Source organism: Chitinophaga sp. 01L420 (genome assembly GCF_056399985.1).
The window spans coordinates 114,747-230,089 of record NZ_JBFTSK010000008.1; the positions used below are offsets into that span (position 1 = coordinate 114,747).

The 115,343-nt window shown below is 45.5% G+C and carries 88 protein-coding genes and 1 tRNA gene (2 of these 89 cut by a window edge); 39 read left to right on the forward strand and 50 right to left on the reverse strand.

Annotated elements, in window-relative coordinates; all coding sequences use genetic code 11:
- From AC1DP6_RS10550 to AC1DP6_RS10570, 5 genes are all read right to left on the reverse strand, one after another.
- A protein-coding gene (locus AC1DP6_RS10550; protein ID WP_477054760.1) for a TonB-dependent receptor crosses the window boundary here: on the reverse strand, positions 1–1,730 show its 5' portion. The gene continues 1,546 nt to the left of window position 1, outside the view; 1,730 of the gene's 3,276 nt are visible here — the first part of the coding sequence; the start codon lies at positions 1,728–1,730; its stop codon lies off the left edge, out of view.
- Positions 1,731–1,939: 209 nt separating this feature from the next.
- On the reverse strand, positions 1,940–3,106 hold the full coding sequence (locus AC1DP6_RS10555) for a FecR family protein (RefSeq protein ID WP_477054761.1): 1,167 nt from the start codon (positions 3,104–3,106) through the stop codon (positions 1,940–1,942).
- Between the two features lie 93 nt (positions 3,107–3,199).
- On the reverse strand, positions 3,200–3,790 hold the full coding sequence (locus AC1DP6_RS10560) for an RNA polymerase sigma factor (RefSeq protein ID WP_477054762.1): 591 nt from the start codon (positions 3,788–3,790) through the stop codon (positions 3,200–3,202).
- Positions 3,791–3,950: 160 nt separating this feature from the next.
- Complete coding sequence (locus tag AC1DP6_RS10565; protein WP_477054763.1) at positions 3,951–5,243, reverse strand: hypothetical protein; 1,293 nt, start codon at positions 5,241–5,243, stop codon at positions 3,951–3,953.
- The gene (locus AC1DP6_RS10570; RefSeq protein WP_477054764.1) at positions 5,203–7,689 is read right to left on the reverse strand and encodes a DUF2339 domain-containing protein; all 2,487 of its coding nucleotides are present in this window, start codon (positions 7,687–7,689) and stop codon (positions 5,203–5,205) included. Before AC1DP6_RS10570 ends, AC1DP6_RS10565 begins: the two co-directional genes overlap by 41 nt.
- A gap of 335 nt (positions 7,690–8,024) precedes the next feature.
- Between AC1DP6_RS10570 and AC1DP6_RS10575 the strand changes: the two genes are divergently transcribed.
- A complete protein-coding gene (locus AC1DP6_RS10575; RefSeq protein ID WP_477054765.1) occupies positions 8,025–8,921 on the forward strand; it encodes a glycerophosphodiester phosphodiesterase family protein in 897 nt (298 codons plus the stop codon).
- 53 nt (positions 8,922–8,974) lie between these two features.
- Here AC1DP6_RS10575 and AC1DP6_RS10580 read toward each other — a convergent pair whose 3' ends face one another.
- The 4 genes from AC1DP6_RS10580 to AC1DP6_RS10595 all read right to left on the reverse strand — a co-directional run bounded on the left by AC1DP6_RS10580 (position 8,975) and on the right by AC1DP6_RS10595 (position 12,243).
- On the reverse strand, positions 8,975–9,598 hold the full coding sequence (locus tag AC1DP6_RS10580) for a hypothetical protein (RefSeq protein ID WP_477054766.1): 624 nt from the start codon (positions 9,596–9,598) through the stop codon (positions 8,975–8,977).
- Entirely contained in the window at positions 9,588–10,091 is a 504-nt protein-coding gene (locus tag AC1DP6_RS10585; protein ID WP_477054767.1) for an RNA polymerase sigma factor, read from the reverse strand. Before AC1DP6_RS10585 ends, AC1DP6_RS10580 begins: the two co-directional genes overlap by 11 nt.
- 11 nt (positions 10,092–10,102) lie before the next feature.
- Entirely contained in the window at positions 10,103–10,975 is an 873-nt protein-coding gene (locus tag AC1DP6_RS10590) for a TraB/GumN family protein (RefSeq protein WP_477054768.1), read from the reverse strand.
- Between the two features lie 152 nt (positions 10,976–11,127).
- The gene (locus AC1DP6_RS10595; protein WP_477054769.1) at positions 11,128–12,243 is read right to left on the reverse strand and encodes a suppressor of fused domain protein; all 1,116 of its coding nucleotides are present in this window, start codon (positions 12,241–12,243) and stop codon (positions 11,128–11,130) included.
- 96 nt (positions 12,244–12,339) lie between these two features.
- On the opposite strand from AC1DP6_RS10595, the gene AC1DP6_RS10600 reads away from it, so the two are divergent.
- Entirely contained in the window at positions 12,340–13,110 is a 771-nt protein-coding gene (locus AC1DP6_RS10600) for an NIPSNAP family protein (RefSeq protein WP_477054770.1), read from the forward strand.
- Positions 13,111–13,153: 43 nt separating this feature from the next.
- Here AC1DP6_RS10600 and AC1DP6_RS10605 read toward each other — a convergent pair whose 3' ends face one another.
- Positions 13,154–14,059, reverse strand: a complete 906-nt coding sequence (locus AC1DP6_RS10605; protein WP_477054771.1) for a LysR family transcriptional regulator — start codon at positions 14,057–14,059, stop codon at positions 13,154–13,156.
- Positions 14,060–14,163: 104 nt separating this feature from the next.
- Here AC1DP6_RS10605 and AC1DP6_RS10610 point away from each other — a divergent pair, with 104 nt between their 5' ends.
- The 7 genes from AC1DP6_RS10610 (at position 14,164) to AC1DP6_RS10640 (ending at position 24,346) form a co-directional block, all read left to right on the forward strand.
- Positions 14,164–14,958, forward strand: a complete 795-nt coding sequence (locus tag AC1DP6_RS10610; protein WP_477054772.1) for an SDR family NAD(P)-dependent oxidoreductase — start codon at positions 14,164–14,166, stop codon at positions 14,956–14,958.
- A gap of 262 nt (positions 14,959–15,220) precedes the next feature.
- A complete protein-coding gene (locus AC1DP6_RS10615) occupies positions 15,221–16,144 on the forward strand; it encodes a family 2A encapsulin nanocompartment shell protein (RefSeq protein WP_477054773.1) in 924 nt (307 codons plus the stop codon).
- On the forward strand, positions 16,131–17,780 hold the full coding sequence (locus AC1DP6_RS10620) for a family 2A encapsulin nanocompartment cargo protein cysteine desulfurase (protein ID WP_477054774.1): 1,650 nt from the start codon (positions 16,131–16,133) through the stop codon (positions 17,778–17,780). The genes AC1DP6_RS10615 and AC1DP6_RS10620 overlap by 14 nt, the downstream gene beginning before the upstream one ends.
- A gap of 266 nt (positions 17,781–18,046) precedes the next feature.
- Positions 18,047–18,118 (forward strand) — tRNA-Met (locus AC1DP6_RS10625).
- A 141-nt stretch (positions 18,119–18,259) separates the two neighbouring features.
- On the forward strand, positions 18,260–18,694 hold the full coding sequence (gene yiaA, locus AC1DP6_RS10630; protein ID WP_441572692.1) for an inner membrane protein YiaA: 435 nt from the start codon (positions 18,260–18,262) through the stop codon (positions 18,692–18,694).
- Between the two features lie 1,021 nt (positions 18,695–19,715).
- Positions 19,716–22,694 carry a SusC/RagA family TonB-linked outer membrane protein gene (locus AC1DP6_RS10635; RefSeq protein ID WP_477054775.1) on the forward strand — a complete coding sequence of 993 codons (2,979 nt, stop codon included), beginning with the start codon at positions 19,716–19,718 and terminating at the stop codon, positions 22,692–22,694.
- 20 nt (positions 22,695–22,714) lie between these two features.
- Complete coding sequence (locus tag AC1DP6_RS10640) at positions 22,715–24,346, forward strand: RagB/SusD family nutrient uptake outer membrane protein (RefSeq protein WP_477054776.1); 1,632 nt, start codon at positions 22,715–22,717, stop codon at positions 24,344–24,346.
- A 103-nt stretch (positions 24,347–24,449) separates the two neighbouring features.
- Here the strand turns inward: AC1DP6_RS10640 and AC1DP6_RS10645 are convergent, their stop codons facing one another.
- The 4 genes from AC1DP6_RS10645 to AC1DP6_RS10660 form a co-directional block, all read right to left on the reverse strand.
- Positions 24,450–26,912 carry an outer membrane protein assembly factor BamB family protein gene (locus tag AC1DP6_RS10645; RefSeq protein WP_477054777.1) on the reverse strand — a complete coding sequence of 821 codons (2,463 nt, stop codon included), beginning with the start codon at positions 26,910–26,912 and terminating at the stop codon, positions 24,450–24,452.
- 82 nt (positions 26,913–26,994) lie between these two features.
- Entirely contained in the window at positions 26,995–28,773 is a 1,779-nt protein-coding gene (locus AC1DP6_RS10650; RefSeq protein WP_477054778.1) for a RagB/SusD family nutrient uptake outer membrane protein, read from the reverse strand.
- Positions 28,774–28,793: 20 nt separating this feature from the next.
- Positions 28,794–32,225 (reverse strand): SusC/RagA family TonB-linked outer membrane protein, encoded by a 3,432-nt coding sequence (locus tag AC1DP6_RS10655; RefSeq protein ID WP_477054779.1) that lies wholly within the window; start codon positions 32,223–32,225, stop codon positions 28,794–28,796.
- Positions 32,226–32,455: 230 nt separating this feature from the next.
- Positions 32,456–33,532, reverse strand: coding sequence for a FecR family protein (locus tag AC1DP6_RS10660; RefSeq protein ID WP_477054780.1), 1,077 nt, complete (start codon positions 33,530–33,532; stop codon positions 32,456–32,458).
- Between the two features lie 207 nt (positions 33,533–33,739).
- Between AC1DP6_RS10660 and AC1DP6_RS10665 the strand changes: the two genes are divergently transcribed.
- Complete coding sequence (locus AC1DP6_RS10665) at positions 33,740–34,342, forward strand: RNA polymerase sigma-70 factor (protein WP_477054781.1); 603 nt, start codon at positions 33,740–33,742, stop codon at positions 34,340–34,342.
- Between the two features lie 6 nt (positions 34,343–34,348).
- Here the strand turns inward: AC1DP6_RS10665 and AC1DP6_RS10670 are convergent, their stop codons facing one another.
- Entirely contained in the window at positions 34,349–35,626 is a 1,278-nt protein-coding gene (locus tag AC1DP6_RS10670) for a MutS-related protein (RefSeq protein WP_477054782.1), read from the reverse strand.
- A gap of 107 nt (positions 35,627–35,733) precedes the next feature.
- Positions 35,734–37,863 carry an alpha-ketoacid dehydrogenase subunit alpha/beta gene (locus AC1DP6_RS10675; RefSeq protein ID WP_477054783.1) on the reverse strand — a complete coding sequence of 710 codons (2,130 nt, stop codon included), beginning with the start codon at positions 37,861–37,863 and terminating at the stop codon, positions 35,734–35,736.
- A 79-nt stretch (positions 37,864–37,942) separates the two neighbouring features.
- Here AC1DP6_RS10675 and AC1DP6_RS10680 point away from each other — a divergent pair, with 79 nt between their 5' ends.
- Complete coding sequence (locus AC1DP6_RS10680; protein ID WP_477054784.1) at positions 37,943–38,377, forward strand: MarR family winged helix-turn-helix transcriptional regulator; 435 nt, start codon at positions 37,943–37,945, stop codon at positions 38,375–38,377.
- A gap of 565 nt (positions 38,378–38,942) precedes the next feature.
- Here AC1DP6_RS10680 and AC1DP6_RS10685 read toward each other — a convergent pair.
- From AC1DP6_RS10685 to AC1DP6_RS10700, 4 genes are all read right to left on the reverse strand, one after another.
- Complete coding sequence (locus tag AC1DP6_RS10685) at positions 38,943–39,554, reverse strand: fumarylacetoacetate hydrolase family protein (protein WP_331959262.1); 612 nt, start codon at positions 39,552–39,554, stop codon at positions 38,943–38,945.
- A gap of 58 nt (positions 39,555–39,612) precedes the next feature.
- On the reverse strand, positions 39,613–40,188 hold the full coding sequence (pth, locus tag AC1DP6_RS10690; protein ID WP_477054785.1) for an aminoacyl-tRNA hydrolase: 576 nt from the start codon (positions 40,186–40,188) through the stop codon (positions 39,613–39,615).
- Between the two features lie 195 nt (positions 40,189–40,383).
- On the reverse strand, positions 40,384–40,974 hold the full coding sequence (locus tag AC1DP6_RS10695; protein WP_477054786.1) for a 50S ribosomal protein L25: 591 nt from the start codon (positions 40,972–40,974) through the stop codon (positions 40,384–40,386).
- A 34-nt stretch (positions 40,975–41,008) separates the two neighbouring features.
- On the reverse strand, positions 41,009–41,980 hold the full coding sequence (locus AC1DP6_RS10700; protein WP_477054787.1) for a ribose-phosphate pyrophosphokinase: 972 nt from the start codon (positions 41,978–41,980) through the stop codon (positions 41,009–41,011).
- A 277-nt stretch (positions 41,981–42,257) separates the two neighbouring features.
- Between AC1DP6_RS10700 and radC the strand changes: the two genes are divergently transcribed.
- The 3 genes from radC to AC1DP6_RS10715 are packed head-to-tail and all read left to right on the forward strand — an operon-like array spanning position 42,258 to position 44,384.
- Entirely contained in the window at positions 42,258–42,965 is a 708-nt protein-coding gene (gene radC, locus AC1DP6_RS10705; RefSeq protein ID WP_477054788.1) for a RadC family protein, read from the forward strand.
- Positions 42,966–43,011: 46 nt separating this feature from the next.
- Positions 43,012–43,998, forward strand: coding sequence for a Gfo/Idh/MocA family protein (locus AC1DP6_RS10710; RefSeq protein WP_477054789.1), 987 nt, complete (start codon positions 43,012–43,014; stop codon positions 43,996–43,998).
- A gap of 56 nt (positions 43,999–44,054) precedes the next feature.
- The gene (locus AC1DP6_RS10715; protein ID WP_477054790.1) at positions 44,055–44,384 is read left to right on the forward strand and encodes a lipoprotein; all 330 of its coding nucleotides are present in this window, start codon (positions 44,055–44,057) and stop codon (positions 44,382–44,384) included.
- Between the two features lie 81 nt (positions 44,385–44,465).
- Here the strand turns inward: AC1DP6_RS10715 and AC1DP6_RS10720 are convergent, their stop codons facing one another.
- The 4 genes from AC1DP6_RS10720 to AC1DP6_RS10735 form a co-directional block, all read right to left on the reverse strand.
- The gene (locus AC1DP6_RS10720) at positions 44,466–45,143 is read right to left on the reverse strand and encodes a 2-C-methyl-D-erythritol 4-phosphate cytidylyltransferase (RefSeq protein WP_477054791.1); all 678 of its coding nucleotides are present in this window, start codon (positions 45,141–45,143) and stop codon (positions 44,466–44,468) included.
- A 78-nt stretch (positions 45,144–45,221) separates the two neighbouring features.
- The gene (queA, locus tag AC1DP6_RS10725) at positions 45,222–46,271 is read right to left on the reverse strand and encodes a tRNA preQ1(34) S-adenosylmethionine ribosyltransferase-isomerase QueA (protein ID WP_441572709.1); all 1,050 of its coding nucleotides are present in this window, start codon (positions 46,269–46,271) and stop codon (positions 45,222–45,224) included.
- 98 nt (positions 46,272–46,369) lie between these two features.
- Positions 46,370–48,118, reverse strand: coding sequence for an ABC transporter ATP-binding protein (locus AC1DP6_RS10730; RefSeq protein WP_477054792.1), 1,749 nt, complete (start codon positions 48,116–48,118; stop codon positions 46,370–46,372).
- 20 nt (positions 48,119–48,138) lie between these two features.
- Positions 48,139–48,909, reverse strand: a complete 771-nt coding sequence (locus tag AC1DP6_RS10735) for an AMP nucleosidase (protein WP_477054793.1) — start codon at positions 48,907–48,909, stop codon at positions 48,139–48,141.
- Between the two features lie 94 nt (positions 48,910–49,003).
- On the opposite strand from AC1DP6_RS10735, the gene AC1DP6_RS10740 reads away from it, so the two are divergent.
- Positions 49,004–49,447, forward strand: coding sequence for a type I restriction enzyme HsdR N-terminal domain-containing protein (locus AC1DP6_RS10740; protein ID WP_477021392.1), 444 nt, complete (start codon positions 49,004–49,006; stop codon positions 49,445–49,447).
- A gap of 83 nt (positions 49,448–49,530) precedes the next feature.
- Here the strand turns inward: AC1DP6_RS10740 and AC1DP6_RS10745 are convergent, their stop codons facing one another.
- From AC1DP6_RS10745 to AC1DP6_RS10760, 4 genes are all read right to left on the reverse strand, one after another.
- Positions 49,531–50,949 (reverse strand): Glu/Leu/Phe/Val family dehydrogenase, encoded by a 1,419-nt coding sequence (locus AC1DP6_RS10745; RefSeq protein WP_441572713.1) that lies wholly within the window; start codon positions 50,947–50,949, stop codon positions 49,531–49,533.
- Between the two features lie 35 nt (positions 50,950–50,984).
- On the reverse strand, positions 50,985–51,227 hold the full coding sequence (locus tag AC1DP6_RS10750; protein WP_441572714.1) for a CcmD family protein: 243 nt from the start codon (positions 51,225–51,227) through the stop codon (positions 50,985–50,987).
- On the reverse strand, positions 51,224–51,886 hold the full coding sequence (gene ccsA / locus AC1DP6_RS10755) for a cytochrome c biogenesis protein CcsA (protein WP_477054794.1): 663 nt from the start codon (positions 51,884–51,886) through the stop codon (positions 51,224–51,226). The genes AC1DP6_RS10750 and ccsA overlap by 4 nt, the downstream gene beginning before the upstream one ends.
- Positions 51,887–52,031: 145 nt before the next feature.
- The gene (locus tag AC1DP6_RS10760) at positions 52,032–52,700 is read right to left on the reverse strand and encodes a heme exporter protein CcmB (protein ID WP_133808500.1); all 669 of its coding nucleotides are present in this window, start codon (positions 52,698–52,700) and stop codon (positions 52,032–52,034) included.
- 165 nt (positions 52,701–52,865) lie between these two features.
- Here AC1DP6_RS10760 and accC point away from each other — a divergent pair, with 165 nt between their 5' ends.
- Complete coding sequence (accC, locus tag AC1DP6_RS10765; protein WP_477054795.1) at positions 52,866–54,356, forward strand: acetyl-CoA carboxylase biotin carboxylase subunit; 1,491 nt, start codon at positions 52,866–52,868, stop codon at positions 54,354–54,356.
- 74 nt (positions 54,357–54,430) lie between these two features.
- Complete coding sequence (locus tag AC1DP6_RS10770) at positions 54,431–54,919, forward strand: GtrA family protein (protein ID WP_477054796.1); 489 nt, start codon at positions 54,431–54,433, stop codon at positions 54,917–54,919.
- Between the two features lie 74 nt (positions 54,920–54,993).
- Here the strand turns inward: AC1DP6_RS10770 and AC1DP6_RS10775 are convergent, their stop codons facing one another.
- Positions 54,994–55,566 (reverse strand): thymidine kinase, encoded by a 573-nt coding sequence (locus tag AC1DP6_RS10775; protein ID WP_441572719.1) that lies wholly within the window; start codon positions 55,564–55,566, stop codon positions 54,994–54,996.
- Positions 55,567–55,655: 89 nt separating this feature from the next.
- Between AC1DP6_RS10775 and AC1DP6_RS10780 the strand changes: the two genes are divergently transcribed.
- The gene (locus tag AC1DP6_RS10780) at positions 55,656–56,789 is read left to right on the forward strand and encodes a hypothetical protein (RefSeq protein WP_477054797.1); all 1,134 of its coding nucleotides are present in this window, start codon (positions 55,656–55,658) and stop codon (positions 56,787–56,789) included.
- On the opposite strand, the gene AC1DP6_RS10785 is transcribed toward AC1DP6_RS10780, so the two are convergent.
- On the reverse strand, positions 56,759–58,015 hold the full coding sequence (locus AC1DP6_RS10785) for a 3-deoxy-D-manno-octulosonic acid transferase (protein ID WP_477054798.1): 1,257 nt from the start codon (positions 58,013–58,015) through the stop codon (positions 56,759–56,761). The two genes, AC1DP6_RS10780 and AC1DP6_RS10785, sit on opposite strands and share 31 nt — an antisense overlap.
- Positions 58,016–58,124: 109 nt before the next feature.
- On the opposite strand from AC1DP6_RS10785, the gene AC1DP6_RS10790 reads away from it, so the two are divergent.
- The 5 genes from AC1DP6_RS10790 (at position 58,125) to rfbD (ending at position 64,120) form a co-directional block, all read left to right on the forward strand.
- Positions 58,125–59,264: a DegT/DnrJ/EryC1/StrS family aminotransferase gene (locus AC1DP6_RS10790; RefSeq protein WP_477054799.1), complete on the forward strand. Its 1,140-nt coding sequence runs from the start codon at positions 58,125–58,127 to the stop codon at positions 59,262–59,264.
- The gene (locus AC1DP6_RS10795; RefSeq protein ID WP_477021385.1) at positions 59,261–60,574 is read left to right on the forward strand and encodes a UDP-glucose dehydrogenase family protein; all 1,314 of its coding nucleotides are present in this window, start codon (positions 59,261–59,263) and stop codon (positions 60,572–60,574) included. Before AC1DP6_RS10790 ends, AC1DP6_RS10795 begins: the two co-directional genes overlap by 4 nt.
- 17 nt (positions 60,575–60,591) lie before the next feature.
- A complete protein-coding gene (locus AC1DP6_RS10800; RefSeq protein ID WP_477021384.1) occupies positions 60,592–61,536 on the forward strand; it encodes a UDP-glucuronic acid decarboxylase family protein in 945 nt (314 codons plus the stop codon).
- Positions 61,537–61,553: 17 nt separating this feature from the next.
- Complete coding sequence (rfbB, locus tag AC1DP6_RS10805; protein WP_477054800.1) at positions 61,554–62,609, forward strand: dTDP-glucose 4,6-dehydratase; 1,056 nt, start codon at positions 61,554–61,556, stop codon at positions 62,607–62,609.
- A 74-nt stretch (positions 62,610–62,683) separates the two neighbouring features.
- Complete coding sequence (rfbD, locus tag AC1DP6_RS10810) at positions 62,684–64,120, forward strand: dTDP-4-dehydrorhamnose reductase (RefSeq protein WP_477054801.1); 1,437 nt, start codon at positions 62,684–62,686, stop codon at positions 64,118–64,120.
- 73 nt (positions 64,121–64,193) lie between these two features.
- Here rfbD and AC1DP6_RS10815 read toward each other — a convergent pair whose 3' ends face one another.
- Positions 64,194–64,889: a TapB family protein gene (locus AC1DP6_RS10815; protein WP_477054802.1), complete on the reverse strand. Its 696-nt coding sequence runs from the start codon at positions 64,887–64,889 to the stop codon at positions 64,194–64,196.
- 184 nt (positions 64,890–65,073) lie between these two features.
- Here AC1DP6_RS10815 and tyrS point away from each other — a divergent pair, with 184 nt between their 5' ends.
- Positions 65,074–66,357 (forward strand): tyrosine--tRNA ligase, encoded by a 1,284-nt coding sequence (gene tyrS, locus AC1DP6_RS10820; RefSeq protein WP_477054803.1) that lies wholly within the window; start codon positions 65,074–65,076, stop codon positions 66,355–66,357.
- An 86-nt stretch (positions 66,358–66,443) separates the two neighbouring features.
- Here the strand turns inward: tyrS and AC1DP6_RS10825 are convergent, their stop codons facing one another.
- Positions 66,444–67,742: an amidohydrolase family protein gene (locus AC1DP6_RS10825; RefSeq protein ID WP_477054804.1), complete on the reverse strand. Its 1,299-nt coding sequence runs from the start codon at positions 67,740–67,742 to the stop codon at positions 66,444–66,446.
- A 63-nt stretch (positions 67,743–67,805) separates the two neighbouring features.
- Positions 67,806–70,853 carry an amidohydrolase family protein gene (locus tag AC1DP6_RS10830; RefSeq protein WP_477054805.1) on the reverse strand — a complete coding sequence of 1,016 codons (3,048 nt, stop codon included), beginning with the start codon at positions 70,851–70,853 and terminating at the stop codon, positions 67,806–67,808.
- 196 nt (positions 70,854–71,049) lie between these two features.
- On the opposite strand from AC1DP6_RS10830, the gene AC1DP6_RS10835 reads away from it, so the two are divergent.
- The 4 genes from AC1DP6_RS10835 to AC1DP6_RS10850 all read left to right on the forward strand — a co-directional run bounded on the left by AC1DP6_RS10835 (position 71,050) and on the right by AC1DP6_RS10850 (position 74,896).
- Positions 71,050–71,493 (forward strand): hypothetical protein, encoded by a 444-nt coding sequence (locus tag AC1DP6_RS10835; RefSeq protein ID WP_477054806.1) that lies wholly within the window; start codon positions 71,050–71,052, stop codon positions 71,491–71,493.
- Positions 71,494–71,556: 63 nt separating this feature from the next.
- Positions 71,557–72,885: a glycerate kinase type-2 family protein gene (locus AC1DP6_RS10840; RefSeq protein WP_477054807.1), complete on the forward strand. Its 1,329-nt coding sequence runs from the start codon at positions 71,557–71,559 to the stop codon at positions 72,883–72,885.
- Positions 72,886–72,969: 84 nt separating this feature from the next.
- Positions 72,970–74,145: a mannonate dehydratase gene (gene uxuA / locus AC1DP6_RS10845; protein ID WP_477054808.1), complete on the forward strand. Its 1,176-nt coding sequence runs from the start codon at positions 72,970–72,972 to the stop codon at positions 74,143–74,145.
- Between the two features lie 280 nt (positions 74,146–74,425).
- A complete protein-coding gene (locus AC1DP6_RS10850; RefSeq protein WP_477054809.1) occupies positions 74,426–74,896 on the forward strand; it encodes a MarR family winged helix-turn-helix transcriptional regulator in 471 nt (156 codons plus the stop codon).
- A gap of 8 nt (positions 74,897–74,904) precedes the next feature.
- Here AC1DP6_RS10850 and AC1DP6_RS10855 read toward each other — a convergent pair whose 3' ends face one another.
- Positions 74,905–75,909 (reverse strand): FecR family protein, encoded by a 1,005-nt coding sequence (locus AC1DP6_RS10855; protein WP_477054810.1) that lies wholly within the window; start codon positions 75,907–75,909, stop codon positions 74,905–74,907.
- 112 nt (positions 75,910–76,021) lie between these two features.
- Here AC1DP6_RS10855 and AC1DP6_RS10860 point away from each other — a divergent pair, with 112 nt between their 5' ends.
- A complete protein-coding gene (locus AC1DP6_RS10860; RefSeq protein WP_477054811.1) occupies positions 76,022–77,320 on the forward strand; it encodes a hypothetical protein in 1,299 nt (432 codons plus the stop codon).
- Here the strand turns inward: AC1DP6_RS10860 and AC1DP6_RS10865 are convergent, their stop codons facing one another.
- The 6 genes from AC1DP6_RS10865 to AC1DP6_RS10890 all read right to left on the reverse strand — a co-directional run bounded on the left by AC1DP6_RS10865 (position 77,321) and on the right by AC1DP6_RS10890 (position 87,462).
- Positions 77,321–77,557, reverse strand: a complete 237-nt coding sequence (locus tag AC1DP6_RS10865; RefSeq protein ID WP_477054812.1) for a hypothetical protein — start codon at positions 77,555–77,557, stop codon at positions 77,321–77,323.
- Positions 77,558–77,658: 101 nt separating this feature from the next.
- Positions 77,659–78,825 carry an alginate lyase family protein gene (locus AC1DP6_RS10870; RefSeq protein ID WP_477054813.1) on the reverse strand — a complete coding sequence of 389 codons (1,167 nt, stop codon included), beginning with the start codon at positions 78,823–78,825 and terminating at the stop codon, positions 77,659–77,661.
- A 4-nt stretch (positions 78,826–78,829) separates the two neighbouring features.
- Entirely contained in the window at positions 78,830–80,629 is a 1,800-nt protein-coding gene (locus tag AC1DP6_RS10875) for an alpha-galactosidase (protein ID WP_477054814.1), read from the reverse strand.
- An 8-nt stretch (positions 80,630–80,637) separates the two neighbouring features.
- Positions 80,638–82,479, reverse strand: a complete 1,842-nt coding sequence (locus tag AC1DP6_RS10880; protein WP_477054815.1) for an alpha-L-fucosidase — start codon at positions 82,477–82,479, stop codon at positions 80,638–80,640.
- Positions 82,476–84,998 carry a glycoside hydrolase family 95 protein gene (locus AC1DP6_RS10885; RefSeq protein ID WP_477054816.1) on the reverse strand — a complete coding sequence of 841 codons (2,523 nt, stop codon included), beginning with the start codon at positions 84,996–84,998 and terminating at the stop codon, positions 82,476–82,478. The genes AC1DP6_RS10880 and AC1DP6_RS10885 overlap by 4 nt, the downstream gene beginning before the upstream one ends.
- A 7-nt stretch (positions 84,999–85,005) precedes the next feature.
- Positions 85,006–87,462 carry a glycoside hydrolase family 2 TIM barrel-domain containing protein gene (locus tag AC1DP6_RS10890; RefSeq protein ID WP_477054817.1) on the reverse strand — a complete coding sequence of 819 codons (2,457 nt, stop codon included), beginning with the start codon at positions 87,460–87,462 and terminating at the stop codon, positions 85,006–85,008.
- Positions 87,463–87,936: 474 nt separating this feature from the next.
- Here AC1DP6_RS10890 and AC1DP6_RS10895 point away from each other — a divergent pair, with 474 nt between their 5' ends.
- The 3 genes from AC1DP6_RS10895 to AC1DP6_RS10905 are packed head-to-tail and all read left to right on the forward strand — an operon-like array spanning position 87,937 to position 89,837.
- The gene (locus tag AC1DP6_RS10895) at positions 87,937–88,818 is read left to right on the forward strand and encodes an AraC family transcriptional regulator (RefSeq protein WP_477054818.1); all 882 of its coding nucleotides are present in this window, start codon (positions 87,937–87,939) and stop codon (positions 88,816–88,818) included.
- Between the two features lie 54 nt (positions 88,819–88,872).
- Entirely contained in the window at positions 88,873–89,151 is a 279-nt protein-coding gene (locus AC1DP6_RS10900; RefSeq protein WP_477054819.1) for a hypothetical protein, read from the forward strand.
- Positions 89,152–89,171: 20 nt separating this feature from the next.
- Positions 89,172–89,837 (forward strand): siderophore-interacting protein, encoded by a 666-nt coding sequence (locus AC1DP6_RS10905; protein ID WP_477054820.1) that lies wholly within the window; start codon positions 89,172–89,174, stop codon positions 89,835–89,837.
- Between the two features lie 13 nt (positions 89,838–89,850).
- Here the strand turns inward: AC1DP6_RS10905 and AC1DP6_RS10910 are convergent, their stop codons facing one another.
- The 5 genes from AC1DP6_RS10910 to AC1DP6_RS10930 all read right to left on the reverse strand — a co-directional run bounded on the left by AC1DP6_RS10910 (position 89,851) and on the right by AC1DP6_RS10930 (position 97,526).
- Entirely contained in the window at positions 89,851–90,453 is a 603-nt protein-coding gene (locus tag AC1DP6_RS10910; protein WP_477054821.1) for a response regulator transcription factor, read from the reverse strand.
- 45 nt (positions 90,454–90,498) lie between these two features.
- Complete coding sequence (locus tag AC1DP6_RS10915; protein WP_477054822.1) at positions 90,499–91,959, reverse strand: sulfatase family protein; 1,461 nt, start codon at positions 91,957–91,959, stop codon at positions 90,499–90,501.
- 209 nt (positions 91,960–92,168) lie between these two features.
- Positions 92,169–93,512: an alpha-L-fucosidase gene (locus AC1DP6_RS10920; RefSeq protein WP_477054823.1), complete on the reverse strand. Its 1,344-nt coding sequence runs from the start codon at positions 93,510–93,512 to the stop codon at positions 92,169–92,171.
- A 36-nt stretch (positions 93,513–93,548) separates the two neighbouring features.
- Positions 93,549–95,708 (reverse strand): alpha-galactosidase, encoded by a 2,160-nt coding sequence (locus AC1DP6_RS10925; protein ID WP_477054824.1) that lies wholly within the window; start codon positions 95,706–95,708, stop codon positions 93,549–93,551.
- 21 nt (positions 95,709–95,729) lie between these two features.
- On the reverse strand, positions 95,730–97,526 hold the full coding sequence (locus AC1DP6_RS10930; RefSeq protein WP_477054825.1) for an alpha-L-fucosidase: 1,797 nt from the start codon (positions 97,524–97,526) through the stop codon (positions 95,730–95,732).
- 1,147 nt (positions 97,527–98,673) lie between these two features.
- Between AC1DP6_RS10930 and AC1DP6_RS10935 the strand changes: the two genes are divergently transcribed.
- From AC1DP6_RS10935 to AC1DP6_RS10965, 7 genes are all read left to right on the forward strand, one after another.
- Entirely contained in the window at positions 98,674–99,246 is a 573-nt protein-coding gene (locus AC1DP6_RS10935; RefSeq protein ID WP_441572752.1) for a TetR/AcrR family transcriptional regulator, read from the forward strand.
- A 40-nt stretch (positions 99,247–99,286) separates the two neighbouring features.
- On the forward strand, positions 99,287–99,727 hold the full coding sequence (locus AC1DP6_RS10940) for a universal stress protein (RefSeq protein ID WP_477054826.1): 441 nt from the start codon (positions 99,287–99,289) through the stop codon (positions 99,725–99,727).
- Between the two features lie 246 nt (positions 99,728–99,973).
- Positions 99,974–101,650, forward strand: coding sequence for a hypothetical protein (locus AC1DP6_RS10945; protein WP_477054827.1), 1,677 nt, complete (start codon positions 99,974–99,976; stop codon positions 101,648–101,650).
- A 33-nt stretch (positions 101,651–101,683) separates the two neighbouring features.
- Entirely contained in the window at positions 101,684–102,619 is a 936-nt protein-coding gene (locus AC1DP6_RS10950; RefSeq protein ID WP_477054828.1) for a hypothetical protein, read from the forward strand.
- Between the two features lie 80 nt (positions 102,620–102,699).
- A complete protein-coding gene (locus tag AC1DP6_RS10955) occupies positions 102,700–104,280 on the forward strand; it encodes a T9SS type A sorting domain-containing protein (protein WP_477054829.1) in 1,581 nt (526 codons plus the stop codon).
- 110 nt (positions 104,281–104,390) lie between these two features.
- Positions 104,391–106,970, forward strand: coding sequence for a phosphatidylglycerol lysyltransferase domain-containing protein (locus AC1DP6_RS10960; protein ID WP_477054830.1), 2,580 nt, complete (start codon positions 104,391–104,393; stop codon positions 106,968–106,970).
- A gap of 144 nt (positions 106,971–107,114) precedes the next feature.
- On the forward strand, positions 107,115–107,807 hold the full coding sequence (locus tag AC1DP6_RS10965; protein WP_477054831.1) for an AcvB/VirJ family lysyl-phosphatidylglycerol hydrolase: 693 nt from the start codon (positions 107,115–107,117) through the stop codon (positions 107,805–107,807).
- A gap of 38 nt (positions 107,808–107,845) precedes the next feature.
- On the opposite strand, the gene AC1DP6_RS10970 is transcribed toward AC1DP6_RS10965, so the two are convergent.
- The 5 genes from AC1DP6_RS10970 to AC1DP6_RS10990 all read right to left on the reverse strand — a co-directional run.
- The gene (locus AC1DP6_RS10970) at positions 107,846–108,538 is read right to left on the reverse strand and encodes a LytR/AlgR family response regulator transcription factor (protein ID WP_477054832.1); all 693 of its coding nucleotides are present in this window, start codon (positions 108,536–108,538) and stop codon (positions 107,846–107,848) included.
- A 444-nt stretch (positions 108,539–108,982) separates the two neighbouring features.
- Positions 108,983–109,258, reverse strand: coding sequence for an HTH domain-containing protein (locus AC1DP6_RS10975; RefSeq protein ID WP_133808462.1), 276 nt, complete (start codon positions 109,256–109,258; stop codon positions 108,983–108,985).
- Between the two features lie 223 nt (positions 109,259–109,481).
- Complete coding sequence (locus AC1DP6_RS10980) at positions 109,482–110,849, reverse strand: peroxiredoxin family protein (protein ID WP_477054833.1); 1,368 nt, start codon at positions 110,847–110,849, stop codon at positions 109,482–109,484.
- A 194-nt stretch (positions 110,850–111,043) separates the two neighbouring features.
- Entirely contained in the window at positions 111,044–113,227 is a 2,184-nt protein-coding gene (locus AC1DP6_RS10985; RefSeq protein ID WP_477054834.1) for a DUF5916 domain-containing protein, read from the reverse strand.
- 177 nt (positions 113,228–113,404) lie between these two features.
- On the reverse strand, positions 113,405–115,343 hold the 3' portion of the coding sequence (locus tag AC1DP6_RS10990) for a family 20 glycosylhydrolase (RefSeq protein WP_477054835.1). The gene runs 674 nt beyond the window's last position; only the last 1,939 of its 2,613 coding nucleotides appear in the window; the start codon falls outside the window, past its right edge; the stop codon is at positions 113,405–113,407.

A 115,343-nucleotide genomic window follows, 5' to 3' on the forward strand; every position in this document is an offset into this window, starting at 1 on the left:
TAGTTCAATGTGTTGGTGTTCTGTAAACGGATCTCTTTGTTAGATCTGATACCAGCGGTAGCTGTGCCGGAATTCACCACTTTCCCGGTAAAACTCTTATCATCATATCCCAGGTAGTTGGCGCCATATTGCAGGTTCAGTGAAAGTCCGGGTACAATGACGTCATCAAATTTAAATCCGCCGATCAGGTTTGCCAGCATCCTTTCCCGCACTGCCAGCTGTTCCGTAGTGATGGCCACCGGGTTAAAGAATACTGAACTTACAGGATCCGTGACGGTGTAGGTACCATCTGCTTTTCTTACCGGCACCGTAGGCGACCAGGTAATAGCCTGTGCAAGTGGGCTGTGGGGGCCATCTGCGGGAATATCTATATTCAGTGCATCACTGTAAGAACCTGTGATATTGAGCAGCGCGGTAATCTTGTTGGTGAGTTTTGAATTAATGTTGGACCGGATGGTGTAACGTTTAAAAGAAGAATTATTAATCACGCCATCCTGGTTGAGATAGTTACCGGAAATGAAATAGCCGGTTTTATCGTTACCGCCGGAAAGACTCAACATATACTCTTGTCCAAAGGCACGTCTGAATATTTCATCCTGCCAGTTGGTACCGCCTTTTGCAGCAATCTCTTTTAGTTGTGCATCAGAGAAAGGCAATGCGGTACCAATGGCGGCAGCATGCGCATTGGCGGTTTGCGCAAATTCTGACGCATCCAGCAGGTCTAATTTCTTAATCACTTCTGAGGAAGACAATCGGGTAGAAACATTCACTTTCAAACCGCCTTTACTGCCTTTCTTGGTGGTTACGATAATCACACCGTTAGAACCACGGCTGCCGTAAATAGCAGTAGCAGAGGCATCTTTGAGCACCTGTATTGATTCAATATCGTCCGGATTGATAGCAAAAAACTCTGCACCAACAAAGCCATCCACTACATACAGGGGGCTGTTATCGCCGTTAATGGAGTTGGTACCGCGAATACGGATCCTCACACTTCCACCGGGTGAACCGGCAGCATTGGTTACCTGTACCCCTGACGCCCTTCCCTGTAATACCTGATCCAGGCGATTAACGGGCTGCCCTTCAAAATCTTTGGTAGAGATAGAAGATATAGCACTGGTAACGGACCTTTTCTTCTGTTCTCCATACCCTACTACTACCAGTTCCGTCATCTTTGATGCGGCCGGTTGCAACGTAATATCCAGGTATTGCCGGCCATTTACGCTTACTTCCTGCCGGTCAAAACCGATAGAAGAGATCACCAGTATAGCATTGCTGTTTGGCACCGCAATTTCAAATGCGCCCTGATCATTAGTCATCACACCTTTCGCCGTGCCTTTCAGTTGAATGGTAACACCCGGAAGTGGTTCTCCTTTATCATTCAGCACTTTTCCTTTTACGATGATATCTGCTACCCGTTGTTCTGTTTCAACCATTGCTTTTCTTTTAACAATGATTGTTTTGTCAGCAATAACATAGGTAAGGGATTGATTTTCGAAACATAGGTCCAGGGCAGTTTTCAGGGGAACATTTTTCACCTGCATACTCACGTTATGCGCTTGCTCCATTTGCTCGCTGGTACAAAGAAAAGCATAGCCCGTTTGTTTCCTGATTTCCCGGAAAATTTTTTCAAGAGATACATTCCGTTGGGAAATGGATACGGTTTGTGCATATCCTGTCGCATGTCCCTGCGTGAGGGCTATGGTCATTAAAAGCACTATCAGTTTCATGATCCGTAAAATTTTTGCTGACAATCGCGAAAAACGTTCTTGACTCCATATCACACGGGGAGCCCTGCTTTGGAAAAAAAGCCTTAAATACATACATTTGTATGGTTTGGGTAAATGAAAAATGATTGCTGAAACGATTATGGTTTATAGACCCTTACTTGCCGGGAGTGCTTCGAACCACTTCCGGTTTTTTAGTCTTTATGCTGGTTTTATGGTGATACGATGATTTGGTGCTCCTTGATTTCAAAATGTACTTCTCCTGTTAATTCCATCATTTTCAGTACCTGGGATATAGGTACATTCCTTGGGATAATGCCTCTGAAGTGCGCAGGCACATTACTTTTGTATACGATATCTACATTGTACCAGCGGGCAATTTGCCGCATCACGGCGTGGAGGTCGTTTCCTTCCAACTGAATATATCCGTTCTTCCAGGCAATGGCTTCTTCTGTATCTACGTCTTTCAACAGCGCCAGTGTACCGCTGTTCCGGTTCAGATGCGCTGCTTCTCCGGGAGCCAATCGTTTACTATTACCGTCCTTATTTACTTTCACGGCGCCTTCCAGCAAAGTTGTTTTAATCTGTGCTTCATCATCATACGCCATGATGTTGAAATGTGTGCCTAATACCTGTACTTCCATGTCTTCCACCTGTACGGTAAAAGGTAGGACGGCATTTTTCGCTACTTCAAAATAGGCTTCCCCGGTGAGTTGTACTTTTCTTGTATGTCCTGCAAAGGTGGCTGGATAACGTAATGTACTGGAGGCATTCAGCCACACACGGGTACTGTCCGGTAAAGTCAGCTGGTATTGCCCGCCGCGGGGAGTCGAAATTTTGTTGAAGAGTAAAGCGGTGTTGGGATTTTCTTTTTCCGAAGAACGATACAACAGCTGCCCGCCGGCAGATTTGACTACCTGCGTTCCTGCCTGTTGCGCAAGAGTGCCATTCGCCGCGCTATCCAGCGATATCTCCGTTCCGTCTGCCAATGTAAGTATTGCTTTATTTCCGCCTGGCTGGATATCTGTATTTTTCTTTTGTGCTACCACCRGCACTTTTGTAGTAGTGCGCTGTTGCAGGAGGAAATAACTGCTTATGCTGATAAGGGCCAGCACTGCCGCTGCTGCTACCCAGCTCCACCTCCGCATACGTACCACCTTCGGACGATCTGCCCGCAGGATATTATCCGCCAGCTGATCCCAATCAAGGGGAGCATCCACCGGAACCGGGGATGCATGCAGCAGTTGCTCGATCCGAGCAGCAAGCATGCCGGTACTGTCTTCCATCATAAGATCAGACAGTTCCCGCAACTCTTCGGCGGTAGCGGATTGATTTTCAACCTGGTGAATCAGGTACACCAGGCGTTCGTGGATGATCAATTGGTATCGTTTTTCAGTTTAACGTGGTAATTTCTCTCTACATAACAGACGCACAACAGAACATTTAGGACCTACTACTATTAAAAAATAATTCTATTGCCCGTAAAACAGCCACAGCAGCCAGAATGGTATTAGATGTCCGGCCCCCTCCAGGTGCTTACGGATGGCATGAAGCGACCTTACGAGCGAATTTTTAACGGTGCTGGGAGACAGTGACAGCTCTTCCGCTATTTCCGGGATCTTCAACCCCTTCTCCCGGCTCAGTAAATAAATACGTTTTGCCTGCGGAGGCAATTTATGCACGGCTTCTCCGATCAAACGCAGCGTGGCGGTAAAAGCTACTGCCTCCTCTGTGGCACTATGCATATCAGGATCTGCCCCCATCGCATCCATCGCTTTATGGTGCACTGCCTGATGCCGTAAGTAACTAAAGGATTGATGAAATAAGATGCGCAACATCCAGGACCGCGGATTTTCAATGCCAGGCAATTTATCCCGGCTCATCCACACCCGCAGAAAAGTTTCCTGGATAATATCTTCCGTTACAGCAGTTGTTTTGGTAAGATGGATCACTAAAGGCTGGAACTGCGGACCATACGTATAAAAGAGTTGCCTGAAGGCTGATTCATCGCCTTCAGAGATCAGCTGGAATAGTTCTCTGTCGCTGTATAGGTGGTCGTGCATGCGCTGGTAAGCCTGGTAGTGGAATGTTAGTGTGAATAGCAGACTAAAGTAGGAAAAATAAATTATAGTTCGTTCTATCTCCTAAAATGTAAAAGGATGGTTAAAAGTTCACAAAATGTAAACTGTTAGCCACCCTTTCTCAAAAATATCCTGCGTACAACTATTGCTTTCCCTGCATTTCCTTAAGCATTTTAAACGCAATAAACACCAGGAAAACGGCGATGGCAATAATCCCCAACCATATCCACCACTTGCTTTTAAATACGGTTGGAGTCCCTTCTGCTGTCACCGCTACCGCGATATTAACGGGCTGCTCCGGCTGGATCAGCGGAATATTGGCGGGTACACTATCTTTAAAATAAGCCAGGTCGTAGATCGGTGCGGGCACATTAACATCGCCACCTTTGATAACATAAGTTTGTCCCTGTTGCAGGCTCGCCGTAAGCCAGATCGTTTGCTGCCAGGCATTGATGGCACCGAATTGCAATGGCGGATTATCGTCATTCTGCACCACCAGGAAAAGTCGCTTATAATTACCAGGTCTCGGCAAAACCACCTGTGCTGGCTGATCTGAAGAAAGCTCGAAAGAAGCAATATCGGCTGGTTGGATAATCGTCTTTTTTCCATCAAACAATTCCCTTTCCACCATCATCACTGCCTTGCGGCGATACAATGCCGGTGCGGTAATATTGAAAGACAACTTGTTGATCAGGTAAGGCTGGCCGAAGTTCATCTGTACCCTGGTTTCATGCGGATACTTATCAGCGGCGACTATACTTACTGTGGGAGCCGGCACCGGCGTATATTCCTTAGCGTGGCTGTTTGTCCGGTAACGGCCAATCTTTTCAATAAATACCGGCGCACTGGTAGAATCGTTAATGATTAACTGATACCAGGCATAGTTAGAAGAAGGAATACCAATTGTTTTTACCAGCGTAGTACTGGAAGAATCCGATACTGCACTCGCCGGATCAAAAACAAAAGTATCCGTTACACCATACCAGTTTTTGTTATCGTTGCTACCACTGATACGCATGGTTTTAATTACACGGGCATTTTTGAATACGATTTCAAAATGATCCAGCGTGTAACCATTGGCGTTATGAAACACAATAGTGGAATTTTTTCCCGCCGAACGAATATTATCCGTTACCTCAAAAGATTCAAAGCTGGATACATCATAGCCACCTACCTGTTCTTGCAGCAAATAAGGAACTTCTTTGCTGCCCTGGTAAATACGAAAATTGGGCGTAGCATCATTATTCAGCTTTGCTGCTACCGCTGGGGTCAGGGCAATATGATAAAATCCAGATTGTGCCACAGGAGGCAGAGCCGCCTGCCACGTGAACTTTGCAGCCGGCTGTTGCCCGGCTACACGCCCGCCCACCAGCAGCAACAGGAGCAGTATATATTTACTCATTGTTTTCCGGAGCACTTTGTTGTTGTTGATCATCTGCAAATAATATTTTTTTCAAACGCTGATACATAAACGAAATGATCAGCAGAATAACACCCAATGAAATGAAGGCAGCAATTTTTCCACCTTCTCCCAAACCAGCAAAATCAAACAGGAATAATTTCAGTAAGGTAAGTCCGAATACAGAAATGGAAATAATACGCACCGCTTTTGATTTCCAGCGCAGCCCGAGATAAATCAGCACAAAAGCAAATGCTCCCCACAGGATAGCATAACCAACACGATGGGTATTGTACAATGCGGCTTCGGCGGATGCACTATTCCCCATAAATACTATCAGGTGATCCAGACTGGCACTGATAATATATAAAATCACTGCGGAACTAATCCACTGGAATACCCGCTGATAGTCCTCCCGATTAAAGGAGGCCACTGTTTTCCATGCCTGGTAAATGACGCCTACAAGCAATACCATCAGCAAATAGTGCGTGAAGAAATAAGCCGCTGACGCTTTACCCGCCAGTACTTCTGTTCTAACATTGATGATAGCCGGATTGTAATATATCGGGAACGCCAACACCAATACCAACGCAAGTCCCAGCAACGGTAACCGTGCCATATCAAATTTATCGCGGCTGAAATACAGCAATACCGCTATAAACAGGTAATTATAAGCGCCTGCCAATACCGGGGTCAATAGCAGGAAATAGTAATTACTCTGGTATAACAACTCCAGTAACAACACCACATAAATCAGGACCACCGAGAACAACATCAGGGCTGTCCGGTAAAAAGATACCGACAGATCTATGATAAAAGGTTTCTCCGGATCTTCTGCTTTACATAATCTCCGAAGTAAAAGCAAAGCAATAATGGATACGGTGCCTGTTATAAAAGCTTTATTAATAAAAGGCATAAAATGACGCAGTGGCCCTGCGTATAATTGGCTCCAGTCGAGCATCAGGCTGATGGTCATCAACGCCAATACCAGTACCGAAACATATTTCATCAGAACGATACCGGACTTCTGCCACAACCATAACAACAATACCGTTTCTGCTGCCCAGAATAAAGTAATATAGTTACCATGCAATTGTATAGGTGCAGTAAGACTCACAAAAGTCAATACCAATCCTATCAGCAAAAATATCAAGGTACGATCTGCGCGCTGATTACGGTAAAGACTATACGCAAAAATACAATTGAACACCGCCATCAAAGCCGTAAATAACCCTTGCCACGTGTCGCCGCTCAATTCGTTCAGGATCCCCATACCCGCAGCATAGTACAGGAAAGTATTGCTCAGCAGGATGCAGATATCGAGGGCATTAAAGGATTTCTTATTGCGCACATTGTTAATCACATTCATGGCAAAAAACACGAAATAATATAACGTGCCATATACCAGGGCAATACCATAAGGTACCGGCTTCGCAGAATGATCTTCCGTAAGATGATACGACACCCAGCCACCATACAATAATATAGTAGCGAGGTAACAAATGATATTTACAATATTCCACTTTTTATAGTAGGCCAATACCAACATGCCAATGTTCAGGATCAGGATGTATGTAAACAGTACTACCACATTTCCCTCACCGGTGCTCACCATAAAAGGTGCGGAGAATCCACCAATAATGGCAATCACCGCCAGCTCCTTCCGGTTGTAATTCAGCGATAACAATACAGTAAATGCGGTAATAAAAATAGTGAGTATAAAGGCCAATGCCTGACTGATCAGGTGATATTGATGAAAGGCAATTGTAATCGTGAAATACAGGACAGACACCCCGCCTCCTACCAGCACAGAACTAAATGCAGCAAAGGTTTTGCGCATTTTGTAGGATAACCCGATTAATAACCCACCGCAAACAATGCCAATAAACGTACGGCCTATTTCATTGATCCAGTCTTTATCTATGGCATATTTCAGGAAAAACCCGATGCCCAGTACCAACACGGCGATACCAATTTTATTAAACAGGTTCTCCCCAATGAATTTTTCAATATCCGGGTTCTTTTCCCAGAACCCAGGTTTATCAGGTGCTGGTTCTTTATGTTTAGGTTCCAAATGCGCCAGCACCTCCGGCGATACTGACCAGTTAGTAGCTTCTACGGCAGCAACAGGAGGTATCACCATTTCCGGCTCGGGAATATACACCGGCTCGGGAATAGCGGTATCGGGTACCCGCACCGGTTTGGGCGCTGGTTCCGGTTCCGGGAATATCACCTCCGGCTTCGGCGGCGGCATATCTTCCGGCGGCCTTACTGGCGGAGGAGCCGATGCCCGCGTTGAAACATCCAGGGCTCTTTCCACTACCGATCCTGGTTGGGGTGGCGACTTTAATTCAAGTAACTGTTTTTGCAGGTCCATTATCTGAGCCTTTAAAACAAGTATAGAGGTAGCTGTTTCTCCTTTGAAGACTAACAACACAATGAAAATAGCCACCAGCAACAGAAAAGCGATCGTTTCGAACATATTTAACCGATAGGTATTGGATGAATAAAAGTTAACACTCCCTAAATATAAATTTTTAATTGGGAAGATGTTAATATATTGATATACAACCGTCTATTCACCAAGGCTTAACACGATAAGAAAATATTGCTCCACGCCCCACTTAACATTAAAATAACCTTGTCGATTAATCATTTATAATTCACTTTGCATGATCCTGATCCATAATGGCAATACCGCGTATCTTTAATCGGATCATGCTCCAACCTGCAAGCCACCCTTTCCATTCATATCAATGAACTGACATTAATGGACAAATGTGGTTATTGAAATAATCTTAAAAAATCACTGTTGATATGAACCGTAGTTTAATTTTAACTTTATGTGGCGCACTGCTGTGCAGTGGCGCCTTTGCACAACAATCGATCGATGTACAGGCACACCGCGGCGGTATGGCACTCATGCCGGAAAATACCATTCCCGCTATGCTCAATGCGGTGAAACTGGGCGCCAGAACACTGGAACTGGATTGCATCATTACCGCAGATAATAAAGTAGCCGTATCACATGATGCTTACATGTCGGCCGAATTTATGCGCAAACCAGATGGATCAGATGTTACCAAAGCGGAAGAGAAAGGTCTGGCACTCTATAAAATGACCTACGACAGTATCCAAAAATATGATGCCGGTACCAAACCTCATCCCCGTTTTCCACAACAGGAAAAAATGATGGTTCATAAACCGTTGCTGTCGGCCCTGATTGACAGTGTGGAAGCCTATGTAAAAGCGCATCACCTGAAACCGGTGTATTACAATATGGAAACCAAAAGCGCTCCTGATGGCGATGGCACCTACAATCCGGCACCAAAGGAATTTGTAGCGCTGCTGATGCAGGTGATCAGGGAAAAGAAAATTACCGACAGGGTAATTATTCAATCTTTTGATATCCGTACTTTACAGGTATTACATCAAACTTTCCCCAAACAAAAAACTGCTTTATTAATCGGTAATAAAGACAGCTTTAGCGCTAACCTGGAAAAGCTGGGATTCACACCAAATATCTACAGCCCTTACTACCTGCTGGTTACAGCCGACCTGGTAAAAGAAGCACATGCTAAAAAAGTAGCCGTACTTCCATGGACAGTAGATGAAGATAGCGATTTCAAAAAACTGATAGCGGATGGTGTAGACGGTATCATTACCAATGCACCGGATAAACTGATTAAAGTAGCCGGTAGCTACCAACAGTAATAAAAAAGGGTTGGTCATATACAAATGACCAACCCTTTTACTTTATCAAAAAATTACACGTTCTCCTTAAACTCATCCAGTACTCTCTTTATCTGATCCAGGTATCTTCCATAATAACTTCTCACCCAAAGCTCCGTTACCGCCATGATCACTAACACCGCCAGCAAAAAGAGAACAACCAACGACACTGCTACCCCCTGCCGGGTGATGGCCATCTGAAATACTTCCTTCAATTTTCCATCCGGCTGACTCACTACATACAGGGCCGCCCCGATTAATGCCAGTGGAATTAACGTATAGGCGAATGATTTATACATTTCAATATTCAGCCTGGCTTCATAATACAGCGCATATAAATGATCCCTGGAGCGGAGTGTATTTGTACTAAGACGTTTATAGAAAAGATAAAATTTGAAAAAATAATACCCGGAAATAAGCAGGGCTACAAAATACACCGCATAAAAAGGTATTACCAATATCGGATTGAAATAGGTATACCTGGGTACAAATCCTATCACAACTAAACCGATCAACTGTACATAAAATTCATACTGCATATTTGTGCGGATCTTCTCTATCGGCAGTTGCAAGGTTTTCAACTGATCTACACTGGAGGGCACTATCACCTCGTCATCCTCCTCGTTGTTCCATGCAGATTTTATATCATCAAAATTCATAGCCTTGTTGTTTAATGAGTTCTTTTAATTTGTCTTTTGCCCTGCTGAGTTTTGTTCTTGCATTCCCTTCTGAAATCCCCAGGTTATCTCCGATTTCCTTATGTGAATAATTTTCGAGATGAAGGAAAACCAGCGCCTTTTCTAATCTTTCCAGTTTTTGTACGGCCTTGTAAAAGTGCGACAGCTGCAGTTCTTTGGTAGCGGTTGCATTCTCTTCTATCGCAATATGCTCCGGCATGATATCCGTAACGGCCATTTTCTTTTTTCCTTTTTTGAAGAATACCAATGCGGTATTCAATGCAACCCGGTACATCCAGGTAGAAAAGCGGCTTTGTTGCTGAAAGGAGTCAAAAGATTTCCACAATTGATAGATGATTTCCTGCGTTAAATCCTGCTGATCATCTTCCGCATCCATATACATTTTGGAAATCTTATGAATAATTCCTTTATGGGTTTCTATCAGGTCAAGAAATTCTTTTTCCTTGCTTTTCAAAATAGGATGCTTTATTTCATAATAGGTTTAACCGTATATCCTTTTGCTTTTAAGAGAGATAGGATACCAATAGATCCCGGCAGGTGTGCGGCTCCTACCGCGAAGAAGCTGCTTTCTTTCTTCATCATGGCGGGCATCTTTTCCGCCCAGTTATTATTTCTTTCTACCAACATCCAGCGCGTGGTATTTTCATCCATTAAATCTGGTTTGGTCATATATTTATACAGCGCGTTAATATCTTCTGCTTTATACATCGCTACCATTTGGCTAGTGCCTGCAGCCGAACTGTCAAAGGCTTTCACCTGGGCAACGATTTGTGAATCTGTAAAGGCTTTGTTCAGGAATTCCATTTGTGCTACTACTTCTTCCAATACATTCCTATGCATATTCTTTTCTTTCGCCATTTTATCAAATGCTGCTTCAAAAGACTGCGGAACGGCACAGGGGAATAGTTTAACGGACACCAGGGATAATACCATCGACAGCTTGAAATTATCCAACGCCTTCAGCGGCATTCCACATTTAAGCTGCATAATAGAATCTACTGACGCATAGTCGGCAGCTGATAACTTTTTGCTGAGTGGCACATCAGACATCATTTCCTTTTTTACTAAATTTCCCATTTCAGGATTAAAGATGTCTGCTTCCAGTACCAGCTGAGATGATTGACCAAAAGCTTTTTTCACTTTATCTGTTATCTTGAAATCACTGTCACAAATCATGTGAATAGTGCCATAGATATAGGAAGGTTTTTCCAATCCGTTACCACTCACTTCCCAGAGAAGAGAGTTTTCCAATGCGGGTTGTTGTGCCTGTGCGTTACCGGCAAATAAGCCTGTTAGTATGAATGCAATAGCTGCGATATTCCGGGAGATGATTTTCATATGCTTTTAAATTTCTTTTTAGGATTAGTAACCGGTGGAATCATTTCGTTACAGATTTTTCAAACTTTTTTTAGAAAAATCATAAAATAAAGGGTAGACAAGGAAAAGGCCTGCAATCAGCAGGCCTTAATTACTATATAAAAGTATATTTTTTATTCAAAAGGCAGTTCTGCTCTTTTAGTAACAACATGATTCAGGTTATGATGAATCATTTTCTCCAGTAAATCATATCCTGCATTCGGCCGGAAGTGAGCAAACTCACGTTCCAGTTTGGTGATCGGTGATAACCAGTACAGGTTCACTTTGTCCCCATATACTTCCGGCAGCTGAATGGCTGGTCCATTATATAAGGCGGCCGATATCACTACGCTTTCATAAGGCGCCGGCAAGTCTTCCGCACTCACAGTATGCCCCTCTCCCAGCCAGGTAACCTGTTTCCACGGCCTGTCTGCCAGGCCGGACATTAACCCTGCCATGGTCATAATCTCTTTATCGGTGAAATCTGCTTTACTCACTGCCATGGCGAGTTCCATCCGACGAAAACCAGGTGCCCGGTCGTTGTACAACAATTCTACCCAGGGCATAGGCCGTATGCTCACACCCATGGTGAACAGGTATACTACGCCTTCTTTTTCAAACTTACCCAATGCCATAGGAGGCCACTGCCCGCCATCAATGGCGTAGTACTGTTGAATAGGCCCGTATTCCGCCTCATAGGCAGTAATATATTTATCTTGTAAGACACCCCAGGCCTGGGAAGTTTCATCGGACCACTCATTCCAGAAAGCCACTGCCTGATCTACCCGCTCATACATGGCATTAGCCCCGCGCTTGCCCAGTGGCATCAGGCGATCATTTTCAGCAGCCCCTATACAATCCGCGGCATAGGCCACGGCATGTTCGTCGTTATATAAACTCCAGCCGGGAATAACGCCCAGTATTTCACCATCATACATCACTGCTGCGCCGTCGCCCTCTTCCATCCATATAATAGAAATACGCTCTTTCTCCAACGGCTCCTTTCCCTGCGGATGATTACAAAAAGCAGCTTCCAGCATAGGTGCCATGCCTTCCTTCATGGCGGCCACATCTTTCTTTTCCGGCGCTGCCTGCAAATTACGCAGCCAGCAGGGACGGGGAGAATATTTAGATTGAAGTAACTCTGAAGGATACAGGTAAAAGTAAGCCACTCTGTCATCCTGCTCTACCACTGCATATAAAGTTCCTCGGTTATTAGGCTGGTCTATCAACATTACCGGCTCAGACATAATTACATTTTTTAAGATCGTTCAAAAGTAGTGCATTCAAACTGGACTATAAATCCTGATTTATTTGCTGTATTTTGTCAATTATACAATTATTTTATGATGAGATATTCCACTTTGTTATTGGCACTCCTGCTTTTAAGCGCTACCACCCTGTTTGCAAAAGAGCGGCAATTTTACCAGATTAAAATCTATCACCTGAAAACAGCTGCACAGGAAACGCTGGTAGACAACTACCTCGAAAAAGCCTACCTGCCTGCCCTGCATCGCGCAGGTATCAAAGCAGCCGGTGTGTTTAAACCCGTTGCCACAGATACTGCCGATATCAGGATCTATGTATTCATTCCTTTCCAATCGCTGGAGCAATTTGCCGGATTGGATAAAACATTGCAGGCAGACAAAACATTACAGGCTAACGGCGCCGACTATACGGATGCAGCATGGAATAATGTTCCTTATACGCGTATAGAGTCTATTCTGTTACAGGCATTCCCCGGCATGCCCGTACTGCAGGCTCCTTCACTGCAGTCGCCCAAAAGTGAACGGGTATACGAATTACGCAGCTATGAAAGTCCCTCTGAAAAATACCATGTCAATAAAGTAAAAATGTTTAATACCGGAGATGAAATAGGCATCTTCAAAAATCTTAATTTCAATGCCGTTTTTTATGCCTCCGTTATTTCGGGTCCGCGTATGCCTAACCTGATGTACATGACCACCTTCAATAGCAAAGAAGACCGGGATGCACACTGGAAAGCCTTTAGCGCTGATGCCAAATGGAAAAGCCTGTCGGCATTGGAAGAATATGCTCACAACGTATCCAAATCGGAGATCCTCTTTTTAAGACCTGCTGATTATTCAGATCTATAATAATGTACCGGGTAGATGGCTGCAGCAGCTATCTATCCGGTGCTTACACCGCTACTTCCTTACTGAACATCCTCCTGATGGCTTCAATATTCTGCGCAGTAGCCTTGGTTTTATCGTAAGCCAGGTAAATGGTGTTGGTGGTAGGCTCATTACCACTCCATAACAATTTGAGTTTCTTTTGCTGTACCAGGTCTTTCACCAGGTAATCAGAGGCAACCGTCACCCCCTCGATATGCTGCATGGATTTCAATATAGAATTGAAGTCAGGTACCGTAAACCGGGCCCGCATAGCAGGCCGCTTCTTAAAGTTATGCAACCAGAACCGGCGGATGGCCAGCAGATCACTGCTATAGGCGAACCAGTTTTGCGCCAGCATCCAGGCTTCTATGTTTTCCAGGTCCTCATTCCTGATATATTTCTTTAAAGGCTGCGGATCAATGTCCGGGCTGCCTACCAGCACAAATTTTTCAAAGAGCACCGGCTCCGAAATAATATTCTTTTCCATCACCGCACTGGTAGATATCACAAAGTTGAGGTCTCCCTTCAGCAGTTTCTGCACGAGGTCTTTGGTCAACCCGAACTCCACTACCAGGTTGGCATCCCCTATCTGGTCCAGCTGGTTGGTTAGCCTGGCGTCAAAAAACTCTTTAGGCGCCCCTATACTGATAAGCGTCATGCACCTGGCCACACAACTGCGGCTGAAATCACCCTCTATCTTCTCCAGCTTCTCTACTGCCTCTATGATCTGGGTATAAAACAGTTGCCCGTAGCTGGTGGGCACCATCTGCCTGGGCTTGCGCTCAAACAGCGGATGACCAATATAGTTCTCCAACGCAGATAAGTGCTGACTCACATTTGGCTGTGAAATCAACAATTCTTGTGCGGCGCCTGTTAATGTACCTGACTGGTAGATGGCCTTAAAAGTCCGGTACCATTCAAAATTTACCATGGTATAAAAGTATAAATAAATTTATACTTAGCAATAAACCATATTATTAAATTTATAGTTTAAGTGGCGGTAAATTTGCGTCTTCAATACTAAATATTATAACTATGGATTTACAATTAAAGGGCAAAAGAGCGCTCGTCAGCGGTTCCACACAGGGAATCGGCTTTGCTATTGCCCTGCAACTTTTAAAAGAAGGTGCTACTGTTATTATCAATGGCCGCAGCACTGCCAGGATAAATGAAGCGATTGCAAAGTTAAAACAGGCCGTTCCAACAGCAGACGTGACCGGGGTAGCAGCAGATTTTTCGAACGCAGCTGAAGTACAGCAGCTGCTGGATCAGGTACAGGACGTGGATATCCTGGTAAACAATGCTGGTATTTTTGAGCCTAAACCTTTTGTTGAAATTACTGATGAAGAGTGGCTGCGCTTTTTTGAAGTCAATGTACTCAGTGGTGTTCGTCTTTCCCGCTACTTCTTCCCTAAAATGCTGGCTAAAAACTGGGGCCGCATTATTTTTATCGCCAGCGAATCAGCGATCATGATCCCGGAAGAAATGATCCATTATGGCACTACCAAAACGGCACAATTGTCTATCAGCCGCGGTTTGGCCGAATTAACCAAAGGCACGGATGTAACCGTCAACACGGTCCTGCCCGGCCCCACCAAGTCAGAAGGTGTGGATGAATTCATCAAAAAATTAGCAGATGCAGACAATGTAAGCCAGGACCAGGCAGAAGCAGACTTCTTCAAAAACAAGCGTCCCAGCTCCCTTATCCAGCGTTTCGCCACCGTGTCAGAAATAGCCAACCTGGTCACCTATGTAGCCAGCCCCCTTTCTGCCGCTACCAACGGCGCCGCACTCCGTGCTGACGGCGGTTTACTGAGAACTATTTTCTAATATTTATATTTTTCTTTTCCCATCATCCCGTTATTTATAACAGGAGATGGGAAACCTGTGTCATCATCTCACAAAAAAATAAGTACCCCAAACAGCCACCGCCCTCATCGCCATTAATGATTAATGATTAACGTGGATTTTTAATCAAAAAGACTTAATTTAACCCCTATTACACCCACCAGCAGGAAAGAAATGAGCCACCACACATTTTTTCCCTGTTTACAAAAACTTCATTTTTAAAAATTTCAAAAACTGACTCCCCATGGCAGATGAAATTCAACAAAAGGTCCAAACAGCACTTGGCGACGTAGCAGCAAGGCAACTGGCCATCGCTACGCGTACCGTACCACAGATGACCTCCATTACCCCGCGTTGGCTCACCAAGCTAATGAGCTGGATACCGGTAGAATCAGGTGTGTACCGTCTCAACAAAGTAAAGGATGAGAGCAACGTAGCCGTAGATTGTTCCGGCAGGGATGAACGGGAACTGCCACAAACTTTTGTGGATTACATCGACAATCCCCGTGAGTACAATCTCAGCGCAGTTAACACCGTACTGGATGTACACACCCGTGTTTCTGACCTCTACAGTAAACCTTACAACCAGATCAGTGAACAGTTGCGGCTGATCATTGAAACCATCAAAGAAAGGCAGGAAAGCGAATTAATCAACAACAAGGAGTATGGCCTGCTGCACAGTGTAGTGGCTTCTCAGCGGATTAAAACACGCACCGGCGCCCCTACTCCGGATGATCTGGATGAACTCATCACCAAAGTATGGAAGGAGCCTGGCTTCTTTTTGCTGCATCCGTTAACCATCGCTGCTTTTGGCCGCGAATGTACCCGCAGGGGTGTACCTCCGCCCACCGTTTCGCTGTTTGGCTCCCAATTTATTACCTGGCGCGGCATTCCGCTGATTCCGTCAGATAAAGTGCCTATTGAAAACGGTAAATCAAAAATCATTTTATTGCGTACCGGCGAAAGCAGACAAGGGGTGGTAGGTCTTTACCAGCCTAATCTGCCTGGAGAACAATCCCCCGGACTGTCTGTACGCTTCATGGGGATTAACCATCAGGCCATTGCTTCTTATCTGGTTTCTCTTTACTGTTCACTGGCAGTGCTGGTAGATGATGCCATTGCTGTATTGGATGATGTAGAAATAGGCAAGTACCATGAATACAAATAATTTTAATACTGATGGATTACCGGACATTGCTGCATTGGAAAAGCTGGCTAACCAGTTATTTTCCTCCCTGCAATCCGGTAATGAGGTATTGCCACCGGCATACGCCTCTGCTGCCCCCATCCAGGACCCGCTGCTGCAACAGGGCAGTGTAACAGATGTTACACAGGCCCCTACCAGTTTACCGGACCCACACTTTTCCGGTAATGGTGGCATCCCTGCCTCTGTAGCTGGCAGTGGTATTTCTCCGTCTGCACTCTCCCAACATCCGGCGGCTTATGACCCGTCTTTTGAAAAGGAACTGCAGCGCGCGCTGAAAAGTATTCCCGTATCATCGTATACTTCGCAGCTGCCCTCACCCGGCACTTCGTACTATTTTTTGCCGGAACAAAAAGCCGGTATTACCGGCGTTGCGCAGCCTCCGCTGGATGTAAATCTGATCAGGGCCGACTTTCCGATTCTGCAGGAACATGTGAACGGACGCCGCCTGATATGGCTGGACAATGCTGCTACCACGCAGAAACCGCGGCTGGTAATTGATCGTATCAGTAGTTTTTACGAACACGAAAATTCAAATATTCACCGTGCAGCACACGAACTGGCTGCGCGTGCCACAGATGCGTATGAAGGCGCCCGCGAAAAAGTAAGGGCCTTTCTCAATGCCGCTTCTGTCAATGAAATTGTTTTTGTACGCGGTGCCACCGAAGCCATCAACCTGGTGGCGAAAAGCTGGGGGGAACAGTTCCTGCAGACCGGCGATGAAATTATTCTCAGCCACCTCGAACACCACGCCAACATCGTTCCCTGGCAACAGCTGGCCAGCAAAAAAGGTTTGGTGATTAAAGTTATTCCGGTAGATGAAGACGGGCAAATTATCCTGTCGGAATACCAGAAACTGCTCAGTGCTAAAACAAAGCTGGTCTCGTTTACACAGGTATCAAATGCGCTCGGCACCGTTACACCGGCACAGCAGATAGTGGAGCTCGCACATCAGGCCGGCGCTAAAGTGCTGGTAGATGGTGCACAGGCTGTATCTCATATGCGTGCAGATGTACAACGCCTGAACTGCGACTGGTACGTATTTTCCGGACATAAAGTTTTTGGGCCTACCGGTATCGGCGTACTATATGGTAAAGAAGCACTGCTCAATGAAACACAACCCTGGCAAGGTGGTGGCAATATGATTAAGGACGTTACTTTCGAACATACCCAGTATCATGCCGCCCCCGGCCGTTTTGAAGCAGGCACCGGTAATATAGCCGATGCCGTAGGACTGGGCGCCGCCATCGATTACGTAAATCATATAGGCATTGATGTTATATATCAATATGAACATTACCTGCTGGTATATGCCACACAATTGCTGAAAGATGTGCCAGGACTACGTTTAATAGGCACTGCTCCTGATAAAACCAGTGTGCTGTCTTTTATTTTTAAAGACTATACTACCGAACAGGTAGGTGCTGCACTGAACCAGGAAGGTATCGCAGTAAGATCCGGTCACCACTGCGCACAACCCATTCTGCGCAGGTTTGGCGTGGAAAGTACCGTAAGGCCATCACTGGCATTTTATAATAGTTGCGGAGATATTGATACACTCGTAAATACATTATTACGTTTACGCAGGAATAAAATTTAAATATTTTATGTAGATGATGAAATGATAAATGAGTTAATTTTCAACAATTCTTTTATCATTYCATCATCTTTAAAAAATATTTTTCACACGCCGGCACGGCTGAATTATTTTTACACTACCCCTCCAAATACGCCACAGCAAACAGTTACAAGACATATCTTCTACAATAAAAAAAATCCAATCTCCTGAAACATGCGGCTACGCTCAGGAAAAACAATATTTAAATTTTGCAGTTTAATTTATTTACCTACATTTGCACTCCACATTGCGAGGTAGAGCAGAGGTAGCTCGTCGGGCTCATAACCCGAAGGTCAGTGGTTCGAATCCGCTCCTCGCTACAAAAAGTAAAAGTCCTGAACACATTGTTCAGGACTTTTTTTATGCAAAATAAATAGTATTATTACAGCAGGCCTTCAATATGCACATAGCAATCTTGTTAGCCATCAACCCAATCCCATCAATAAAATTTGATTCAATCAATGAAACAAAAACCTTCAATGGCATTTATTGCAGCCTCCTGGGTAGCAGTATTTGCAGGTATCCTTGGCTTTATCATCGGCTTATGGAATGCCACCACTATGCAACTGAACGAAAAAGGTTATTACTTCACCGTTTTAATGTACGGCCTCTTTGCCGCCGTATCAGTACAAAAATGCGTAAGAGACAGAATCGAAGGTATCCCCGTTACCGATATCTATTATGGACTTAGCTGGGTATCTATGCTGCTCACCATCCTGTTGTTAACAGTAGGATTATGGAACGCAACACTGGCTCCCAGTGAAAAGGGATTCTATGCTTTTGCATTTTTGCTCAGCGTTTTCGGTGCTATTACCGTACAAAAAAATACCCGCGATAGCCAGGCTGCGAAAGACAGCAACCCGGTTGCCAAAGAAACAGCTACTTCCGATTTTTAATTTTTTTCAACAGGGTGCTAGCCACCCTGTTGACTTTTTCCCGCCCCCTGCCCCACCAGTCCCCACAAGAAAAAAATACGCCTCCCTTTTTCCGGAATACATAAATACTTTTCCTGATTCGTCGCTGCCCACAAGGATGGTACGGCTAATTTTGCGTGGCTCCACTGGAGTAACCAGTAATTTAAATCGAATCATTTTCTCATTCCAATGAGACAGCAAATCTTTTATCACTCAATGAAACGCATGCTCGGGGCCTCTATCGGTGTTAAATTCTAAACTATCCTTACAACCCCTGTTTTATGCACCTGGTACATTGCAAACAAAGCCTTCAGCGGAATTCTGCTGAAGGCTTTGTTTTGTAACCTGTTATAATATTTTGATTGCCTGTTAGTCCTTAAAAACCTGTAATGGGAAATATTTCCCCATTTTAAATAATTATGCGTGAACCCCTGTATTTCCTGGCATTCCAAAAAAAATGTTAAAAATGATTTCATTTAATACAAATAAATATTACTTTTATTCCTGAAGAAGAGATAAAGTGCTACGTTTTTGAAACTTGTTATTGAAATAGAAGATTCCTTGAATCTTTTTTTTAGAAACCATTGCTAAATCGATTTTTTAATACCTGATCCAATCAGTGTTAGAAAGTCGCTGCATCGCAAACCCGCGTGTATGAAAAAACTAAAAAAACAACACCTTGTTATGCCGGGGGAATTCCGGAAATGATTTTTTAAAACACTTGTTATTCTAATTGTTAACTAAATCGATATTCTACTGAAGAACCAGTACTGTAAGGTATCGTGTAATTTTTGCTTATGCTACATTATTAGGGAAACCATTGCCAACCTGACCGGAAGCCAGGTAACGCCCTCCATTGGGAGTATTTTACCATTTTATAAATCACTTAAATCGTACTCAATCGTATCAAAACTTTAAACAAATAGCCTGTGGGCTTATTGCTAAATCGTTTTTTCAATAGGCCAGTCGGACTTTTCTTATTAACCAACTTCAATAATTGTATATGCACAAACGATCCACGTTTTGGGCGGGGACGGGTATTGCCAGTACTCTCCTGATGCTTCTTTCGCTCTTTGCCTTTTCACAGGGCAAAACTATATCCGGCAAAGTGACGGATGCCAATGATAAAACACCAATACCAGGTGTTTCTGTACAGATAAAAAATACCAGTTCCGGTACCATCACCAAAGCAGACGGTAGTTTCAGTCTGCAGGCACCGGAAAACAGTGTCCTGATATTTTCCTTTATAGGATATCAGCCACAGGAAGTACCTGCCGGTACAGGTGCACCCCTGAATGTAAAACTGGTCACTGCCTCCAAATCACTGCAGGATGTAGTGGTAGTGGGCTACGGTACACAAAAAAGAAATGAAGTAACCACCTCTGTAGCAACTGTAAAAGCGGAAAACTTTAACCAGGGCGGCTCCCGCTCTCCGATGGATCTGATCCAGGGTAAAGTAGCCGGGTTATCTGTTACCAGAACACAGGGGAACAATCCTAACAGTGGCGCCTCTATTCAGATCAGAGGGATCGGTTCTCTTTCCGGCGACAAAAATCCTTTAATCGTTATTGATGGCATTCCGGGTGGTAACCTGGACCTGTTGCAACAGGATGATATCGCCACTTTCGATGTATTAAAAGATGGTTCTGCCGCAGCTATTTATGGTACCAGAGGTAACAACGGTGTTATTCTCATCACCACTAAAAAAGGAAAAGCCGGCGATCCGCAATACACCTACTCTACTTATCTGCAAAGAGAAGCGGTCGCTAAAAGGCCCAGCATCTTAAGCGCAGCGGAATATGTAAAAATTGCCGGACAGGATCAGAACAAGGGAGCGGATATAGATATGTATGATCTGTTGCTGGACAAAAACAACCTCAGTCATTATCATAACTTCGCCGCTTCCGGTGGTACTGCCAACAGCAACTACCGCGCATCTCTTTACTATAACGATGCAAACGGTATTGCCCTGCAGAACGGCCGTAAACAATATGGTGGCCGGGTAAACGTAAATCAGACCGGATTACAGGGATTACTGACCATGCAGTTCAACCTGGCAGGTAACTTTAATAAAGCCAACCTCAATGGTGGCAACAGCGGCGGTGGCGACAACAAAGCCGGCAACGCAGGCGCCGATTTTGAACAGGCAGTACAACGCAATCCTACCGCGCCCATCTTTGGCCCGGACGGTAAATACATTGAAACAAATGGTTTCAATAACTATAACCCGCTGGCCCGCTTAAACCAGGAACTGTATGAAAGAGATCAGAAAACCTATTCCGGCGATGCACGTATAACGCTGGAACCTATACGTGATCTGAAAATTTCTGCATTCGGCGCCATCGTCCGCGATGAATACAACGATCGCCAATATAAAAGTAAACTCTCCCGCTCTTCCATCCAGGACTATAAAGGCGGCGGCTACGCATATAAAGCCAATTCCGCAGCCATGGATAAAACCTTTGAAGCAACGGTTGACTATACAAAAACAATTCACTCAGATCATACCTTCAATGTACTCGGCGGTTATAGCTACCAATATAGTACACTGGAAAAATATGCGATGGACAACAACGGCTTCCTCACCGATGCATTCGAAGACTGGAACATCGCTGCCGGTAATGCACTGATTGACAAAACCCTCCCTGCTCCAAAACAAAGCAGTAACAAAATAGACAATACCCTGATCGCCTTCTTCGGCAGGATCAACTATAACTACAAACAAAAATACATGCTGCAGGCAATCCTCCGTCATGAAGGTTCTTCCCGCTTCGGCGCCAATAACAAATGGGGTAACTTCCCGGCAGTTTCCGCAGGATGGGTGATTTCAAAAGAAGCTTTCATGCAGGACCTGACAGTTATCAATAACCTGAAACTGCGCGCAGGATATGGTATTACCGGTAACCAGGGCATTCCCAGCTACCAATCCCTGCTCACCCTGGGAACAGGTGGCGCGTACATTCAATACGGTCAATGGATCCAGACTTACGGTCCCAACAAAAACCCTAACCCGGATCTGAAATGGGAAAAGAAAAAAGAATTCAACGTAGGTTTGGACTTCTCCCTCCTCAAAAACAGACTAGGTGGTTCCATCGATGTATATAGCCGTAAAACACAGGATCTGTTGTTTAACTATACCGCGCAATTACCTTCCAATATTCTTGATAACATCTTCACCAACGTAGGCGCTATCTCCAACAATGGTGTGGAAGTAGTCATCAATGCCGTACCGGTAAAAACAAAAGATTTCACCTGGAACAGTGACCTGACTTTTAACTCCCAGCGGAATAAAATGGTCTCTTTTTCTAACCAGATCTTTAAAACCACAGAGCAATATTTTGGAGATCTTCCCTCTCCGGGTAACCTTGGTTCCGCTATCCGCGTAGTCGAAGGCGGACCCTTGGGCACTTTCTTTGGATACCGTTATGCTGGTCTTACCAAAGATGGTAAATGGCAATTCTATAAAAAAGATGGCAGCATAGGTGATATCTCCACTGTTAATCCGGATGACAAAACCGTGATCGGAAATGGTATTCCTAAATACATGGCTTCCTGGAACAATACCTTCCGTTATAAAAACTTTGACCTGAGTGTTTTCTTCCGTGGCAAATTTGGTTTCGATATCCTGAACCTGCAGGATATGTACTTCGGTAACAAAAAATGGGCACCAAACAACATGCTCAGTTATGCCATTGGTAAAAATGCCCAGCTGAATGCTGATCCACAGTTCTCCGATTACTACCTCGAAAAAGGAGATTTCGTAAAACTGGATAACATCACCCTGGGCTATAACTTCCAGCTGAAAACCAAATATATCCGCAGTCTGCGCGTATATGCCAGCGGACGTAACATTGCTACCATCACCAAATACAGCGGTCTTGATCCTGAATTACAGGATACCGCCCTGGATTCCGGTATAGATGGCAGAGGGTTTTACCCACGTACCCGCTCCTATACTATCGGATTGAACCTTGGATTTTAAAAGCAGCAAAATTGTAACGTATGAAAAAAAGTAAAGTATATATCAGCGCAGCCCTGCTGGCACTCGGTATGAGCGCCTGCACCAAGCTCGAAGAAAAACCATACAGCGAAATTATCTCAGACCAGTTTTATAATAACAAGCAGGAAGTAATGTCTGCCATCCTGCGTCCTTACACCCATGCGGGTGCATGGGCTGCACCTACCGGCCAAACCGGCTACTGGCGTTTGCAGGAACTCTCTGCCGACCAGCTGGCATGGCCACAGAAAGGCCGGCATGGTTATGACGGCGGTAACTGGATCCGCCTGCATGACCATACCTGGATTGCCAATGAAGACAATGCCTGGAATCCATGGAGACTGATGTTCTGGGGTATGGGTTTCTGCAACAATACCATCAAAGATCTGACGCCACTGGACTTTACCAAAATCGGTATGACCGAAGCTGATAAAACCACCCTGCTGGCAGAAACGAAAGTAGTACGCGCCTGGCATTACTTGAAACTGATGGACCTGTATGGAAATATTCCCGTCGAAACAGTAGTAAACAATTCAGCTTCGCCGGCTACCAAGTCCCGCAAAGAAGTATTTGCATTTGTGGAAAAAGAAATCAAGGACAACATGGACCAGCTGCAACCACTATCGGCCGCCATGGTAGGCCGTACAACCAAAGCAGCCGCTTACTCCATGCTGGTTGAACTGTACCTCAATGCCCAGGAATGGACAGGCACCCCACGCTGGGATGATTGTATCACCTACTGTAATAAAATCATAGCCGGTGAAGGTGGTTCTCTGAATGGTACCGTACCCGCATTGGAACCAGATATTTTCCGTGCTTTCGCCAACACCAACAGCACCTCTGCGGAAGACCTGTTCCAGCTCACCTATGACCTGAGAGCCGGTAACTCCCGTTTCGGATGGCAGGGTGATTTCTGGCACTACCGCCAACGTCAGATCTACAACGCTGATGTAGACGGCAACAACGGTATTGTAGTCATTCCATCTGCATACGATGCTTTCAGGGACAATGATCTCCGTAAACAAAACTGGATGCTCATCGGACCACAGAAAAAAGATCCGGCCCTGCGCACCGGCATCGGCGACAGCCTCGTTTTAGGTACAGAGGAATACGCCGACAAACCACTCATTTTTGTAAAAGAAATACGTAGAAACTCTACCGGTGAAACCGGTGCTGGTGGCATGACCCAGGGAGAAGAAAACAGCGGCGCACGTTTCGCCAAATACCTGCCGGGCAAACAAACCGATGCAAATTACTGGGGCAACGACTTCGTATTATACCGCCTTACAGAAATCTATTTCAATAAGGCAGAAGCCCTCATGCGCAAAGGAGGTGGTATCGCTACGCAGGAAGCAGTAGACCTGATCAATACCTGCAAAAAACGCGCTTTTAAGGCCGAAGACTGGTCTAAGGAAGCTTATACAACTACAAGTCTCACCATGGACGAATTACTGGCTGAAAGAGGCCGCGAATTCATATTTGAGGGCAAGCGCCGCTCGGATATGATCCGCTTTGGTAAGTTCACCACCGCTTCCTGGTGGGATCACCAGCCTTCATCAGACAAGTATAAGCTGTTCCCTATTCCATTCAAACAAACCAGCATCAATCCTAACCTGGTACAAAATCCGGGCTACTGATAAATCTCATTGGTCAGGTGTAGTAAACGATGCCTGCCCGAGTGCGGAAGACAAGAAAGACCATCTCTTTATGAGATGGTCTTTTCTTTTTATCTGGTTGTTACTACAAACTAAATGCATTCACATTTCCTGAGAAATCTGCTACATACAACAAACCGTTGCATATCGCCATTTCAGCAAATACCGGAGCGCCCGTATGAAAACGTGATAATAGCTTACCCGTTTTCAGATCCACCACATACACGTATCCGTCAGATGCGCCAATATAAACGCGGTTACCTGCACACAGCGGTGTAGACTCAATCGTTGCAGAAGAAGGCTGCGTATAAGGAGCAGTATAAAACAACGCTTCGCCAGGCACAAAACGCCACACCAGTTGCTTCGTCTTTTTGTCGTAAGCCGCCAGGCCATTAGTGGCGGTACTAATGAGTATCAACTGATCCGTTACTACCGGTGCCGTCATTGTTTTCAGCGCTTCTTCTACCGGAATACTATCAATCGTTTTACCATCCGCCGGATCAATAATATGCAGTTTATTCAACCCATGTACATATAATTTGCCGTCATAAAACGCAGCAGTGCCACTACGGAAACGGATGCCCTCATCGCTGCGTTTCCAGCGTAATTTACCGGTAGCCAGATCATGTGCAAACAAATGATTCCAGTTGGAAGAAGTAATCAGGCAATCGCCCTGCACCGCCATGGCCGCCGGTGTACCTTCTCCCCCGCTCCAGTCATGGTTGGTCCATTTTACTGCACCGGTCAACRGGTCCAGCGCCTGCATATATTTTCCGGCACCCGTATAATACACACCTGCTTTCACCACACCACCGGAATTGTAAGAAGGCAAACTTTTCATATCACCGGTATGTTGCCAGCGAAGCTTACCCGTAGCAGCTTCCAGCGCATACGTAATACCTTCTGCATCTGTGGCAACTAATAGATGATCGCTGTAACTGATGCTATGCTTAATAGAATTTTTAGTAGGAAACTGCCATACTACTTTACCGGTCCTGGCATCCATCGCTGTAATGCCACAGTGCTTATTTCCTTCATCGTCGATATTACCCACAAATACTTTTCCTTCCGCGCATACCGGAGATGACTTCCACACATTTGCTCCTGTATTGGCAGACCATACCAGGTGTAATTCATTACCGGTGGGTGCATTGGCAACTACCCCAATCCGTTGTGCATTCTGTAACACTTCCGGCCATACCTGTCCGGTAAGGGCGGGTACTTTACTTTTTTCCAGGGAGAAGGTATCCCTTCTGAACAACATATTGCCCGTGCTGGTAGTCGCTTCTACCGTAGAAGTATATACATTGTTTAACCAGGCAGCAGGAATCTCCGTGGTAGCAGCCCAGTTCCAGTCGGTGCGGGGTTGCAGCGGCAACTGTTTCAATAATTGTCCCTTCTTATTGTACAAACTGAAAAGCACCTGCCTCACATTGGCAGATGTATGATAGGTATTCACACTGATCAACATTTCATTACCTTCAAAGGCCACACCAGTGGCTGCAGGAGATACCTGTGTAATTTGATTGCTCACGTAGGTATAACGTCTTTGTACCGCGGAGATACCTTCTTTATCTACATTGATCACATCAAAATTACTGGCAGAGTTGTCTATTCCACCATCTGCCGCCGGTGCAGAACAAAGGGAGCGGATGCCGGTATTACCATGCGTCCGTGCAAAGTTAATATGCCAGTGTCCATAGATCCACGCTTTCAGGTGATGATCATTCAGGTTAATACTATCCTTACCGGCGCGGATCGCAAACAGCGTATCATAGGTAAGCAGATCATGGTTAAAGATGATCACCGGTTTAGCCGGATCGGTATGTGCCAGGTCATTTTTAATCCACTGTAATACATCATCCACGGTATAGGAAGGAGTATAATCTCCATACCACATCGGCGTTACAATAAAATGCGCAGGCCCTGCCTCGAAGGAATAAAACACGGGGCCAAACAACGACTCATACAGCGCTTCACCGTAAGGGCCTTTTACCAGGTCATGATTACCGATGCAATAATACACGGGCAATCCCATGGTCGCAGTATTCACCTGTTTAGCGTGAAACTTCAATCCTTCTTCATAACAGATATCACCGGTATGCACAATAAAATCAGCGTTTTCATTCTTTGCATAATCTTTTGCTTCAGTGATCCAGTTATTGTACACCGCAGTTTCTGTATCTGTTAACCGCACAAACTTAGCCATGCTTTGCTGCGACCGCTTCACCGGCGTCAGTGCAAAATCATAAGCTGTTTTACTGCTGTCTGTTTTAATATAAAATGATTTGGCAAAACGGTAACCTGCCGGGGTTGTAATATATACAAACCTTGCTTTCTGGTGTGTTGGTAAATAAAATTTACCGGTAGCATCCGTCACAGCTACCTGTAAACCATTGGACACCCTTACACCGGCAAGGCCGGCCTCACCTGCATCGCAGGCCTCATTCCCATTTTTGTCTATAAATACTTTGCCGGAAAATCCCTGTGCCACTGCCGCCTGCGTAAAAAGCAGCATCATGGCAGTACGTAATATATTTTTATACATGCCTGTTGTTTTTTTAAACTCAACATAGGTGTAAATAGGAAAGGGAAGGCCATAGCCTTCCCTTTCCTATTTACACATTTTATTACCAACCAAAAATCTGTTTCAATCTGCCGTTCAATACCGTTTGATCCAACGGAATAGGACGATAGTAGAACTTAGGCTCAATGAATGTGCGACCGTTACGATCAGCCGCAAACATAATATGCCCACTATTGCCATTCTCCAGGTAAAAATTCTCGTTCAGATAATAACGACCCATATTTTTCTTAATACTCCAGGGGATGTTATCAATGGAAGATGAATCCTTCAGGGACGGGAGGATAGCTATATCCGGTACATTATCACCTGTCATATCTATTGCACCCACTGCAGGAACATACATTCCTTTAGGAGCTTCTTTCAGCAGGTTACCCGCTTTCCATCTGTTCACATCATTAGCGCGTAATCCTTCACAGGCCAGTTCTACTCTTCTTTCTCTTCTCACTTCCAGGATCACTCCCTTGCTGGCGCCACTTACATTAGCATAGGCTGTTGCCAATACCGGATCAATATTGGTATTAGCAGCTGCCATATTCATATCAGGCATCTGCACACGACTACGTAATTTGTTAATGGTAGCATCGATATCCGCCTGCGTAATAGTACCCAGCTCGGCTTTTGCCTCTGCATAGTTCAACAGCACTTCTCCAAAACGATAGATCGGTAAAGCGGTATAGTTCAGGTTCCAGCCTTTACGCAATGCCGGGTCACGTGGGTAAAATTTCAACTGATCATAACCACCTAAGTTAGGTTTGGCAACGTATAAAATATTATCCATGGTAGTGGAAAATCCAGGATAAGCAACGGTTTCCGCTAAACGTGGGTCACGATTATTGAAGGTGCCAAGGAAACCAATTTTATCATATCCAGCAATAGCCGTAAACGGAGTACCATCTTTCATGAGATAGGTATTCACCAGGCTTTGACTCAGCGACCATACCCAGCCCAATACCGTATGTGAGTTATTACCAATACCCAGAGCCGCCTGGTAATCACGCCACTGAATAATTTCAGGGTTATTATCCAGTGCGGTGCTCACAAATAATGCACGATAAGACGCCGCACCATTGCCACCGGTATACACGCTGAACTTTTTGCTGTCCATTACCTGCTGAGCCGCCCATGCAGCCTTTTCCAGGAATTTATTAGCACTGCTTTGCAGATTTAATTCGTCATGATATTTACGGAAAGTACCTTCAAACAGGCAGAAACGGGACATTAATACCAATGCTGCATATTTATTTACGCGGGTACCATTACCATCTTTTTCTTTCAGATGATCCACCGCATATTGCAGGTCATCCAACACAGAATCAGCTACCATGGCACGTGGATCCCGTCCTTTATACATAGAACTGTCTACATCAGACAATGCATGACCATAATAGGGGACATCAGAGTAGGTGGCAATCTTTGCAAAATAAAATTTCGCACGGAAATAACGGGCTACACCTACATAGTGAGCAATTTCTGCTGCATCTCCCTGTGTTTTGTAAACATTGTCCAGCATAAAGTTTACACGGCGCAACTGATCCCAGTCTTCCCAACCACCAATAGTGGCAGGCGTAATACCGTTATGTACCAGTTTATCCATTTCACTGCCGGTATAGCTGGAGATGTTATCCGAATTGGCATCATCATAAGGAGAGGACAGCTGATTATCATAAAACCCATTTACATAGGTATTGAGATCAGTGGGTGTATTAAAGAATGCATCCGGAGAAATTTCCGTTTGCGGATTACGTTGCAGAAAGTCCTTACTACAGGAAGCTGCGGTAACCCCTAATATGGTGAGTGATAATAAAAGCCACTTATTTTTCATGTTGCACATTTTAGAATTCATTAAAAGTTCAGGTTCAGACCACATGAATAGGTTTTCTGATAAGGATACAAGGCTCCATCCAGTCCTTCCGGATCAATGTTGGCTTTCAGGTGAGAAATCGTAAAGATATTTTCTGCACTGAAGTAGAAACGAACACGATTCAGTTTGATCCGGTCTGTCAGATTCTTTGGCAGCGTATAACCCAGTGTTACATTCTTTAAGCGGGTATAGGCAGCATTCTGCAGGTAACGTGTTTGTGGTGCACCCAGTTCCGAAGCATCTTCCGCGATATATGATTTCAAACGGGGGAAGTAGCCATTCGGTGTTTCTGGTGTCCAGCGATCCAGGTTATGGATCTGTACATTGGTCCATGGTTGCGCATATACACCCCAGAAGTAGTGATTGCTCGGGCCAGGATACCAGTCTCTTTTACCTATACCCTGTATCAGTGCACGGATATCAAAACCTTTATATGAAGCCGTCAGATCCACGCTGTAAGGGAAACGGGGAGCGGTATTACCAATGATCCTTCTGTCGCCGGGATTAGAAATCGTGTTGTCACCATAGTTGATCTTACCATCATGATTGAGATCTCGGAACTTCAGATCACCTACGTAGAAAAGATAGTTCTGATCATCAGATCCTACTGCTGTCTGATCTGCATGATTTTTCAACTCTGTTTCATTCTGGAAAAATCCTTCTGTTTCCAGCCCCCAGATATCACCCAATTCCTGACCATTATAATAGTTCCTGTTATCTATACCTGCATCATAGTTTTTCAATGACCCACTCGGATTCGCAAAGCGTGTAATGAAGGAACGGCTGTCTGCCAGCAATAATTTCACACCATAACTAAAAGGATCCTTACCAATATTGAACTGATCTCTCCAGGACAAAGTCATTTCCCAGCCACGTGTTTTCAGGTCAGCAGAGTTTGTTTTAGGCGCTGGCGCACCATATACATTCGGCAACTCCTGGCTTTTGGCAAACATACCATTGGTATAGCGTGTATAACGGTCATAGCTAAACGATAATCTTTCTTTCAGGAAACTTACATCTATACCACCGTTGATCGTTTTTACCTGCTGCCAGGTATAAGTAGCTGTTACAGGTGTTGGATCATATACTGCCACCGGCAATTTACCATCCAGGATAGTGGATATATTACCTGGACTCATCAATGACATGTAACCATATTCTCCCCATTGCTGATCACCTAACGATCCATAAGAACCACGGAGTTTCAGGAAATCCATTCCAATCGTTTTCTTTATGCCATCAAAGAATTTTTCTTTAGACAGCACCCATGCAGCAGAAGCGGAAGGGAAAAAGCCCCAGCGGTTGTCCGCGCGGAAACGGGAAGAACCATCATTACGGGCATTCAGTTCTACAATATATTTATCGTCAAAAGTATAGTTCAAACGATAATAGATACCTCTTACTGCCCAATCCTTAATATGTTGCTCCTGTTTAACCAAACCAGTTGTCAGCTGTGAAGTAGGTAAACTCGGGCTGATTAACCCATTAGCCGTTAAGAAGAAATTATTATAGTAGTGATACTCCTGGTTGAAACCCACCAGGGCACCCACTGCATGCTTCCTGTTGAATGTTTTGTGAAAATCAGTGTATACGTTAAATACATTGTACTTCACTGAATTGCTGCTATTGGAAGCAGAAGACAGGTTGCCACCGGTATAATTTAAAGGTTGACCAGGGCCCGTACTATAGGGTACCGGAATACTGAATCCTTTACCAACATCATTTCCACGTCTCCAGGTTGCATCTGCTTTTAGAGTCCATACATCTTTTATCAATCCCAGTTCTGCATTCAATGTCGTCATAAACTCACTCCAGGTATCCGCTTTGCGGCCACCACTCTGCAATACACCTAAGAGATTGGCACCATCCGATGTCCAGGTTCCATCCGGATTATGCAATACAGACAAAGAAGGTGTACGGTTTACCGCATTGAAGAAGGAATTATTGGTACTACCGCTGTACATACTGGCGTCAGAGGTGCTGGTAGCAAAAGGCTGGTCATAGGTAGTATTGGTGTACATCGTATTTGTACCCAACTTAAAGCGGTCATTAAAGGTATAGGTAGCCTTTGCACGCAGGTTGTAACGCTCGTACTTATCAGGGTTGCTCTTTAACATACCATCCTGTGAATAATATTCACCTGATAAATAATAATTCAGTTTTTCATCCCCACGGGATACGCTGAAATTAGCGGTGTAAGCGGGTGCTGATTTACTGTACACTTCATGCAACCAATCTGTTTCTCCGTAATAACTATATGATTTAGGATCGTTCGGATTCACAATTACTCTTGGTAAGGAAGGATCCTTGAGGAGTTGTGCGGCATAATCTCTGTCCGGCTGCGGATAAAGATTATATAACGGAGTAGCGGCATCGTGCTTGTATTGCATCACCGTTAGCGGATCCGTAATAATTTTAGGTACCCTGCCCAAAGTACGCACCGCATAGTTGGTGTTGGCACTCACTGCAATGCGTCCGTCTTTTCCGGATTTGGTGGTAATCAATATTACCCCGAAAGCCGCACGGGCACCGTAGATAGCAGCAGAAGCCGCATCTTTCAGTACAGTTACACTTTGGATATCCGCCGGATTAATTCTGGATACCTCATCACTGGTAAATGGAATATTGTCTACCAGGATAAAAGGATCACCACCATTGATAGACGTCACACCACGCAGGTTGAACTTTGCGGCAGAAGAAGAACGGCCATCGCTATTCGTAATATTCAGGTTAGGGATCAATCCCTGTAAACCAGTACCCACGTTGGTAATAGGCCGGCTTTCCAGCTCTTTTCCGGAAATCGCATCTACTGCACCACTAAGGTTTACTCTTTTTTGTTTACCATAACCTACTACCACTACTTCATTCAAACCACTGGAATTGGCTTTCATCACTATATTATAGTGCTGGTCTGCCTTTGCCGTCATCTGCATACTTTCATATCCTACATAGGAAAACTCCAGTATCGCATTTTCCGGCGCGTCCAGGCTAAAACGACCACTTTCATCGGTATGTGCGCCATGGGTAGTGCCTTTTACCAACACTGTTACCCCAATCAGCGGATTACCAGCTTCATCGGTTACTTTACCTTTTATGTTAATATTCAGCACTTTATCTCCTGCCTCCACAATCACCACCAGGTTATCTTTCATCACCTTATAATCCAGTGAAGTGCCTGCCAGTGCATTATCCAGGATAGCCCGCACCGGAGCATCCTTCATGCTGATGGATATCTTCTTATCAGGAATGATGGCGTTTTTATACAGGAATGTATAATCGCTTTGTTTCCCGATTAAGGTCAGGAGCTTCGCAATGTTGATGTTTTTGTAATCAACAGTGATCTTTTCCTGTGAAAATCCATGTGCGCTCAATTGCAGAAAACCTGCACAAAGCAATACAGAAGTTAGTTTCATACTTAGTAACAATTTCCTCATACGCCGACGGGGAATATGAGAAGGCCACCAATGACTTTTTTTCATAAATTTGTTTCGTTAGGTTAAATAATTAGGCCATTACCAGATTGTGTGGATCGGTTTAGTTGTTTTAGCCAGCAATTTTGAAAGGGGAATGTTCGAGCATTTCCCTTTTTTTATTTGCTGACTGCCGTAAAAAAAGTAATATGATTTATATGTCTAAAAGATGTTTACCATATATCAATAACATTTTCCTTATTGTTCACTTCATAATGAAATCCGGATGTTAATTGCAAAGCCTGCAATATCCCATCTATGCTCTGTTTGCGGAAGGCGCCGCTAAATACTTCATGCTTGTAACGGTCGTTTTTAAACCGTACCGTCACATTGTACCAACGCTCCAGGTCGTGTGATAGTTGTTCAAACGTTATCTTATCAAAGTCAAAACGGTCATTCATCCAGGCGGTCGTCTGACTGGCAGCGGAATCCCCCTCCTGGCTTAACTTTACAGGTGTAATGGTATAATTACTATTGTTGGCATTCACTGCTTTCACGGGTAAAGCAGTCATATTCTTTTTATCAATGATTAGTTTTTGCTCTGGCTGCAACACCACCACTTTATGTGCGCCGGCTGCAGCTCCCTCGGTAAAGCTCACCTCTACCTTTCCACTCAGCAACGTGGCTTCTACAGTCGCATCTTCTGCATAGGCTTTTACGTTAAAAACGGTGCCCAGTACTCTTATATTGGCATGCTCTGTTTGAATAATAAAAGGATGCTGCGGATCATGCTTCACATCAAAATAAGCTTCTCCTACCAGTGTTACCTCACGATCTCCATTCAGGAACCTATTCACATCATAGCGTAAGTGACTGCAGGCATTCAGTACCACACTGGTACCGTCTGGCAACACCACAGCGGTTTTAGAGCCATTCCTGGTGACTACTTCGTTGCGGAAATTATGCTTCCCCGGTAGTTGCCATACACTGTATGCAGTTACTAATACCGCTACACACGCAGCCATACCCAGCACCGCTTTCCACGGAAACATCCGTTTTATCTTTCCAGACGCCGGCGTCTCCATCAACCTGCTTATATTAGATAACCCCTCCTGTAACAACTGCTGTTCTTCTGTAGCAGAGAATCCATTATTTTCTTTCAGAATAGTAATATCCTCTACTATTGTATAAGCATAATGAAGCCCGGGGAATTGCAGCAGCAATTCATCCAGTTCTGTTAGCTCTTCCGGAGAAGCCTCTCCGGCAAGCTTTCTGGCCAGCAATATATTGATCCGGTGATCCTCAGTCATCTATTTTGTACGTATTACACCTGAAGGACGAAAAGAAAGAGAAAAACCCCCAAAAAGATTTTAAAAATAATTTTGGGTTGATATTGGAACAGCCACAACCAACAGTAGGGATAAAATACAGCAACTTTCAGACAAAATAATATCGATGGAGAAAAGTTTACGGGATAATTAATTTTGTTAACTTTAGCGTAATCTACGTTATCTAATTTGCAACCATTATCAGCGGACAAAGGAATGGACGAGTGTACAATAAGTGAACTTTTCAATAACATCACAGGGAACAATGATCAGACTGCCTTCCGGGCCTTCTACAATCATTTCTTTGTGACGCTGCTCCGTTTTTCCTATACGCTCACACATTCCAAAGAAGTAGCAGAAGAAATTACCAACGATGTTTTTATGCATTGCTGGCAAAAAAGAGCCTCTCTTTCTCACATAAAAAATCCGCAGGTCTACCTCTTCGTCATCGCCAAAAACAAAGCCATCGATCATCTCCGTAAACAAGCGGCATCCAGGCAGGTATTTTTTGAGGAAGATGAAAAATTGGAAATTGCTTTTGACARCAATCCGGAACAACTCATGATTTCTGCAGAGATGATTCGTAAAATGGAATTTGCGGTGCAACAACTTCCACCAAAATGCAGAATGGTATTTACCCTGATCAAGCAAAATGGTATGAAGTACAAAGAAGTAGCATCTGTGCTCAACCTCTCTGTTAAAACAGTGGAAAACCAACTGGCTATTGCCATGAAACGCTTAACAGCAACTGTAAACTTCACCTTAGGCACCACTCCGAAAGCCGTAAAATAATTTTCTTTATTTCGATTGCAATAACGCGGGTAATCCTTCTTTCTCAAAAATAATTCTTCCTATTTTCAGATCAGACCAACCTGCACGCAACCGGTAGAGAAACTGGGGTACATGGTCCTTCAGCATACAATCAATATACCACGCATTCACTTCTTTCAACAAGGATTGTAACTGGTACAGGTGTGTTGAGATCACAAAAAAACTGCCTTTAAAATGATGTAATCCATTGATCGTTTGTTGAGAAATATCGAGGGCATCATCTACGTTGGTCCCCCTGAATAATTCATCAAATACGGCGAAACAACGTTTACCTGCATGCGCCTCCTGCACCACATTCTTCAGGTGCTGCACTTCCATCATAAAATGACTGTAACCATGTTTCAGGTCATCAGAGAGATTAATGATCACGGTAATGGAATCGAAATACGGTAAGCGGCAAAGGCTGGCTGGCACGCCCATACCGGCATGCGCCAGGTAAACACAAATGCCTATGGCCTTCAGCAGCGTTGATTTCCCCGACATGTTAGGACCTGTCAGCAACATCACCGGACCATTGGTATCGAGGTCATTTTTGACAGGTTGACTTAATGCAGGATGATAAAAGTCTTTCATCTGGAATCCACTGTCTGTAAACTCAGGAAAAACAAATTCATGTTTTACGATACCTTTTGCCATCGACAACCAGGCCTCATAGGCATAAAAAGTTTCCCAATGCCCTTTGGCAGTCTTTTCGTCAATTTTACGATTCAGCAGGTCTAATAAAAATAACTGATCTTTTATACCAAATCGATCCTTACGGATACGATGAGCAATTTCCCTGGCCCGGAACATGGACAGGTATTGCTTTAACGCGGTCATACGCTCCCCAAATACAGGAGGGAATACTTCCGGATCTATTGCTTCAAAATAGGCATGTAACTGCGCCATGAAAAGTGCCAGCTGGGCCAGCCGGCTTCTCATAGAATGTCGGTAACGACGACGCCACAACAGTTGAACGGTGGCAATTATATGATTGCTGTCGTAATAATAATACTGGTCATTTATTCGTGTAAAGGAATGTAGTACTTCTTCAAAGTCGTGTGTCGAATAGGCAATTTCCGTATATACGTAACCGTTATCAATAAACGATTTAAGGAGGACTTGTCTTTCATATACGCCGTCCTGTGTATCTGGTAGCTCAGATAATACGCCAGCCAACTTTTTACGGGCATAAGTGTTGCCGGTAAAATCAAACAGTGGTAGTAATTGCTTTTCTATTTCAAGGTCAGTAACGTTGGCTTTCATCTCTAAAAGATAGAAAGAATATTGGGTCGCCAGATCCTGGCATATCGCTTTTTAACAAAACATATGAGAGCTTGTAAATTTGCTCCCATATATTTTGCAATAACTTACTAATAGGCCAATAATTCTTTGATAACTGCTTCCACTTTTGCAGGTGTCGGTAGCATAGCTGCTTCCAGACCAGTGTTTAAAGGTACTGCCGGTAAGTCCATCGCCCCCATCGTAAATACAGGCGCATCCAGGAACCGGAAGCAGGCTTTTTGAATACGGCCGGCAAGGGCCTGTGCGAAAGAGTTATTGAGTTGTTCTTCTGTCAGAATCAGGCATTTGCCATGTTGTAGTACCATGTCAAAAACAAGGGCTTCATCCAGCGGAAACAATGTGCGCAGATCTACAATGGTAACATTGCCGGGATAGGCTTTGGCAGCAGCTTTGGCCCAGTATACCCCCATACCGTATGTAATCACACACAAGGCATTTCCTTGCGCAACATCTTTAGGATGCGCGTGTAATACCACGTTACCTTTTCCCATCGGCAGCACATAATCTGCTGCAGGTTCCACCATCATGGCATCGAGGGTACCGGGTACTTTACTCCAGTACAGTCCCTTATGTTCCAGCATCACCACCGGGTTCGGATCCAGGAAAGCAGCCTTCATCAAACCTTTCATGTCGGCCGCATTAGAAGGGTACACCACCTTGATGCCTTTAATGCTCAGCAAGGTCGATTCCACGCTACCGGAATGGTAAGGCCCGCCACCGCCATAGGCGCCAATAGGCACGCGTATCAGTGTTTGTACCGGGTATTTGCCATTAGTTAAATAACATGATTTGGATATTTCTGTCACCAGCTGGTTGAATCCGGGATAGATGTAATCCGCAAACTGCACTTCTACTATAGGCTTTACGCCTACGGCAGAAAGCCCCGCAGTAGCGCCTATAATATACGCTTCCTGTATAGCGGTGTTGTATACACGATGAGCGCCAAATTTATCACCAAGTGTAGCGGCTTCTCTGAAAACGCCTCCCAATCTGCGCCCTACATCCTGCCCAAAAAATATAGCCTCCGGATGTTGCTGCATGATTTCTTCTACTGCATGCAAGGCTGCATCCACCATGACCACCTTGGTTTTACCATCGGGGGTGCGGGTACCACTTTCTGCTGTAACAGCTGCGGGTGCAAACACATGCTCCTGCACTGTTTCCGGTGAAGGCTCGGGGGCGGCCACCGCTTTATCAAAAGCTGCCTGTATATCGGCAGCGGCAGTTTTTGCTATTTGATCCAGTACATCTGCGCTTACACCATGTTTCTCCAGCAATGCCCTCAGCTTAGGCTGTGGATCATTGGCAGCATGTTTTTCCAGGTCTTCCGCTGTACGATACCACTCCTTCCGTACGCCGGAAGTATGATGTCCCAACAACGGCACATTTGCCTGCACCAATATAGGCCGGCGTTCCTGGCGAACATAATGGATCGCTGTTTCCATAGCAGCATAGCTGGCCGTGAAATCACTGCCATCCACCCGCATACGTTCCAGTCCTTTGAAACCGGCAGCATACTCATAAGCATCCATCGTGCGTACTTCTGCGGCGGTGGCGGAAATCCCCCAGTCGTTGTCCTGTACCAGGTAAATAACCGGCAGCTGTTTCAATACAGCAAACTGAAAGGCCTCACTGACCTCTCCTTCCGTTACGCTACCATCGCCGAGGGAACATAATACAACGGGCATTTCTCTATCCGGCCCCATTTTCAGCAGGTCAGAATGTACCTGTTCCAGGTATTGTATCCCCTGTGCCATCCCGGTGGTAGGGATTACCTGCATACCGGTAGCGCTGCTCTGGTGGGGTATTTGTGGTTTATCGGCTTCCCGGCTGTTAGGGTGACTGTAATAAGATCTGCCAGCGGAAAACGGGTCGTCTGCTTTTGCCAGCAGTTGCAGCATTAACTCATATGGGGTAAAGCCCATAGCCAGCAACATACTTTCGTCGCGGTAGTAGGGACTTACAAAATCCCATGGTCGTAATTGCAGGCCCGTGGCTATTTGTATGGCTTCATGACCGCGGGAAGTGGAGTGAACATATTTGCAGATGGACCTGTTAGCCTCATAGGTAGCGGCCATACTGCCAGCCTCACACATCAGGCGCCAGGCTGTTAATAATTCAGCCATTTCGCCGCTGTTGCCGTCCGGATTGGAGGCAGGCGTTTTTAAAGTTGAAACGCTTGTGCTATCTTTAAACACAATAAGACTGTTTTGGTGATGATGGTGGTTCAAAAACAATAGTTGCCATAGCAACAGTTGCTAATGCAAATTAAATAATATGCCTGATACTTTCGTCAGTAATCCCTCTTTTTTTAAGTTGGATGCTACGCTCAAAAAATTGCGCAACTATTGGCAAAAAATGTTCGACGCCCAACAGAAGGACATTACAGTGGATCAATGGCTGCTGATAGAGAATTTATATAAACATAAAAAAACCACCCACAACGAGCTGGCCCGTAATACCTCCAAGGATATTACTACCATTTCGCGCATTATTGAATTGCTGGTCAAAAAAGGATTGGTAAAAAGAGAAGCAGACGTGATCGACCGGCGTAAGGTATATTTACAACTAACCCCGGCAGGTGTGGATAAATATAAAGACGTCAAATCGCTGGTATATGATATGCGGAAAATTGGCTGGAAAACGCTGACAGAAACAGATTATGCCGAGCTAACAAGGATTTTGGATACCATCTATGCGAATATCCCTTAACTGATTTCCAGCCGAAACCAATTTAAATTTGCTCATTTTTTCCGTTTTTATCTCATTTTATCATTTTCATACACTCCAGATGTAGAAAATCAGGAAAATGGAAAAAAGCATCCGTCTTTGGGCTCTTTTTATCTTTTTCAGCTCCGAATACGATGATTTCACAACTACTATCTAACTGATAATAAATATTTTACAATACACTATCTCACAAAAAACTTTACTATTCTCTTATTTCTTACAAAAGCATCATAGTGTATTTGACTTATACGGGGATCGTACCCCGGTTAGCCGATGATTAAGGTAAGAGAAGCGGAAATAAGGACTATGGAAGTCATAGAGGATAAACCGTTATCGAAGGTCTGGTATATGTAGACAAACAGGATAGGTTCATTCGTGGTTTTCATACAAAAGGACACAAAATTTGATCGCTTTTTCCGTTTTTTGGAGCTTTTTCAATTTTACAGGATAAAAATTAGCGGAGACCAGCAAGATATACATTGCCAGTCTCCGCTAATTTTTTATCAAAAAGGTCAAATCCAGTAATCGCTTATAGCAATAAAGACAGTTATTTCACAGAAAACTCCAGCAGGCTGTCGTTTTCAATAAAGGCTTCAAAAGCATCTCCTATTTCGGTGGGGCCTACACCAGCAGGTGTACCGGTAAAGATCAGGTCACCGATATTCAGGGTGAAAAAGCGGGAAATATAAGCTACCAGGAAGTCAAAAGAGAATAACAGATCCTGGGTATTACCTGATTGTGCCAGTTCCTTATTTTTATAAAGAACGAAATTAATATCCTTCTTATCCATTTCCGGGGTAATTGGAATGAAGTTCCCTACTACTGCAGAATTATCGAAAGCTTTGGCGATCTCCCAGGGTAATCCTTTGGCTTTTTGCTTGTCCTGCAGATCGCGGGCAGTAAAGTCAATACCAACGGAAATATGATCGTAATATTTATCTGCAAACTTTTCCTGTATATGTTTACCATTCTTGCTCACTCTCAGCACCAGTTCGCATTCGTAATGCAGGTTGCTGGTAAATTCAGGATAATAGAAGGGATGGCCATTCTGAAGGAGTGCATTCTTAGGTTTCATGAACAATACTGGTTCAGTAGGCACTTCATTCTTTAATTCTTTGGCATGGTCGGCATAGTTCCTGCCTACGCAAATAATTTTCATAATGCGTTTGTTTTTAAAGATAAAAAAAACAGATAGGTATCAGCTATACAAATTTACGTTACAACAGGAAAGTCAGTTTGTTACATTCATTCATAGTACGGGCAATACCAATGCTGGCAAAATTCTCGATAATTTCCGTGCTTTTATTAATCTTTTCCTGCACAACAGGTTCCTCTGTATTTTTCCATTTACTGAGTACAAACTCCACTTGTCTGCCTTTGGCATAATTGTTACCCACTCCAAAACGCAGGCGGGGATATTGATTAGTGCCCAATGATTCCTGAATACTTTTCAGTCCATTGTGTCCGGCATCACTGCCTCCGGGACGGAGTCTGATCACATCCAGCGGAAGGGCCAGATCATCCAGGATCACGAGCAGGTTTTCAACCGGGATCTTTTCTTTATCCAGCCAGTATTTGATGGCTCTGCCACTGAGATTCATGTAAGTGGTAGGCTTTATAACAATAAATGTTTTGCCTTTCCATTTGCATTCAGCTACATCTGCGAGGCGATCGTTATTAAAAACTGCTTTATGTTTGGCAGCAAAGGCATCTGCCACATCAAACCCGATATTATGCCGGGTATGTTTGTATTCGTCTCCGATATTGCCTAATCCTGCAATTAAGTATTTCATTTCTCAGATCAATTACAACGTTAGAATTACGAATTACAAATTACGAATTACGGATTTATGAGAAGATAAATAGCGGATATCTTCCCGTTAGCCATCTACCCACAAATCCGCAATTCGTAATTTGTAATTCGTAATTCTAAATTAAAAAGCCCCTCTAAAAGTAGAGAGGCTTTTTGAAAAAATATTTCTAAAAGATTATTTCTTTTTAGCGTCTTTTTCAGCAGTTGCTTCTTCCTGACGCAGCTGACGGGTCATTACCACAGAAGCGATAGGAATACGTGGAGAGTTGGTAACTTCAATACCTTCAATTTTCACGTCTTCTACGCGGATGTTTTCGTTCAGTTCCAGGTTATCGATGTTTACTTCGATATTCTCTACCAGGTTCTTAGGAAAAGCTTTCACTTTCAGCGCTTTCAGTTTGCTAACCAGTTTACCACCGGCTTTAACACCTACAGAAGAACCTACCAGTTTGATAGGAATAGTAACGGCTACTTGTTTGTCTTCTACCAGCTCCATGAAATCGATGTGAGCGAGAGAGTCAGTAACTACGTCAAACTGCATATCTTTCAATACGCATCTGTAAGTTTTAGCGCCCAGTTTAATTTCTGCAATCTGGAAAGCTGCAGTGTAAACCAGTGTTTTGAATGCTTTGGCAGGAGCTGAAAAATTAACAGTTTCTGCACCCCCGTAAATAACGCAAGGCACTTTTTCCTCAGAACGGATCTGGCGGGTGGCTTTTTTGCCGAATTCGCTCCTGAGTTGTCCTTCGATGGTTATTGTGTTCATTGTTTAGACAATTTATATTGATGATTAAAATACGTTATGAATCTCCCCGGCGATGGCTGTGAATAAACAGACTGGTGATCGATTTGTTTTCGTGCATATTACGGATAGCTACCGCAAAAAGCTCTGCTACTGAAATCACCTTGATCTTGGAATCCGGCCCCTGCGGTTTGATAGGAATGGTATCACATACCACTATCTCCTGCAGTACTGAGTTCTGGATGTTTTCGTACGCATTCCCGCTAAATACCGGGTGAGTACAAAATGCACGTACACTTCTGGCGCCTTTTTCCATTAACAGGTTAGCAGCTTTGGAAAGTGTTCCTGCAGTATCACAGATGTCGTCAATCAGCACAATATCCCTGTCTTTCACATCCCCGATCACTACCATTGATGCTATTTCATTGGCACGTTTACGATGTTTGTCGCAAATAACCATCTCAGCATTAAAGTAAGACGCAACCTCACGCACTCTATTAGTGCTACCTACGTCAGGGGACGCAAAGGTAAGATTTTCTAACCTTAAATTCTCTATATAGGGAATAAAAATAGCGGAACTATCCAGGTGATCTACCGGGATATCAAAGAACCCTTGAATTTGCGGAGCATGTAAATCCATGGTTATCACCCTGTTAGCTCCTGCTGAAGTAAGCAGATTTGCTACCAGTTTAGATCCGATAGCCACACGGGGCTTATCTTTTCTGTCCTGGCGGGCGTAGCCGAAATAAGGGATGACTGCTGTAATATAGCCGGCAGAAGCGCGTTTGGCCGCATCGATCATCAGAAGCAGTTCCAGGAGATTATCGGATGGCGCACTGGTGCCCTGAATCAGGAAAACATAGTCGCCACGGATACTCTCCAGGAATACAGGCTGGATCTCGCCATCGCTGAATTTCTGAATTTTTACTTTGCCAAGACCGCCATTAAGACCCTTGCCATATTTCTTGGCAATTTTCTCGGCCAATGCCGGATTGCTGTTGCCTGTGAAAATTTTTACTGAAGGTTGCATACTAGATACTAGTGGAAAAGAGGTTGCAAAACTATGATTTTTGGGAGTACCAGCCTGATTTTTTTTGAAATACAAATCATATAGTTGTTTTAAAACAACTATAAATTACATTGTATCAAATCATTCGAAAAGGTAAATCGTCCCGAAAAATTCCCATAACGATCGATACCCAATATAACAATTTTATAACGATCCGGGAGAAAATGGGACAAAAATGTGGTGGGTGGCCGCATAATTCCGGAAGAGTGATCGTATATTTGAGTAAATGGAATAAGTCATGTTTGTTAACGTTAAACCAGCTCCCCACCTGGCCATGCGTCAATGGCCCGAAAACGAAAAGCCCAGAGAAAAGTTAGTAAATATTGGCGCTGCCGCACTCAGTGACGCAGAATTATTAGCCATTTTACTACACACAGGACATAAAAATAAATCTGCCCTGGAACTGGCCACAGAAATCCTCCGTCYGGCCCACAACAACCTGTCAGAACTCGGGAAAATAAATGTGAAACAGCTACAGCAGCTCCATGGTATGGGCCATGCCAAAGCAGTAACGGTTTTAGCCGCCATGGAACTGGCCCGCAGAAGACAGGCAGGTTCCATTCACAAAAAAACCGTGATCAACAACGGCTCCGATGCCGCCTTGTTCTTCAAACCTTTACTGGCCGACCAATGCCATGAAACCTTCTACGTCATGTTCCTAAATCACGCCAATAAGGTACTCCGTTATCGCTGCATGAGCAGTGGTGGCATGACCAGCACCGTAGTAGATCCCCGCATCATTTTCCGCGAAGCCCTCGATGCCAATGCCACCAAATTACTCCTCTGCCATAATCATCCCTCCGGCAGCTTGCGCCCCAGCCAGGCAGATATCCGCATTACCCACAAGATAAAAGACGTGGGCCTCCTCTTCGATATTGACGTAATGGACCATATCATCGTTTCCGAAACAGGCTATTGCAGCCTCGTAGAAGAAGGGATGATCTGAGATGATGATATTTGTTTACTTTCGCACATATTTATTCATTTTCCATATGCTCAAAATAGGACTCTTCGGCGTAGGACATTTAGGTAAAATACACCTCTCTCAACTGGCCACCATGAAAGACGTAGAAGTTGTAGGCTTCTATGATCCAAACAATGCAAACGCAACCAGCATCTCCGAGCAATATAATATTCCGCGCTTTACCGTGGCGGAAGAACTGATACAGATCGTAGATGCCATAGACATTGTGGCACCTACCACCCTGCACTTCAAATTATGTGAACAGGCTATCCGGAACGGCAAACACATATTCGTGGAAAAACCCATGACCAACACCATGGATGAAGCCAAAACACTGGTAAAACTGGTGGATGAAGCGAATATCAAATTTCAGGTAGGACATGTGGAACGCTTCAACCCTGCCTTCCTGGCGCTCAAGGGATATGATCTTAAACCCATGTTCATTGAAGTACATCGCCTGGCAGAATTCAATCCCCGTGGCACCGATGTAAGCGTGATCCTGGATCTGATGATCCATGATATCGATATTATACTGAGTATCGTGAAATCTACCGTAAGTCGCATTTCCGCCAGTGGCGTAGCCGTAATGAGCGACACCCCGGATATTGCCAACGTACGCATCGAGTTCCATAATGGTTGTGTTGCCAATCTCACCTCCAGCCGCATCTCCCTGAAGAAAATGCGCAAAATGCGCCTCTTCCAGAAAGACGCCTACATCGGCATTGACTTCCTGGATAAAAAAGCAGAGATCATCAAACTGAAAACTCCGGAAGACGAAGGATTATTTACCCTGGACATCGAAACCAACAACGGCAAAAAAACCATCGCGATCGATAATCCGGAAATCAAACAATCCAACGCCATCCGTATGGAACTCGAAATGTTCCGTGACAGCATCCTGCAAAACAAACCAGTAGTCGTGAATGCGATTGATGGCCTCCAGGCAATGGATGTAGCGCATCAGATTTTAGCGAAAATAAATAAGGGTCTGTCCGAAACAGCCGCCGCAAAATAACTCCGATTGTAACAAAAGCCGCCGCCTGCCCGTTTTCAGAAAGCAACCAAACACTTATGAAACGAATACTATTAGTGCTGACGGCGGCTTTGATCCTTACTTCCTGTTTCAAGGACCCTCCGCCTCCTGTTACCACCTACATGTGGTACAAGGAAACACTTTGCAACGATCCCTGGGGCAAAGCGCTGACCACCAGCAGCGACACAGTAGCTGCCTGGTTTTCCAAACAAAAAATCTTCTTTAAAATGATCACCATTCAGGGACAAATATTTTCCGGCGCCGCTGATTATACCAAATGCGATACCATTACCAATCGGCTGATTACGGCAGAAGTGTACTTTGCTGATACTGCAAAAGCAGCAACAGCAGGCTTTAGAAAGGATTAAAATTTAATTTCCCGGGGGGATAACGACAATGTATATACGCTGTCCTTTCACAGCATTTACGGATGTACCGAAAAATATTGCTTACTCTCTTTCCTTCAGCAACGCCTCAGCAATAGTAAGGTCCAGCGGTTTGGTAATTTTGATATTAGACTCCTCTCCTGCCAGCAGGTACACGGGATGTCCCAGTCGCTCCACTACCGTAGCTTCATCCGTAAATAACGGATCATAAGGCAGTTCAAAAGCAGGTAGAATCAGTTCAGAGAGAAAAGTTTGCGGAGTTTGAATAATTTTGAAACGATCGCGGTCCACAGCAGCATTAGCGCCGGCTGTTATCTCCCGGATACTATCTTTCATATCAATTACAGGAATAGCACTGCCATGGCTGAGTGCAGCTTCATAACAGGCACGGATCAACGTAGTGGATACCAACGGCCGAACCCCATCATGTATAAACACCACAGATGGCTCCGTCACTTGCTGTAAACCGTTTTTCACAGAATGAAAACGTGTTTCTCCACCTTTTACAATGGTAATAGTTGGTAACTGATCAAAAGCCAGCAATAAATGATTGGCAAAAGTGAAATGGGCTTCCGGTAGTACCAGCACAATTTCCATATCCGGGAAAGCGGTGGCGAAAGCAGCTATAGTGTGGTATAATACAGGTTTTCCTGACAGGTCCAGGAACTGTTTTGGAACAGCGCTCTGCATCCGGGTACCGGAACCTCCGGCAACGATGATGGCTACTTTTTTATATTCCATATAAAAAAGAATTACGAATTACAAACTTCAAATTACGGGTGTGTAATTTGAAATTCATAATTCGTAATTCGTAATTTTTTAAACGATCAGCATGGCATCGCCATAGCTGAAGAAACGATATTTTTCTTTAATCGCCTGYTGATAAGCTTCCATGATCAGATCATATCCTGCAAATGCACAGGTCATAATCAACAAACTGGTCTTAGGCAGGTGGAAGTTAGTTACCAACGCATTTGGAATAGCAAATTCGTACGGCGGATGAATGAACGTGTTAGTCCATCCTTCAGCTGCTTTCAGGTGGTTCTGCGCAGTTACAGAAGATTCTACAGCACGTACAGAGGTAGTACCAATAGCGCAGATCTTGCGGTTTTCTTCTTTTGCTTTGTTCACCACTTTCACCGCGTGATCTTCAATGTGAAAATACTCCGCATCCATTTTGTGTTTGCTCAGATCTTCTACCTCAATCGGGCGGAAAGTACCTAAACCTGTGTGCAGCGTTACTTCTGCAAACTTAACACCTTTGATTTCCAAACGCTTGATCAACTCACGGCTGAAGTGCAAACCTGCAGTAGGTGCAGCTACAGCGCCTTCATACTTGGCATACACAGTCTGATAACGCTCCTTATCTTCATCTTCCGGCTTACGTTTAATATACTTAGGCAACGGAGTTTCTCCCAGCTGATCTAACACCTGTTTGAATTCCTCGTCATTGCCTTCAAATAAGAAACGAATAGTACGGCCTCTTGAAGTAGTGTTATCAATTACCTCTGCCACCAATGTCTCGTCATCGCCAAAATACAATTTGTTACCCACACGGATTTTACGCGCCGGGTCAACAATTACATCCCACAAACGGTTTTGCTTGTTCAGCTCACGCAGCAGAAATACTTCAATTTTTGCTCCTGTTTTCTCTTTACGGCCATATAACCTTGCAGGAAATACCTTGGTATTGTTCACGATCATTACGTCCTTGTCATTGAAATAACCGAGGATGTCCTTGAATACTTTGTGTTCAATTTTGCCGGTATTACGATGTACCACCATTAAGCGTGATTCATCTCTTGTCTTGGTAGGGTGCTGGGCGATCAGATTTAAAGGAAGATCGAATTTGAACTGTGATAGTTTCATATTACGGTATGAATGAATTTTAGAGGTGCAAAGCTACCGATTATTATCTATATCATCAAAAAATGATATGAAAATCATAATAATCAAATAATTATATATTATATTCCTTTAGGAATCGCTGCAATCAGTTGTTGTGTGTAAGCGTTTCCGGGATGGTTGTAAACGGCATCTGCCGCCCCGGTTTCTACGATCCTGCCCCGCTGCATCACCATCATCCGGTCACTGATAAACCGCACTACGGAAAGGTCATGCGAAATAAAAATGCAGGTGAAGCCCAGCTCCTCTCTCAAGCGGATCAGCAAATTCAGTACCTGTGCCTGGATACTCACATCCAGTGCAGCTACAGATTCATCACAGATAATAAACGATGGCTCCACCGCCAATGCTCGCGCTATCACAATCCGCTGCCGCTGTCCACCTGAAAACTCGTGCGGATAACGGTTATAATGATCAGCGGGAAGGTTTACCTTCTCCAGTAACTCCAGTACTTTTTCTTTTTGCCTGCGGGCATCACCATATAATCCATGTACCTGCATAGGTTCCAGGATAGCGGCACCAATAGTTTGCCGGGGATTCAACGAGGCATAAGGATCCTGGAAGATAAGCTGCATATCCTTGCGCAGCGCCCGCATATCACCGGCTGATAAACTCCGCACGTCCTGTCCCTTATAAATAATACTGCCTGCTGTTGGTTCTATCAATCTTAATAAAGATCTGCCGAGTGTAGTTTTGCCACAACCGGATTCGCCCACCAGGCCCAGGGTTTCGCCTGTTCTTACAGTAAAGCTCACATCATCTACTGCTTTTGCCCACTGTAATACTTTGCCGGTAATACTTCTTTTAACAGGAAACCAGGTTTTAAGACCGGTTACTTCCAGCAAAGGTGCGGCTGCAGCCAGCTGCTGTTCCCGTTGCCGCAAAGCAGCTTCCGGAACCACCAGTGAATGCACCAGCTCCTGTATGGCCCCGGCCTTTTCGTATATCTGTCCCTGTGAGTCTGTTTCCATAAAATCACGGATAACGGGTAGTCTTACCAAACGCTTATCCAGCGGAGGGCGACAAGCCAGCAATCCCTTGGTATACGGATGTTTCGGATGCAGAAATACGTCCCTGACATTTCCTTCTTCCACAATATTTCCTTTGTACATCACCACTACCCTGCTGGCAATTTCTGCTACCACGCCCAGGTCATGTGTAATGAAAATAACGCTCATATCCATTTGCTGCTGCAACTCCCGGAGCAATTCCAGGATCGCTTTCTGAACAGTAACGTCCAATGCCGTGGTAGGTTCATCGGCTATCAACAGCCGGGGATGGCAGGAAATGGCCATCGCAATCATCACCCGTTGTTTTTGTCCGCCGGAGAGTTCATGTGGATAACGATCCATGATGCCGGCCGGATCAGGTAATTTCACTTTTTCAAACAGGGCTATCACCTGTTCCCTCGCTACTTTACGTGTACTGCGCTGATGTAAACGGATTACCTCTGCCACCTGCTCCCCACAGGTATGCAGTGGATTGAGTGCGGTCATGGGTTCCTGAAATATCATGGCTATTTCGTTGCCCCGATAGCTGCGCATATCGGCATCGGGCAACTGTAGCAGGTTTACTGCTGTATCGGTTGTTGCCTGGTATAGGATCTTTCCACCGGAGATGGTGCCTGGCAAATCTATCAGCCGCATGAGCGAGAGGGCGGTAACGGATTTACCCGAGCCGGATTCTCCTACTACGCCCACAATTTCACCCTTGCCTATGGAAAGGGAAATCTGATTAACAGCTGTTGTTCTTGTTTGGCCGGCCTGGAAAGTAACTTCCAGGTCCTGTATCTCTACCCGCGTGGAAAGCATACCCGGAAGATACAACAATTCTAAAAACGCAGATGTCTTACTGTCTGGTGACTTTCAATCAGCTTCTGTAAAGAATCAACGCCTACTTTCAGGTGACGCTCTACAAATTTGGTGGTTACTTTCTTATCGCTTTCTTCTGTTTTCACGCCTTCCGGAACCATTGGCTGATCGGATACCAGCAACAATGCACCGGTTGGAATTTTGTTATAGAAACCCACAGAAAAAATAGTGGCTGTTTCCATATCTACCGCCATCGCCCTGATTTTTTCCAGGTACACTTTGAATTCTGCATCATGTTCCCACACGCGACGGTTGGTGGTATAACAGGTGCCAGTCCAATAATCGTGACCGGAGTCGCGGATAGTGGTGGAAATCGCTTTTTGCAGCGCAAACGCAGGCAGCGCAGGCACTTCCGGCGGAAAATAATCATTGCTGGTACCTTCTCCGCGAATAGCCGCAATAGGAAGTATCAGATCGCCTATGTTGTTTTTCTTTTTAAGTCCGCCGCATTTACCGAGAAATAATACGGCTTTGGGCGTGATGGCAGAGAGCAGGTCCATGACGGTAGCCGCTCCCGGACTTCCCATACCAAAGTTAATAATGGTAATATCGCCGGCAGTGGCGCATTGCATAGGTCTACCGTGGCCAACGATTTCTACGTTGTTCCATTCGGCAAACATGGTCACATAATTACTGAAATTGGTGAGGAGGATATGGGAGCCGAAGTGCTCCAGTTTCTCACCCGTGTAGCGGGGCAGCCAATTAGCTACAATTTCTTCTTTTGTCTTCATAGCCTTTTGACAAGCAAATATAAGGTTTTGTTCGCTAACGGCAATATTATCCTAATGTAACTATCTTCGCAACAGTATTAAAATCAATTGCAACTTGATCGCTATCAGCTTCCCACCACCGGATTTTAAAATTACCAGAGAAGGCAGTAAAGAGCTGATCTTTGACCGCTATCGTAAAAAATATGTGGTACTGACTCCAGAAGAATGGGTGAGACAAAATTTCCTGAACTACCTGGTTCAGGTGTTACAATACCCCGCTTCCCTGATAGGTATTGAAAAGGAAATATTTTTGGGGGAGATGAAGAAGCGGTATGATATCGTGATCTACAATCGTGCTATGCAACCCTGGATGCTGGTAGAATGTAAAGAAATGAATGTACCACTCACAGAACAAACCATGCAACAGGTGATCCGCTACAATATGGTGATACCAGCCACCTACCTGGTAATTACGAATGGTACCAATACTTTTTGCGGCAACTATGTAGCCAACGAAGGAAAGTGGCGGTTCTTACATGCGTTGCCGGCCTTTACCTGAGGCTGGGACGTTTAAACCCCATCTGCATAAAAAAGCCCCCGCCGGAGGCGGAGGCTTCTGCAAAAATTATCTATCGCCGTGCATCAAGGGAAAATACCCAGTTGCTCGTAAGCAGCACCTACTTTATTAATCGCTACTACGTAAGCGGCTGTACGCATATCATGGATTTGCGGGTTAGCCATCATTACATCACGTACTTCGTGAAGTGCAGCGTGCATGGTTTCTTCCAGACCGGAGTATACCAGATCCACTTCATCCGCACCGTGTGCAATGAATTTCCTTTCGTTATCGGACACTTTTTTACCAGTCAGGTCTTCGATGGTTTGCAGGATATGAATGTTCATATTCTCATCGAAACGTTTACCTAAACGGCCATAACGCACGTGGCTCAGGTTTTTCAACCACTCGAAATAAGAAACGGTTACGCCACCGGCATTCAGGAACATATCCGGAACAACGATTACGCCTTTCTTATTCAGGATTTCATCTGCTTCCGGTGTTAACGGACCATTGGCAGCTTCTCCGATGATTTTAGCCTTAACGTTAGGTGCGTTGTGCTTATGAATTACATTTTCCAGTGCAGCAGGGATCAGGATTTCGCAATCCAGTTCCAGACCGTCTGTATTTTTATTCAGATTGGAAGCACCCGGGAAGTTCACGATAGAACCAGTCGCTTTTTTGTGCATCAGTACTTCGTCAGGATTCAGCCCCTGTTCGTTATAGATAGCACCATCCCACTCGATCAGGCAAATTACTTTAGCACCTGCTTCATGGAAGTATTTGGCAGCGTGGTAACCCACATTACCCATACCCTGTACAATTACTCTCTTACCTTCGATACCGGTAGTCAGACCCAAACGGTCCATATCTTCCTTGATATTGCACAGTTCGCGCAAACCATAGAATACACCCAAACCAGTAGCTTCTGTACGACCACGTACACCACCCTGAGAAATAGGTTTACCGGTAACGCAACCATAACCGTCAATTTCACCCGGACGTAAGCTCATGTACGTATCCAGGATCCAGCTCATTTCTCTTTCGCCGGTTCCATAATCAGGAGCAGGAACATCTGTACCCGGGCCGATAAAGTTTTTCTTCACCAGCTCCGCAGTGTAACGACGGGTAATCGCTTCCAGCTGGAAAGGAGTATAGTTGCGGGGATTGATCTTCAAACCACCTTTGGCACCACCGAACGGCACATTCACAATGGCACATTTGTAGGTCATCAGAGACGCCAGCGCCATTACTTCATCCTGGTTTACTTCTTCACTGAAGCGGATACCACCCTTACAAGGGAGTTTATGATGGGAATGTTGTACGCGGTAAGCTTCAATTACCTGTACAGAATCGCCTATTCTCACCGGGAATTTAATCTGGTAAACGGCGTTGCAGGCTTTGATCTGCTCCAGGATACCCTTGTCCCATTTGGTGAACGCAGCTGCTTTGTCGAAGCTTTTTTCCACACTCTGGAAGAAGCTATAATGCTGATCTTGCGACATAAATTATTGTTTTGGTATAACGATTAGATTTTATGCTATAACGGATTATTCTTTTCTCTTTCTTCCAGTTTACCAATCTTTCTGTCCAACCTGATAAGAAATAATACAATTCCTAAGAAGATGATCACTAAAACGCCTACAATCACATATATCTTGTCATTGCTACGGAAGAATTCGTTGACTGGTCCTTTCTCTGTATTCTGCTGTTGTGCATTTGCCAGCACTGTAATGAATAGCAAGGCCAGGGTCAGGCAAAATGAAAACGCTTTGTTGATCATTTAAAAATATTTTTAAGCTGTAATTTCTTGTAACGTACCACCAGTGAAAATATCCAGACACTCAGTAAGGTCCATCCGATAAAGGCAGGATACAACACCATTTTCATGGAGCCGGAGGTGTCTTTTGAGGCAAAACCCGGTGTGGAAGCGCTTCCCGGATGCAGGGAATCTACCATGCGGGGAATAATATAAGTGAGTGGTATTAATAACGCAAAAGCAAACACGTTAAAAACTGCGGATATGCGTGCCCGTTTGTCCAGATCATGGATAGACAGGCGCAAAACCAGGTAAGCCATATAAATCAGTATGGCGATGGCCGTACACATCTGTTTGGGGTCATCCGTGAGCGTACCGCCCCAGGTATAAGTGGCCCAAAGTGTTCCCGTAGCAAATCCCAATACGCCAAAGAAGGTGCCTACTCCCGCAGCGCTGGCGGCAATCACATCTTTCTTTAAATCATATTTCGACAGATAAAGCAGGGAGTTGATGATCGATATGGTGAACATGGTATACATACATATCCACATCGGTACGTGAAAGAACAATCCGCGGGATGATTGTCCATTGGTTCCTATTATAGGTATTTTAACAGTGAACCCAGCGATAATTACATATATAAGAAGCAGTATCGCTAATGCTTTCCACCAATGTCTGGCCATTTTTTAACAGCTATATTCGGGGGCAAACCTACACGTTTTAAACCTAATCACAAAGATTTTCGGGGATTTTAAGTTTATCCAACAGCAGTAAATCCCTGTTAAATATCCTTTACAGAAGTGCGCTTTTTGTTTGATATTTCTAATATCAGTCTTTCCACAGGAACGGGAAAAGTATCATTGTCAGGGCAATTACGAGGATATCCATTCCTCCCAGCAACAGGAACATTTTTGGCAGTTCCGGCTGAAATACGGTGACAAATGCCGATAAAGAGATATTGGCCAGCAGCATCAGCACCGGCATAATGAGCGGGAAGCCCATTACGGCCATGAGGGCCGCATTGTGGTTAGCCTGGGCTGCAATAGCCGCCAGCATGGTGAATAACAGCGATAGGCTAACGCCCCCCAGCAGCACCATTCCTATAAAATAGAGCGGATTGATAATGGGATTGCCCAGGAAAGCGATACTGCAAATCAATGCTATAAGGCTCATCAGGGTCATTAATATTACGTTGTAGATCAGTTTGGCCGCAATAAACACACGCGGGTTCACCAGGGAGTAGAAATACAGGAGGCGCCCCCGGCTTTCCTGCATAAAGCTTTTGGCAACGGCATTCACCGCCACAAACAACTGTATTACCCAGAAAAGGGCATTCCATACCTTATCTTCCGGCCGCCCCATCATCAGGTTGATAACAAAAACGGTGGATACGATATAGAGCAATACCCCGTAAAAAGCATATTGCTGGCGTAATTCCAGCGTAAGATCCTTTTTTACAAGGGTGAGCGTCTGATGGACAGGATGGCTTTTTTTCATGATCAGGCGCAAAGATAACTAATAGGACAATATTGTCCCACCATTGTATGACGTGCCATTAGTCATTCGCTTTCAGTCGTTAGTCATTTTTAAGTATATTAGCCCCTCGTTAAAAAAGTAACCGGCATTAAAAAGATCCGGTTCATTGTTAAAAGCTAATCGCTGATGAACAAAATTCTGGTTGCCAATCGGGGGGAAATAGCCTTACGCATTATGCGTTCTGCACGTGAGATGGGAATAAAAACTGTAGCGGTTTATTCCGAAGCAGATCGTACCATGCCGTTCGTACAATATGCAGATGAAGCCGTTTGTATAGGCCCTGCACCTTCCAATCAATCCTATTTGCTGGGCGAAAAGATCATTGCAGTAGCCAAAGAAAAAGGCGCCGACGGCATACATCCGGGGTATGGCTTTTTAAGCGAAAATGCCCGTTTTGCCCAGCAGGTCACCGATGCAGGGATTACTTTCATAGGTCCTTCTGCGGCCTCTATTGAGGTGATGGGCAGTAAGCTGGCAGCGAAACAGGCGGCACAGAAATTCGGCGTGCCCATGGTGCCGGGAACGGAAACGCCTCTACGTAGTGTGGAAGAAGCCCGGGAAGTAGTGCAGAAAACAGGATTTCCTATTCTCATCAAAGCCTCTGCCGGTGGTGGTGGTAAAGGGATGCGGGTGGTCAACAACCCCGAAGAACTGGAAGAGCAGATCAGGATGGCTAAAAGTGAAGCCCTGAATGCTTTTGGCGATGACGCCGTATTTATAGAAAAATATGTGGGTTCTCCACGGCATATAGAAATACAGGTGCTGGGCGACCGCCATGGCAACTGTGTTTATTTATTTGAAAGAGAGTGTTCCATACAGCGCCGGCACCAGAAGCTGATAGAGGAAGCCCCCTCTTCCTGTCTTACCCCCGCCATCCGGGCGGCCATGGGACAATGTGCGGTAGATGTAGCCAAGGCCTGTAATTACTATGGCGCCGGCACCGTAGAATTCCTGGTGGATGAGCAGCTGAACTTCTATTTCCTGGAAATGAATACCCGCCTGCAGGTAGAACACCCGGTAACGGAGTTGATCACCGGACTGGACCTCGTAAAAGAACAAATCAAAATAGCCAGAGGCGAAGCACTCTCCTTTACCCAGGAGAGCCTTAAAATCAATGGCCACGCCATAGAATTACGTATTTGCGCAGAAGATCCTTCCAACAACTTCTTACCTGATACCGGCAAACTGGAAACCTATATCCGTCCGCAGGGCTATGGTGTGCGGGTAGACGATGGATATGAACAAGGCATGGATATTCCTATTTACTATGATCCGATGATTGCCAAGCTCATTGCCTGGGGCAGTGACCGTGAAGAAGCCAGGCTCCGCCTGATGCGGGCCATCGAAGAATACCAGGTAAAAGGTATCAAAACCACCTTACCCTTTGGACACTGGGCCTTACAGCAACCTGCCTTCATCACAGGAAACTTTGATACTAACTTTATCAGTAAATACTTCACCCCACAGTCGTTACAAACGGAATCAGCCGACGTAAATAAACTCGCAGCCATACTGGCTGCGTACGTATGGCAGCAAAACAATATAAATTTACAGGAAGCAGCTATCAGCAATATCCCGTCCGTTTCAGCATGGAAAAAACGGAATATGTTAAGATAAAGCTATAACAGTTGTTAACTTTCGTTAAAGTATTTCCTAAAAAGAGGAAAACGTATAACTTTGCGCCAATTTTTATGATGTTACGCAACACCATTTTACAGATTCTTAAGTTCTTTTACCAGCCCTTTTCGAAGGTGATGCCCTGGCAAACCTTCCGCTACCTGGCGTGTGGCGGAGGTAATACCGCGCTGGATATTCTCCTGTATTTTGTGTGTTACAATTTCATACTGCGCCAGCAAATCGTGCATTTTGGCCTTTTTGACATGGGGCCCCATATTGCCGCCCTGTTCATGTCAATGGCGGTTACCTTCCCTACCGGCTTCCTGTTAAGTAAATATGTGGTATTTTCAGAGTCCAACTTACGCGGACGGGTACAGTTGTTCCGTTACTTTGTGCTGGTGGGCATCTGCATTGTGCTGAATTATGTGTTAATGAAAATATTTGTAGAGCAGTTTCATTTTTATCCTACTGTAGGAAAAATATGTACAACTGCGCTGGTCGTTGTTTTCAGCTACCTGACACAAAAGAAATTTACGTTTAAAGTAAAGCAGCAACAACTTTAACAGATAAGATATAAAAGCGAAAAACCCGTCTGGTATACTACCAGACGGGTTTTTCGCTTTTATATCTTCAAGTATCAGGGAACGTTCTCGTAATAGCAATGCCTGCATCTTGGCTCGTACAAATCCTTCTCTCCCAGTAACAGGGTTTCTTTCGAAGCAGATTTACGATAAGAATAATTGGCAATATGTCCACACTTAACACAGATAGCATGCAGCTTGGTGATATAGTCTGCTTTGGCCAGCAGGAAAGGCATTTGCCCAAAAGGTTTGCCTGTAAAATCCATGTCCAGCCCTGCAATGATTACACGTATTCCACGCAATGCCAGCTGGTCGCATACATTCGGCAACTCATCATCAAAAAACTGTGCTTCATCAATGCCCACCACATCTACATCCTGCGCCAGCAGTAATATTTGCTGGGAATTTTCTATTGGGGTGGAAATGATTTTATTTTCATCATGAGACGTAATGCTACCTTCATCATAACGGGTATCTACTGCGGGTTTAAATATCTCCACTTTTAAATTGGCGATGCGTACCCGTTTCAGCCGGCGGATCAGTTCCTCGGTTTTTCCCGAAAACATAGAGCCGCAAATTACTTCAATCCAGCCCCTCCGTCCTCCTGCAAGAGAAGGTTCAATAAACATATTATACTAATTTGATTATTAATTAATTAAAATATTCTAATTTTATGAAAATAAAATATTTCTATCACTAACCCGTTAACAATTAAGGCATGGAAAAAATTAATGCATTAATTGAGAAACTACAGGAATTAAAAAATTCCGGCGCGGACCTTTCGGCACTTTCGTATTATGCGCAATTGCTACAGGCAGAAGTGCTGCATGCACGCAACAAGCAACATCAGCAGCGGGTGCAATCTTCCCAGAGTAATATCGCGGTCATTATGCCATCACAATCTGCGATGGCCGAAAATATGCCGTCAGCTACTGCGGCGCAAACTACAACATTACCATCAAATAAACAGCCGGAAGTACCGGCACCGATAGAAGTGAAACCACCGCAAGTGGCTCCGGAAGTACCCGTTAAACCAGCAAACAATATCCCGGAAACACCCGTACCGGCAGCAGTGCAGCCAGAAGCAGAAGACATCAACACCCGTGCAGCCAGGTTAAATACAAACCCTACGTTTAATAATATTACCGCCTCAGAAGATATAAATACCCGGGCAGCGAAAGCGCAGGAATCTTTTACTAATGCTTCCGCCAGCCAAACATTGCCCGGAGTGCCTGAACCAGTAGTCGTTCAACCGGTACCTCCGGTAGTATCAGCACCGGCAGCCAGCGCTACCAGGCCGGCTACACCGGAACCCGTTCTCCCGGCAGCCGCAGAAGTACCGCCTGCCGCAGATCTGGTACCTCCCAAGCCGGAACCGGTGGTGACAGCACAGCCAATACCTACGCTGGCCGCAAATCAACCGGTAACAGAAAAGCCAAGACCAGCCACTCTTTTCGACGATGTACCAACTAATGGTAATGGAAATGGCCATTCTGCTGTTAATACCGGCGAACTCAGAAAAGATCTGAACGAGCTGGCAGGCAATAACGGACTATCCTTAAACGACCGTCTGCGTCAACAGCAGGTGGAAGTAGCCCAGAAGCTGGGAGAACTGCCCATTAATGACCTCCGGGCAGCTATCGGCATCAACGACAAGTACCAGTTCATCCAGGAGCTTTTCCGGGGTGACAAGGACCTTTATGAGCGTTCGATTAAAACTATTAACGAATGTGGTAACCTGCAGGAAGCAGATTACTGGATACAACGCGAAATAAAGATTATACAGGGCTGGGAAGATGACCATCACCTGGTACAACACTTCTATTCCTTGCTTAAAAAGCGGTTTTCCTGAATATAATGTAATACTTTTTGCGTGGCCCCGGTATTGGCCGCCACGTAATCTCCTGCGATGGCGGCGGTTTTAGCATAGGCTTCTTTGTCGCGGAGCCATAATTCCACGGCTGCCTGCAGATCCCTGGAATGGTTCACCACCACTGCCCCACCCACAGCGACCAGCTCTACTGCTTCAAAATATTTTTCAAACTCCGGGCCTATCAACACGGGCTTACTGTATACCGCCGGTTCCAGTATATTATGGATGCCGCCTTTGGCCAAACCGCCACCTACATAGGCGATGGTAGCATAGCGGTATAAGGTGGTAAGCATACCAATGTTATCGATAATCATTACGTTGGCAGTAGCACCAGACTGCCATTCTGAATATTTAATGGCCTCCGGAAACAGCTGAATGATAGCGGCAATATGGCTATCATGAATTTCATGGGGAGCTATGACCAGCTTTATACCCGTTGCTTCCTTTTCTTTCCACCACTCATTCAGCATTTTTTCATCTTCCGGCCAGGTGCTTCCTGCCACCAGCAGGCTGTTGCCGACAGCAAATGAGGCGATGGCCGGGATAGCTGTTTGTTCGGATAAGAGGGCAAATACCCGGTCAAAACGGGTATCTCCGCTGATGCTGCTGTTGTGTAGACCTATGCTTTGCAACAGTTGCAGGGACATGCCATTTTGTACAAAAATATGCGTCAGTTGTTGCAGAAGCTGACGGAACATGCCTCCGTATCCTTTGAAAAACACCTGGTCTTTCCGGAAGATGCCGGATACGAGCAGGGTAGGAATATGGCGTGTATACAGCGCTGTGAGGTAATGGTACCAGAATTCATATTTGATGAAGATGGCCAATGCAGGCTGTACAATATCCAAAAACTCACGGGCATTACTTTTGGTATCGAGGGGGAGATAATACACAAAATCGGCCCCTTTATAGTCTTTCCGGACTTCGTAGCCGGAGGGTGAAAAAAAAGTTAACAAAATTTTATAGGAGGGCCAGGCAGCCCGGATGGCTTCCAAAACGGGTCTTCCCTGCTCAAATTCCCCAAGGGAAGCGGCATGAATCCATACCACGGGTTGGGCGCCTACACCAGCCTGGCGCATGCGGGATTGCCAGTGTTCGCGGCCATTGAGCCACCGCTGCGCTTTCTTTTTACCTGCCATAGCGGCCAGGTGCACCCCTGCCTTGTATAATTGGAGCCCTGCATTATAAATCCCTGTTGCTATCATTCGCCTGCGTACTTTTACTTAATTTTCAGCTGAATGCAAAGATAATCCCCAGCCAATCCCAAAATTTGTAAATTTGCACACTTTAAACAAAATAAAAATATACGATCATATGGTTCCTATTCAGATGGTGGACTTGAAACGCCAGTATACGAAGATTAAATCCCAGGTAGATGCAGCCATCGAAGAAGTTTTGGAAAGCTCCGCTTTTATTAACGGCGGTGCAGTGCAGAAATTTGCCGGAGAATTAGAAACGTACCTGGGTGTTAAACATGTGATTCCCTGCGCCAATGGAACTGATGCGCTTCAAATTGCCATGATGGCACTTGGACTGCAACCCGGCGATGAAGTAATCACCCCTTCTTTTACCTTTATTGCTACTGCAGAAGTAATTGCGCTGCTGCATCTGAAACCTGTTTTTGTGGATGTAGACCCACAAACATATTGTTTGGATATTACTGCTATAGAAAAAGCGATTACGCCCAAAACCAAAGCAATTGTGCCTGTACATTTGTATGGTCATGTAACGGATATGGAACCGCTGATGGCGCTGGCAGCCAGGCACAACTTGTATGTAATTGAAGACAATGCCCAGGCGATAGGTGCTGATTATACTTTTAAAGACGGTACCAAAAAGAAAGCCGGTGCGATTGGGCATATTGGCTGTACGTCTTTCTTTCCTTCCAAAAACCTGGGTTGCTACGGAGATGGTGGCGCTATCTTCACCAATGATGATGAACTGGCAGCCAAGCTCCGGATGGTAGCCAACCACGGCCAGTCTGCCCGCTACTACCACGATGTAGTAGGTTGCAACTCCCGCCTGGATTCTGTGCAGGCAGCCGTATTAAATATTAAACTGCCACTACTGGATGAATATATCAGGGCACGTCGTGCAGTAGCAGATGCCTATGATGCTGCTTTTGCCGATGTACCACAAATCACAACGCCTTACCGCGCCCCATACAGCTATCACGTATTTCATCAATACACCCTGCAATTAAACGGAGCCGATAGGAATGAACTGCAGCAATACCTTTCAACAAAGGGAGTACCTGCTATGATCTACTATCCTGTTCCGGGCCACCGCCAAAAGATGTTTGAACATTTCGGCGGCGCTTCATTTGACCTCCCAGTAACCGATAATCTCACCACCAAGGTGATTTCCTTGCCGATACACACTGAAATGGATGCCGATCAACTGGAACACATTATCCAGTCCGTTAAATCATTTTTAAACAATTCCCCCACATGAAGATTACAGTAGTAGGTACCGGTTACGTAGGTCTCGTAACCGGCACCTGTTTTGCCGAAACAGGAAATGATGTCACCTGCGTAGACATTGATGCCAACAAAGTAAAAAAGCTATCTGCGGGTCAGATTACCATTTACGAGCCAGGGCTGGAAAAATTATTTGAACGTAACCTCAAGGAAGAACGTTTGTTTTTTACTACCAGCCTGGAAGAAGGTATTAAAGATGCAGAAGTGATTTTCCTCGCATTACCAACTCCCCCGGGAGCAGATGGCGCAGCAGATCTTTCCTTTGTGCTGAATGTAGCAACGCATTTAGGTAAGATTATGACTGACTACAAAGTAATAGTTGACAAAAGTACAGTACCGGTTGGCACGGCAGAAAAAGTAGCAGCGGCAATCGCCGAAAACTGTACAACCCCATTTGATGTGGTTTCCAACCCCGAATTTTTACGCGAAGGCGTAGCTGTAGATGATTTCATGAAGCCCGACAGAGTAGTCATTGGTACCACTTCTGAAAGAGCACGTAAAGTGATGGGAGAATTGTATGCCCCCTTCGTAAGGCAGGGAAATCCGATATTGTTCATGGATGAAAAATCTGCAGAACTGACCAAGTATGCAGCTAACTCTTTCCTGGCCACCAAGATTTCCTTTATGAATGAAATAGCGGTGCTGTGCGAGAAACTCGGTGCTGATGTAGACATGGTTCGCAGAGGCATAGGTAGTGATGATCGTATCGGCAAACGCTTTTTGTTTCCTGGCATAGGCTATGGCGGTAGCTGCTTCCCTAAAGATGTACAGGCATTGGTAAAATCATCTGAAGATGCACAGTATGAGTTTAAAATACTGAATGCCGTAATGGATGTAAACGAGAAACAAAAACTCTTTCTGTTGCCTAAAATAAAGGCTTTCTTTAACAACGATATTAAAGGAAAACACTTTGCGTTGTGGGGACTTGCTTTCAAACCTAATACCGATGATATCAGGGAAGCCCCATCCTTATACATCATTGATGCTTTGCTGGCAGAAGGTGCTACTGTAACCGTTTTTGATCCGGAAGCGATGAATAATGTGAAACAGGTCGTAGGCGATAAAATTACTTATGCAGAACATCAGTATACCTGCCTGGAAAATGCAGACGCCTTGATTATTGCTACAGAATGGAGCGTATTCAGAACTCCGGATTTTAATAAAATTTCCGCCAGCCTGAAGAACAAAGCTATTTTTGATGGCAGAAATCTTTTCGAAGTAACGCGTATGAGAGAATTGGGATACCACTACGAAAGTGTAGGACGTATACCTGCTACTATTTAACAACTTATACCAGACATATGGAAAAGAAAAGAATTCTCATTGCTGGCGCCGCCGGATTTCTCGGCTCCCACCTTTGCGATCGTTTTATAAAAGAAGGTTTCCATGTAATAGGCATGGATAACCTCCTCACGGGTAATATCAAAAACATCGAGCATCTTTTCCCTTTGCCGGATTTCGAATATTACCATCACGATGTCACCAAATTTGTACATGTTCCGGGGAAACTGGATTACATATTGAACTTTGCATCACCAGCCAGTCCTATAGACTACCTGAAGATGCCTATTCAAACACTGAAAGTTGGTTCACTGGGTACACATAACCTGTTGGGATTAGCAAAGGAAAAAAAAGCACGTATCCTCGTTGCCTCTACTTCAGAAGTATATGGTGATCCTAATGTACATCCTCAACCGGAAGAATACTGGGGCAATGTAAACCCGGTAGGTCCAAGAGGAGTATATGATGAAGCTAAAAGATTCCTGGAGTCTATTACCATGGCTTATCATAACTTCCATGGCGTAGACACCCGTATCATACGTATCTTCAATACTTATGGTCCACGTATGCGACTCAACGATGGTCGTGCTTTACCGGCATTCATGAGTCAGGCCTTAAATGGTCAGGATCTTACTGTATTTGGCGATGGCAGTCAAACCCGTTCTTTCTGTTATGTAGATGACCTGGTAGAAGGTATTTACCGCTTATTATTGAGCGATTATCACCTGCCGGTAAATATTGGTAATCCACAGGAGATTACGCTGAATCAATTTGCAGAAGAAATTATTGCATTAACCGGATCTAAACAGAAAATCGTTTATCATCCGTTACCAAAAGATGATCCTAAACAACGTCAGCCGGATATTACCAAAGCTCGTACCCTCCTGGGATGGGAGCCTAAGGTGGGCAGACAGGAAGGTTTAAAGATTACCTACGAGTACTTTAAAGAGGCGTTATTAAAATAAACTAAATTTTATCTGGAATGAAGCGGAAACTATTGATTACTGGCGGGGCCGGGTTCATTGGTTCACATGTAGTAAGGTTATTTGTAAATAAATATCCCGACTATCAAATCGTAAACCTGGATGCACTCACTTATGCGGGGAACCTGGAAAACCTGACAGATGTAAAAGATAAATCTAATTACATTTTCGAGAAGGGCGATATCACAGATGAATCTTTCATTGATTCTCTTTTTGAAAAATATCAGTTTGATGGTGTTATTCACCTGGCAGCAGAAAGTCATGTAGACCGTTCTATTATGGACCCGCTGGCGTTTATCAAAACAAATGTACTGGGAACAGCGGTATTGCTGAATAGTGCGCGAAAATACTGGAAAGATAACATGGATGGGAAGCTTTTCTACCACGTATCTACTGATGAAGTATATGGTTCTCTCGGGGAAGAAGGTTTTTTCCTTGAAACAACAGCATATGATCCCCGTTCACCTTACTCCGCTTCCAAAGCCAGCTCAGATCATTTTGTGATGGCTTATCATCATACATATCATTTACCCGCTGTCATTTCAAATTGTTCCAACAATTATGGGTCTCACCATTTTCCGGAAAAACTCATACCGCTGGCCATACACAATATCAAAAACAACAGGCCGGTACCCGTATATGGCAAAGGAGAAAACGTGCGTGACTGGTTATTTGTAAATGACCATGCAAGGGCTATCGATACCATTTTCCATCACGGAAGGATTGGAGAAACCTATAACGTTGGCGGATTTAATGAGTGGAAAAACATTGATCTTATTCAGCTGCTGTGCAGGATTATGGATCAAAAACTGGGACGTCAGGAAGGGACTTCTGCTCAGCTGATTACTTATGTAAAGGATCGCGCCGGTCATGACCTCCGTTATGCCATAGATGCCACCAAACTCAATAAAGAGTTAGGCTGGGAGCCTTCTCTCCAGTTTGAAGAAGGTCTGGAAAAAACAGTGGACTGGTATCTTGAAAATGAAACATGGTTAAACAATGTAACCAGCGGAGATTACCAAAAATATTATAACGAACAATATCAAAAAAGATAGTTACGCTGGCTGGTGATCTGCTGTTATTACAATAACTGGTCATCAGCCACCAGTAGCCAAATAGTTATTACCATATGGGCTTTCAACAAACCGGAATACCGGACCTTTTAATTTACGAGCCAAAAGTACATGGCGACCATCGCGGCTATTTTTTTGAAAGCTACAACGCCAATACTTTCAGCGTAGAGGGTATTACCTACCAATTTGTTCAGGACAATCAGGCTCGCTCTACCTACGGTGTATTAAGAGGCCTCCACTATCAGCTGGAACCGTATGCACAAACCAAGTTGATAAGAGTGCTGGAAGGTAGCATCATTGATGCGGTAGTGGATATCCGCAAAGGATCTCCTACCTACGGTAAATCTTTTGCCATCGAATTAAGTGCTTCCAACAAACTGCAACTGCTGGTCCCCAAAGGATTTGCACATGGTTATGCTGTTATCAGCGAAACAGCAGAAGTAATGTACAAATGCGATAACTTCTACCAAAAAGGCAGTGAAGGTGGTATCATTTATAATGATCCCGCCCTTGACATTGACTGGGGAATTGATTTGAAAGATGCGATCGTTTCTGATAAAGACCTTATCCTGCCAACACTGGCAGACATACATCATAATTTTATTTTTAACAGCYGATCATTTGCTATGAAAAACATTCTTGTTACCGGCGGAAACGGTCAATTAGGACAGTCCTTACAAAAGGTAGCCGGCGCTTATCCGCAATTTAACCTGTTATTTACCGATTACCAGGACCTGGATATCACGGATGCAGATGCACTGGCTGCCTATTTCTCTGCACAGCAAATTGATGCCTGCATTAACTGTGCTGCTTATACAGCTGTAGATAAAGCAGAGGAAGATGAAGACAATGCCTTTTTACTGAACTTCCAGGCGGTGCTGAGCCTCGCAGAAATATGTGCAGAACATCAGGCGCAACTACTGCATATCTCTACCGATTATGTATTCAGCGGCAAACAAAATGTGCCTTATGCAGAAACCGATGATACAGATCCCGAGAGCATTTACGGCGCCTCCAAAGTGCGTGGAGAAGCTGCCGCAGCAGGCTATAATCCTGATACCATTATACTCCGTACCTCCTGGCTCTACTCCGAATTTGCGGTAAACTTTGTTAAACGCATGAAGCAACTAATGGAGGAAAAACAGGAATTAACCGTTGTATTTGATCAAACAGGTACACCTACTTACGCCGGTGATCTGGCCAAAGCCATCCTGGATATATTGCAATACAAAGCAGCCAATACAGATGTGGCCATTGGAGGTGTATATCACTATAGTAACGAAGGAGTGACCAGCTGGTACGACTTTGCGGTAACTATTAAAGAGATGACCAATGCGACCACCACTATCCACCCGGTTACATCTGACAAATATAAAACTGCAGCAAAACGCCCGGCCTACAGCGTATTGAACAAGGAAAAAATAAAAAGCACTTTCGGCATTACTATCCCCTACTGGAGAGATAGCCTGGCGAAATGCCTGAAAAATATATAAGGCCATACAAGGCTGATTAAAAAGGTCGGGCATGAAAAGAATTCTTTTCATGCCCGACCTTTTTATTGGCGGTTTACTTCTTAAGCCCGGTAATCAAAGTTCCTCCCATTTTTTTACCCTCACTAAAAGAAGCTGTCTTTATCGGACCAAAGCCAGGGGCAAACCATTCCACCGCGGTAAACTTCCTGGGCACTACTTTGTTCATCATTGTCATCTGAAAATCAAGGTCATAGCTGATAACATAACAGTTCCAGCTGCCGGCAGGGGTGGTAACATTTTCTCTTCCTGTTACCCTCCGGTTATGGATAGTATAGCTGAGCACCATTTCCATGCCCTTTACCTTATTCTTCATTTCGTACGAACCACCCTTTAGCTCCTGTCCTACCTCCATGTGAGAAGGGTAATCCAGGAAAGCCGCGTTAGACTTACCTTCCATTTTTGTGTCTGTGGTGTTGGGCATAGATGGAAAGTTCATTTTCATGTCTACTGCCGCCCCATTACCACTGCATTTGAAATGCCCGGTACTGGTGGCTACCTGCTTACTATTCTTGTCATAATAGGTATTGGAGAAATCAGATATGACACCATCGCCATCTTTATGCACATTATTAACTTTATAGACCGTTTTACCCGTGGCGGCGCCACTGCCGTCGTACACGGTCATTTCGATTTCGGCATTATTCAGCAGGTAATAGAACCCTTTACAATCCTGTGCTATTGCGGGTGTAACATAACAGAGGGGTAATAAAAAAAGAAGTAAGCTTTTCATAAAACAAGGTGTTTTGGGGAAGATGAAAAATAGATATCTTATGAATTAACCTCACGATGGATGAATCAGCCGGCTGGCTGCTACTATAAATTTACATAGATATTTGTTAGATCTGACCAGCCTCCCTTAAAATGGACGAATCCTGTTAATTTTATGTAGGTTTGCAAAAATTGTTATTAAAATCATGAATCTGATAGAAGAACTGCGCTGGCGGGGTATGCTACAGGATATGATGCCTGGAACGGAAGAGCAACTGCAAAAGGAAATGACCACTGCTTATATTGGTTTTGACCCTACTGCAGCGTCATTGCACATCGGTAGCCTGGTACCTATTCTGCTGCTGGTGCACCTGCAAAAGGCAGGACATAAGCCCCTCGCGCTGGTGGGCGGCGCTACCGGCATGGTAGGCGACCCCTCCTTTAAAGCGGAAGAAAGAAAAATGCTGGACCTCGATACCCTGCAACAAAATGTGAATGGTATCAAAGCACAGCTGGAACGCTTCCTGGACTTTGATCCTGCCAAACCCAACGCGGCAGAAATGGTGAATAACTTCGACTGGTTCCAACACATTTCCTTCCTCGATTTTATTCGCGATACCGGTAAACACATCACCGTAAACTATATGATGGCCAAAGATTCTGTTAAAAAACGGATCGAAGGCGACAACGGGATGTCATTCACAGAATTTACCTATCAACTGATACAGGGCTACGATTTTTATCATTTGTATACCGCCAAAAACTGTAAACTGCAGATGGGTGGCTCCGATCAGTGGGGTAACATTGTTACCGGTACTGAGCTGGTGCGCCGTAAGGCACGCGGTGAGGCATTCGCATTTACCTGCCCGCTCATTAAAAAAGCAGATGGCACCAAATTCGGCAAAACCGAATCAGGAACAGTATGGCTGGATCCTAAACGCACGTCTCCATATGCTTTCTACCAGTTCTGGTTTAAAACAACAGACGTGGATGCAGAGAGTTATATTAAGATCTTTACTTTCATGGAGCAGTCTGAAATAGATGAATTAATCGAACAACACAAACAAGATCCAGGAAAAAATTTATTGCAGAAACGTTTAGGTAAGGAAGTAACAACCTTCATTCATGGCGAACAAAACTATGAATTTGCCATTCAGGCAGCTTCCATACTATTTAGTAATAATACTGCTGAGATCCTGACAGCACTTTCAGAAGATGAATTGCTTGATGTAATGGCTGGCGTTCCTCAGCATGAAGTCGCCAAGGCTGATCTGGAAACAGGTAAAGACCTTATAAGCCTCCTCGCAGAAACTGGCATTTTCCCAAGTAAAGGAGAAGCCCGTAAAATGATACAAGGCGGCGGTGTAAGTGTAAATAAAAATAAAGTACAGGGCATTGATACTGTTGTTAATACATCAGCACTCCTGAGAGATAAATATATCCTGATCCAAAAAGGAAAAACTAATTACTATCTCCTTAAAGCTGTCTGAAGAGTTAATAAGCGACTACTTTCAAACATAAACAGAAAAGGCTGGTATCACTACCAGCCTTTCTGTTTTTATACTCATTACCCATATTATTTCAATCCATATTTCTTCTCGTACTTCTCATACAATTGCTTCTGCTTATTATCCAGGTTGATTTCTCTGCCCTGGATAAATGCTTTTGTAATCACGCTGGATTTCATATCCAGCATATCACCTGTGCTGATCGCAATGTTAGCATCCTTGCCGGCTTCCAGCGAACCTGTTATTTTATCGATGCCCAATATTCTGGCGGCATTCAGCGTCACCGCGGTCAGGGCTTCTTCTTTGCTGAGTCCGAAAGCGCTGGCAGTACCGGCTTCAAAGCCCAGGTTACGTTGTTGCCAGAAGCCCTCATTGCTCAGGCAAAACAGCACACCTGCTTTTTGCAGCTGAGCCGCAGTTTTATAAGACTGGTCTACATCATCGTCCTGCATCACCGGCAAGCTATGTGGCTGTGTTAAAATCACCGGCACATTATTTTGTTTCAGGATGTCTGCGATGAGCCAGGCATCAGTGCCACCTACGATAGTGACATCTACATTAAATTCCTTTGCAAAATCAATGGCGATCAGCATTTCTTTCATCAGGTTGCAATGAATAAAAAGCTTTTGCTCTTTGGTAAACAGCTTGCGCATGGATTCAAACTTCAGATTGGTAGCTGTGTGTTTGGCTTCCTGCTGATATGCTTTTGCTTCACGGAAAAATGTTCTTACGGTTTCAATCTGTTCCATGGCAGCTTTCAGGCGATCAACGGCTGGAGCAGCCCCCCCACGTCCGCCACCACTGGTTACGGGCAACAGGCTGGGTAGGTAAAAATGCAGGGCATTATCTGTTTTATATGCTGCATCTTCCCAGTTCCAGGCGTCCAGTTGTACTACAGAAGAAACACCACTGATGATACCTCCTTCCGGAGTTACCTGTGCCAGCAGGATACCATTGGAGCGCAGGGTATTGATCACTTTTGAATCCGCATTATACGCAATGATGGACCGTACTGATGGATTTATTTCTCCGACTTCCTTCACATCAATGGTAGCACGTACACTTTCAAATTCTATCAGTCCCAGCTGGGACTCCGGCGCAATGATGCCCGGATATACATGTTGCCCTTTCAGATCTACTACGGTAGCATCGCTACCGGCGGCAGGCACATTACTACCTACTGCCGTGATTTTTCCTTTGCTGAATGCAATCGTTCCATTGTTGATTACCTCACCGTTGCCCACGTGAATAGTAGCATTGGTAAGATATACCGGCTTATCCTGTGGAGCCGCCGGGGATATAGTTTCCTGTGCATAGGCGGTATGTAACGCGATAGCCAGGCAAAATAAAATCATGATACTTTTCATAGCTGTTAGCATTTAGCTGTTAGCATTTAATATTTTCAATAATCGCTGACTAATAGCTAAAAGCTAGTAGCCAACACCTGACTGGTGCCCACCCTGTAAGTCTTCACAGTGGTACATTTCATCCGCCACAAAAGATGCTTTCTGTGTAGGCGTACCCTTTTTCTTTTCAGTCAGCAATTGCTGGGTAAGACGGTTACGTTCTGCGGTGATGCGTTTGCGCAACAGCAGGTCATTATCGCGGTCAAACTCCACGATACCATCTACGATGGTTTTCTCGGCTTTGGCGTAGATGCTCAGCGGGTTATCGCTCCACAGTACCACATCTGCATCTTTCCCTACTTTAATGCTACCCATGCGGTTATCTACATGTAGCAATTTAGCTGGATTGATGGTCACCATCTTAAGCGCATCTTCTTCGCTCACGCCACCATATTTGATTGTTTTGGCAGCTTCCTGGTTCAGGCGGCGGGCCATTTCTGCATCATCGGAGTTGATGGCAGTTACTACCCCTACGCCTTGCATGATGGCCGCGTTGTAAGGAATAGCATCCTGTACTTCCATTTTATATGCCCACCAATCAGCGAAGGTGCCTGCACCGGCGCCATGTGCTTTCATTTTATCTGCTACTTTATAGCCTTCCAGGATATGTGTGAAGGTGTTCACACGGAAATGGAAACTGTCTGCTACATGCATCAGCATATTAATTTCGCTCTGTACATAAGAGTGACAGGTAATAAAACGCTGTTGATGCAAAATCTCTACGAGTGCGTCCAATTCCAGGTCGCGGCGTTTGCCGGTGCCTTGTTTTTCATAGTCACGGGCACGGGTAAACGCATCTGTGTATATCTGTTCTACTCCCATCCTGGTTTGTGGAAAACGTACAGTATTACGGTCGCCCCAGTTGGATTGTTTTACATTTTCACCCAATGCAAATTTGATGAAGGGGTCCCAGTTGGTGACTTTCAGGTCTTCCGCATTTTGTCCCCAGCGCAGTTTGATGAGCTGAGATTGCCCGCCGATGGCGTTGGCGCTGCCGTGCAATAAATGAGAAGCGGTAACGCCGCCACTCAGTTGCCGGTAAATGTTGATATCGTCAGGGTTCAATACATCTGCAATCCTTACTTCTGCGGTCACAGACTGTGATGATTCGTTGACGCCTCTGCTGATAGCGATGTGTGAATGTTCGTCAATAATGCCGGCAGACAAGTGTTTACCGGTACCATCAATTACACGGGCGTTGCCGGCAGACAGATTTTTACCTATCTGTGCAATTTTTCCATTACGGAGCAAAACATCGGTATTCTCAAGTTTACCTTCTTTCTCGTTGGTCCATACGGTGGCATTTTTGATGAGCAGGTCTTCCTGTTTAGGCAGTTTATCCCAGCCATAGCCATTAAAAGGATACAGTAAGGGGCCTAAAGTAATGGCGGCATTCTTCTTTACGGAATCAGCTTTCTCCGGTGCTGTTTTCACAAATACGGCCGTCCATTTTACGGTGTTGCCGCTGGTATCAGCGCCGGTACCGGTCCAGTTGCTGCCACCGATGATACCGCTCAAGCGGATGCTGCTCTTGCTGTTCTTGACCAGGGGCAAAGACATAGACACCAGTTTTCCATTTACATCTATGCGTCCTGGCAGGGTGTCCTGCTGCAAAACAGACAGCAATGGTGCACTGGCAGTGCCTCTTACTTCCACGCTATAGCTGTTGCCGGGCGTAAGCGTCACGGTATAAATACCGCGGATATCATTCCAACCATCAGCTTTAATCACATAGCGGTTCCCTTGTACCCAGTTTTGGTACAGGATAGTTTTATCGCTGAAAATGGGTCCGGAAGTAATGAGGAAGTTAGCGAGTTTACCCGCTTCCAGGCTACCTACTTTATCATATGCTTTTAAAAGCGTGGCGGGTGTTTTTGTTAATGCTTCCAGTGCTTTTTGTTCGCTAAGGCCGTATTCTATGGCTTTGCGTACATTGGCCATGAATTGCTTCACATCTTTCAGATCAGCAGCTGTTAAACAGAAAGGGATATTTGCTTTTTCGAAGGCGCCTGGTTCTGATGGAGCCATTTCCCAGTGTTTCATGTCCGACAGGGATACAAAGCGGGCGTCGCCCGGATCTTCCATGTCGATAGCGCCGGGGAAGTTCAGGGGCAAAATGAATGTAGCTTTGGTAGCGGCCATTTCAGGGATACGTTGGTATTCGTTACCGCCGGCTTTGATAATGTACTGTACGCCAAATTCATCGCCGATTTTATCTGCCCGGAGTACATCCCATTTATCTGCTGCTTCAAACAGCTGCGGCAGCTGCTGGTTGGCATTCCATGCCTGCAGACTGAGGTTCACCCCTTCTTTGGCTGGCTGGGATTTATACCATTGTGCATCCAGGTAAGTTTGGCGCAGCAATGCAATACAGCCCATGAGCGAGTTGGGATAATTTTGGGTAGAAGTACCTTTATCGAAAGAATAGACCGCGGCGGCCTTTTCGCGGATGATCACCCTGTTTTCTTTTGCAGTGGCCAGGGTAACCAGGGCCGCAGTGCCGCGGGCAACGCCGTCCGGCTGCTGGGTAAGTACCGTGCCAAAACCGGCTTCCCGCAATGGTGCAGCTTTACCCTCATCTCCCGAAAACAAATCCACGGCATTTACCTCACTTTTAATAGCCTGGTTCCAGCCATATGCTCCTTTGGTGTTAGACAGGAACTGAGGCGCTGCATTCCAGGCGGAGCCGCCCTTTCTCGAATCAGACAATCCATAACTGCTATAGATATCCACAAAGGAAGGATAAATGTACTTTCCCTTACAATCCAGTACCACCGCATCTTTCGGAATAACGGCAGCAGGACCGGCATCTATCACTTTTCCATCGCGGATCACGAGGGTGGCATTTTGCAGGGTTGTTTGTGCATCCTTTACAATAGTGGCGTGTGTAAAGGCAAAACATCCTTCCCGGGGGTCAGCAATACCGTTTACAGGAAAAGTTTCCTGTGCACTGGCGTAGGTGCCTGTTGCCAGTAAAGCCAGCAAAACCACCTGACTGCGATACCGGTTCATGGCATAGGTAATACACCGTGATAGCAGGGCCATCTCGGGTTTCTCAAAAGCTCTTTTCATGTAAATCTTTGATTTTTCGGTTCAGATCTAGTTGATTCGTTAAATGTAGTAAATCATTAAGGCGGAGTTTAATAAAAAGCGATATTTTTTATGAATGGTAAGGCTATCCTAAAATTTTGGATTCACACGAAAAAGGGATAATTTGACAGGGAATTACATCCTAAGTTTGTTTAAATTCGTTCAATATTTGCTGACTATGAAGTTTATTTCCGTTTATATACAAGTGCTGCTAGTCTGTTTTTTTGTAGCCATTTCGACCACCACTTTTGCCCAGGTAAAAGATAGTTCCGCTACAACGGGCCGCTGGGGTGTTGAGGGAAGGGCAGATAAAATAACTGATAAAATTTCCCATAAAATCGGGTTGAATAAAGAGCAGTCCAAAAAGATTTATGTAATCAATGAAGATATTGTGCGCCGGATGGATGCGGTAAAAAACAATCCTGCACTCACTAAAAAAGAGCGGATGACACAGTTCAAAGCATTGGATTCAGAGCGCAGCCAGCGTTTTAAAACCGTGTTTACAGCCGCCCAGTATAAGAAGTGGAATGACTGGGAAATGACTAAAAAGGAGCATCTCGAAGAAAAAATGGAAAAGAAGAGAGTGAAGAAAGAAGCGAAGAAGGCGACACCGCAACAATAAATAACTTACATTTAAACCTACCAGCAGTGAGTCAACTCACTGCTTTTTTTATTCCCAAAACGGATGACAACAGCGGATATAAAAGATATTTTTTTGCATGCCGTAGCGGCAGTGCATCCGCAGGAGCTGATGCGGAAAAATGTGCAGGTGCAGCTGGGCTCCCGTATAATTACTATTTCGGGAGATGATTATGAGATCCCGGAGGATGGCCGTGTATGGGTCATGGGAGCGGGCAAAGCTGCTGCTGCGATGGCACAGGAACTGGAAAAAATACTGCTCCCCCATTTCCCCCTGCAAGGAATGGTCATCACCAAATACGGACATGCGTTACCGTTACAACAGCTCGGATTATTGGAGGCAGGACATCCGGTACCCGATCAAAACAGTGTAGCCGCTTCCGTTAAACTACAGGCCATCGCCGCGCAAGTGCAGCCGTCCGACCTCGTTATTTTCCTTTTATCGGGTGGTGCTTCCGCCCTGCTGGCCGATGTACCCTCGGGCAGTCACCTGGAGGAAGTACAACAGCTGTTCGAAGCACTGCTCAAAAGTGGTGCGGATATCCGCGAAATGAATGTGGTCCGCAAACATTTATCGGGTATCAAAGGCGGGCAGCTTGCAAAAAGCATATATCCGGCTACGTTATGTACCCTTATCCTGAGCGATGTAGTGGGCGATGATCTGAGTGTGATAGGGTCAGGCCCCACAGTGCCCGACCCGTCTACCTTTGCCGACACAATGGGGGTATTTCACAAATATCATCTCCCTGAAAAAATATCCGCTGCTCTTCTGCAGCATATCGAAAATGGAGTGGCCGGCGTAATACCGGAAACGCCCAAACCGGGTGATAAGGATTTCGGGCATGTACACAACTACCTGGCCGGCACCAACCGCATCGCCCTGAAAGCCGCAGCCGGCAAGGCCCGGGAGCTGGGCTATTATCCGTTGCTGTTGTCGGATACTATTAACGGAGATGCACATACTGTAGCCACTTCACTGGTACAAACAGCGCTCGGCTATTCCGGTTCCCTTCCCGCCTGTTTGCTGGCAGGAGGTGAAACCACCGTCACCATCACCGGAAACGGCCTTGGTGGCCGCAATCAGCAGTTGGCGCTGGCAGCAGGTATTGCGCTCGCTCATCACCCCACACTCACTTTTTTAAGCGGAGGCACCGATGGCAGCGATGGGCCCACCAATGCGGCAGGGGCTATCGTGGATGCATCTACGATGCAAAATGCCAGAAATATGCAGCTGGATGCAAATAGTTTTTTGCAGAACAATGATGCATGGCATTTCTTCTCAAAAGCAGGCGGGCTAATGATTACAGGACCTACTCAAACCAATGTAATGGACCTGATGATCCTGCTCATCACCACAGATACCCCTAAAATTTAAAATCAAAGTTTGTATATGTGTGGATAGATTATATTTTTGGGGTTTGGAATTAGAAATTCTGGATTTACTAAACGTATTTGCATTATGCTGAGAATGGAACAGACATGGCGATGGTACGGGCCTAATGATCCGGTAAGCTTGTCTGATATAAAACAGGCAGGAGCTACCGGAATCGTTACTGCATTGCACCATGTACCTAATGGCGCGGTATGGACGAGAGAAGAGATATTAAAGCGGAAAGCCATCATCGAAGCGGCAGGTCTTACCTGGTCAGTCGTAGAAAGTGTGCCGGTACATGAAGATATTAAAACGCAGAGCGGGCGTTTTAGAGATTATATCAACAACTACCAGCAAACCCTGCGTAACCTGGCTGCATGCGACATACGTACGGTAACGTACAATTTCATGCCTATACTGGACTGGACCCGCACAGACCTTTCTTACACCGTAGAAGACGGCTCCAAAGCATTGCGCTTTGAAAAAGCAGCCTTCATGGCGTTCGACCTGTTCATGCTGCAAAGACCAGATGCAGAAAAGGATTACAGTGACGATGACATTGCCCGTGCGAAAGAGCATTTCGACAGCATGACCGATGAAGACCGTGTACTGTTACAAAAAAATATTATTGCCGGACTACCCGGATCTGAAGAAAGCTTTACGCTGCAACAGTTCCAGGCCGCATTAGATAAATACAAAGGCATTGATGCCACCCAGCTGAAACTACACCTGTTCTATTTCCTCCAGCAAATAGCACCTATTGCGGAAGAAGCAGGGGTAAAACTGGCCATCCATCCGGATGATCCTCCATTCCCTATCTTCGGGCTGCCACGCGTGGTAAGCACGGAGCAGGATGCCCGGGAACTGCTGATAGCAGCACCTTATACGTCTAATGGACTGTGCTTCTGTACGGGTTCCTATGGGGTACGGGCAGACAATGACCTGCCGGGCATGATAGAACGCCTGGGCGATCATATTCACTTCATCCATCTCCGCAGCACGCAGCGGGATGCATTGGGCAACTTCCACGAAGCTAACCACCTGGAAGGCGATGTAGACATGTTTGCTGTCGTGAAAAACATCCTCACCACCATGAAACGCCGCAATGTTTCCATTCCTATGCGACCGGATCATGGACACCAGATGCTGGATGACCTCCATAAAAAAACCAATCCTGGCTACAGCGCCATTGGCCGTTTACGCGGGCTGGCAGAGCTGCGCGGCCTGGAAATGGGCATCGCGGGGGCTTTAGGCTCTGATTGACTGACATCTACCAGCATCAGGTCTGCACAACGAGTAAAGGTGGGGATAAGCAATACCATCGTCGGACTGAGATGCTACACCAGAGCAGAAAGCGTATTTGAACACATACCGTAATGGCTGATTACGCGTACAAATGACACTGCTTCGCTAAAATATAAAAGACCCACCCATCACGGTTGGGTCTTTCTTTTTATAATCGAAAAAATCACTGCTTTTTTGTAGCATTGCATCAGGATACGAGATTTTATCAACTGTACACTTTTACTAAACCTACAATACGATGAGCGCAACTGTCGATGCGAGATACGAGGCATGCCTGGCCAAAAGACCTGATAGCCTCGCCCGCCTGATTAACTTGTTCAAAAAAGATATAGACCTGCGTATTACCCAAAGAATCCAGGAACGCGGATACAAGAATTTTAAATTGGGAGACATGGTATTACTGGTGCATATAGATGCACAAGGCACTATCAACAACGACCTCGCCAGAAAGGCACGTATCAGCAAACAAGCCATGAGTAAGGTGGTGAAAAACCTGGAAGCAGAAAACTATATCAGTACCCGTAAACACGATACAGATAACCGCGCCAGCATCATTTTCCTCACCGAAAAAGGAAAAGAATTTATGATCAGCGTGTATGAAGGAGTAGATGAAATACAGGCATTGTATGAAAGCATTATCGGAACGGACGCACTTATAGAACTGAAAGCCATCCTCAAAAAATTAAATGCAGGTTTAAAATTGGATTGATCTGCGGGTTATTTCATGCTTACATAATACCTGTTCGCACTATCTTTCACGATAGGCACATTCAGCATTTTACGTAATATCACCAGTGTTTCATCAGCAGATTTATTTTCCAAATCTGCGGTGAGCCTGCGTTTATATAGACTGCCAGCAGAAGGTGGCAACAGGATTTCCAGGCCGTAGTAACCATTCACTGCATCCAGCACTTCTTCCAGCGGAATATTACGAAACTTCAGGTGCCCTGTTTTCCAGGCCAGCTGCGACTGACTTTTTACCGTTTTCTTCTGTAATGGATGGTGCAGCTCCCGTTTTGCCTGCATATTGGCCGTTAGCTGCATCTTATTGCCTTTATCAGGTACGAGGGTAACTCTTCCCTTCACCACGAATACCTGGGAAAGCGTAGCCGTTTTATGCACATTAAATGCGGCATTCGCCGTATATAAAACAGTGTGCTCATCCAGCTGCATGCGGATACGCGCCGGTTGACTGATTTCAAAATAGGCGTCACCGTTCACCATCTGCAGCTGTGGCGTTACACCAAACTTAGCCGCATAGGAGATCGTTGTTTCCTTATTGGTGATGACACGGCTATTCTTTGCCAGGCGCAAGGTATCAATATGGCCAGTATGATTAACGTATTGCAACATTCTGCCATCGGGACGCCATTTATAAAAAATAAATCCGGCCAGAGCGAGTACAATAACTGTTGCCAAAACTACCCACTTCGGGTGAAAAGAGCGGGCCTTAGGTTCCCGCAACACTGGAACAACAGGAGTGACAGGTATAACAACAACAGGAACGCCTTCCCCCAGCCAGTCGGTCAACTGCCGTTCCACATACGCCGCCTGATCAGGACCAGCAGCGATCAGCGCAGCTATTTGTTCCTGCAAAAGCGGGTCCTGCGGAGACTGTATATATCTTGATATCAGGTCACTGACATCCTGCTGCGGTTGATACATATTAAATGGATACTGTCGGCTATAGCTGCTATGTCCGGCAAGATACTTAACTTCCATACAAGTTCCACCGCACAGGCATCGCATTTGCATACAGACAGAATAAATAATTAGGTCACTTCGGCAAGGTTTAATATTTTTAGTAAAGACGAACAAGGCAAAAACGATATGTATGTCACCTGAACCTTTAATTCATAACGACCAGGAATATATTGAGGGATTGCTTCACCATCAGCCAGCAGTAATAGAAAGTATTTATCAGCGGTTTGCTTCCAAGGAAAAGCGATTTATTCTCCAAAAAAGCGGTCATGTAAAAGATGCCGCCCATATCTTTGAAGAAGCCCTCATGGATATCTACTATTTTGCCCGCCGTCACCCTCTCAAAGTAACCGACTTCGAACCCTTTCTGCAACTATTGTGCAAGCGCGTCTGGGAACAGGAACTGGAAAGACGGGGACAACGTATCCCCGGACTGGAAGCAGAAGAATTGTCTACCATGAGCAGGGATGATATCCAGGATGTGGAAGATGTACTGAAAGAAGGAGAAAAAAGAAGACTGGCCTATCACTACTATCTCGCATTATCCGATGAATGCAAAGAACTGCTCCGCTGGTCGCTGACTGAGGGCTGCCTGCAGGAAGACATTGCTGCAGAAACTAAAATACCCGTTGCTGAATTACCCGAACGCAGAACCGCCTGCTTCCGCAGCCTGTTCAGAGACATCGATACAAAACTGAAAGCCAATAGTCTTTCTGAAAAAGACCTGCTGGAAACAGACCGCTTCCTGAGCGCACAAATGAGTGAGGTAGACCGGAAAGCATTCACAGAACGCTTGCAAACAGATGCGTTGCTGAATCAACAGGTGAAAAGATTTGATATCGTCCGGCAATTGCTGGCACAAAAAATATGCAGTGATACCAACAGGGATGAACTGCAACATCTGTTGTTTACCCACCGCAATGCCTGGTATACCCTGAAAGACAACTCCGCTATTCCCATTCGTAATTACGTGATACTGACAGCAATGATAGCAGCAGCCATGGCGATCCTGCTGTATGTGAGCCCGTGGAGTAAAAATATTTACCGGCAGTTTGCTTCTACAGAAATGCAGATACCGGATATCGACAGCTTACGCTTGCCGGAAGAAGCCATTATACAGTTTAACCACGGCCATTTCAATGAAGCCGTTGTATTGCTGAACAATGCACTCAACATTAATCCGGGCAACTTATACGCCCGCTATTATCGTGGTGTAGCGCTGATAGACCAAAACCAGCTGGAAAATGCACGTAAAGATCTCCTCACTGTTTATAACAACAGCGGCGATCTTCGGAATGAAGCAGCCTTTTATATGGCATTGAGTTATCTGAAAGAAGGGCGCAAGCAACAATGCCTGGAGTGGCTGTTGAAAATTCCACCCGGTGCCCCTAATTACCTCAAAGTGCAGAAACTGATAGAAGAATTAAAATAATTAACTCAGGTATTGTCCTTTACTACAATGGATAATATTTTCCACTTCTCCTTTAATCAATTCATAAACAGGCGCCTTGTCTGTTTTAATACGTACCAATTGTTGTAATACCAGGAAGTAAATTTCACCTCTGTTACAGCCGTCAATCTGGGCTTTAAGAATGTTATGTTTTACCTCTTGACAACCGGTGGCATCCAGTTTCTGGTAAATTACATACAAGTCGTMCATCCAACTCATATCTCTAAAGTTTAAACATAGTGTATAGTCCCCTAAAGTTAAGCATTTACATTAACAAAATATACCATCCGAATCTTAATTAATTGTAAATTCTAAAGTGCTCAGAACCAGATCACAGGGTTCCTTACAGGGAGGTTACGTAACACTTCTTCTTCCTGGGGATCAGGGTTCAGGGACAACCATAAACGGTAATATTCACCATTTTTCAGGGCAGCAGCGCCAAAAATGAGGAATGGCTGCGCTACCGGCCAGTTATTCCAGTACATCACGTCATGGGCATAGGGCCAGCTATTTTTATTTTTTACATAGGGAGACAGGAATGCAATACCCTTGCCGATGTTCCGGCCATTTCCCAGGGTATACTGCCACAGGTTATTTTCTTTAGTGCTCAGCAACTGGCAAACAGTGCTCATAGCATCCAGGTTAAACAGCGAGTAGCCGTAAGGTTTAGTACGTTTCAACTCCCGTGGAAAACTGCCATCATCCGCCATTTGCCCTGGCAGCAATACCGTTTTATACCGGTTTATACAAAAGTCCATCAGCTCCCGGTTGTTCACAAACCGGGCGAAAGCCGCTACCTGCATCACCCAGCAGGTACCATGATTGTTGGCAGCATTCATTTCGTCTTTGCCATAAGGATGCGTGGTAAGCCATTGCAGGTAAGTACTAAACCAGTCTTTGAAGGCTCGCAGATCAGGGGGTGGAATAGCTCCCGCCTTTTCCATAATGCTTAATGCCTGCACTACTTCCATCAGGTGAATAGTATCGATAATACCAATGCCCCTGCCGGTAGCCCGTCCCTTTATTGCCTGTGCATATAACAGGGAAGGATTCATGCGGGTAGCGCTATCTTCAAACCAGGCCTTTGCATGCAACAGCGCATGTTGCAGATAAGTATTGTCTTTCGTAGCCACATAGCCCGCTGCCAGTGCGCCCATTACACGACTCAGCTTTATCATCGCCAGCCGGTGCGCAACAAAATTGTCTGGGTTGCTTTGTCCATCTCTTTGAATGTAAGGACTATCCGGATGCGTCGGATCCGGCCACCAGTAATCTCCTTCAGAATAGAAATCATGCAAGCCGCCCGCACTGCGTTCGCAACGGAAAGCCGTAATTGTTTCCGGCGCCTGCTGTAAAGCCCATTTGGCGCGGGTTACAATCGCGGGACGGGTATCTTTTATTAGCTGCTTCACAAAAGGCGATTGTGCATTGGCAGCATACGTTACACTTAACAACAATGCCAACAGCCAGGTAGTATGTTTACGCATGACCCTATTTTTTTGGGGTTAATGATAATACGCGTCCATCATGTCCGGCTAATTCCAGGGCGAAATTGCCACTGAAGCTGCCTAACACCTTGCCTGTCCAATAGTCTGTTACCTCGTATGTTTTATCGAGTTTTACGGATATTTTTTTGGGAGATGACTGCCAGTTGAGTAAGATCACCTGTTGTCCTGCCGCTGTAGCGACCCTTCCGGTTTCGAAATCTGTATTTTCAAAAGCGGCTGCTTTAGCGGTTGGCGGCACTGCTTTCCTCAAAACGTTTAGTCGTTCAGGTGATATTTTAGTAAGGTCATCTCCACTCAGCAACATGCCACCTGTAGCGTATAATAAAGCAGCATGAAAGTTAAATTCATTATCCGGCATCGCGCCTGTTAACACAAGGCAATCCGGATCATTCCACCACAAACGGCCATTCTGCCAGGCACGATAAAGGTTTTCGCGGCCCGAGCGTTCAAACACCGTCCAGTTACGTTTGATATCCATAGAACTGCGGCTGCCATGTACCAGGCCTAAAGAAGGCCACAGCGGATGATTACAGCCCAGTAAAAATGCATCTTTACTTCCTTTGATCACTGCTTCCATGCCACGGCGGTAAGCTTCTACACGGGTAGCCTGCTTGTCATAAAAATAGCCCCCATGAATAGCGCCCCAGAAATTGGCGTCCAGCTTAAAATACGTAACACCCCAGTCGTTGCGCATGGTGCGGAACAACTGCTCCAGGTGCTGCTGTACCGCCGGGTTTGTACCGTCCAGTACATACCATGGCTTCCAGCGCCAGCCACCAAAGGTCACCAGGTCGCTGCGCAACGGTGCGCCTGTCGCATCTTTTACCAGCCAGTCTTTATGATTTTTATAGATGGTCGAATTGCTGTCGCATATAAATGGCGCCACCCAGATAGCCGGTTCAAATCCTTTGTCACGGATACTGCGCAGCACTTGCTGTACGTTACCACCAAAGGAATTGCCCACTTCCAGCCAGTCGCCCATATGCGGCTGATATCCATCATCGATTTGTATGTACTTTAATGCCGGGATATTATTTTTGATATAATCCAGGTTATCATAAATATTCTGCGCCGTTACTTTAGGACCAAAGCAATACCAGGAACACCAGCCAGTAGGCGGTTGCTTAAATTCCAACCGGGGATGAAAATGATGGATACGATCTGCAAAACGATCCAACAGCTGATTACCATCTTTGCCGGTACCCAGCATCAGCTCTTCCAGGTTAAAAGTGGCGCCGGGTAACAATTCCAGGTTCTCCAGGTCTGTCACTACTTTAATGGTATCGGCAGATAAATAAAACTTGCCTACAAAGCGTTTGCTGGAAGTATATCCTAACAGCAACTGCACATCTTCGGCAGGATATAAACGCAACAGGTTATATACAGCCAGGTAGCCATCCGGTTGTGGTATTTTGTAATGTCCTGCATCTGTGTAGTTTCCCAGGTTTTCCGGCTTAGCCAGTGTACCGGCTGTTTGCGTCAGCATCTGAAAGCCTTCTGCATAAAAGGGTGTAGCGGCCGGAAGTATTTTACCTGCAACACCTGTGATCACTTCTTTCAATCGTACGGGTGTACTACCGGTATTGACTACACGTACTTCGCATAACTCTCCTTTCCAGCTGCGGGCCACTTTAATAAATGAAGGCGCCGGGCGGCCATCAGCGGTATACGCCACCGGCATACTATTTTTCAATGCCTGAACAAATCGCTCCGGATCTCCTGCCATGGCCGTGATGGCACTGCCCAGCAAACAACACAGTAAAAGCAAGTTGCATTTTTTCATCGTGGATATTATTTTGGTTGCATTGTTAATTCAAATAATTTCATCAACTCACTCCCCTTAATTTCATTCGCCCTGATAGTTATTTCATACTCACCTGCAGGGAGATAAATTGCCTTCAACGGTTTCACTGTTACTTTCGCCGGCTGAACATCATTAGTAATAACGTTATCGCCTACACGAATACTGTAACTCCCTGCTGCCGACGGATCGGCGGTATACTTTATACCGATCTGATAAGTGGCGTCCTTCACTGTACGAACCTTCCAGCTCACATATTGCGCAGTATCTTTCCAGTTATGTACGAAATACGCGGCCTTCTTGCCATCCCCGTTCTGCCAGCCACGACCATGAAGTATGCCATCAAATGCCCGCAATACGTTAGTAATATCCTGTGTATCCAGCACACGCACTGTATCTGTTTTAATGCCGTCCATTTCCAGCACTACCACGCTGCTAATGCTGTCTGGCGCTACTGCAGGCAGGGTTACGAGGATATCCTTTGTATTTTTACGCTGTACCGGTAAAGCTTTTTTAGTTTTATCACTTAACAGATAAGCCTTAGTTACTTTGCTTTCCAGGCCCCCTACATAAAGGGCCGTCCGCCAGTCGAAAACATGCAGGTATAATTTGTCGCCATTGCGGGTGCTTTCGCCCCAGGGCTGCACCGGCAGCGGGCTACTGCTGCTGCCGTAAATACTTTCTCCGTTCTGTTGCATCCAGGTACCAATGGTATGCAGTATGATCGTGTCCCGCAGATCAATGCTGCCATCTCCTTCAGGTCCGATGTTCATGAGCAGATTCCCTCCCCTGTCTGCCGCCTTAGCCAACAAACGGATAAAGAAGGAAGCGGGTTTATGACTGCTGTCGTATTTTGAGTAACCGTAGGATTCATTGGTGGTGGGAATCGCCTCCCAGTCACCGGTAACGGGATAAAACTCCGCGGGCCTGTCGGAAGTATTGATATAATCACCAAAAGAAATATGGCTACTCCGGGCCAAACGACCATTCACCACTACATTTTTATCCACTGCACGGATAGCCTGTAATACCCGGATATTTTCACTCAGGGGTAATTTATGTGGCGTATCAAACCATAAAATATCCGGATGATATCTTTTCAGCAATTCTACAATCTGCGGGATAGCTTTTTCATTCACATACTTCACTGCTTTAGGCAGCAACTCGGGATGTGCATCGTACCAGGCGGTGCCCCCATACAGGTTTTTATCTCCTCCCGGATTTTTATAATCCCAGTCATTACCCGGCGCATCAGGATGCTCCCAGTCGAATGCATGGGAGTAATAAAAGCCGAAGCGGATGCCATACTTTTTACAGGCGGCAGACAGCGCCGCCAATGGGTCCTGTTRAATATGATAATCCCCGATGGCGGTAGGATACATGGCTACTCCATCATGATGCTTGGCGGTGATGATCAGGTATTTCATGCCTGCCGCTTTGATCATGCGCACCCAGGCATCAGCATTGAAGTAAATAGGGTCAAATGTTTTTATCAACTGATCAGCGTACTCCTGCCGGCTGATCTTTTCTTTTCTCATCAGGTGCTCTGCATAGCCATCCACCTTCTTTCCTTTCCATTCTCCACCAGCAGCAGAGTATACTCCCCAGTGAATAAAACAGCCAAACTTGGCTTCCCGCCACCAGGCAATACGTGCATCATGATTTTTCATAGATGCTTTCCACCAGCCATTCACAGCAGTACTCACAGCGATGCTGTCGCGTGTGGCGGCGCGCTGTGTCAATATACCATCATCGTCTCCTTTTACCTGCGCTACAGCCGAATAAGCTATCACGCTAACGGCTACACTCAAAATTCCCTTTCTGATGCTCATAAAATATGATAAGTTTTACCAGGTGCAGTTGAAATATCATACTCAAATACTTTTTCCAACTGCAACACTGGCAATTTCGTTGGGTCTTTTACTTCCGTTTTACCTGGCACCTGTAATTGGTAGAATGGGTTATCATTTTTACCCACTGCAGCTTTAGCCGGTTTACCATCTACCCTCACGGCAACACGCGTACGAATACGGCAATTACCACCCAAAGCAGATCTGATGACGGCGTGGGTAAGTTGTCCGTTTTTCCACTCCATATCTACTTCAAAGCCTCCCCGCGCTTTCAGTCCCTTTACGTTACCGGCAGGCCATGCGTCCGGCAGTGCAGGCAACAGGTATACTACACCGTCATGACTTTGCAGCAACATTTCTGTAATACCAGAGGTCACACCAAAATTGCCATCTATCTGGAACGGAGGATGTGCATCAAACAGGTTAGGATAAGAACCACCGCTGTTATCCGCTACACTCACGGTTTGTCCGCCAGCAAGAAATAATTGTTTGTTTAACATGGTATAGGCGTGATTGCCGTCTTCCAGCCGCGCCCACCAGTTAATTTTCCACGACTTAGACCAGCCGGTACCACCATCGCCGCGCAACAATAAACTACGTTTAGCCGCAGCCGCGAGTGTGCTATCCCTGCGTGGAGAGATGAAATTACCCGGAAACAGGCCATACAAATGAGATGCGTGACGGTGGGTATCCTGTGGATCATCCCAGTCTTTGTACCACTCCTGCAATTGACCATACTGTCCCGTATGAAAAGGATACATTTCGGACATGGTTTGTTTGATACGTGCCACCAGTGGCGCATCCTGCTGTAATAGGGTGGCTGCTTGTATGGTGTTGTTAAACAAGTCATGAATGATCGACAGGTCCATGGTAGAAGCAATGCTCACCGTACCGGTAGGTTTGCCATCAATACGGAAATTATTTTCCGGAGAAGTAGAAGGATTGGTCACCCATTGTCCGGCTTCGTTTTTCACCAGCCAGTCCAGCATAAATTCAGCAGCCCCTTTCAGATCTGGATACATTTGCTGCAGCGCCTTTTTATCACCGGTAAACTGGTAGTGTTCCCACAGGTGGCGACTGAGCCAGGCGCCGCCCATAGGCCAGATAGCCCATTTGGGGTTACCGTTGGGGTCCTTAAAATCTATGCCACCGGCGGGATTGGTCATATTCCAGATGTCTGAATTATGATGCGCGGTCCAACCTTTTGCGCCGTAGTTAACAGCAGCGGTTACACGTCCGCTCTGCGACAGCTTATTAATAAACTCAAATAAAGGAATGCCGCAATCTGATAAGTTAGCCGTTTCAGATGGCCAGTAATTCATTTCAGTATTGATGTTAATTGTATAGTTGGATCCCCATGGCGGCTGCATTTCCTTATTCCACAATCCCTGCAGATTCATAGCCGGTCCGCCTTTGCGGGAACCTGCAATCATCAGGTAGCGGCCATATTGATACAGCAGCGTGGTTAACTGCGGATCGCGGTTACCGCCATGCTCCGTGTATACTTTCAGACGTTCGTCTGTAGGCAGCGCTGCGTCACGGTCTACACCCAGGTTGATAGCTACGCGGTTAAATAATGCGGTATAGTCTTTCAGGTGTGCCTGCAGCAACTGTGCATAATTACCCACTTTCAGCAGTGGCGCAGCAGCGGCGGCATGTTCATCTTTCCCATTGGGTTGGCCATCTTTAAAGCTGGTCCCAACAGATAATAACAACAAGGCTTCGGTAGCACCGGATATATGTACACCAGCGGTATCTGTTTTTACCTGTCCACCACTAACACGGGCATCCAGGTGTACTTCATAGTGAATACCTTTTTCGCCATACACGATCTGTTTAGGCTCATAAGGTCTGGCAGCCACATATTCCGGGCATCTGCCTTTCATCACCAGGTAATGATTATTCACTATGCTATTGGTATGCGGCATGCCGTTGGCAAAACGGGTACTGAAATTCAGTTGCCCGGCTTTACCAGCGGTATAGCGTATCACCAGCAGTTGTTGCGGATAACTGGAAAATACTTCTCTCGTATAGGTGATTCCGTTAGCCACATAACTTACGCGTGCTATCCCTTTATTCAGGTCCAGTTCGCGCTTGTATTGCGTTGCTTCCTGTGGTATATCGTTATCAATCAGCAGGCTGCCCAGTGTAAGATAACGGGCACTATAGGTACCCATCATTTTTTTTGCCAGCACATTCGCCTCTGCATATTTCTCTTCAAACAACAGTTTACGCATTTCCGGCAGTGTTTCTTTTGCCTGCGGATTATTACCATCACGGGGCACGCCTGACCAGAGATAGCCTTCATTCAGTTGCAGTTCTTCCTGTTGCACGCCACCAAATACCATGGCGCCAATACGGCCGTTTCCTACCGGCAATGCCTCTACCCAGTTTTGGGCAGGCTGCTTATACCAGAGTTTCAGCAGAGAGTCTGTAGGTGGCGCGGTATAGGTGTTGCGCGCAAAAAGCATTACAGCGGATGCTAACAGATACTTTATCATTAATTCATTATTTTTTAATTTGAGTCATGCCTGTTTCCATTCCTTTACTGGTGGCCGCTACCACTACTGCCCCATCGTTAACGGCTACACGAATACTCGCTTGTCCGTTGGCCAGTTGCACTTTGCGTGATCCTGCGGCAGTGCCCAGATCATCTATCAGCCGGCCGTTACCGGCAATAGAAAATGCTATTTCGTTGGCGGCATCCAGGCATAATACACCGGCGGCATCCACTGCCCTTACCTTTACCAGGTCYCCGGAATGTTCCAGTATCAGTTTCACAGGTGCTGTCCAGGAGGCAGTTTGGTATTGCCAGTTTACTTCATCGGTGATGGTTTGTTTTCCGTTGCGGGCAATTACTTTCACCACGTTATTACCGGTGATCAGTGCCACCTTCCAGCGCAGCCCGGCAGCAGGAAAATCGGAACTGCTGCGTTTGCGGATACCTGCACTTTTCCCGTTTACAAACAATTCAGCTTCGGTACAATTGGAGTATACGCGGATCTCTTTTTCTTCTCCTTCTTTTCCCCAGCGTATCAGCCAGGCATGGCCCAGGATATGTGCCATGGGCTGTTTGGTCCAGTAAGACTGAAATACATAATATATTTCTTTAGGACTGAGATCACGGGCAACGATACCTTTCTGGTTTACATAAGGTACGGGATTTTCAGGACGCAATGGCGTAGAGAAATCTTTGAAAACCCAGTAGGCGGAGCCGGTCAGCTGCGGCATGGTTTCCTGTTCTTTCAGGTGCCAGTCGACCAGGTTCACTGCATACGACTCAGACCAGTCGCCATCTTTAGACGCGCGGGCATTACCGCCGGTGAGGGCAAAATCGCCGGTGCGTTCATCTGCACCTTTACCGGTAGCTATCTGTTTAATGAATTTTTCCGGATCTTCTGAATAGCGTCCCTGGTGGCTGTCGGCTCCCCATTCTGCATGAAAGAAATGTGGCACTTTGGCTATTTCATTCAGGCTTTCCTGTTTGTATTCTGTGTAGCGGCCACGATACCAGCCAGCCCATATAGACGGAGAGTAAACATCTACAATATCCTTACAGAAATCACAGCGGCGGATGGTGGTTTTGCGGGTGCTATCCAGTTGATGTGCGAGTGTATTGAGCTCCGACATAAACGCGCGGATCTGTTGTTTATCGAACTCGGGGAAATCGCCTGGCCAGTCGTTTTCATTGCCCAGGCCCCATAATATCACCGCAGGATGGTTGCGGTGTTGGGTAATGAGGTTCGTCAGCATTCGTCTGGCCTGTGCCTTATATACTTCTCCACCCAGTCCTCCCCTGCACCAGGGAATTTCTTCCCATACGAGGATGCCCAGGCTGTCGCACAGGTTCAATACAATGCGTGATTGCTGATAGTGGCCGAGACGGATAAAATTGGCGCCCATCTTTTTTATCAGGATCATTTCCTGACGGATCATGTCTTCCGTCATAGCAGCGGCCACGCCGGCATGATCTTCATGGCGGTGAGTACCTTGTAGCAGGAGGCGTTTACCATTCAGTAAAAATGGGCCCTGTGTTACAAATTCAAAATGCCGGAAGCCGGTTTGCCCTGACCAGGTGGTCACGCCTGCGGCACTGGTTAGAGTGGCTTCCACGGTATATAACTGTGGTTGATCAGGCGACCATAGCTGTGGCTTTTTAACAGCGATGAAGGATAGTTGTTGTATGTCCTTTGTGGGGGTAATTGTTTGTTTAATTGTTTTGATGATATGATGCTGCGGGTCCAGTACACGCAGTTCCAGCGTAGCGGTGGTGATGTTCTCCGCATCGGAAAAGGCGGTGCTGATGTGCAGTATACCTTCTTTTCCTGCGGCATCTGTTTGTGCCTGTACGTGAAATGCATCAAAGGATAACGCGGGGGCATATACGATATTTACATACCGGTATAATCCGCCGTATACATTAAAATCAGACATATCGGAAGGAATCATTTCCAGGTCGCGGGTATTATCGCAACGGATGGAAATAGGTATTTTCCCTTTGTAACGTTTTGCTGCCGGCGACTGGAGAAAGTCATTCACGGCTGTGGTGATGTCGGCCGACCATTCATCGTAGCCGCCGGTATGTGCCGCTACTTTTGTCGTATATACATATACGGTAGTTTTTTGTCCGGCGCCTTCAAAGTGCAGCAGCGTACGTCCTTTATCGTAGGGGTTGTTGATATCCAGTAAGGTTCGGTACCAACCAGGCCCTTCGTAGTAGTTTTGGTCCGGGTCTACGGCATCTCTGGCATTAAAGCAATGTGGGAGTGTAATGGTTTTCCACAGAGGCACTGATTCAGGGCTACCTTCTGCAGCGGGCCTGACCGCTTCCCAGATACCACCCAGGTCACCCTGCAGGAATTCCCAGGACTGGTTAATACGGGCAGATTGCTGGGCCGTTACATGTGTGGAATAAAGTAGTGCCGCCAGGATAGCATAGCAGGCAGCTATTCTTCTTATCAACATTTTCGTACAGTTGTTTTTATAACCGGAATAAATCTGGCGACAAATTCTTGTCTGCCTTCTTTTTATTACTATACTTTATCTGGCAGGAATTCCTGCCCTGTTTTGATCAGTGGCAGTAATTTTTCATTTATGGAATTCAATCAGTTAACAGCAAACGTTTGCAAATAAATCTTCAGGCGCTGAAATCAGTACTATTCTCATTATTTACAGGTATTATCAGATTTGTTGCGCTAATAAAATCCTAAACTATGCAATCGGTTGCAGATAAATGTATGCAATTTTACCTATTTCAGGTATCTTTTTCAGGGCAGGGAGTACAATAATTATTTTTTTCATTCGTCTGGTTAAAAGAGCGGGGCATTTGGCAGCGGGACTAAAAGCTTTTAACCATTGTCACGAAGTGATACCTGTATTTGACTTAACCCATATTTCGGAACATGATACAGTACCGGCAGATAGATTTAATTTGCAGTTATGAAGAAGGATAATCAACCCGTCATCACATCTTTCCGTTTGGAGGATTTGCTGGTTGTTCCTGGCCTGATGATAGATGTTCATTACAAAACAGCCGGGGAGGATCATCATCATCCGCATGCGGATCTGACCCAGGCGCACCGGCACGAATTTTATACGCTGGCCATCACCGGTCATCAGCGTAGTCAGCATATGGTAGATTTCCGGCAGGTAGAGATGCCGCCGGAGAGCATTTTTTTACTCTCCCCCTGGCAGATACATTTGCCACAGGATATTATACTGGTATCAGACCTGTTCCTGATTTCCTTTACATCAGAATTTCTGCCACCGGGAGCGCCGGCGTTACCGGTATGTATGGAAAAGGCAATCACGCCTGATCCGGAAGGATATAAAGAGATCTGGTATTTATGTCAGCGATTATTGCAGGAGTTCAATCATCGCAAAGCGTTGCAACAACCGGTGTTGCAGCATTACCTTGCCCTGTTACTCACGCTCTTTACGCGTTACTTACCTGAAAATGCTACCAGCAAACAGTTACAGCCGGAGCTATTAACGCGCTACCGGGAGTTGATAGAGGTACATTTACTAAGCTGGAGCAGTTGCGGTGATTATGCACGGGCATTGCATGTGACCACCGATCACCTGAATGAGGTGGTGAAGCAGGAAACGGGACAAACAGCGTCCGCACTGCTGGCGGCGAGGCGTATACTGGAAGCCAAACGTATGTTGTTGCATTCCACACATGGCATTAAAGAAATTGCGTGGTATCTGCAATTTAATGAAGTGACTTACTTCAATCGTTTCTTCAAACAGCATACCGGACAAACGCCACTTGCCTTCCGTATCTCCAGCCGGGAAAAGTATAATTATAACCCGGAATAGTATAATAACGGGTAACGGCAGGTCAGGTAGCTTTGCTTAAATTATAGACATCACATGAAACCATCAGCAATTTTACCCGATGATATCAACAACGTAGAAATAAACGGACAAACCCTCAGAAAAGGTTCTGTTGCTGCTTTTCTGGCGAATGTAAATATTATTGAAAACAACATCGATACTACCGGTCAGGCCTATACGGAAGCATTAAAAGATATGCTCGAATTAGTTCCTGCACTGGAACTCCTGGGTGTTTTTAAACATCTGGCCATCCGGTCTGAAAACATCAAAACTATTATCCTCCAAACCTGGCCTGATATGGCAGGTAAATTATAACACCCGAAAAATAAACTTTCATGCCTTCAATTAAAGACAGGGCGACCAGTTTACTGATGTCGCGCATAGGGAAAACTGCGTCCGTACGTAACGTAACACGCATTGGCAATTTGCTGTTACAGGTAGACCTGCAATTACCACAATCGCTGCCTGACCGCAGCACACAACACCTCAAATGCGAAGTAGCTCCGTATACCTATCGTGATTACACGGTAGCACAATGGGATATGGTGACGCAGTCAGCCACCCTGCTGATAGATTGCGGACACGATGGCGCTGGCAGCTATTGGGCACTTCAGCTCCAACCCGGCCAGGAAGTGTATTATGCAGGACCTGGTGGCGGTATACATCAACCTACTACTGCCCAACACCTGGTATGCATAGGCGATGCCAGCGCAACAGGACATTTTCATTCGCTCTATCAGCGTAAAACAGCCCTGCAAAATTTCCATTGCTTCCTGCAACTGGAGAGTCCGATGACCAGGCAAATACTGGAAATGCCGGTACATCCGCTTTCCAATAACGGGCACTATTTCACCGATCTGCATGAGTGGTTGTATCATTACAATTTCCCCGCAGCAGACACGACTTATTATGTGGCAGGTAATCAAAAGATGGTAGTGCAGGTGCGTAAATCGTTGCGTCAGCAAGGCGGACAAGTAAAGGCACAGGGTTTCTGGGGCTAAAGCTTTTATGGCATCAGACCAGGTGTTCTTTCATTGCCTTTACAATTGCATTGGAGCGGGAATTTACATCGAGCTTGCGATAAATATTCATGATATGGGAGCGTACTGTACCCACACTGATATGACACACTTCAGCTATTTGCTTATAGGTGTCTCCATTTACCAGGCAACGTAAAATTTCCTTCTCCCGTGGCGACAATCCATAAGGGTCCTGATAGACGTGCCTCTCTTTCCGGAAAAATGCCAGCACTTTGTTAACCGCCACTAAATTCGACTGCAAAGCCGTCTCATACACCTGAGATATAAACTCCGACAAGGACACCGGCGGTACATGGTCCAGTTCATATCCTTGCCGTGCTGCCGGCACAGGTGTCAATTCCTGCTCCTTGTCGTTCAGGGTAAGCAATAGCACATTTATATCAGGGTAAGCTGCTTTTACTATGCTGGCGGCTTCTATCGCAGTCAATCCAGGTATCTCTATATCCATAAAAACCAGGTTGCAGATATCTTTTGCTAATTGTTGTAACAATTCTGTTGATTCGTTGTGCAATCCCGAAACTTCCAAAACACGCGCTTCTCCCAAATTACCAGGACTTATAGGCCGCACTTTTTTCATAATATTCCTTTTGGGTTATGTATATTCATATGATAAACATATATATTACAATTGCACCTTTCCGGCCGTTCTTCGCTCAGTTCCTTTCCTTCCGGTCAGGTCATCTCCGAGTTCATTCCGGTACTTTTCTGCTATCCCTTGCAGTTCTTTTACCACCTCAGGAAACTGCTTTTGTACATCCAGGGTTTCCCCCGGATCACGACGCATGTCATATAATGCTAATGGAACTTCTACTTCTGGTTGCGCTCCCGGGAAACCATCATAACCCGGCAGATTTAATTTATAGGTCCTGCTCCTGTGCGGTAATACCAGCTTCCAGGGACCCTTACGAATAGCCTCCAGACTATTTACCTGATAATATACGGCCAGTTCGTCTCTGGGGTTTGCATCTGCCTCATTAAATAATAATGATTTCAAATCCACCCCGTCAATTTTTCGTGTGGGTAAAGCAGCACCACAAAAATTAGCGATGGTAGGCAACAGATCAATGGTAGCAGCCATCTTATTACAAACGGTACCCGCAGGTATTTTACCCGGCCAGCGCATAATACAGGGTACACGCAAACCTCCTTCCCAGGAAGTACCTTTGCCTTCCCGCAAACCACCCGTATTACCGGCATGATTGCCATAAGATAACCAGGGGCCATTGTCACTGGTAAAAACCACCAGCGTATTTTCCGCCAACCCATTCTCTTCCAGGGTTTTCATTACCTGCCCCACCGACCAGTCAATTTCTTCAATCACATCTCCAAACAATCCATCTTTACTTTTTCCCTTGTGCTTGTCAGAAACAGCAATCGGCACATGCGGCATACTGTGCGCCAGGTAAAGAAAAAAAGGCTGCTTTTTATTCTCCTTTATAAACCGGCAGGCCCGGTCTGTATAAATAGTGGTGAGCTGGGATTGATCTTCCAGCGTTTTAATATATCTCAATGGCTTGTTACCTTCTATCAGCGGCAATGGCGGATATTTTCTCCGGGGATTAGAGGAGGTATCGGCATAAGGCCTGCCATCGTAATGCACCGGCCACATATCATTGGAATAAGGCAATCCCAGGTATTCATCAAAACCATGTTGCAGAGGCAACCAGGGTTCTTTAGATCCCAGATGCCATTTACCCACCATGCCCGTGCGGTAACCCTGGCTTTTTAATACGGTAGCAATGGTTTGTTCTGCAGTATCAAGTGCAATAGGCGCCGCCGGCGATAAAGCACCATTGATGCCTACCCGGTTAGGATAACATCCCGTCAGCAAACCAGCCCTGGAAGCCGAACATACGGCCTGTGCTGCATAAAAATAAGTGAATCGCATTCCCTGTGCAGCCAGGCGGTTTAAGTTGGGGGTATGCCAGGGGGTACCAGCAAAGCATTCCAGGTCACCGTAACCCATATCATCCATAAAGATGATAACAATATTTGGCTTTTTAACGACTGGCAAAGGCTTGATGAAACTGAATAATACAGCCGCCAAAAATAATGTAGACAGGCAAAAATAAACTCTCTTCATCCGGGATGTTTAACAATAAAAAATGGTGACCATAAAAATATACATCTTCCGGAGAATTCCTATCAAAAATGAAATTAATCTTTGAGAGGAAAGCAGAAAGCGAAAAGCAGAAAGCAAAAAGCTATTGAAGCGAATGACCTCAGCGTATATCCTATACGTGTTAATCATTCGCTTCAATAGCTTTTTGCTTTCTGCTTTTCGCTTTCTGCTTACTGCAAAATCAGCTCTATTACCGGAATTTCAGTGTCCGGCTTGCGTACTGGTAAATCCAGTGCCAGATCACCTTTATCGGTACCATGCATTTTTATTTCCGAACCATCATTCAGCAACTGCGCATACTTTACTTTCCCTTTCAGGCCAGGCAGTTCAAAACGCTGCAACGGGTAATCCAACAGGTGTACATATAAACGCTTGGTAGTAGGATTGTAAGTTAACAGGCTGTTGTCCGGACGCTTAAATTCTGCAGGTGCCTCTGTACAGCCATAAATAGAACGACCGTTTACTTCCATCCACGCACCCATGCCTTTCAACCTATCCTGTGCACGGCTATCGAAAGTACCACGGGAGGTAGGTCCTACATTCAGCAACAGATTACCACCTTTGCTCACTGATTCTATCAGCAGTACCAGTAACTGCTTATTATCCTTCCAGGAAGTTTCATCACGGTAATAACCCCACGAACCGGAGAAGGTCTGACAGGTTTCCCAATGAATACGCTTGCCATTACGGGTAGGCCATTCAGATACTTTGTATTGCTCCGGTGTAGCAAAGTCGCCACCATCTTCGTACTCACCCAAATCAAGGCGATCGTTAACAATAATACCAGGCTGTAGTTTACGAATCATTTTAATGAGCTCCAGTGAATTCCAGTCGTTATGGTCTTTACCGTTCTCACCAGGGAAAGAAAAGTCTGTCCACAGGATATCAATTTTACCATAATTAGTCATCAGTTCTTTCACCTGGTTTTTCAGATAAGCCCTGTATTTTTCCATATCACGACCTTTGTTCAGGCGCTCGTAATCCTTTGGATCATTGGGGCGTTGCGGATGCACCCGGTCAATGGTGTAATCCGGGTGATGCCAGTCGATCAGGGAATAATAGAACCCTACTTTCAATCCTTCTGCACGGAAAGCTTCTACAAACTCCTTGATCAGGTCTCTTTTAGCGGCTGTATTTGGCGCTTTATAATCCGTGAATTTAGAATCAAACAAACAAAAGCCTTCATGGTGTTTGGTTGTGATCACCGCATACTTCATCCCGGCAGCTTTCGCCTGACGGGCCCATTCTTTTGGATTGTACAGATCAGGATTATACAGATCAAAATATTTCTGATAATCCGCGTCTGTCAGATGCTCATTACTCTTTACCCATTCGTGGCGGGAAGGCATAGAATACAGGCCCCAATGAATAAACATACCGAAACGGTCATTTACCCACCACGCCAATCTTTGCTCTTTTTGCTCGGGCGTTTCATTAAAAATTTTCTTTTCCTGGGCCTGTACCTGCAGGAGGAACAGGAGGAAAGTAACGGCACAGAGTGATAGTTTTCTCATGACTAATTAATTATGCTAATTTGGTTTGATACACTTTTATTCTGCTACCAGCCACGTATAACCCGCCGCAGGGATGGTTACTTTCACATGCGCCTGGTATTCACGGTCAAGGGTATACGCTTTTGATGCGCCTTCCTTTTCCCGGATACGCACGCTTTGCGTGGCGCCGGTATAATACATCGGTAAAGTCAGTTCCCGCACAATTGCCTGCTCTGTTGGATTGTACAACATGATCAGTGCCTTTTGCGGCAATGAGGGACTTACATGCATGATGCCATCCCAATCGCGGCCATCCGCGCGGCGAAGGTGGATAATATCGGTGTTGAGGATATCCCGGTATTTTTTATACCAGGTGACCATATTTTTAACGACTGTTTTGGTACTATCGGTATCGTATAAACGTGGACCGCGATAACAAGCCTGTACACCGGCGCCATAGTATTGCACCATCAGTTGCTCATAGGAATCCAGGTGATCTTTCAGCGGCTCCAGTGTAGCGGCGGCGCCACCACCCTGGTATTCACTGAGTGGTACAAATCCCCAGCTCATGGAAGGCGTTTTTTCCCAGGTACCATCAAAAATATTCTGCCTGTTCAGGATCAGCTGTTCTGCTCTTGGCAGGGAGAAATTCACTTCCCGGTAACCCAGCGCAATTTTATTGGTGCCATCCATAAAGTACCAGTCAGGTGCATTTACATAAATACCTCTTTCATTACACCAATGGTAAAGCTCTTTCTGCAACTGCATTTGTTTCCATTGGGAATCTTCCAGGCCGGTATGTCCGGGATGCGTGGTAGAGGTACATACATCCCCTGGATATGGACCATCATTTTCAAAAATATCGAAGCCGGTAGCACTGAAAAAACGCTTTAACTCCTGCACGTAACCCAACCCCCACTTACTTCCCAGGCAAGGTGCATTGCCAAAGAAGGCGCCACCGCGTTTGCCGGTAACAGGACTGATTACATCATCCTCTTCACTGATACGCCTGCTCGAAAACAGGGAGTAACCGCCCAGCAGTACTTTTTTGCTGTGGGCATAATCCGCCAGTGCTTTAAATTTCGCGATGTTGGCAGCGCTGGTGTCTTCCATATTTAATCCACTGCCAAAGCTCAGGATCACACCTTCATAGCCAGTAGCCGCACATTGGTCAATGACTGCTTTTACTTTTACCGGGTCTGTACTCACCAGGTGCATGAAAATGGGATTCTCCGTTGTCCATGGTGCAATGGTGCTGTACATACGGCGTTGAGCCAGACCATTGCGTTCCCGGTCGTAGCCATCCAATAGTAACTCGTAAGTACGTACAGATTCAAAATGTTCTCCTGCAGCCATGGTAATGCCAACTGGTACTATTGGATATACTTCCAGCACACAGGGCGTTTGATAGTCATAATTCACCTGTGAAGTGTAGGTGCTATCGGCCTTCCAGTGTGTGGTTTGGTCGCTGAGATTTGCTTTCATGGCGTTATTAAAAGCGTAGTTACTTTCAATATAGATGCCATGTGGTACGCGCATTTTATTTACACCACCTACTACTGCCGATTCTTCTTCCGGCGTAGCCAGAATTTCATTCACTACCTGTTGCAGTTTAACGGGCTGCCCGCTCTGGTTAGTTATTTCCAGCCATTTAGATAATAAAGGGATGCCATCAAATATTTCGTAGTGTACTTTCACCAATAATCCTTTCAGCTCGGGTGCCTGCGCCTCGTAAGAGAAGATCAGGGCTTTACCTGTAGGTTGTTTGGGATTTGTACACCAACCATGTGCAGTCCATTTTAAGTAGGGCGCAATGCTGGTCACCTGGTGTCCTTTGTACATAAAATCTGATTTACCCGCCTGCAGCTTATCCAGCCAGGCCGGCAACAGATAGGCCTGCTGCGGCTGTCCCTGCGCACCACCAATCATATAGTCGTGTCCGTTCACCGTTATCCTTGCTTCCGGTTTCACTGCACGCAGTAATTGTTCTCCGCTTACCAGGTTACGATAATCCGTGCATATCACGTTGGGGGTTATACGAAAACTGCGGCTCAGCAAACCATTGCTGAGTGTAATTTCTTTACCCTTTTCTATCACAGCAGCGGTGTAGGGCTGATGATTAATCAACCAGTCATTTACCGGTGGCTTCACCTGCGCCAGTACCATACCGGAATACAAACAGGTAACCAGTCCTGCCAGGAGGTTAGTTTTTTTCATGTTCATGCTATTCTTATAAAATCATTTAACGGGCTGCAGGATAATTTTCCTCAACCAACATAGCTCACTTTTATTACCGGATACCGGCTTTACTGCCAGGTTTTGCTTACCGGCTTTATCAATATGTACAATGCCAACGGCATGTTGAATAAACTGCATCGGTTTGTGACTGTCGTAGGTGCCTGTCGTCAGTGTCAGGAAAGGAAGTTGTTGTCCGCCCACGGTTACTATCCCCTGTTGAGAAGCACTGCCTGGTTCACAGGCATAGTCAAGTATAATTTTATAATCTCCCGCATCCTGTATGTCCAGTGGAAATACAATGGCATCGTCAGGCGTCACCATGCCGGTAATACAGTTATCATGTTTCCAGTCGCCGAAATAATGGGAGTAGGTAAATAGTTTACTTTTGGCGGCGCCGTTGAAAACAGCCCATACGGCAGGTATTTCCGCCTGCGGATATTCGTTGCTAACGGTTTGGGTACGGAGCTGTGACAGGTCGGGTTGTTGTCCGCTGTATTCCATCAGCAGCACCGTATTTCGTGTATCCGGCAGCGTTATAGGCAACTGAATAATGGTTTCTTCCGGTAATTGTTTCCAGGTGAGTACTTTATTGCTGCCCAGTATTTTCACCGATTTGATTTTTGCCGTAATGCCAGGTACCCGCAATTGCCTGTTAGCAGGCATTTGCCATACATGTAAAAATAATTTGCCTGGCTTGCTGGTGGTTACACCCCAGGGTTGCGCCGGAATGAGGCCCCAGGTAGTGCCGTAAATACTTTCGCCATATGTCTGCAGCCATTTACCGGTTGCTTTCAGGTAGGCCACAGAATAGGCTGGCCATTTACCATTGCCATCCGGTCCCACGTTGAGCATCAGGTTACCTCCTTTGGAGGCTACATTGGAAAGCAGGTGAATAATTTCTTCGGGAGATTTAAAGTTGAGGTCGTGCTGAATATACCCCCAGGAATCATTGTGGGTGTAAATAGATTCCCAGGCGCCGGCAATAGGTACCGGAGGAACTTCAGAGTCACCGAAATCGCGGTAGTCGCCCAGGTCATGTCCTACCCTGCTGCTGAATAAACAGCCGGGTTGCAATACGCGCAAACTATCTATCATCAGCCGGGTTTGTTCGGTCGTTAATCCGCCGGGCATATCAAACCATACCAGGCCCAGCGGGCCATAGTTGGTGAGTAGTTCTTTTAATTGTGGTATTGATTTGGTGCGATAGTATTCCTGGTAGTCTTTGTCTTTATTATTAAAATCCCAGTTGTTGCCACCACCATTAGGTTCGTGCCAGTCGAGGAACTGAGAGTAATAAAATCCGAATGGTATTCCCTGCGCCTTGCATGCAGCCGACAGGGCTTTCATGGGATCTTTCTTATAAGGGGAGGCATCCATGATATCGAAGTCCGTTACTTTGGAATCGAACATACTGAAGCCTTCATGATGCTTGGCGGTGATGACCAGGTATTTAATACCGGCTTCTTTTGCTGTTTCTGCCCACTCTTTTGCGTCAAAGCCAACAGGGTTGAATGACTGTGCTACTTTAGCATATGCTGCGGCTGGTGCTTTGGCGCGGTTCATGATCCATTCGCCGCTGCCGTAGTAGCTGCTGTCATTCCAGCGGCCGGCCAGTTTGGAATAAAGTCCCCAGTGTATGAATAGTCCGAATTTAGCTTGCTGGAACCATTTTAATCCCGGATGAGCCGGATTAGCAGTAGCCGACTTGTTCCACATATCAGGCATGTCCTGTGCATGCATTTTGGTGTGCATGAACAGGCATAGAAACAACAATAAACATGGAACCCGGTGGAACATAGCTCTGAATTTTAGTAACCAGCCGTAAAAAATATACATATCCACCGGTATAAGCAAATGCATGGAAAATGGTATCAGGGAAAGGGAAAATGGTACAATTAAACGAAGTGTGATGGTATTAACCAACGGTTAACGAATATTACCAGGAGTAATAGTTAATTTCGATAACAGACAAGTTACACTACCTAAGCATTAATGTAACTTTCCAGATTAAGCAATCATCTTATTTAAGCTATTAATAGGCTATAATGTGTTATAAGCATCTGGTGCAATACCAAGGTGCCATGTGAATGTTTTAAAAGCCTCTGCTGTATGTCATCAGCAGGGGTTTCTTATTTTTACCCGGTCCCGGCGATTCAGGTTGAAAACCAGGGAGATATCTTCTTTCAACATTGCCTCCGGGAGATATTTTGATGAATAAACCCTTTCTATCCACTTCCTTTAAACGGTACATTTTTTTTCGCTGCTACAGCCTGCTATAGCAGCGCCACTATGGCCGATTCCGAACCTCACCCCCGCATCAAGTCCACCTCTCCTCCAGGGATACTGTATGTACATAGCGGATCTCAGGCATATGCTCGACAGCATCGCCATAGTGAAGAGGTAATGCTGACTATAATAATGGGTGTTCTTAATGCACTATATCTTAATTGCGTATGCAGAAACAATGGAGATAAAAGCCCCTCTAAAATGTCCGTGATGCAGACTTTCGGGCAGTTGGCAGCCTCAGATCTGTGGCATTTCAACTTGCCCCGGCTCTCTCGTTATTTCAATTCTTGTTTAGGTTCGGTTAACTCTCCAAGGAACGCTTCCGCTTAATATTGTGGCATCGTTTTGCGTTTCTCCGGCAAGAAACCATTGTCTGGGCTATGCAAATATTCACGATAACTGAAAAATGCATACAACTAACAAATATCTCAGCAGTACCTGTTGGCTTCTCCAGGCCGACGGGGTTATTTTATTGCCCGTAGAAGCTTCCATGAAGAAGTTTCCATGCGGCCACCAGAGATAAAACAAGCACCCACCGGTCTGACGACCAATGGGTTTTTGATTTAATCATCATCTAGCTACAGCGCCTTTGCGGTTTCCACTGCGGAGGCTTTTTTTTTGCCTTGAAAATGAATATGTATTCGCTTATCTTTGTAGAGTGAAACTGAAAGATGATAAAAAAGTAGCACAGATCTTCCAGGCAGCACTCAAGCTGGTGACCAGGAAAGGATTGTCCGGCATGACGATGGGAGACATTTCCAAAGAGGCCGGGATAGCTACCGGCACCCTCTATGTTTACTTTAAAAGCAAGGATGAGCTGATCAATGCCCTGTTTGCCGCCTGCAGGGGAAATTCCGTACAGGTAGCTTTTAAAGGCTATCAGCCACAAATTCCGTTCAAACTTGGATTCAGACATATCTGGCTGAACATCTTACGCTACAAGCTGGCAAATTTCGAAGAAGTCGTTTTCCTGGAACAGTGTTACCATTCGCCTTTTATCACTGCCGACACGCGGGAGAAGGCGCAGCAGCTGTCTGCCCCCTTCTATGAACTGATGGAAAGAGGTAAGAAAGAACAGCTCATCAAACAGGTGGATACTGGGTTGTTACTCACCTTTATGATTGGCACCATGAATGAACTGGTGAAACAAACGCATTACAGCGGCATTACCCTGAACAGAAGCCGGGTAAACACCACTTTTGATCTTTGCTGGGATGCGCTGAAAGCATAAGTTATAATGAATAATTATTCACAATAAATACACCATGCATATGTCAGACATCATGATCGCAGTAGACCTGAGCAGCTTTTCAGAAAACCTGATCAGGACAGGCTTAGAACTGGCCAATAAAATGAAGGCATCGGTTACGCTCTTTTCCGTAGTAGAAATAGGTATCGGCTTAGGTTTACCGGAGGCCGGCCCCGTATTTACAGATGATATCCCGGCACGCATCCGCGAAGTGGAGGAAAGACTGGAAGTCTACAAACAAAATTATCCGGACAATAATAATATCCAGATCCTGGTAACCACCGGCAATACTAAAAATGAAACACTGGAACAGGCACATAATGGCAATACTACCATGCTGGTAGTAGGTACACATGGCAGAACCGGCCTCGATCATATGCTGCTTGGCAGCAATGCGGAATATATTATCCGGCATTCACGCATACCAGTATTGGTGGTTCCCTATAATCAGCAGGAACACTAATCAGCCCAACAACTATCACTCAACAATCAATAAAACCAGAACAGCAACGGCTTTGCCTGTTGCAGAATCCCGGCGGCTTCGCCGGGATTTTTTTTATCGCTACGCTGCCGCATAAACGCATGATAAAGCTTATATTTATAATGAATAATTAAAGTACATCTACGGTCCTACTACCCTCCTTCCAGCCCAAAAACTGGTATCGGATTTTTATTGACACAACTTTCCCTTCATCTCCAAATCTCTGCTATGAAGAAAAATTACACCTCCAAAGGCCTGCTGCTGGTATTCTTCTTTCTTTTGTCTGCCCCAGCCGCATTTGCACAGCTAAAAATCGGTGACAACCCGGCAACTATCAACAAAGCATCTATCCTGGAACTGGAAAGTCTCCGGCAGGGCTTATTGCTGCCCCGTATCCTGGATACCACGCTTGCGCCCCTTAGCACGGCACCAGACGGGATGATCATTTATCACACTCCTAGCCAGAGCTTACTCGTAAGACGCGCCGGCTACTGGTCAAAACTGGTGGATAGCTTAAACGCTTCCACCGGCACATGGCTACTGAAAGGCAATACAGGTACCAATCCCACAAACAACTACCTGGGTACCACCGACAACCAGGCCCTGTCGATCCGTACCAATGCCGCAGAAGCCATTAATATCAGCGCTACCCAAACCGTGGCGCTGAAACAGGTGCCTGCCAGCGCCACGCTCATCAGCGTACTGATGATAGATCCTGCCACAGGAACGATTAATCAGCGGAACCTTTCGGCAGCGGCATTTACAGACGCGATCCGCACACTCAATGGTGTAGCGAGACAGGGATTCACCATAAGGGCGGATACCCTCAATGCAAACTTTGGGGTGACGACTACCCCCGCGGATAGTACCATTTCTCTGAATATCCCGATAGTAGGTACTGCCAGTGCCAGAACGGGTTTACTCACCTATGCGGATTGGTTATCTTTCAGCACCAAACAAAAAGCCATTACCATCGGTGCATTTATACTTACTCCAGGCAGTCCTGATGGTCTGGTACTGGACAGCGCCGCCGGTGTGCTTCACCTGGTGGCTGCCACAGCTACCACCCCCGGTGGCATATCCGCAGTGGCCCAAACCTTTGGTGGCGCCAAAACATTTAACGACAGCGTGAGCATCGTGACCGGACTGGGCGTAACCGGACAARCTACCATCAACAATGGCATCAAAGTAACTGCAGGTGGCGCCAATATTACCGGCAATGTAACCCTGAACACCGCACCTCCTAATGTAAGCACCGCTACCACCACCGTACTCTTCAGAAATCCTGTTACCGGCGCCCTGGAAAAAAGGGACGTTGATTCCGCCGCTTTCTCCGTAGGTATCCGCAGAATCAATAACCAAACCGGCCCTAATATCTATATCAAAACCGGTAAAGCAGGAACCGACATTGCATTGGATAGTACCAGCGTAACTAACACTCTCACCCTGAATATTCCGGATGCGAGTGCTACTGCCCGCGGTGTGGTAAATGACTCTACCCAGACCTTTGCAGGTTTTAAAACGATCCGTGATACATTGGCCGTAGCCAAAAACGCCATTGTAGGTGCCGGCACAGCCCCTAACTCCACCCTGCAGGTAAGTGGTTCCATGTCACTGAATATCCGTACTACCAGCAATACTACAGAGGCGCTGGCAGAAACAGATAACACATTGCTGGTAAACGCCACCGGAGCCAATACCACCATCACCCTCCCACCAGTAGCAAATATTATCGGCAGAGTGTACACTATTAAAAAAATCTCCGGCACCATAGATAATGCAGTTACACTGCAACCTTCAGGTGGCGCCCAGATCGAAGGCAGTACTTCTTACGTGATTTATAACAATTATACCTACGTAACAATTCAAACAGATGGCACTAACTGGTATGTGATCAGAAAATAAACCTTCTTTATTGTTACCCGTAAATTGTTATTCATGCCGAAAGCAAGAATTAAAAGCAGCATACTGCTATGCGCGCTGCTGTTGCTGCTTGTACAGGTACATGCGCAACAGCTCAAGCTGGGAGATCCCACGTCTTCCGCGATTAAGGCCGCACTGCTGGAACTGAATACCACCAATCAGGGCCTGCTATTGCCCAGGATTACGGATACTACGTTAGCACCACTTCCCGCCTCTCCGGACGGTATGATTATCTATTACAAACCGGCCAGCAGTTTACTGATCCGGCGGAATGGTTCCTGGTCAAAACTGGCAGACAGCACGGCTGTCAGCAACAACCAATGGCTGCTGACGGGTAATGCCCTCGCAGATAGTACCACAAAGTTTATTGGCAGCACCAATGCCAACGCCGTTAATGTCCGCACCAATAATATAGCACGACTCACGGTTTCTTCCACCGGTAATGTGGGTATTGGCAATACCGCGCCTACCTCTTTATTGCAGGTAAAAACAGGTATTGCCAATACATCGGGCGTACGATTGGAAAATCTTACCAACACCGCCACCATCACGGTGGGAGCCGGTGCCTTGGGCGTAGACGGCAGCGGGAATGTGGTGAGATCTGCAACGGCACCTGTGTTTTATAATGCCGGCGGTGTGGTATCGCAGAATATTAAGATCTGGGCTGATTCCGTCAGTCAGCCTGTAACGCCGCTCGCAACCGGACAACTGGCTGTGGATATTTCCAACGCGGGATTTACCAAGATCATGTCGATCACCGCCACCGCAAAAGGTGGTACTGATGTGACTAATGCTCCGCTGGTTTCCATATTGGGTTATAGCTTAATCAAAATAAATTTCCTCCTCGTAGAGAGCAAGAACACCGGCATTCTGATCGGCGGCAACGTTGAAGGATTGGAACCAAGTATCGTAAATACCACAAAAATATTCGTCACGGTCATAGGCTACTAAAACAAAGTATTCATCAATTTCATACAATCGTTAACGTTATAAAACTTAAATACTCCATATTAATTTTCTGCTTCACCCTGATGGCGCATATGGCCGTCCGGGCACAGTCAGCCACCTGGTTACATCCCAACACCAGGATGGGTATATTCAGTGCAGACACCATTGCTGTTTTTGGCGATATGGTCAATGAAGGCAACATCCTCTCTGTGAGTGGATCCGTTGTAAACTTCTATGGATTGCGCTGGCGTAACAGCAACAACGCCAGCATACTGGATGAAAGCAGTGACGGCTTCAGTGCAGCAGGAGGATTATTCCGCTTCATGCAAACAAATCCTGCGCTGTATCAGTATATCAGCGGAGGATTCAGCGCCGCCACCGGCGAGGGTCCCAGCTTCCCAAATATCAGTGTGGAAAATTCCCCGGGCATTTTCCTGGATGATCTCAGCGATCTTAAAATTGTAAATGGACTGGATCTGCAAAATGGATATATTTTCCTGAATGGCTGGAACCTGGTGATGGGGCATCATACCCCCGGAAATATTATGCATTATTCTGCCCAACATTTTATTATTACCGGCAGTAATTTTGGCGGAGGCGCCCTTTACCGCAACCACATTTCCCAGGCAGATAAAAATGTGATCTTTCCTATTGGCACAAGGCCCTCCAGCTACACACCTGTGGTGCTGGATAATCCGGGTGCTACTACCACTATTCGTGCAGGCGTTTCCGATAGTGTCAGAAAAAACCTTACTACCGGTGATAACCTGATGCTCACCAGTATTAATAAAACCTGGGAAGTAACGGCGTCACAGCCTGATGCGGAATTAAGTCTGCACCTTGTTTTCGATCGGTCGGACGAAGGTCCCGTATATGAAGCGAACCGGAATACAGCCTACCTGGCCAGATTTGCGGATACAGCCTGGGATATTGCCAATATCAGAGGCGCTCCCGGTACTCCAGGCAGTTACACCACCGGACCACCAGACAGACAAAAAGTGGCCGTATCACGCACCTTCCAGCACCTGCGCTCGTCTAACTATTTTACCAGCCTGGTAGCAGAAACCGTGAACAGTCCCAACAGAACAACTCTGGATTTCTTCAGCGCATATCGCAGCAGTGATAATGAAGACAGTGTACTCCTTCACTGGATCACGGGCAGAGAATATTTCTGCAGCGGCTTYGCCATTGAACGAAGATTTGCAGCTAATCCAAATTTTGATTCCATCGGATTTGTCAACAGCAAATCACCCGGGGGCATCAGCTTCTATCCGGTAGGCTATGATGCCGTAGATGCGCCACATAACGATGGCTTTATCTTTTACCGGCTCAAAGTTATCATGACAGATGGTTCTTTCTTCTATGGACCAGTGCGTTTGGTGAAAGGTAAAAAAAGCAGAGGGGATATTATCGTATGGCCTAACCCGGTACAAGGCGGTGTGATACATATATATTATGGATCCAGTCAGCACATAAAGGTATTGTCACTCGTAGATGTGCCAGGACACCGGTTAATATACCAGAAGTTCCAGCAACCATTACAACAACGTAATTATTATGAACTAAATGTGCCTCCTAACCTGGCCAGAGGAACTTACTTCTTGCAGTTTATCGGCGAAAATGATGAGCTGCTGCATACAGAGAAAGTAATAATAATGGAATAGGCAACATATTAAAATCCGCTTAAACTCCGCACAGTTAAGGGATGGCTACTAAAGTTACTGTAACTTTGCAGGTTAGTGCGAACAACCCATTTCACGAAACCTACAAACCTTTGAGAAAGAAATTTTTTACTGCGGCATTCCTGCGCAAGCTTCACCTGAAAGAGCTGCTGGCAGTGTTATTTATATTACTCGCCATTTACTTTTTTCGCTCACAACGCCATGAATTATATTCATTGATTCCTGCTATTGAAAAAGCAGACAGGGGTTGGGTAGTAATAGGAGTAGCTGTTACGCTCGCATACATTTTATTACAGGCCGCCATGTATGTGTTCAGCTTCCGCGCTATAGGCGCCAGACTGGACACCATAAAAAGTACTGAGCTTTTCCTGAAACGCAACCTGTTGTCGGTATTTCTGCCGGCAGGTGGTATCAGTTCACTGGCCTATTTACCACAGAGCTTACGTCGTACACAATTACATAAACAGCAAATACATCAGGCATCCGGCATCTATGGCTTTGTGGGGATATTATCTGTTTTCCTGGTAGGTATTCCTGTAGTGGTGTATTCCATGCTGCATGCCGGCAGTATGAGAGATGCGATTTGGGGACTGGCGGCTATTTGCGGATTATTGTTGAGCGTAGTCCTGTTGGTACGTTCCATGCAAACAAAAGGCAAAGCCTACCAGTTGCTCGTCAAATATTTTCCCGGAGCTGCGCTCCAGGTAGATGAAATTTTTACGTTTCAATTATCCATACCTGCTTTTATGAATACTGTGCTGGCTTCTGTGCTGATAGAAGCAGCAGGGGTGGCACATTTGTACCTGAGTATGCTGGCAGTTGGCGTTACCCCTTCCCTGGAAGCGGCCTGCGTAGGATATATTGTAGCTACTATCTTTCTCATCATATCTCCTTTCCTGCGCGGACTTGGCGCCATCGAATTATCACTGGCCTATCTGCTGAGCAATTATGGCTTCAGCACATTAGAGGCGTTGGAAATCACACTGTTGTTCCGTTTGTTTGAGTTCTGGTTGCCACTGATTGCAGGCATGTTTGCGTTTGCATTGAAAGGTCGTGAGCTGGTACTTCGCTTATTGCCACCAATTCTGATCTTTTTGCTGGGTATGGTAAATATCTTCTCTGTGCTCACCCCGCCACTGGCCAATCGCATGCATTTGCTCCGCGCATATATTCCCGGCACCTCCATACATGCCACCAATTTATTAGTGGTTTTCCTGGGATTGGTATTGCTCGTAACAGCCACCTTCCTTTTCCGGGGATTGCGCAGTGCATGGATAGTGGCGCTCGCAGTATCTATGTTATCAGTGTTTGGCCACATCGGAAAAGCACTTGACTATGAAGAAGCCTCACTGGCACTGGTTACCTGCGTGATATTGCTGATCACCTCCAAACAATACCGTGTAAAAAGTAATCCGCAGCTGGTGAATATTGGCGTAGTAACGGCACTGGCTACTTTATTTGTGGTATTGATTTTTGGTACCATTGGATTTTATTTTCTGAATGTGCGCCACTTTGGGATTGACTTTACCTGGCAGCAATCCATACGTCATGCCTTCCATTGTTTTATGTTGCTGGAAGATGATGGACTGCAGCCGGTTACCCGTTTCGGAAAAGAATTTATGTCGGCGATCAGGGTATTGGGTGTAGGCGCCTGGGCTTTTCTTTTCTATACCATCATCCGCCCTTATCTGCACGTAACACAACAAACCAATACCAGTCTTGAAAAAGCACGCTTCTACCTGAGCCAGTATGGCGATTCTCCCATGGATTACTTCAAGGTAGGACAAGATAAACTGTTGTTTATATCTGATCTGTATGAAGGATTTATTGCTTACCGGGTGGCGGGCAGCTTTGCCATTGTGCTGGAAGAACCGGTATGCAGTGAAAATAATAAACTCGATTTATTGCAGGAGTTTGAACAACAATGCCGTAAGATGGGCCTGCGGCCTGCCTTTTATCGGGTAGATGAAGACAGCACCTATTATTTCAGTCATCTTAAAAAGAAAAAGATGCTGATAGGCCAGGAAGCCATCATGGATATACGCAATTTTACCCTGAGCGGCAAAGACAAAAAATCGTTGCGCAACGGGTTGAATAGTTTGGCCAACAAAGGCTATGTAACTACTTTTCATGTGGCGCCACAAACACCGGCAATGCTGCAGGCGTTAAAATCTGTCAGCGATGAATGGCTGCAGCAATATGAGGTAAAGGAACTTACTTTTTCACAGGGCCTTTTTGATGCCGACAGTATTCGCGGACAGGATGTTATTACTGTTACCGATGCAGAAGGACAGGTAGCCGCCTTTTTGAACATGATCCCTGATTATGCGCCGGGTGAATGTACCTACGATCTTATCCGCAAGCGCTCTGACGCACCCGGTGGCGTAATGGACGCGTTGATTATTGCGTTGATACAGGATGCTCAGCAAAAAGAACTACATTTTCTGAACCTGGGCATGGTGCCGATGTCCGGGATCATTCAACCTGAAAATACTGCGGAGAAAATGGTGAAGTATGCTTATGAGAAATTGCGTTTTTTCCGTCACTACCAGGGGTTACGGGAGTTTAAGGAAAAATATGCTACCGAATGGACCAACAAATACCTGGTATATGAACATGATTTTGACCTGATACAGTTACCTTCTGCGCTGAGCAAAGTAATGCAACCATAAGGATTGTCAGCGCATGCAGTGCCGGTTGGCGGACGAACAATTGCGGAATGGATTTTGTTTCATAAGCAAGCGTTAATTTAGCTGCCAGCCATTAGTGGCTCCCTTTAACAATTGCAAGCAGAAGGCCATATGTTATTATCAGGAATGTTATCTAAAACAGGAAGACTGTTCAGCGGTTTATTATTATTGGCCGTATTACAGGTACATGCGCAAAGCGGGATCAATAACCTCCCTGTGGTTACAAAGGTTCCGGCAGCGGGTACTACAGCACCTCTGATCATCTATATTACCGGTGATGGTGGGATGAAAAAATTTTCTGCCAACGTGATAGAATCCTTTCACCAAAAGAGCTACCCGGTAGTAGCTTTAAATGCCCTTAAATATTTCTGGAGCAAAAAAACACCGCAGCAGGCAGCAAAAGATGTGGCTGCCCTGGTTAAATATTACCAGTCGCAATGGGGCAGTAACCACGGCGTTTTACTGATTGGTTATTCTTTAGGCGCAGATGTGCTGCCATTTATATATACCAGTTTACCTACAGAAATAGCCGCTGAGGTAAAGCAACTGGTATTGCTGTCTCCCTCTTTATATACAGATATGGAAGTGCATGTGTCGGATATGCTGGGGAAGTCCAGTAATAGAGGCCTGAGTGTTCCCGGAGAAATCAATAAAATTACCGATAAGCCTTTATTGCTTGTATTTGGGGCAGAAGAAAAAGACTTTAATTTCTCTGCGCTTAATATTCCTTATCAGAAGCTGATCCTCCCGGGCGGACATGCGTATGATGAAGACGCTAATGGTGTAGCGGGTAAAATACTCACAGCGCTGCATCCCTGATAGGGATGAGTGGGCAAATGCCTTAGTTATCAGTGCAATTACATCGGCAGCTTGTACCGTTTTTCCAGTTCATTTCTCATGGCGGAGGTGAGTGCTATTCTGGCTTCTCCTACCATTACGTGATCCAGATCGAGATGGGTAATATGGCGGAAGCCTACCACAAACCAGCGATGTACCCGCATAAATGCATTGGCGGGTAGCTGGGAGATGATCCAGTCCAGCTTTTCTGTTGTCACCAGTTTTTGATCACCCAGGTGTAGGGTGATATGATCATCCATCACTTCTACATATTGCAGGTCATTATAGAATACCTTTTCATGGCGGTGTTGTGTTTTCAGTATAAAATATTCAGCAGAATATTTTGTGGGGCGGGCGATTCCTTCCATCTCTATGGTATTATATATTTTAGAAATCAAGTCATTCAATGCTGTTTGTGTAAACGGCAACTGCAGGAGCCCGGCCGGCAGAAAATCAAAAGCTCCATGTGGATGCTCGGTATACATCATCATCATAACCGGTAATACATCTTGTGGGCCAGGTGGTGGCGGGAGCGGATCTTCGTAGCTTCCAACAATCAACACATCTATGGTTTGAGCTTCCAGCCAGAAACGTGCGTCTTCCATGGTATTGCAACGGTCTACCAGGTAAACATATGGGATAGCAGACAAAAAATGCTCCAGCTCCCCGAATCCCTCCGGGTCATTACCCAAAATAATACAGTTTAGTACCATAGAGCTGATTTTGGTCAATTATGGGTACGAGAATTTATTCGAGTCAGTTGCCCGCGGACACAGAAGATTTAAGTAGAGCAGGTGACTGAATAGAGACCCGCGTATTATCTAAAATCTAATCTAAACCGCGTTATGAAAAAAGAGTTATTGTTCGCATAATACTTTATCAAAAGCTGACAATATACTTCCCTGATAAAATTGGATCTATTTAAAGTAGGAACAGTTAATCCAATGTTAAGTATTATGGAAAAAGAAGGTGGACAGATAAGCTATTGTCCAAAGAACAACACCTTTCCTGTCCACCACTTTAAGGAGGCTTACATAAAAGATCCTGTAACAACTGTGTTAACAGCTGTGGGTAGATCTAAGGCCCGAAAAACGGGCAGCGTGAGCGCAGGAAAGCTAACAGGGAGGCCGGTTAACTGGTCAGTGCGCGGACCATGTTTACCAAATGTGCAGGAATAAAAGTAACATCGTACTCACGGTGATCAGGTTTTTTGAGAACCTGACGTTGAAGCCGCCTTTTTCTGAGTAGTAGTAACTTTCTTTGTACCGGTCGTACTCAATGGGAGCACCTAACTCCTTCATCATTTTGAGGAATTCATAGAGTGTTCTTTCGGAAATACGAAGCCGCTTGGCTAACTGAGCTGGCTTACCGGTCCCTTTGATCCTGATGAGGTAATCAATGGTTTGTAGTCTGTCAAAATAACGCTTTGGCATGTGGCATAGAGGGGTCTTAACGGTTATTTACTGAATATACGATATGTGCCTTGATTAAACCAGTATTCGCATATATATATTTAAATGTAAATATTAACAAACTGGTTTAAACGGGTTTTTCAAAAAGTAGCTGCGGAACAATGGCGCTGATGCGGTCTAGCTGCGTACGGATATTAAACGTAAGCAGCTTCGTTTTATTGGTTGAATAGTATAAAATAAATGCTTACTGCAGTAATGCTTCATAGATAATATTGGTAAGGGCTGTACCGCGATCAGCTGCGGGATCCGGCGGCCTGGTAGCGTATATTTTTCCATTCTTTCCCACCACAATCAACGATGGATATTTGCTGATATTATATTGCGTTAACACCTCCTGATGCTGCTCATCCGCATACAACAACCATCCTGGCAAATCCTTTACAGTACTACCATTGCAGCAGATATTCACAAACGAAACCATCCCTTCATTGAAGCATGTTTTTACCTCGGAGAGTACCTTCACCAATGAATCCGTGCTGTTGTAGAAGTGCAGTAGCACTACCTTTCCGCTGAATTGTTGCAGACTTACCAACTTCCCCTGCTGATCCGGAAAACTAAAAGCAGGAGCTACACTCCCTTTACTGATTCCTTTTCTGGATCGTCCGTAAATCTTTCCTATAGCCTGTTTGCAGGCATCATCCTGTGCCATCGAGAGGTAGTCCCGCACACACCACTCCTGTTCTTCTGCCTGATTGCCGGCAGCAAAACCCAGGGTAAGTGCATATGCCAGTAGCTTATCCCGGAAACGGCCACTATAATGCGCTTTAATCCATTCATAGATAGCCCTGTTATTGCATTCGAAACGATGTTGTATAAAATAATCTGCCTCCGCTTTTTGCAGCAGATAACTCAAAAACCGTATAGCCATCGCCGTAGTATCTGAAGGTATGATCACCGGAAGTGCAGGCAAAATTTCCCGCTGATAAAAATGTACCTGCCGCTCCTCCATGGTACTATCCGGTGCCGGTGGCAATTTCCACAACGTACTTACCAGCCTCGCCCCAGCTTCTCCCTGCACATGCGCATTCACCAAAGACCAGGTCATGGCAGTGAGGCTATCCCGGTAAACAGCCAATACCTGGCTACCCTTCAACAGTTGTTGCCGGTACGCCCCTGCCAGTGTCTGCGCGGTCGCCTTCACCGGAATGACTACAGCAGCCTGTTCTCTGCCTGCAGCATACATCGCCCTGCAAACAACTGCCCCCTTGCCGGTAAATGATAAACTATCTCCCCGCATATTTATATGTATACTGTCTCCCTCCCGGACCAGGCCATAAAACTGGTATCCGCTTCCGGCATCTACATAAAAAAATACCTGCCTGCCGGCAGATAGTGGCAAACGGAAATAAAAGGAATCCTGTTTTAATAAGGTATCCTGCGTAAGTGCCGGGGAAATACCCGGATCATACCAGTAAGCCAGCGATACATTCCGTACCGGGCGATCTGTTACCCTCCCCGTAATAACGGTGGTGGTTTGTGCTGCAGCGGATCCTGCCAGCAATATGAATACGCAGCATATACGCAGTAGCTGCCCGGGTATAAGAGGACGCATAAAAAGGATTTTAAATGGTAAAATCCCCATGGTAAAGACCACAGGGAGATAATATTCACAACGATAGTAAATGAAAACTTAATATATATTTTAACGGGTATTACCGTTCGATACACCAATTTAGTGGTGCAATGTTAGCAGGAATAAAATACAGAAGTGTTAATCGTTTCTTAACTGTTAATACAAAACCGGATTTAAATATTAAACCAATACACCAGTTTTAGTACCAACGCCCTGTTTCTTACGTAAAAAGGCTCAGGCAGGTAGTTGTCGGTATATACAATAAAAAGGTCGGAGGCGGGCCTATAACGCCATTGGAAGCGGGTATTCAGGTTCATATTTTTCTGCTGCCCATTGTATTGCATAAAGCCGGTAAAAAATAAAGTATTGGTCATGGTCACATCCAAACGGGGGCCCACCAGCCAAAAAGAATTGGTGCCCCAGGGTTTGGGCAGGTTAATATAATTGTAATTGGCACTGAGCGCAATACTTACGTAGGGCTGAAAACGATACCCCAGCTCTGTATTGGTCATCAACCTCGTACCATCTGCATAATACCCCCCATAACGGGCAGATAATGCGTAGGTAAACAAACTCTGAGGCTTGGATACATAATCCGCTCCCACCGTATTCCAGTTATGCTGAGAGCCGGCAAACAGACTATCCTTCCCGGTATTGGTAGGGTCAAACGGCTGCAATAATTTAATATAAGTATTGGAAGCCCATACATTCAGGGTATTGCGCTTGCGGAATACGATCCCATAGTTAAGGATGGTTTCATTATCTGTACGGTGAAGATTTTTCTCATCAAAAAACCAGGTACTGGTTACCTGCGGTCCATGGCTCAGCACCTTGCCGGATAAAGGGAAAAACAGGTGGGTGATCTGCGGCGCTATTTTCACATAGCCCTGCCGGGGCACATAGCCCACTTCTGCATTGTAATTACGCCCTACATACTCATGCTGCCAGCCAATATTCCATTCCTTGCTGGTATATTGCAGATTGGCCGCATGGGCTATATCATGGCCGGTTTTATTCGGACTATACGATTTCAGGAACATGGCCTTTCCGGTCCAGAAGTTATTGGAAGAGGCCAGGTTATATTCCAAACCCATATTCCGGTTGTACCTGTTGTACACCGGATGATCGGTTACCTTCGCCGGATCATAGTTAACCGATTCCTTATTAATGAAAATGAATCCCAGGTTGGAACGGGAAAATACCCGGCGCTGCAAGGCCGCTACGGTAAAGTTCTGTGCCGGCAACCCGGTTTCTTCCTGTTTACCGGTTTGCATATTCATGATGCCCAGCCGCCAGTCCTTATTGATCTTTCCACTCAAACGGGCGCCAAAATGAATAGGCACGCCCCCCAGCCCGATACGCCTGGAGAAAAAAGGACGAATGGTGGAATAACCGAAATTAGAAAACTGATCCCCGTTTTCGAGGAAGAACTGCCGCTTCTCCGGATAGAATAACTCAAAGCGATCGAGGTTGGTCACCTGCTTGTCTACATCTACCTGCGAAAAATCCGGGTTTACCGTCAGATCCAGATTCAGGGAAGAGGTTACTGCTACTTTGGCATCCAGCCCTGCATCCCGGCGATATTTTTCTTTGGTCCCTTTATCATAATCCTTAGAGATCCCTCCCAATAAATAAGGAATCAATGATACATTGGCACCCGCTTCCGGTGGCGCCGCATCCCAAACGAGACTACCCGTATATGCCAGCGATGCAGTGGCAAACTGCCTTGGTACCGGCGCCCAGGCCGACTTCTCCGTTGTTTTCAGGTCATTGCGGCTAAAGTTAATTCCCCATTTGGTAATCCCTTTTTTATACCGGATGGTTTTAAAAGGAATAGCTGCTTCAAATACCCATTTATCCGGATAATTTTTCACCACAGAGGACCACTTATTATCCCAGCTCAGATCCACTTTCCCCCCATCATACATTAACCCATCCCATTGTGCACCGGCAGCGTTTGCGCCAAAAGAAAAACCATTGGTCTGGTCATCAAACGGATCCATGAACAACAGGAAATTATCATTCTTGAGAAAAGCAAAATCTCTTCTCAACGACTCTACCATATAAGGCCCCTCTCCGGTGGTATAATTTTCCACCAGCAGGTAAATATTCTTGTCATCATATGTCATCCGTACATCTGTGCGTAGCCTGGCCAAACTGGTATCCATAGGCAATACCATATGAAACTGCTGCGTCACATCTGCCTGCTGCCAGGCCGCCTCATCTATTACGCCATCTATCTTTACCGGTGAAACCGCCTTACGCATCTGCAATTGATACGATTCATTTTTCTTTTGCGCCATTACAGTGATACCAAACAGGCTACAACAAAATACTAGTGGAATGATACGAAACATCAGGTCGTTATGGGTTGAACAAACAAAATACAAAAATTGAAAAAGGAGGAAGTAAAAAAGGGATGAATGGGGAAACAGCTTTTAGCTGTTAGCAAAATGCAGCGAATATGAACTGGTATACTGTTTCATATTCGCTGCATTTTGCTAACAGCTAAAAGCTAATGGCTAAAAGCTATTCTATAACTTATTATTTTTCATTTGAGTATCTGCCATAGGAACCTTTACAGTAGTAGTTCTGCTGCTACGGCCACGTGCGCTGAACACCTTCATTTTTACCACTTTTCCACCTGCGGATACGGGTGCAGTGTACAGTGGGCTTTTTAACGTAGGCTCTTCACCGTTAGTAGTGTACCTGATCTGCAGACCAGGCATTTGTACATTAGCGGTAACTACACCATTTTCTACAGCAGTACCTGCGGTAGGAATACGCCAGTTAAAGCCTCCATCGTAATAATCCAGACGAGGCATTTCGCGTTTTCCCATTACATTGCTGAACACGCTCCATGCCTGTGCATATAACGCATCTGCCTTAGCCGGATCTTTTTCGGTAGCCCAGGCTGGGTCCTGCGCCCATGCACGTTCTGCAAGGCCCAGTAATTTAGGCAGCATCATGTATTCCATACGGTCAGAGCTGGTAACAGTTTCACTCCACAACAACCCTTGTATACCCGGAATATTGGAGGCGCCGAAACCAGTTAAGCGGTCTTTACCTACAAACAGTTCTGCTGTTACCGGATTCCCTCTGCCATCTACTTTTGAATTTTTGTAGTAGTCGAAAGGAATGAAATAAAATGGCTTATCCACATCTACAAAACCACCCCAGTAGAAACCTGGTTCATCAAAAGATTTCATGTAAGCCATGTCAAAATAAAAATTGCTCACACCAGACAGGATCACCTTGTAGCCTGCGTTTGCCAGCCGGTATGATAAATCTTCCTGACCACCACCGATCACATTATTCCACACGTTCAACTGAAAATTATCGTTCACAAAATCCGGATTAGGAATACTTTGTGCCTCTCCGTTCAGAGAAGTTTTACGCATACCTGCTTCCTCCCATCCGGCTACGGTTAAGCCACGTGCTTTCACCAGATCATTTACTTTACGATAGTAATAATACCAGAGATCATTTACGCTGGTAAGAGATTTATCCTGTTGCATCAATGCGATACAAGCGGGTGATTTTTCAAACACACCACCAGGAACTTCATCGCCACCCATATGCACAGCGGAGAGCGGCGCTCCTGCTTCTTTATACATGGACTGCAGCTCTTCCACTACCTTATCGAGGAAATGATAAGTAGAAGGTAACGCTACGTTCATCACATTATCGTTCCAATATTGTACAGAGTGATAATCAGATTTATCCTGCAAATCAGTGAGTAAATATTCGCTGGCTTCCTGATCCTTACCCGCCGCTTTGAGGCGGTAGTAGCGGGACTCCATTGATTTCACCGCAGCGCGCGCATGGCCCGGACTTTCTATTTCCGGTAATACGCGTATATGCCTGGCCGTTGCATACCGGAGAATTTCGATAAAATCATTGCGGCTGAAATAGCCCGTGCCGGCTGTATTGCTGGTATCGGGACCTGAGCCGTAAGACGGTGGCAGCATATTTTTCCAGTCGGTGCTATGTCCGCGTTTTGCCCCTACTGTCGTTAACTCCGGCAATGAAGGGATTTCCACGCGCCAGCCTTCATCATCACTGAAGTGGAAGTGTAAGATGTTTAATTTGTATAGGGCCATCAGATCCAGTATGCGCAACATATCCCGTTTGTTGTGGAAGTTGCGGGCTACGTCAATCATAAAAGCACGATAACCGAAACGGGGTTCGTCCGTTACTTCTACGCCTGGAATGCTGATCGATTTTTGTACTCCCGACCAGGCAGCAGGTGCGATCAGTGTTTTCAGTGATTGAATGGCATAGAAGGCGCCTGCCTCGGTACCTGCTTTAATAACGATACCCTGGGGACTTACCTTCAGGCTATACCCTTCTGCCTTACCCGCCAATGCGGCATCATAGGTAAATTCAACCGGTACATTGCCTTGCGCACGTTTACCTAACAACTGCTGTAATTCTTCTTTCAGCACATTGGCACTTGCCGAAAGCTGCGGA

What these genes read in the sequence shown, in the direction of transcription:
- AC1DP6_RS10560 (WP_477054762.1), bottom strand. Translation starts at nt 3,790, where the DNA reads ATGCACGACCACCTATACAGCGACAGAGAACTATTCCAGCTGATCTCT.
- AC1DP6_RS10565 (WP_477054763.1), bottom strand. Translation starts at nt 5,243, where the DNA reads ATGATCAACAACAACAAAGTGCTCCGGAAAACAATGAGTAAATATATA.
- AC1DP6_RS10570 (WP_477054764.1), bottom strand. Translation starts at nt 7,689, where the DNA reads ATGTTCGAAACGATCGCTTTTCTGTTGCTGGTGGCTATTTTCATTGTG.
- AC1DP6_RS10575 (WP_477054765.1), top strand. Translation starts at nt 8,025, where the DNA reads ATGAACCGTAGTTTAATTTTAACTTTATGTGGCGCACTGCTGTGCAGT.
- AC1DP6_RS10580 (WP_477054766.1), bottom strand. Translation starts at nt 9,598, where the DNA reads ATGAATTTTGATGATATAAAATCTGCATGGAACAACGAGGAGGATGAC.
- AC1DP6_RS10590 (WP_477054768.1), bottom strand. Translation starts at nt 10,975, where the DNA reads ATGAAAATCATCTCCCGGAATATCGCAGCTATTGCATTCATACTAACA.
- AC1DP6_RS10595 (WP_477054769.1), bottom strand. Translation starts at nt 12,243, where the DNA reads ATGTCTGAGCCGGTAATGTTGATAGACCAGCCTAATAACCGAGGAACT.
- AC1DP6_RS10600 (WP_477054770.1), top strand. Translation starts at nt 12,340, where the DNA reads ATGATGAGATATTCCACTTTGTTATTGGCACTCCTGCTTTTAAGCGCT.
- AC1DP6_RS10605 (WP_477054771.1), bottom strand. Translation starts at nt 14,059, where the DNA reads ATGGTAAATTTTGAATGGTACCGGACTTTTAAGGCCATCTACCAGTCA.
- AC1DP6_RS10610 (WP_477054772.1), top strand. Translation starts at nt 14,164, where the DNA reads ATGGATTTACAATTAAAGGGCAAAAGAGCGCTCGTCAGCGGTTCCACA.
- AC1DP6_RS10615 (WP_477054773.1), top strand. Translation starts at nt 15,221, where the DNA reads ATGGCAGATGAAATTCAACAAAAGGTCCAAACAGCACTTGGCGACGTA.
- AC1DP6_RS10620 (WP_477054774.1), top strand. Translation starts at nt 16,131, where the DNA reads ATGAATACAAATAATTTTAATACTGATGGATTACCGGACATTGCTGCA.
- yiaA (WP_441572692.1), top strand. Translation starts at nt 18,260, where the DNA reads ATGAAACAAAAACCTTCAATGGCATTTATTGCAGCCTCCTGGGTAGCA.
- AC1DP6_RS10635 (WP_477054775.1), top strand. Translation starts at nt 19,716, where the DNA reads ATGCACAAACGATCCACGTTTTGGGCGGGGACGGGTATTGCCAGTACT.
- AC1DP6_RS10640 (WP_477054776.1), top strand. Translation starts at nt 22,715, where the DNA reads ATGAAAAAAAGTAAAGTATATATCAGCGCAGCCCTGCTGGCACTCGGT.
- AC1DP6_RS10650 (WP_477054778.1), bottom strand. Translation starts at nt 28,773, where the DNA reads ATGAAAAATAAGTGGCTTTTATTATCACTCACCATATTAGGGGTTACC.
- AC1DP6_RS10655 (WP_477054779.1), bottom strand. Translation starts at nt 32,225, where the DNA reads ATGAAACTAACTTCTGTATTGCTTTGTGCAGGTTTTCTGCAATTGAGC.
- AC1DP6_RS10660 (WP_477054780.1), bottom strand. Translation starts at nt 33,532, where the DNA reads ATGACTGAGGATCACCGGATCAATATATTGCTGGCCAGAAAGCTTGCC.
- AC1DP6_RS10670 (WP_477054782.1), bottom strand. Translation starts at nt 35,626, where the DNA reads ATGAAAGCCAACGTTACTGACCTTGAAATAGAAAAGCAATTACTACCA.
- AC1DP6_RS10680 (WP_477054784.1), top strand. Translation starts at nt 37,943, where the DNA reads ATGCCTGATACTTTCGTCAGTAATCCCTCTTTTTTTAAGTTGGATGCT.
- AC1DP6_RS10685 (WP_331959262.1), bottom strand. Translation starts at nt 39,554, where the DNA reads ATGAAAATTATTTGCGTAGGCAGGAACTATGCCGACCATGCCAAAGAA.
- pth (WP_477054785.1), bottom strand. Translation starts at nt 40,188, where the DNA reads ATGAAATACTTAATTGCAGGATTAGGCAATATCGGAGACGAATACAAA.
- AC1DP6_RS10695 (WP_477054786.1), bottom strand. Translation starts at nt 40,974, where the DNA reads ATGAACACAATAACCATCGAAGGACAACTCAGGAGCGAATTCGGCAAA.
- AC1DP6_RS10700 (WP_477054787.1), bottom strand. Translation starts at nt 41,980, where the DNA reads ATGCAACCTTCAGTAAAAATTTTCACAGGCAACAGCAATCCGGCATTG.
- AC1DP6_RS10710 (WP_477054789.1), top strand. Translation starts at nt 43,012, where the DNA reads ATGCTCAAAATAGGACTCTTCGGCGTAGGACATTTAGGTAAAATACAC.
- AC1DP6_RS10715 (WP_477054790.1), top strand. Translation starts at nt 44,055, where the DNA reads ATGAAACGAATACTATTAGTGCTGACGGCGGCTTTGATCCTTACTTCC.
- AC1DP6_RS10720 (WP_477054791.1), bottom strand. Translation starts at nt 45,143, where the DNA reads ATGGAATATAAAAAAGTAGCCATCATCGTTGCCGGAGGTTCCGGTACC.
- AC1DP6_RS10730 (WP_477054792.1), bottom strand. Translation starts at nt 48,118, where the DNA reads ATGCTTTCCACGCGGGTAGAGATACAGGACCTGGAAGTTACTTTCCAG.
- AC1DP6_RS10735 (WP_477054793.1), bottom strand. Translation starts at nt 48,909, where the DNA reads ATGAAGACAAAAGAAGAAATTGTAGCTAATTGGCTGCCCCGCTACACG.
- AC1DP6_RS10745 (WP_441572713.1), bottom strand. Translation starts at nt 50,949, where the DNA reads ATGTCGCAAGATCAGCATTATAGCTTCTTCCAGAGTGTGGAAAAAAGC.
- AC1DP6_RS10750 (WP_441572714.1), bottom strand. Translation starts at nt 51,227, where the DNA reads ATGATCAACAAAGCGTTTTCATTTTGCCTGACCCTGGCCTTGCTATTC.
- ccsA (WP_477054794.1), bottom strand. Translation starts at nt 51,886, where the DNA reads ATGGCCAGACATTGGTGGAAAGCATTAGCGATACTGCTTCTTATATAT.
- AC1DP6_RS10760 (WP_133808500.1), bottom strand. Translation starts at nt 52,700, where the DNA reads ATGAAAAAAAGCCATCCTGTCCATCAGACGCTCACCCTTGTAAAAAAG.
- accC (WP_477054795.1), top strand. Translation starts at nt 52,866, where the DNA reads ATGAACAAAATTCTGGTTGCCAATCGGGGGGAAATAGCCTTACGCATT.
- AC1DP6_RS10770 (WP_477054796.1), top strand. Translation starts at nt 54,431, where the DNA reads ATGATGTTACGCAACACCATTTTACAGATTCTTAAGTTCTTTTACCAG.
- AC1DP6_RS10775 (WP_441572719.1), bottom strand. Translation starts at nt 55,566, where the DNA reads ATGTTTATTGAACCTTCTCTTGCAGGAGGACGGAGGGGCTGGATTGAA.
- AC1DP6_RS10780 (WP_477054797.1), top strand. Translation starts at nt 55,656, where the DNA reads ATGGAAAAAATTAATGCATTAATTGAGAAACTACAGGAATTAAAAAAT.
- AC1DP6_RS10785 (WP_477054798.1), bottom strand. Translation starts at nt 58,015, where the DNA reads ATGATAGCAACAGGGATTTATAATGCAGGGCTCCAATTATACAAGGCA.
- AC1DP6_RS10790 (WP_477054799.1), top strand. Translation starts at nt 58,125, where the DNA reads ATGGTTCCTATTCAGATGGTGGACTTGAAACGCCAGTATACGAAGATT.
- AC1DP6_RS10795 (WP_477021385.1), top strand. Translation starts at nt 59,261, where the DNA reads ATGAAGATTACAGTAGTAGGTACCGGTTACGTAGGTCTCGTAACCGGC.
- AC1DP6_RS10800 (WP_477021384.1), top strand. Translation starts at nt 60,592, where the DNA reads ATGGAAAAGAAAAGAATTCTCATTGCTGGCGCCGCCGGATTTCTCGGC.
- rfbB (WP_477054800.1), top strand. Translation starts at nt 61,554, where the DNA reads ATGAAGCGGAAACTATTGATTACTGGCGGGGCCGGGTTCATTGGTTCA.
- AC1DP6_RS10815 (WP_477054802.1), bottom strand. Translation starts at nt 64,889, where the DNA reads ATGAAAAGCTTACTTCTTTTTTTATTACCCCTCTGTTATGTTACACCC.
- tyrS (WP_477054803.1), top strand. Translation starts at nt 65,074, where the DNA reads ATGAATCTGATAGAAGAACTGCGCTGGCGGGGTATGCTACAGGATATG.
- AC1DP6_RS10825 (WP_477054804.1), bottom strand. Translation starts at nt 67,742, where the DNA reads ATGAAAAGTATCATGATTTTATTTTGCCTGGCTATCGCGTTACATACC.
- AC1DP6_RS10830 (WP_477054805.1), bottom strand. Translation starts at nt 70,853, where the DNA reads ATGAAAAGAGCTTTTGAGAAACCCGAGATGGCCCTGCTATCACGGTGT.
- AC1DP6_RS10835 (WP_477054806.1), top strand. Translation starts at nt 71,050, where the DNA reads ATGAAGTTTATTTCCGTTTATATACAAGTGCTGCTAGTCTGTTTTTTT.
- AC1DP6_RS10840 (WP_477054807.1), top strand. Translation starts at nt 71,557, where the DNA reads ATGACAACAGCGGATATAAAAGATATTTTTTTGCATGCCGTAGCGGCA.
- uxuA (WP_477054808.1), top strand. Translation starts at nt 72,970, where the DNA reads ATGCTGAGAATGGAACAGACATGGCGATGGTACGGGCCTAATGATCCG.
- AC1DP6_RS10850 (WP_477054809.1), top strand. Translation starts at nt 74,426, where the DNA reads ATGAGCGCAACTGTCGATGCGAGATACGAGGCATGCCTGGCCAAAAGA.
- AC1DP6_RS10855 (WP_477054810.1), bottom strand. Translation starts at nt 75,909, where the DNA reads ATGGAAGTTAAGTATCTTGCCGGACATAGCAGCTATAGCCGACAGTAT.
- AC1DP6_RS10860 (WP_477054811.1), top strand. Translation starts at nt 76,022, where the DNA reads ATGTCACCTGAACCTTTAATTCATAACGACCAGGAATATATTGAGGGA.
- AC1DP6_RS10870 (WP_477054813.1), bottom strand. Translation starts at nt 78,825, where the DNA reads ATGCGTAAACATACTACCTGGCTGTTGGCATTGTTGTTAAGTGTAACG.
- AC1DP6_RS10875 (WP_477054814.1), bottom strand. Translation starts at nt 80,629, where the DNA reads ATGAAAAAATGCAACTTGCTTTTACTGTGTTGTTTGCTGGGCAGTGCC.
- AC1DP6_RS10885 (WP_477054816.1), bottom strand. Translation starts at nt 84,998, where the DNA reads ATGATAAAGTATCTGTTAGCATCCGCTGTAATGCTTTTTGCGCGCAAC.
- AC1DP6_RS10895 (WP_477054818.1), top strand. Translation starts at nt 87,937, where the DNA reads ATGAAGAAGGATAATCAACCCGTCATCACATCTTTCCGTTTGGAGGAT.
- AC1DP6_RS10900 (WP_477054819.1), top strand. Translation starts at nt 88,873, where the DNA reads ATGAAACCATCAGCAATTTTACCCGATGATATCAACAACGTAGAAATA.
- AC1DP6_RS10905 (WP_477054820.1), top strand. Translation starts at nt 89,172, where the DNA reads ATGCCTTCAATTAAAGACAGGGCGACCAGTTTACTGATGTCGCGCATA.
- AC1DP6_RS10910 (WP_477054821.1), bottom strand. Translation starts at nt 90,453, where the DNA reads ATGAAAAAAGTGCGGCCTATAAGTCCTGGTAATTTGGGAGAAGCGCGT.
- AC1DP6_RS10915 (WP_477054822.1), bottom strand. Translation starts at nt 91,959, where the DNA reads ATGAAGAGAGTTTATTTTTGCCTGTCTACATTATTTTTGGCGGCTGTA.
- AC1DP6_RS10920 (WP_477054823.1), bottom strand. Translation starts at nt 93,512, where the DNA reads ATGAGAAAACTATCACTCTGTGCCGTTACTTTCCTCCTGTTCCTCCTG.
- AC1DP6_RS10925 (WP_477054824.1), bottom strand. Translation starts at nt 95,708, where the DNA reads ATGAAAAAAACTAACCTCCTGGCAGGACTGGTTACCTGTTTGTATTCC.
- AC1DP6_RS10930 (WP_477054825.1), bottom strand. Translation starts at nt 97,526, where the DNA reads ATGTTCCACCGGGTTCCATGTTTATTGTTGTTTCTATGCCTGTTCATG.
- AC1DP6_RS10940 (WP_477054826.1), top strand. Translation starts at nt 99,287, where the DNA reads ATGTCAGACATCATGATCGCAGTAGACCTGAGCAGCTTTTCAGAAAAC.
- AC1DP6_RS10950 (WP_477054828.1), top strand. Translation starts at nt 101,684, where the DNA reads ATGCCGAAAGCAAGAATTAAAAGCAGCATACTGCTATGCGCGCTGCTG.
- AC1DP6_RS10965 (WP_477054831.1), top strand. Translation starts at nt 107,115, where the DNA reads ATGTTATCTAAAACAGGAAGACTGTTCAGCGGTTTATTATTATTGGCC.
- AC1DP6_RS10970 (WP_477054832.1), bottom strand. Translation starts at nt 108,538, where the DNA reads ATGGTACTAAACTGTATTATTTTGGGTAATGACCCGGAGGGATTCGGG.
- AC1DP6_RS10975 (WP_133808462.1), bottom strand. Translation starts at nt 109,258, where the DNA reads ATGCCAAAGCGTTATTTTGACAGACTACAAACCATTGATTACCTCATC.
- AC1DP6_RS10980 (WP_477054833.1), bottom strand. Translation starts at nt 110,849, where the DNA reads ATGCGTCCTCTTATACCCGGGCAGCTACTGCGTATATGCTGCGTATTC.
- AC1DP6_RS10985 (WP_477054834.1), bottom strand. Translation starts at nt 113,227, where the DNA reads ATGTTTCGTATCATTCCACTAGTATTTTGTTGTAGCCTGTTTGGTATC.